Source organism: Rhodococcus sp. NPDC054953 (genome assembly GCF_053609225.1).
The window spans coordinates 155,246-266,861 of sequence record NZ_JBSGXD010000001.1 but is presented as its reverse complement, the minus strand read 5'-3'; the positions used below and the strand labels follow the sequence as shown (position 1 = coordinate 266,861).

Sequence of the window (111,616 nt, the reverse complement as noted above, 5' to 3'; positions counted from 1 at the left end):
ACCGGGAGGCCACCGCGACCGGGGTCAGCGCGGCAAACGCCCCCACCGTTCGCACCCCGAGCCGGTGCAGCAGGTCGACCAGGTCGGCACGGCTCCCGGCCGCCAAGGCGGGCTCGGCGGCGAGTTCCCCGATCGGAAGCGGCGCGAGGAAGCGCGCCCCCGACCCCGGCGGCACCAGCGCCGACCGCCGGGCCGCGACGACCGCGGTGGACAACTCGTCCGCGACACCGACCTGACACTCCACCCCGACCGCCGCCACCTCGTCGACCAACCGTTCGGCAGCGGCCTCCTCCGACCCGAAGTACCTGGCGAGCCCGCCTGCGGCGAGAACCAGCAGTCCGGGGCGCAGCACCTCCACCCCGGGCGCCGCCGCGTCCACCGCGGCCGCCACCGGCTCGAATACCCGGGCGTCGCGGCCGTCGTCCGCGGCCAGCACGTGCAGCCGCGGGCACCGCGCCTGCGCGTCCCGTCTCCGCAGGCCGGGCGTGACGCCCTCGGCTCGCGCGGTCGCCGAGCACGCGACGACCCGGTTCCCGGACATCACCGCCACCGGTTCGGCGGGCGACAGGTCCGCGGTCGCGGCGGCGGCGACGGCGGGCCAGTCCGCGCACCACAGCGCAAGGACCCGCGATCCCCCGGCGCTCACGCCACGCCGCCTTCGAACTCCGGCCTGCGCCGCGCGACATCGGCCCCGGCGGTCCACTCCACCCTGCCCCGGCCGGGGCAGAGGTCGACGCACGCGGTCCGCCGCCCGAAGGCCCGCCCCTCGGCGCCGACAGCGAGTCGCAGCCCGCGCAGCCGTCCGGTTCCGCCTCCCAGCCCGTCGTAGCCTCGGATGGTGGCGTCGAGCCGTATCTCCGCCCCGCTCCACCGCCCACCGGCGACCACCAGCGTTGCGCCCTTGCTCCTGGCCCGGGCCACCACGGCCCGGGCCCGCGACGGCGGCACCACCATCCCGCCGAGTCCCAGCACCACCAGATCCAGCCCGTCGAGCAGCACCGCCGCCACCTCGACGGGATCCGGTCCCGGGTCGGGGATCACCGCCAGCCTGCCGAGTTCGGCACCCATCTCGGCCGCGGCAAGCAGCCCGAGACGGGGCTGACCGATCACCGCCGCGTTCCCACCGGAGGCCGTCACCTCGGCCAGCAACCCAACGAGTAGGGAGCCAGCACCCGCAACGGTGACCACCGACCCGCGCGGGAGCCCCCCGTGCGGCAGCAGGCCCGCCAGCACCGACGGCACCGGGAGCACCGGACGGCCGCGCCCATCGGACCCGGAAACGGGATCCGGTCGAGCCGCCACCGATTCGCCCCGTGCAGGCACCGCTGCCATCCGCCGCCGCAACTGCTCGAGCCGCTCCTGCCGGGACAACCCGGCCAGGTCGGCGGCGAGACCCGTCCCACCCACCACTCCAACTCCGTCCACGCACGCAACTCGACACACGACTCACGAGGCCGTGGCACCACCGTGGGGAAGACGCGGGGCCAGCAGATACCAGAACATTATCGAACATTTATTCGAACATGCTCAGTAAAGCCGACTCCGTCGACCCCGTCAAGGCGTGAGATAACCGCTGCTCACGGCTCCGAACGCGGGCGCCGTCGGCGGGTCGACTACCCTCACGGTGTGGCGGATCAGGGGCAGCGCATCGTCGGACCGGACCATTTGGTGGCCGGCCGGCACCGCCTGCGCTCGAAACTCGGCGGCGGCGGCATGGGGTCGGTCTGGCTGGCCACCGACACCCTCCTCGACCGCGAGATCGCCCTCAAGCAGATCAGCTTTCCCGACGACCTCACCCCCGAGGTCGCCGCCGAGGTCCGGGCCCGCGCCATGCGTGAGGGCAGGCTTGCCGCGCGCCTGTCCCACCCGCACGCCATCGCCATGTACGACGTCACCCTTGAGGGCGACGATCCGTGGCTGGTGATGGAGTACATGCCCTCCCGCAGCCTCGCGCAGGCACTCGGCGTCACCGAGACGCTGCCCCCGCCGCAGGTCGCCCAGATCGGCGCGCAGGTGGCCGCCGCCCTCGCCGAGGCGCACGCCGCGGGCATCATCCACCGCGACGTCAAACCGGGCAACATCCTGATCGCCGACCGCGGCCCCGACGCGGGCACCGTCAAGATCAGCGACTTCGGCATCTCCCGCGCGCGCGGCGAGGACCAGACCGCCCGCAGCTCGGTGATCGCGGGCACCCCCGCCTTCTTCGCGCCCGAGGTGGCCCGCGGCGCCGATCCAACCGAGGCGTCGGACGTATTCTCGCTCGGCGCAACACTGTTCACCGCGACCGAGGGGCAGCCGCCGTTCGGCATCGACGAGGACACCCGTGCGCTGCTGCACCGGGTCGCCAAGGCCGAGATCATGCGTCCGGTCCGCAGCGGCGCCCTCACTGACGTGCTGCTGCGCATGCTCGAACCCGATCCGGCGCGGCGCCCCACGATGATCGAGGCCCGGGATCTGTTGGCGCGCAGTGCCGCAGGAACCGACAACGGGATCGCCTACGTCCTCGACGCGCCGCTGCGGGAGCCGGACGGGACGGTTCCGTTCTGGGCTCGTCGGGGCGCATCGGGCGGATCGCCCCGGCCCGGCCGCCGCCTCCCGTCGAGCACCTCCGGCGGGCTGACTGCCGTCCCGCAACCGGTGCCCCTGCAGTCCGTGCACCGGCCGAGTCAGCAACGTCCGCAACCACCGGCGTTCGAGCCGAAGCGCCCCGGCCCCGGCATCCCGGTCCCGCTGATCGCGGCGCTGGTCGTCGCGGCCCTGCTGATCGTGATCCTGGTCGTCGCGCTCGTCGCCTGACCGCGATGGCAACGCGGCTCCGGCGGCAGCCGGTCCGGCGTCACTCGATCCGGCGGCGATGCGCCCAGCGCGTCAGGGCATTCCGGTTGGACTGCTGCGTCTTTCGAAGCACGTTCGATGCATGGGTCTCCACCGTCTTCACCGAGATCACCAGCGTCTCGGCAATCTCGCGGTACGTGTAGCCGCGGGCAAGCAAACGAAGCACCTCGAGTTCCCGAGGGGTCAGTGAATCCAGTTCGGGATCGAGCGGCGGCTCCGGTGCCGTCGACCGTCCGGTGAAGGAGTCCAGAACGAAACCGGCAAGCCGCGGACTGAACACCGCGTCCCCGCCCGCGACCCTGCGCACCCCGTCGGCGAGTTCGTGCCCGGAGATCGTCTTCGTCACGTAGCCCCTGGCACCCGAACGGATCACCGCGATCACGTCCTCCGCTGCGTCGGAGACGCTCAGCGCCAGGCACACCGGGCCGGGCTCGATCGCCCGCAGCACGGCAACCCCACCGCCGTCCGGCATGTGCACGTCGAGCAGCACCACGTCCGGCGTTGACGCGTTGATGCCCGCGACGGCCTCCGCGACCCCGCCCGCCTCACCGACCACCTCGATGTCGGGCTCCGACGCGAGTTCGGCACGCACCCCGGAACGGAAGACCGCGTGATCGTCGACCAGGAACACCCGAAAGGCGGTGCCCGGGGTGCCCACCCCGGGCCCTGCGGACGACGTCACCTGTACTGCTCCTTCGGGGTTGCGCTGCTGCTCGGGGGTTCGGCCTGCTTCGACCACTCTAGGTCAGCGTCGTCGCCGGTTTCCGGACCACCCAACGGCATCCCGATCCGGATCTCGGTTCCGCGTCCGATCGCGGACTCCACGGAGACGTCGCCGCCGCGACGCTCGACCCGCGCCCGGATCGACTTCGCCAGCCCCTGCCGGTCGGTGGGGATCGCGGCCGGGTCGAAGCCGACGCCACGGTCGCGCACGTACACGTTGACCTGAGTGGCCTCCGCCTCCGCGAACAGGTCGACGGTGGACTCGCCGGAATGCTTGGCGGCGTTGACCAGCGCCTCCCTGGTGGCACCGAGGACGGCGGCAACGGCCTCCTTCGGCAGACCCGATTCCTCCTCGGGGACGTCGAGTCGCACATCGCCGACGGTCACGGTCTGCACCGCGATGCCGTGCTGGTCCTCGACCTCACCGGCGATGGTGCGCAGTGCCTCGGCGAGGCTGGCGTGCGCGGCCTCCCCCTCACCGAACAACCATCGACGCAGTTCGCGTTCCTGCCCACGGGCAAGCCGCAGCACCTCCTGCGGGCGGTCCGACTGCTTCTGAATCAGCGCGAGGGTCTGGAGGACGGAATCGTGTAGGTGCGAGGCGATCTCCTCGCGTTCCTCGTTGCGGATGCGGGCCGCCCGCTCCTTGCCGAGGTCCCGCCACAGTCGCAGCCACAGCGGGACGGTGAGCAACCCGATGCCGACGAGGGTGACGACGGCGGCGAGCAGCGACGACTGCAGCGACGCCAGGTCCACCTGGGCGAGCACCACGACGCCGAGGCCCAGCACGATCAGGGAGATCCCGCCGAGCACCCGCGCCCAGGTGAGCACCGTCGACCCCTGCGGCAGCCCGAACACCGAGCGGGGCCCATTCGAGTCGTACTCGCGCCAGACAAGGGCCGCGCCGACGGCCACCACCGCGACCGGGACGAGCACCTCCGCTGCGGTGCCGCTGACCAGCAGGGCCAGTCCCCCGGACAGGGCAAGGCCGAGCACAGCGAGGCCGAGGGCCCTGCGCCGTTCGGCGGGACTCGGCCGTTCGGTGTCGCTGCCGGGTGGGGTGAAGATCCACAGCAGTCCGTAGGCGACGATGCCCGCACCCGCGAGCCCACCGAGCAGGACGAACGCGACCCGGACCTTGAAGACGTCGACCCCGAGATGGTCGGCAACGCCACCGGCGACACCGCCGATCACCCGACCACCGACACGGCGCTCGAGGCGAGGATGGGTCACCTCACCCGGGACCTGGACACGCGGAATCGGCTGCACATCTTCGATCGTGGCACGATCGCGCCCGGGGGCGCATCAGGGTGGACCCTGATACCGCACCGGGCAAGCACCGAAAGATCAGGGTTCATCCCTGATGTGCTGGCGGTGCGCCGGCCACGACGATGGTGGGCATGAGCACACCGAGTTTCTCCGAGCAGCTGAACCAGTTGTGGCGAACCCGGCCCGCGCGGCTGCCCCGGCAGGGGCCCGTCGCCGGGGTCGCGGCGGGCATCGGTCACCGGTACGACGTCGACCCGGTCCTGGTCCGGGTGGCGTTCGTGGTCTCGACCCTGTTCGGCGGCGCGGGCATCGTCCTGTATCTCGCCGGCTGGCTGCTGCTGCCGCGGGCCGGTGACCCCACCTCGGCCGCCGAGTCCCTGGTCGGACGCGGGCACAGCTCCGAGTCGGGAACGAAGACCATCGTGCTGGTGGTCGCGCTGCTGATCGCGGTGAGCACCCTCGGCCCGATCGGGGTCAACTTCGGCGGGTCCGGTCTGATCAGCATGGCGTTGATGCTCGGCGGGCTGTGGCTGCTGTTTCAGCGCCGCCCGGAACCGCCTGCGCTGCCCGCGGGCACCGACCCGTGGTTCGGTATCACGCAACCCGCGTCCGGCTTCCCCGGCACGGTCGGGCCCGCGACCGGCCAGTACACCGCACCGGGCGTGTTCACGACCCTCCCGCAGAGCTATCAGCCGGACAGTGAATCGACAACGGCCGCAAGCACTCCCACACCGCCTCCCGGCGAACCGCAGGGGTCATCGACGCCGGACCCGATTGCCCCGGCCGCGGCGGCCGATCCTCGGGAGCATGGCCCCACCGACCCCCCGGCGTGGGACCCGCTCGGCGTCGCCCCGTTCGCGTGGGACCTGCCCGAGCCCGCACCCGCCCCCGCGCCCGTGTCTGCACCGCGGTCCCGGCCGAAGTCCCGGCTGACGTCGGTGGTGATCGGCCTCGCGATCCTGGCCTCGGTTGCCGCGTGGGCGATAGGCGCCGCCACCGATGGGACGTGGATGACGCCGGGCCGGATCGGCGCGGTGGGGCTGGCGGTGATCGGAGCGGGCATGGTCGTCGGCGCGTTCCTGCGCCGCGGCTACGGGCTCCTCGTTGTCACGGGCCCGCTGGCCGGGTTCGTCGTCCTCGCCTCCCTGATCGGTCCGATCGACTGGAGCAGCCACAATGTCGGCAGTCGCACCTGGACACCGCTGACCGCGGCGGACCTTGAACCCGAGTACACCAGCGAGCTCGGCGACTTCGTGCTCGACCTGCGGGGCGTCACGCTCACCGAGGACAAGACCGTCGCCGTCGAGGCGGGGGTCGGCACCTTCACGGTGCTGGTTCCCGAAAACATGAACGTCGTCAACCACTGCTCGATCGCGATCGGCGACGTCCGGTGCCTCCCGGAGGGACTGAGCGGCGGCTCCGACGGGACCGACGGCCCGGTCCTGACCCTGAACATGGATGGCCGCATTGGAGACCTGGAGGTTCGTCGTGGCTGAGAACATCGAATCGGGAGCGACGACCGGCACCAGCCGACGCCCGTCCGCGGCCCTGCTGCTGTCGGGGCTGGCCGCGTTGCTGGTCGCCCTGTGGGCGTTGGTCGGGCCGGACCGTCTCGGCGCGCTCGGCGACTGGCAGTTCACCTGGGTGCTGGTGCTTGCCGCCGTCGTCGTCGGGGTCGTGCTGGTGATCGCCCCGGGCCGCCGGAAGTAGGCGGGGCTCAGATGCCGGGAAGCGCGAACAGCATGCCGCCGCCCGGGAAGGCGCCGAACATGCCGCCACCACCGAACAGGCCCATCCCGCCACCACCGGGGAATCCGGGCAGCATTCCCCCGCCGTTGAGTACCCCGCCCTCGTTTCCCCAGATCAGTCCCTGATTCAGCGGTCCCTGCTCACCCAGGGGACCGCCGCCGCCGAGCAGACCGTTGCCGGTGCCCGCCCCGCCGAGGTTCTCGTTCTCGGTCCAGTTGTTGTTCCAGCCGTCACCGCGACCCTTGTTGTGGTTCCACCCCTTGTTGTGGCTGTTGTTCCACTGGGGATTGTCATTGTGGGTGTCGGCACGCACCTGAACGATCGCCGGAGCGGCCGTCGGAGCGGCCGAGGCCACCGCGGTTCCGGCCACCACCATCGGGACGGCGACCAACACACTCGCGGCGGCGAGGCCGAGCAGCCGCCTGCATCCATTGCGTGGATTCGTCTTCATCACACGCCTCCCATACCGTCTCCCCCCAGTCAACGCCCGATCGGCGCCGACGGCCAGTGCCGTCGACGCCGATCGGGGCCCGCGAGGTCAGTGCGTCGGGCTCACTCCCACTCGATGGTTCCCGGCGGCTTGCTGGTCACGTCGAGCACGACACGGTTGACGTCCGGCACCTCGTTGGTGATCCGGGTGGAGATGCGTTCGAGGACGTCATAGGGCAGCCGGGTCCAGTCCGCGGTCATCGCGTCCTCGCTGGAGACCGGGCGCAGCACGATCGGGTGACCGTAGGTGCGGCCGTCGCCCTGGACGCCGACGCTACGCACGTCCGCGAGCAGCACCACCGGGCACTGCCAGATCTGGCCGTCCAGGCCAGCGGCGGTGAGCTCCTCGCGGGCGATGGCGTCCGCCTGACGCAGCAGGGTGAGACGCTCGCGGGTCACCTCGCCGACGATGCGGATCGCCAGGCCCGGGCCCGGGAATGGCTGGCGCGCAACGATTTCCTCGGGCAGACCGAGGGCGCGGCCGACGGCGCGGACCTCGTCCTTGAACAGCAGCCGCAGCGGCTCGACGAGGGCGAACTGCAGGTCCTCGGGCAGCCCGCCGACGTTGTGGTGGCTCTTGATGTTGGCGGTGCCGGTGCCGCCGCCGGACTCGACGACGTCCGGGTAGAGGGTGCCCTGCACCAGGAACTCGACGGCCTCGCCGTGCGCGGCGGACTCGCCGAGCACCTCGCTGACGGCGCCCTCGAAGCTGCGGATGAACTCGCGGCCGATGATCTTGCGCTTGGCCTCCGGGTCGGACACGCCGTCGAGCTCGCCGAGGAAGGTGTCGACGGCGTCGACGGTGATCAGCTTGGCGCCGGTGGACGCGACGAAGTCCTGCTGCACCTGCTCGCGCTCGCCTGCCCGGAGCAGCCCGTGGTCGACGAAGACGCAGGTGAGCCGGTCGCCGATCGCGCGCTGCACCAACGCGGCCGCGACCGCCGAGTCGACGCCGCCGGACAGGCCGCAGATGGCCTTGCCGTCGCCGACCTGCGCCCGGACCTGCTCGATCAGACCCTCGGCGATGTTCGCGGCGGTCCAGGTCGGGGCGATGCCCGCGATCTCCCGCAGGAAGCGGGTCAGCACCTGCTGGCCGTGCGGGGAGTGCAGGACCTCCGGGTGGTACTGAACACCGGCCAGTCGGCGCGCGCGGTCCTCGAACGCGGCGACGGGGGCGCCCGCGCTGGTGGCGGTCACCTCGAAGCCGTCCGGGGCGTCGGTGACCGCGTCACCGTGGCTCATCCACACCGGCTGCGTGGTCGGCAGGCCCTCGTGCAGGATGCCGCCGTCGACGCTGAGCTGAGTGCGGCCGTACTCCCGGGTACCGGTGTGCGTGACGGTGCCGCCGAGCGCGCCGGCCATCGCCTGAAAGCCGTAGCAGATGCCGAAGACCGGGATGCCGTGGTCGAACAGCCGCGGATCAAGCTTCGGCGCGCCGTCGGCGTACACGCTGGACGGTCCGCCGGACAGGATCACCGCCGCCGGCTTGCGGGCCACGATCTCCTCGACGGTCGCCGTGTGCGGCACCACCTCGGAGTAGACGCTGGCCTCACGGACCCGGCGTGCGATCAGCTGCGCGTACTGCGCACCGAAGTCGACGACGAGGACCGGATTCTGCTGGCTGGGGCCGGAATGCTGGGTGTCTGCCACCCGCCCAGTCTAATGTGTGGCCGCGCCCACCCGGATCGGCGGTCAGGCCGCCCCGGTGCCCGACGGTTCCTGCGTCGGCTCGACACCGGGACGGACCGGGGTGATCGGCAGCATCAGCGCGCCCGGGGCCCCGGCCGGAACCACCGGGGCGTTCGGGGCCACCGGCTCGATCCGCCGGTACGCCTGCCCCTGCTCGGGTCGAGAGTCCTTCTCCCCCTTGTTCGGCCACAGCGACGCCGCCCGCTCCGCCTGTGCACTGATCGTCAGGGACGGGTTCACCCCGAGATTGGCCGACACCGCGGATCCGTCGACCACGCTGAGCGTCGGATACCCGTACACCCGGTGGTAGGGATCGATGACCCCGTGACCCGGATCCGATCCGATGACGGCCCCACCGAGGAAGTGCGCGGTGAGCGGGATGTTGAACACCTCGCCCCAGGTGCCGCCCGCGACGCCGTCAATCTTGTCGGCGATCCGCCGGGTCGCCTCGTTGCCCGCCGGGATCCAGGTCGGGTTCGGCTCCCCGTGCCCCTGCCTACTGGTGACCTTGCGGCGACCGAACAGGCCGCGCTTGGTGTAGGTGGTGATCGAATTGTCGAGGTTCTGCATGACGAGCGCGATGATCGTCCGCTCGCTCCAGTCCTTCACCGACAGCATCCGCAGCATCTGCGCGGGGTTCGCGGCGATGATCTTCAGCAGCTTCACCCAGCGCGGCGTGCTACCCCCGCCGTCGGTCATCAGGGTCTGCAGCAGGCCCATCGCATTGGAGCCCTTGCCGTAGCGGACCGGTTCGATGTGGGTGTCCGAGGTGGGATGGAACGACGACGTGATCGCGACGCCCCTGGTGAGGTCCATCGCCGGATCAACCTTCATCTTCCCCGCACCGACGATGGATTCGGAGTTGGTGCGGGTCAGCTCGCCGAGCCGGTCGGACAGCCTCGGCAGCGCGCCGGTGTCCTTCATCCGGTGCAGCAGGTGCTGGGTGCCCCAGGTGCCCGCGGCGAGGACGACATGCTGGGCGGTGTAGGTCCGCTGCTGGCGGCGGACCTTCGCGCCGGTGCGATGCGTCCGCACCTCCCAGGTGCCGTCCGCCGCCTCGCGCAGCGAGTCCACCGTCGTCATCGGCACGATCGTCGCCCCGGCCAGCTCCGCGAGGCCGAGGTAGTTCTTGACGAGGGTGTTCTTGGCCCCGTGCCTGCAGCCGGTCATGCATTCACCGCACTCGATGCAGCCGGTGCGGGCCGGTCCGACACCGCCGAAGTAGGGGTCGTCGACCGTCGCGCCCGGCTCCCCGAAGAACACCCCGACCGGGGTCTGGATGAAGGTATCGCCGACGCCCATGTCATCGGCGACGGACCTGATGATCTCGTCGGCGGGCGTCATGTGCGGGTTCTGCACGACGCCGAGCATCTTCCTCGCCTGCTCGTAATGCGGCGTGAGCTCCGCGTCCCAGTCGGTGATCTCCCGCCACTGCGGGTCCTGGAAGAACGAGGTCGGCGGCTTGTAGAGGGTGTTCGCGTAGTTGAGGGAGCCGCCGCCGACGCCGGCACCAGCAAGGATCAGGACGTCGTGCAGCAGGTGCACCCGCTGGATCCCGTAGCAGCCGAGGGCGGGTGCCCAGAGGAAGCGCTTGAGGTCCCAGCTGGTCTTCGCGAAGTCCGCGTCCGCGAACCGGCGTCCGGCCTCGAGGATCCCGACCCGGTACCCCTTCTCGACCAGCCGCAGCGCCGTGACGCTGCCGCCAAATCCGGAGCCAACGATCAGGACGTCGAAATCCGTCGCACGCTTACCCATCAGGAGACCTCCACCGTGAACCTCTTGGTTACTCGCCAGTATGCACCCGGGATCTGTGACCGACCCCACAGGGTGCGGCTTAGCGTAACCATAAGTACCAGAAAGACCCCACCCCTTTGGCGATTGAGCGAACGGAACATTCGCTCGATCTGATCGACTGAACGCTTCCGTTCACTCGGTGGGGGTGGGGTCTGTCGTGGTCGGTGGTGCGGAGCGCGGGGGTCAGGCGCGGACGCTGAGCCCGACCTTCTGGAACTCCTTGAGATCGGAGTAGCCCGCCTTCGCCATCGACCGGCGCAGGCCGCCGACCAGGTTCAGCGACCCGTACGGGTCGTCCGACGGGCCGGTCAGCACGCGGTCCAGGCTCGGGCGGTCACCGAACCCGACCGGCAGCATCGCACCGCGCGGCACGGACGGGTGCGCGGCGGCGGACGGCCAGTACCATCCCCCGCCCGGCGCCTCGGCCGATGCGGCGAGCGGCGCACCGAGCACCGCGGCGTCGGCGCCGCAGGCGATCGCCTTGGCCAGGTCACCGGAGGTGGTGATGTCGCCGTCGGCGATGACGTGCACGTAGCGCCCGCCGGTCTCGTCCAGGTAGTCGCGGCGCGCGGCGGCGGCGTCGGCGATCGCGGTCGCCATCGGGACCCCGATCCCCAGCACCTCACCGGTGGTCGTCGCGCCCTCGGTCGAGCCGTAGCCGACGATGACACCCGCGGCACCGGTGCGCATCAGGTGCAGGGCGGTGCGGTGATCGCTCACGCCGCCCGCGACGACCGGTACATCCAATTCCGAGATGAACGTCTTGAGGTTCAGCGGCTCACCGGCCCCGTTCGCCACATGCTCCGCCGAGATGATCGTCCCGTGGATGACGAGGAGGTCGATGCCCGCCTTGAGCAGGTCCGGGGTCAACGCGCGGGCGTTCTGCGGGCTGACCCGCACCGCGGTGGTGACGCCCGCGTCCCGCACCTGCGCGACCGCGGCGGCCAGCAGGTGGGGCTGGATCGGCGCCGCGTGCAGCTCCTGCAGCTTCCGGATCGGCGCGTCCGGGTCGGCATCCGACTCGGCAAGGTGCACGAGCTCGGCGAGCGTGGCGTCGACGTCGGCGTGCCGACCCCACAGCCCCTCGCCGTTGATCACGCCGAGGCCGCCGCGCTTGCCGAGCTCGATCGCGAAGGACGGCGAGACGAGGGCGTCGGTCGGATGCGCGAGCACCGGAATGTCGAACCGGTAGGCGTCGAGCTGCCACGCCGTCGACACCTCCTTCGACGACCGGGTCCGGCGGGAGGGGACGATGTCGATGTCGTCCAGCTCATAGGTGCGACGGGCGGTTCGGCCCATACCGATCTCAACGAGGTCGCGCACGCGCGCCCCTTTCTTCGATGTGTAGTTGGGTGTGTGGCTAGCGGGCCGCGTAGTTCGGCGCTTCGACCGTCATCGTGATGTCGTGCGGGTGGCTCTCCTTCAGCCCGGCCGCGGTGATCTGCACGAACTGCGCCTCCTGCAGGTGCTCGATCGTGGTCGACCCGGTGTACCCCATCGCCGCGCGCAGGCCGCCGGTCAGCTGATGAATCACCGAGCCGAGCGGGCCGCGGAACGGGACCCGACCCTCGATGCCCTCCGGGACCAGCTTGTCCTCGGAGAGGACGTCGTCCTGGAAGTAGCGGTCCTTCGAGTAGGACTTGCCCTGGCCGCGGCTCTGCATCGCGCCGAGCGAACCCATGCCGCGGTAGCTCTTGAACTGCTTACCCCCGACGAGGACCATCTCGCCGGGTGACTCCGCCGTGCCCGCGAGCAGGGAACCGAGCATCGCGGTGGAGGCACCGGCCGCGAGGGCCTTGGCGATGTCGCCGGAGAACTGAAGACCGCCGTCGGCGATGACCGGAACACCGAGCGGCTTGCACGCCGCGACGGCCTCAAGGATCGCGGTGATCTGCGGTGCACCGACACCGGCGATGACGCGGGTGGTGCAGATCGAGCCGGGTCCGACACCGACCTTGACCGCGTCGACGCCCGCCTCGACCAGCGCCAGCGCCCCGTCGCGGGTCGCGACGTTGCCGCCGATGATCTGGACCCGGTCCCCGACCTCGGCCTTGATCTTGGCGATCATGCCGAGCACCCCGTTCGAGTGGCCGTGCGCGCTGTCCACGACGAGCACGTCGACCCCCGCGTCCGTGAGGGCCATCGCGCGGGCCCACGCGTCGTCGCCGACACCGACCGCGGCGCCGACAAGCAGGCGTCCGTCCCGGTCCTTGGTCGCGTTGGGGTGCTGCTCGGTCTTCACGAAGTCCTTGACCGTGATCAGCCCGGTGAGCTTGCCCCGACCGTCGACGATCGGGAGCTTCTCGATCTTGTGACGGCGCAGCAGGCCGAGCGCGGCCTCCGCGGTCACGCCCTCCTGCGCGGTGATCAGGGGCGCCTTGGTCATCACCTCCGACACCGGCCGGTTCTCGTCCACCTCGAACCGCATGTCGCGGTTGGTGATGATGCCGACCAACTGTCCCTGCTCGTCGGTGACCGGCAGACCCGAGATCCGGAATCGCGCGCACATCGCGTCGACGTCGGCGAGGGTGTCGGACGGCGCGCAGGTGACCGGGTCGGTGACCATGCCCGCCTCGGAGCGCTTGACCGTCTCCACCTGAGCGGCCTGCGCCTCGGTCGACAGGTTGCGGTGCAGCACACCCATCCCGCCCGCGCGGGCCATCGCGATCGCCATCCTGGACTCGGTGACGGTGTCCATCGCGGAACTGACCAGCGGCACGTTCAGGCGGATCGTGCGGGTCAACTGGCTGGAGGTGTCGACCTTGCTCGGGATGACGTCCGATGCCGCGGGAAGCAGCAGCACGTCGTCGAAGGTGAGTCCGAGCATCGCCACCTTGTCGGGGCGGTCTCCGCCGGTGCGCACGTGCCCTCCGGAATTTGTCATGCGGCTTTCGAACCTTTCCTTCGAACGTCGGTTGCGCTGGATCGTCGGCCCTTGCGTGAAGTGACCCAGCCGCGCCGAGTGGGGTACCCACTGCGCGCCGCTGGTGCCTGCCGATGCGTCGCGGTTTCTTGGGACTGAAACAATGCTCGATCCCCGGCGATGTATTCCCTCAGACCGTTCACCATGGTATCGGCTGCGCGAGGACGCGGGCGAACCCGGTGACCCTACGGGCGTCACCGGGGCCGTAACGGGTGGCGCGGAGGGCCCCGCGCTGCGTACCGTGGGACCTGTGCGTGATCAACTGCCCCCCGGTCTGCCGCCGGACCCGTTCGCCGGCGACCCCTCCGACCCCTCCGCCGCACTGGATGCGATCGAGCCGGGACAGCCCCTCGACCCCCACGAGCGCCTCGCCGTGGAAGAGGACCTCGCCGATCTCGCCGTCTACGAGGCACTGCTCGCGCACCGCGGGATCCGCGGCCTGGTCGTCTGCTGCGACGACTGCCAGCAGGACCACTACCACGACTGGGACATGCTGCGCGCGAACCTGCTGCAGCTGCTCGTCGACGGCACCGTCCGCCCCCACGAACCGGCATACGACCCGGTCCCCGATGCGTACGTGACCTGGGACTACTGCCGTGGGTACGCGGACGCCTCGATGAACGAGGCACTGCACGGCGACGCCTTCGACGCCTGACGCACGGCACGAGAACGGCCCGACACGCGTGACGTGTCGGGCCGTTCTCGTGTGCTGGTGCGGGCTAGCCAGAGGGCGAGGTGTCCGGCGTGAGCGGCCGAGTCTCGATGGTCGCCGTCATCGGCGTGACGACGCGGCTCGACGTCGACGATGCCGTGGTCGGCGCGGGCTCGACGACCGTCGGCTCCGGGACCGTCGTGACCGGCGGGACGGTCGTGATCGGCGGAGCCGTCGTCACCGGCGGCTGGCTCGGCACCTCCGGTGCGATCAGGATCTCGGGCGGGACCGAGGGCTTGGTGGTGACTGCGCTGCCCGGCAGCGACGTCGGCGGCACGGCGGGCAGGGTGGTCGTCGCCCCGGGCACCGAGGTGGTGGTGCCGGGCGGCGCGGTCGTGGTGGTGGTCTTCCCCATGTCGGCCATCAGCCGGTCATGCCAGGCGTTGAGCTCGTCGCGCTTGTCCGTGTCGCTCACATCCCCGACCCGCTTGCTCGCGGATTCCAGCACGGCGATCGCACCCTGCGGGTTGCCGGACTTGATCATCCGTTCCGCCTCTTCGAGGTTGTTCGTCGTGTCGATGCTCGCCACCGTCGAGTTGGCGCGCTGAGTGAAGACGACCTCCTTGACCCGCCACAGCGGATCCCCCGGCTGAGCGTTGTAGGAGAACACGGTCACCCCGGCCATCACGACCGCGATGGCCGCGGCCGCACCCGCAATCGGGCGCAGCAGCCGAAGTCCGCGCCGCGGCGCCTGCTGGTCGCCGCGTTCCCGATCGACCGCGGCCGCGGCCTCGTCGAGCGTCGGTCCTGCCGGCAGATCGGGACCGACGATCTCGGCTCGCCACCCCGCCAGCAGGGCCGCCAGCCGGTACTCCTCCTCGGTCGAGGTCGGGACGTCGCCACCACCGGCGAGCGCGTCGAGCAGGGCGTCATCGCGTTGCACTGCGCCGAGATCGAACGGTTGCCCGCGCATCTCGTCCGCCAGCGGATCACCCTGCGGCACGGTGAGATCGGCATCGGACGCATCGTGACGCCGCGTCCACTTGTCGTGGCCGCGCTTGCTCCCCCTAGCCATACATCTCACCTGCTTTCGCTACTTCGGTCTTCAACTTCGTGAGCGCCCGGTGCTGGGCGACCCGTACTGCTCCCGCCGTGCTCCCCACGGCGGCGGCCGTCTCCTCCGCCGACAGACCCACTACCAGTCGGAGGATGACGATCTCTCGATGCTTCTCGGACAACGTGCCGAGCAGCGCCTTGACCTGCCTGTTCGTCTCGGAGTCCAGGGCCAGCTTCTCCGGTCCCTCGTCGGCCGACACGACGTCCGGGACCTCGGCCATCGACTCGGCCCGGTTGCGTCCCGCACTGCGGTGCGCGTCGGCCACCTTGTGCGCGGCGATCCCGTAGACGAACGCCATGAAGGGGCGGCCCTGATCCCGATACCGCGGCAGAGCGGTCATCACAGCCAGGCACACCTCCTGCGCCACATCGTCCGCGGACAGGTGTCCCCGCTCCGCGGCTCCGACCCGTGATCGGCAGTACCGCACGACCATGGGTCGGACAAACTCCAGAACCCGAGACAAGGCGACTCGATCGCCCTGCGCTGCCGCAGCGACGGCTGAGTCCAACTCCTCGCTCGTACTACTCATCGACAGACTGTGTCCTGGCGTTACAGTGGCGCCCGCGCGACCGGACGCTCCCGCCGATTGACGGGACGTGTGAAGGATAGCGACCGGTTCTCACGTTTCCCTGAATCGCCCGCCCGCGCGGATGATCCGCGACGCGCTGCGCTGCCTGGCCAGGTCCGCCTCGGGTCCGGGCGCAACGCCGCCGAGCAACATCGCCGCCGCCCACTCCAGCGGAACGAGGTCGTGCTCGCGGCACCGGGCCAGCACCCGCCGCGCCGGGTCGACGGCGGCGGCCGGGTCCGGCCCGGCGCTGACCGCGGCGGCGAGCAGCAGGTCGGACTTGACCTGGTGTCGCGCCGACGGCGACCCCGCAGCCAGGTCGACCGCGGCCGCGGCGTGTCGGCGGCCACGATCCGGGTCGCCCGACACCAGCAACATCTCGGCACTCACCCAGTGCAACCGGATCCGCTGCCGCAGCAACGACTCGTCCGTTTCCCCGTCGAGCAGATCGGCGCACCGCTCGAGCAGCCGGAACCCGAGGGCCGTTCGACCGCAACCGAGGGCGTCGGCGGCGAGTCCGGTCAGTGCGTCGCACCGGGCCGCGACGGCCAACGGTGTCCGGTCGTCGCCGATCACCGCCAACGCTCGCCCATCGTGCGCGGACGCGAGCCGATGCCATCCGAGTTGACGCAACAGGGACGCCTCGGTGCTCGCGGCGAGGGAGGCGAGCACCGCGCCGGGGCGCTCCCGTCGCACCGCGGCCAATTCGGTGCGGGCGGCCGCGTAGCGCCCCTGCCCGCCGAGGGCGACCGCGCGCAGCCAGCGGTCGCGTGCGGATCGCGCCTGCCCGGGCACGGCTCCCGGGGTTGGCCCGAATGCGATGTCGGTGAGATCGGCGGCTGTCGGCACTGGCACGGGGTGAAGCGTAGAGCGCACCCCACGACGGCCCCGATTCGCGTCCGTCACGAAACGTTTCCGGCCGGTTCGACGACCGTTCAGGTCACATTAAGATTTCGACTTGCAAAATTATTGAACTCATTTCCCGGAACCGTCTGCCGATAACCAACAGCCGCGCGATCCGACCCCGCCGAGCGGACCCCACCTCCCCCGCCCCCGCCGAGATGCCCGGTCCGAGCCACCCGAAATCGGCTGCGACCTGCAATAATATCGGCATCCGCCGGGCGAGAACCCGATTCTCCGAGGGGCCCTCGATAATCACGAAATTGTGTCAATGTCCATGAACGGATCGTTAATTCTCGCGTCGCGGGGTATGTAAATCACCACGAACCGAAACTGTTGACGCGATTTCCGCGCCGACTATAACGTTGCCGTTGAAATTGAGTACGCACGTGAACGACCTTCACAGCGGCGCTTCGACCACCGGGGCAGTTCGTGCACCGGGATCGCACGGCGCGGCGCCCCGTGAAGCCAATGCCCGAGCCGACGTCAGGAGCTGGAATGCCGCAACCGAATCACCTCCCCGGCCCGAACGCCGACATCTGGGACTGGCAGATGCACGGACTCTGCCGCGGCGTCGATTCCGCGATGTTCTTCCACCCCGACGGCGAGCGCGGCCGCGCCCGCGCCCAGCGGGAGAACCGCGCGAAGGAGATGTGCAGGCAGTGCCCGGTGCTCGCGCAGTGCCGCACCCACGCCCTGACGGTGTGCGAGCCGTACGGCATCTGGGGCGGGATGTCCGAGGCGGAGCGGGAGGCGCACACCCGCCGCTATCGTCAGCGCATCGCCTCCTGACCCACGACACACGAACGGCCCCGGACGATGTGATCGTCCGGGGCCGTTCGCCGCGTCTACCGCGGCGCGGGGAGCCTAGTGGCTGTGCCCGTGCCCGTGGCCTGCGTCCTCGTCCTCGGCCGGCTTCTCGACGACCGCGGACTCGGTGGTGAGCACCATCCGCGCCACGGACGCCGCGTTGACGACCGCGGAACGGGTCACCTTCACGGGGTCGACGACACCGTCGGCGAGCAGGTCCCCGTAGGTGAGGGTCGCCGCGTTGAATCCGTGCCCCTTCGGCGCCTCAGCGACCTTGCTGACGACGACGGACCCGTCGAGCCCGGCGTTGGTGGCGATCCAGTACAGGGGCGCCTGGACCGCGGTCCGGACCACCTCGACACCGGTCGCCTCGTCACCGGACAGCGATGCGGCGAGCTCGGTCAGGGCCTGCGCCGCCTGCACGATGGCGGAACCGCCGCCGGGGACGATGCCCTCCTCGACCGCGGCCTTGGCCGCGTTGACGGCGTCCTCGACGCGGAACTTGCGTTCCTTGAGGTCGGTTTCGGTGGCCGCGCCGACCTTGATGACCGCGACGCCGCCCGCGAGCTTCGCGAGGCGCTCCTCGAGCTTCTCGCGATCCCAGTCCGAGTCGGTGTTCTCGATCTCGCGACGCAGCTGGCCGACGCGGACGTCGATGTCGGCCTGGGTGCCCGCACCCTCGACGATGGTTGTCTCGTCCTTGGTGACGACGACACGCCGCGCCGAACCGAGCAGGTCGAGGCCCGCGTCCTTGAGGGACAGCCCGACGTCGGTGTTGACGACGGTGCCGGCGGTCACGACCGCGAGGTCGTCGAGGAACGCCTTGCGGCGGTCACCGAAGTACGGCGCCTTGACGGCGACGGCCTTGATCGTCTTGCGGATCGAGTTCACGACGAGGGTGGACAGGGGCTCGCCCTCGATGTCCTCGGCGATGATCAGGACCGGCTTGCCCGACTCGGCGATCTTCTCGAGCAGCGGCAGGAAGTCCGGCAGCGAGCTGATCTTGTCGCGGTAGAGCAGCACCGACGCGTCCTCGAGCACGGCCTGCTGTGCGTCGATGTCGGTGATGAAGTACGGCGAAAGGAAGCCCTTGTCGAACTGGACGCCCTCGGTGACGACCAGTTCGGTCTGCAGGGTCGAGGACTCCTCGACCGTGACGACGCCGTCGGTGCCGACCCGCGTCATGGCCTCGCCGACCAGTCCGCCGATCTCCTCGTCGCGCGAGGAGACGGTCGCGACCTGGGCGATGGCCTCCTTGCCCTCGACCGGGGTCGCCGCGGCGAGCAGGGCCTCGGACACCGCATCGGCGGCCTTGGCGATGCCGACGCCGAGCGCGATCGGGTTGGCGCCAGCCGCGACGTTCTTCAGGCCCGCCTTGACGAGCGCCTGCGCGAGAACCGTCGCGGTGGTGGTGCCGTCGCCCGCGACGTCGTTGGTCTTGGTCGCGACGGACTTGACCAGCTGCGCGCCGAGGTTCTCGAAGGGATCCTCGAGCTCGATCTCGCGGGCGATGGACACGCCGTCGTTGGTGACGGTCGGGCCGCCGAACGCCTTGGCGAGCACGACGTGCCTGCCGCGGGGTCCGAGGGTGACCTTGACCGCGTCGGCGAGCTGGTCGACGCCACGCTCGAGTGCGCGACGCGCGGTCTCGTTGAATTCGATCTGCTTGGACATGGGTGCTGTTGCTCCTGGGAGGTCCTGGACGAGATCCGCCCCGGGTCCTTGTCGGGACGCCGGGGCGGATGCACGTGGCTTACTTGGAGATGACAGCCAGCACGTCGCGCGCCGACAGGATCAGGTACTCCTCGCCGGCGTACTTGATCTCGGTTCCGCCGTACTTGCTGTAGATGACGGTGTCGCCCTCCTGGACGTCGAGCGGAATCCGCTTCTCGCCGTCTTCGTCCCAGCGGCCGGGGCCGACGGCGACAACGGTGCCCTCCTGGGGCTTTTCCTTCGCCGTGTCGGGGATGACCAGGCCAGAGGCGGTCGTCGTTTCGGCCTCGTTGGCCTGGACGAGGATCTTGTCCTCGAGCGGCTTGATGTTCACGCTCGCCACGATGAGCCCTCCACTTTCGGGGTTTCCAGCGCCCAGGGCTGCTCCCCGGGCAAGTAGGTTGTAGTGCACGCATACGGCGCCTCGCGCGGTCCCGTCGTCGCGGGTGCCGGGACCGGGTCGGTGCCAACTAGCACTCTATACATGCGAGTGCCAGCGCTCAAGACATCGGACTGCTCACCTCGCGGGCTTCGCCGCGGGCGAAATCCGCGGAGTCGCCCCTCCGGTGCCCTACAGTCGCACCGTGGCGAACCTGAACAGGCGTGACTTCCTCGGCCTGGCCGGGCTCGGCGCGGCGGGCCTCCTCGGGGTCGGCGCACTGGGCCGGGCGCCGTGGGGCACCTGGTACGCGGCGGCGGACACCGCGGCCATCGCCGGAACCACCCTCGAGACCGTCGCCGCCCCGGTCGGCGCGGCCGGCTACCGCACCCTCACCGCCGGGCCCGGCCTGCCGATGATCGTGCGGGGCGAACTCGCCGAACCGAGGCCGGGGCGCGAGGACCGCCGCACCGCGCTGGCCGCCCTCGTTCAGCTGACCGACCTGCACATCCTGGACGCACAGTCGCCGATGCGGTTCGAGTACGTCCACCAGTTCACCGGGTCCGCGTTCCGCCCCCAGGAGACGCTGACCACGCAGGGCCTGGTCGCGCTGGTCGCGCGGGTCAACGCGCTGGGCCGGGGACCGCACACGCGCCGCGACTTCGACGCGGTGGTCACCACCGGCGACAACACCGACAACAAGGAACACGCGGAGCTGAACTGGTTCCTTGCCGCGCTCAACGGCGGCACCTTCGTTCCGAACACGGGTGCGGCCGGCCGCTACGAGGGGGTGCAGAATTCGGGCTCGGAGCTGTACTGGAACCCGGAGTCCGACCTCCCCGACCGCTACCAGCGTGCCGGGTTCCCGCCGATGCCCGGCCTGCTGGGCGCCGCCCTGCGCCCGGTCACCAGCCCCGGCCTGCGCACCCCCTGGTACTGCGTGTTCGGCAACCACGACGACGCGGTCCAGGGCACCGTGCCGAGCGGCATCGGCCCGCTGGAGGCGATGTACACCGGCGGGCTCAAGATCGAATCACCGAACTCGGAGCAGGCCAGGGCGATCGGCAGCGCGGCCAGCGCCGACCCCGGCGCGCTGGTCGCCGCGCTTGCCGCGGTCACCACACCGCCGCGGATCGTCACCCCGGACCCGGCCCGGGCACCGTTCACCCCGCGCCAGTTCATCGCCGCGCACCTCGATCCGGAGAACACCGGGCCGGGCCCGGTGGGACACGGGTTCGCCCCCGACGCCGGCGAGACCGGCATCGGGTACTACACCTTCGAGATCGCGCGCGGCGGCGGTGCCGTCCCCGAACTCCCGAGCGTGGTCGGCATCAGCATGGACTCAACCAACCGCGCAGGCTTCGTCGAGGGCTCGCTCGGCGAGGCGCAGTTCCGGTGGATCGAGCGCACCCTCGAGGCGGGCAGCAGCCGCCACCATGACCGGGACGGGCGGGTCGTCTCCCGAGCCGTCGACGACACCTGGTTCCTGCTGTTCAGCCACCACACCAGCGACACGATGGACAACCTGCTGCCCGACCCCGAGAATCCGGGCGAACGCCGGTACGGCGGCGGCGAACTGGTGGATCTGCTGCACCGGTTCCCGAACGTGCTCGGGTGGGTCAACGGCCACACTCACCAGAACCGGATCACCCCGCACCCTGGTGCGACGCCCGCGCAGGGTTTCTGGGAGATCAACACCGCCTCCCACGTCGACTTCCCGCAGCACGCGCGGGTGATCGAGGTCACCGACAACGGGGATGGCACGATCTCCCTGCTGACCACCCTGATCGAAGCCGACAGCCGCTACGAGGTGCGGCACGGCGACCACTCCCCCGCCGGCCTGGCGTCGCTGTACCGGGAGCTGTCGTTCAACGACATCCATGCGGACGCCGCGCTGTTCGGCGGCCCGGGCGACCACAACACCGAACTGCTGCTGCCGTCCCCGCGCGGCTGAGCACCGCCCCGGGATCGACACGCTGACCAGCACAGATCACACCTCGTATTTGTTGAATACGAAATGCAAGTAATATACCGTCGCTCACGTGCAGCTAACCAAGTTCACGGACCTCGGGCTGCGCGTGATGATGCGCCTGGCCGTCGCCCCCGGAGGCGGTGGACTCACGACCGGCCAGGTCGCGGAAGAGATGGCGATTCCCTACACGCACACCACGAAGGTGGTGCTGCGGCTGAAGGAACTCGGCATGGTCGAAGCCCGCCGCGGTCGGGGCGGCGGGCTCTCGATCACCGAACGGGCCCGCGGCACCTCCGTCGGCTGGCTCACCCGCCGCCTCGAGGGCGACGACGAGGTGGTCGCCTGCGACGGCGCCACCCCCTGCCCCCTGCGGCACGGCTGCCGGTTGCGGGGCGCACTGCGCCGAGCGCAGGACGCCTTCTACACCGCCCTCGACGACATCACGATCGACGACCTCGTCCGCGAACCCGACACCCGGGTCCTGCTCACCCTCTCCGTCCCGCGATCGGAGTAGGGCAGGTCAGGCCGCGTCCCTGCGGCGGCGCCCCGCACGGACGGCAGCGGTGATCACCCGGAGCCCGATCGCGAGCAGCACCAGATTCCCGACGATCTGCACCGACACCACGGCCCTCGCCGTCTCGGTCTCGGCGACGATGTCCCCGAAGCCCACCGTCGAGAAGCAGACGAGGGTGAAGTACAGCGCATCCAGCTTGGACAGCGGCTCGCTGAAGCTGTCGACCGCCGCCTGCGACAGCAGGTGATAGACGGTGGCGTACGCCAGTAGGTAGGTGGGCACCGAGACCGCGAGCGCCTCGATCGACTGCACCCCCGGATAGCGGGCGGTGACGATCCTGCGGATCTGCCAGCCGAAGACCGCGGTCACCACCAGCAGGCCGATCACCAGCCCGGCCACCGCGGACAGCGATGCGAGGTCGTGCATCGGCACCAGGAAGTACACGACGACCAGCAGTGTCGCGGTGAGCACCGGACGGAGCACCGCCCGGCGGATCAGCGTGCGCTGCGCCGACCTCGAGAGCGCGGCGAAACCCGCTCCGCCGCCGGGAACGTCACCGTTCCCGTCAGCGGACATCGCCCGCGACCGAGGACTGGCTGACGGTGACGGACAGGCCGGGGTCGGTCGCGACGGTCAGCGGCGACGGCGCAGCGCCACCGGCGATGACGTGGGCACCGAGTGCGGCGATCATCACGCCATTGTCGGTGCACAGCCGAGGCTTCGGGATCCGAAGCGTCAATCCGGCCGCCGCGCAGCGTTCCTCGGCGAGCGACCGGATCCGCGAGTTGGCGGTGGCACCGCCGCCGAGAACCAGGGTGTCCACCCCGACATCGGTCGCGGCGCGCACCGCCTTCATCGTCAGCACGTCGGCGACGGCCTCCTGAAACGAGGCGGCGACGTCCGGGATGGACACCGGCTCACCGGCCCGCTCCTTCGACTCCACGTAGCGGGCGACCGCCGTTTTGAGCCCGGAGAACGAGAAGTCGTGCCGCGCGTCTCGCGCCCCGGTCATGCCGCGCGGGAAGGCGATTGCGTTCGGGTCACCGTCGCGGGCCGCGGCGTCGAGCGCGGGCCCGCCGGGGAAGCCGAGGCCGAGCAGTCGCGCCACCTTGTCGAACGCCTCGCCGGCCGCGTCGTCGACCGTCGTGCCGAGCTCCTCGATCGGCCGGGCGAGGTCCCGCACGTGCAGCAGGTGGGTGTGCCCGCCGGAGACGAGCAGCGCCACGCACGGCGGCATCGGTCCGTGTTCGAGGGTGTCGACGGCGACGTGACCGCCGAGATGGTTGAGCGCGTAGAACGGCACATCCCAGGCGGCGGCGTAGGCCTTCGCGGCGGCAGCACCGACGAGCAGCGCCCCGGCCAGTCCGGGACCGATCGTGACGGCCAGCGCGTCCGGCTTCGCGATCCCGGCCTGCGCGAGGGCGCGCCGCATCGTCGGGACGATCGCCTCGAGGTGGGCGCGGGAGGCGACCTCCGGGACGACCCCGCCGTAGCGGGCGTGCTGATCGACGCTGGACGCGACCTCGTCCGCGAGCAGTTCGCAGGTGCCGTCCGCCCGCCACCGAACGATGCCGACTCCCGTTTCGTCGCAGGAGCTTTCGATTCCCATCACGATCACGACTGCGACTCCTCCTGCTCGATCAACACCCCGGGGCGACGCATCGTGTACGCATCGGCGCCGCTGGGCTGGTAGTAGTTTCGGCGGGTTCCCACGATCTCGAATCCCTCGCGCCGGTAGAGGGCGATGGCCGCCTCGTTGTCGGTGCGGACCTCAAGGAAGACCGGGGCTCCGTGCCGGTCGGCGAGCCCGAGCAGTTCGTCGAGGAGCAACGCTCCCAGACCCCGCCGACGGTGCTCGGGGTCGACACCGATGGTGTGCACCTCGGCCTCGATGTCGGGCGCGTTGCCCAGCAACGCGACTCCGGCGTACCCGAGCACCCGGCCGCTGTCGCTGCGGACGACGACGTAGTGGTTGTGCGGGTGCGCGAGCTCGGCGCGGAACGCGTCCGCACTCCAGGGCCCGTCCCCGGCGAACAGCAGCGTCTCCAGTTCCGCGCAGCGCTGCGCGTCGGCAGGCCGCATCGCGGTGAGCGCGTCGCTCATTTCTTCCGGTCCGCCATCTCGACGGCATCCGGACGTCGAAGATACAGCGGCACAAGAGGTTCCGGATCCACCGCGGCCATCAGCGCGGCCGCGGCCACCGCAACCAGCCCGGCGGGCGACGGGGTCGCCACCGCAACGACCGGCAGATCGAACAGCTCCGCGTGCACCGCCGACCCCGCGACCACCACCGACGGCTGCGGTTCGAGGTCCGCCGGCCGGTTCACTGCGGGGCCCTCGACGCGGCGCCCGCCCTGGTACCGCGCCCAGTACACCTCCCGTCGGCGGGCATCGGTGACCACCAACAGATCCCGCTGATCCTCGGCGGCCGCGTCGGCGGCGATCGCGTCGAGGCTGCACACCCCGTGCACGGGGATCCCGAGCGCGTCACCGAACGCCGCACCGGTCGCCATCCCGACCCGCAGACCGGTGAAGGGTCCCGGGCCGACCCCGACCACGACGGCGTCCAGGTCGGCGGGCCCGTGCCCCGACTCGGCAAGGCACGCCAGGATGTGCGGCGTGAGCACCTCCGCGTGGGCACGCGGATTGACGGTGATCCGGTGGGCCAGGGCGCGGGGAGCGTCGCCGTCGAGGCGAACCACCCCCGCGGTCACGGCCGGGGTGGCGGTATCGACAGCGAGAACGAGCACGGCTATCGAGGATACCCGCCGGTCACGAAACCCATCCCCACCGCGCGGTGCGGACGTCGGACTCCGGCTCACGCCGCAGCCGCACCAGCAGATGCCGGTCGGTCAGATGCTCGACGATTCCCTCGCCCCACTCGACCACCACCACCGCGCCCGCGAGGTCGGTGTCCAGGTCGAGGGCGTCGAGTTCGTCGAACGTGGCGGACCGTTCGGCGCCGAGGCCGAGCCGGTACGCATCGACGTGCACCATCGCGACGGCCACGCCGCCGTCGGGCCTGCTGCCCGCGCGGTGCTCGCGGGCGATGATGAAGGTCGGGGAACTGACCCGGCCCTGCACGCCGAGACCCGCCGCGATGCCCCGCGCCAGCGCCGTCTTCCCCGCCCCGAGCGGCCCGTCCAGCACCACCAGGTCACCGGCGCCGAGTTCGACGGCCAGCCTCCGCCCGAACGCCTCGGTGTCCGCCACCGTCGGGAGGTGGATCACCGCCTGCTCGTGGTCAGCCACCAATGCTCTCCTTCGTTTCCAGGTCGTGTTCGGCGACCGCCCGGGTCACCAACCGGTCGATCGCGTCGGTCACCCGGATCGGGAACTCCAGTTGGACCAGGTGGCCGGCCGAGACCACCCGCACCAGCTCACAGTTCGGCAGTTCGTCGGCCATCGCCTGCGACTGGGCGAACGGGATCACCATGTCCGTGTCACCGCACAGCACCAGTGCTGGCAGACCGGCGATCACCGGCAGCGCCTCCGATTCGTCGTGCAGTTCCAGCGATTTGAGGAAGTTGACGATCGTCGTCACCGACGTCTCGTTCAGCATGCGCTCCGAGAACCGGGTCAGCGACGGGCTCACCTCGGTGCCGTACGACGACGCCCGCAGGATCGGGGAGATAATCGCGCGGGCGGCACCGCGCCCCACCTGGACGACACCCGGCGCGGTCCGCACCGCGAACCGGAACGCGTCGATCACCGGGTTCTGCAGGTTCCGGCTCAGGCCGGTCCGGTTCAGGCCCGCCGCCGCGGTCGCGAGCAGCCCAACCCCGATCACGTGCTCCCCGAACAATTCCGGCATCTGACGCGCCAGCGACAGGATCGTCATGCCGCCCATCGAATGGCCGACCAGCACCACCGGCCCGGTCGGTGCGACGGCCCGCAGCACCGCGTGCAGGTCGCGACCGAGCTGACCGATTGTGCACGACTCCGCGGTCGGGGTGCCGGAGCGGCCGTGACCGCGCTGGTCGTAGAACACCATCCGCACCGAGTCACCCCAGCGCTTCCGCAACTGCCGCCGTTGGAAATGCCAGGAGTCCATCCGCAGGCAGTATCCGTGCACGAACACCACGGTCAGCGGCGCGTCCACCGGGCCGACCTCCCGGATCGCGAGGGCGACGCCGTCATCGGCGACAACCAGGCTGCCGCGGTCGCTGTCGAGCAGCCCGAAGTCCTCGTCGGCGTGCCGGTCCCGACGGCGCCTGCTCGGCTCGGTCCGCTGCTGCGCCGCCCGCACCCCGGCCAGCGCCCCGACCGCGGCAGCGACCCCGGCACCGCCGATCGCACCGCGGCGACCGAACGGCATCACCCGCGAGTCCGGTCGCCGCCGATGTAGGTGCGCACCACCCGGCCGCGGACACCGGTCACCACCTCGTAGTGGATGGTGTCGAGGCGGTCGGCCCAGTCCTGCGCGACCGGCTCGCCATCGGCCCCGCTGCCGAAGAGGATCGCGGTGTCCCCCTCCGCGACGGAACCGGGGTCGGGCCCGAGGTCGACGACGACCTGATCCATGCACACCCGCCCGATCTGAGGGAACCGTCGGTCCCCGATCTGGACCTCGAACCGTCCGCCGAGCGCCCGCGGAACACCGTCCGCATAGCCGACCGGCAGCAGTGCGACGGTGGTGTCGTGCGGCGCGATCCAGGTGTGCCCGTAGGACACCCCGCCGCCCGCCGCAACCTTCTTGACCAGGGCAACCCTGGCGCGCAGCGTCATCGCCGGGCGCAGCCCGAAGCCGCCGAGTTCCGGGACCGGCGACAACCCGTACAGCGCGATACCGGGCCGAACCATGTCGAACCGCAGGTCGGGCCGGGTCAGCGTCGCCGCGGAGTTCGCCAGGTGCACCCGGTCCGGAGCCAGCCCGAGCCGCGTCGCCCGCTCGACCGCGTCGCGCAGCACCAGCGACTGCTCGTCGATGACCGGGTGATGGGGCTGGTCGGCGTGTGCGAGGTGGGAGAACACTCCCCCGAGCCGCACCGCGCCCTCCGCCGTGGCCCGCGCGAGTCCGTCGAGCAGGTCGTCGAGTTCGGTCGGCGAGACGCCGTTGCGGTTCAACCCGGTGTCCACCTTCACCGACACCGCCGCGGTGGCCCCGACCTGGCGTGCCGCGGCGACCACCGCGGCGAGGTGGCGGGGCGAGGACACGGCGAGTTCGACGTCGGCGGCGATCGCGGCGCGGAAGTCGGTGTCCGCGGTGTGCAGCCACGACAGCACCGGAGCGGTGATCCCGGCGGCGCGCAGGGCGAGCGCCTCCCCGACGGTGGTGACGCCCAGGTCGGAGGCGCCCGCGTCGAGCGCTGCTCGGGCGACGGCAACGGCCCCGTGGTTGTAGGCGTCGGCCTTGACCACCGCCATCACGGCGCCGTCCCCCGCGTGTTCCTTGAGCACCCTCGTGTTGTGCGCGATCGCGTCGAGGTCGATCAGCGCCTCCGCCTGGGGTGCCGGTGCCTGCGGCGCGGGTCCGGACAAATCGGCGCCCGCCGGGGGGACGGGCGCCGTACGGTCACTGTTCGCGGTGATGGTCATGATCCCCCAATCCTGCCACCACCTGCCCTTATGCCCAATGACCCCGCTCACTCGGTGCGGTCAGGACCCGGCGTCCGATGCGGCCCGCAGAATCCGGATCGCGGATCTGACCTGCGTCAACAGCGCACCCGCTGAGATCGGTGCCGCCGTCGCCGACCCCGCACCCGCCGCGAGTGCCGCCGCAAGCGAGTGTGCCCGCGCACCCATCGCCGCGGCGCCGGACGGGTCGAGGCCGGTGGACAGCAGGGCGCCGATCAGCCCGGCCAGCACGTCCCCGGATCCGGCGGTCGCCGCTGCGGACCCGCCCGCGTCGTTGACCAGCACCGCGCCCCCGGGTTCCGCGATCACCGTCGCGCGCCCCTTGAGCAGCACCGTCACCCCCCACCGGTCGGCGAGGTCGCGGGCACACCCGACCCGGTCGGCGCCGGGATCCACGCCGGTGAGCCGCGCGAACTCCCCGGCGTGCGGTGTCAGCAGGGTGGGGGCCGACCGGCCAGCGAGCAGTCCGGGATCCGCGGCGAGAACGGTCAGCCCGTCCGCGTCGATCAGTACCGGCAGGTCCGACTCGACCGCGCCCCGCACCACGGCCGTTGCGGAGGGACCGGTCCCGATCCCCGGCCCGACCACCCAGGCCTGCACCCTGCCCGCCGTGTCCAGCCGATCCGCGGCGACCACCTCTGGCCACGCCGAAATCACCTGTGGTGCCGCGGATCCCACGTAGCGCACCATGCCGGAGGTTGCCGCGACCGCGCCCCCACAGGACAGCACGGCGGCACCCGGGTAGCGCTCGCCGCCCGCGACGACCCCGACGACGCCCTGGCTGTATTTGTCGTCCGCCGCGCCGGGCAGCGGCCACCGAGCCCCCACCTCGGCTGGCGTCAGCGCGCGGATTCCGGCCGCCATCGGAGCCAATCCGATGTCGACCAGCTCCACCCGCCCGCACCGGGCGGCGGCAAGCACGTGCACCGGCTTCAACGCTCCGAACGCGACGGTCACCGACGCCGTCACCGCGGGCCCGGCCACCGCCCCGGTGTCCGGGTCCACGCCGCTGGGCAGGTCCACCGCAATAATCGGCGCGGTGATCGACGCGACCACCGACGCCGCGGCGGGGCGCAGCGGCCCGCGTCCGGAGATCCCGACGATCCCGTCGAGCACCAGGTCCGGATCGCCGAGGTCCGCGCCGATCCGGCCGCCCGCCGCGCGCAGTGCCGCGAGCCCCGGACCGTGCACCCGCGCGGGGTCGAGCAGCACCGCTCGCACCGCGACTCCCCGCCGCCGCAGCAGCGCACCCGCGAACAGCGCGTCCCCGCCGTTGTCCCCGGACCCGACGAGCAGCGTCACCGATCGCCCCGCGACACCCCCGGCGCGTGCCCGCAGTTCGGCGGCCGCGACACCGGCGAGCCCGTGCGCGGCGCGGCGCATCAGCGTGCCCTCGGGCAGCGCCGACAGCAGCGGCGCCTCGGCGGCCCTGACCTGCTCGGCGGTGTGAAATTCGCGCACCGAACCCCCTCCGGCACTCCGTGCCTGTGAGTCTTTTTGGCCCCGGTCGGGGCCAAAAAGACTCACAGGCGGCGGAGCCGCCTACTCGACGGTGACGGACTTTGCGAGGTTGCGGGGCTTGTCGACGTCGTAGCCGCGGGCGCGGGCGACCTCCGCCGCGAACACCTGCAGCGGGATCGTCGACAGCAGCGGCTGCAGCAGGGTCGGCGAGGCGGGAATCTCGATCAGGTGATCGGCGTGCGGCCGCACCATCTCGTCGCCCTCCTCGGCGATGACGATCGTGCGCGCACCGCGGGCCTTGATCTCCTGAATGTTGGAGACCAGCTTCGAGTGCAGCACGGCACGTCCCTTCGGGGACGGCATCACCACGATGACCGGCAGGCCCTCCTCGATCAGCGCGATCGGACCGTGCTTGAGCTCACCGGCGGCGAAGCCCTCGGCGTGCATGTATGCGAGCTCCTTGAGCTTGAGTGCACCCTCGAGCGCGACCGGGTAGCCCACGTGTCTGCCGAGGAACAGCACCGTCGATGCGTCCGCAAGCTCCCTCGCCAGCGCGCGCACCGGCTCGATCGTCTCGAGCACCCGCGTCACCAGCGCGGGCATCGACTCGAGCTCGGCGTACTCGCGCGCCACCTCATCCGGGTACTTGGTGCCGCGCGCCTGCGCGAGCGCGAGACCGACCAGATAGTTGGCCGTCACCTGGGCGAGGAACGCCTTCGTCGACGCGACGGCGATCTCCGGACCGGCCCGGGTGTAGAGGACGGCGTCGGCCTCACGGGGAATCTGGGCACCGTTGGTGTTGCAGATCGCCAGCACCCGGGCCTTCTGATCCTTGGCGTGCTTCACGGCCTCGAGGGTGTCGGCGGTCTCCCCCGACTGCGACACCGCGACGACGAGCGTCGACCGGTCCAGCACCGGGTCCCGGTACCGGAACTCGCTGGCGAGCTCGACCTCGACGGGCAGCCGGGTCCAGTGCTCGATCGCGTACTTGGCGAGCAGGCCGGAGTGGTAGGCGCTGCCGCAGGCGACGACGAAGACCTTGTCCACGTCCCGCAGTTCCTGATCGGACAGCCGCTGCTCGTCGAGGACGATCTTGCCGTCCTCGAAGTGCCCGAGCAGCGTGTCCGCGACGGCGGCGGGCTGCTCGGCGATCTCCTTGAGCATGAAGTAGTCGTGGCCGCCCTTCTCGGCGGCCTCGAGGTCCCAGTCGATCCGGAACGGACGCCCGGTGGCCTCGTTGCCGGCGAAGTCGGTGATCCGGTAGCCGTCGGCGGTGATCACCACGACCTGGTCCTGGCCGAGTTCGATCGCGTCGCGGGTGTGCTCGATGAACGCGGCGACGTCGGAGCCGACGAACATTTCGCCGTCACCGACACCGACGACCAGCGGCGTCGACCGGCGGGCCGCGATGATGGTGTCGGCGTGATCGGCGTGCGTGAAGACCAGCGTGAACGCGCCCTCGAGCCTGCGCAGCACCTGGTGTGCGCTTGCCACGAAGTCGCCTGCGGTCTCGCCCTCGGCGTAGGCCCGCGCGACGAGGTGCACGGCCACCTCGGAGTCGGTGTCGCTCTGCAGCTCGATCCCGGCGGCCTCCAGCTCCTGACGGAGCGGGGTGAAGTTCTCGATGATGCCGTTGTGCACGACGGCCAGCTTGCCGTCCGCGTCCCGGTGCGGGTGGGCGTTGCGGTCGGTGGGGCGGCCGTGCGTTGCCCACCGCGTATGCCCGATTCCGGTGCTGCCCGCGAAGCGGTCGGCGCCGACCTCCGCCAGCTCGGCCGTCAGATTGGCAAGCTTGCCCGCCTTGCGTTCGACCGCAAGCCCACCCGCTCCGTCCAGGACCGCGATCCCGGCGGAGTCGTAGCCGCGGTATTCCATTCGGCGCAGCGCCTCCACCACGACGCCAAGGGCAGGGCGGTGGCCGACGTATCCCACGATTCCGCACATGGTGCCCAAGCCTACTGGGCGCGCCACCCCCAGGTCAGCGCGGACCCGTGGGATCCGACCCGGCGTCGTCGCAGTCCGCGAGGAACGCGGCGAACGCGGGCCACATGGTGTCCCTGGCGCTGCGTCCGGTGAGCACACCGAGATGCCCGCCGGGGTACACGCCGTACCGCACGGTCGGGGCACCACCGAGCAGGTCGGTCAGGTGCCGAACAGCCTGTTTCGGGGCGAGTCCGTCGCCGCTGCCCGCGACGACCATCACCGGGACGTCGATCGCGTCCAGGTCCACCTGCCTGCCGCCGATCCGCATGTGCCCGGTCGCGAACTCGTTGGACCGCATCACGACGTGGTACAGCTGACCGAAGGTGCGTCCTGGGTAGGCGTACATGCTGTTCATGAACCGGTCGACGGCCTCGATCTGCTCGAGGTGGTCCCGATCGTCGAGGTTGGTGAGCACCGTCCACGGCCTGGTCAGGTACTTGTCCACGCTGGCGACCTTGAACCCGAGACTGGTCAGCGGGGCGGGCACCGTGCCGACAAGCCGGTAGAACGGGGTGACGGTGAGCGGCCCGAACAGCCGGTCCAGCGGGCGCAGCGTCGCGAACAGCGGCACCTGACGCAGGTCGAACGGGCTGGCGATCGGGGTCAGCGACCGCAGCGGCAGTTCCCGGTGCGCTGCGGCGGCGTACACGGCGAAGATCCCGCCGAGCGACCAGCCCGCGAGGTGGACATCCGACCCGCCCGCGTCGGCGCTGACCACCCGGACCGCGTCGGGAACGACGTCGTCGACCCAGTGCTCGAACCCGCGGCTGCGGTCCGCGAAGTTCACCGGACCGTAGTCGACGACGTACACGTCCCTTCCGGTGTCCCGGAGGTACTCGACGAAACTGCAGCCGCGCCGCAGATCGAACGCGATCGAGGTGGCCGCCAGCGGTGTGACGAGCAGCACCGGGGCACCGACCCCGGGGCCGTCGGCGGACCGGAACCGCCGGATTCTCCGGTCCGCGTTCTCGTCCACCACCTCGGAGTCGGTCGGTCGGAGATCCGCGAGGCCCCCGGATCCGATCCGGGCGCGGACGTTCGCCGCCGCCCGCGCCAGATCCCGCGGTACCGGAACCGGAATGCCAAACACCGTGAAAACTCCCTCGCCGTCCTGCCATGCCCGGCCGGGGCGCCGGGCGGCCTTCGAACATCCACCGCCCGTCGATCGGATACGGTCGTGCACGTGGCGCCGACTCCGAAGACCCTGGCCTCTCGTCTATCTAAGCGCGGACCGCACCGGGTGCTGCGCGGCGACCTCGCGTTGGCGGGTCTGCCCGGCGTGGTGTACACCCCGGCCGAGGGCTTCGCGTTGCCTGCCGTGGTGTTCGGCCACGGATGGATGACCGGGGTGGACCGCTATCGGGAGACCCTCACCCACCTGGCGTCGTGGGGCATCGTCGCCGCCGCCCCGGACACCCAGCGGTCCCCGGTGGCCTCCCACCTCGCGCTGGCCGCGGACCTGCGCGGCGCAGCCGACATCTGCACCGGCGTCCGGCTCGGCCAAGGGAAGATCTCGGTCGCCGCGGACCGGGTCGCCTTCGCCGGGCATGCGATGGGTGCCGGCGCGGCGGTGATCGCGGCAGCCGAGCACGGCTCGCCCGCGGTTGCGGCACTCTTCCCCGCACCGACCGCACCGGCGGCGGAGGCGTTCGCGGCCGAGCAGTCGGGACCCGCGCTGGTCCTCGCCGCGGCCGAGGACCTCGACTCGATGAACTGCAACGCCCGGTCCCTCGCCGCGGCCTGGGGCGGGCAGGCGATCCTGCGGGGAGTGGACAAGGCGTCCGGTGGTGGCCTCGCCGAGGGTCGGGCGCTGTTCGGCGCGCTCGGTCTCGGCCGGTCGCAGCGCGGCACCCAGCGGACCACGCGGGCCCTGCTCACCGGCTATCTGCTGTACCACCTGTCCGGCGACACCGACTACGCGCCGTTCGCGACGCCGGGTGTCGAGATTCCGCACACCACCCTGGTTCCCGACCTGGAGGAACCCGATCACACCAGCCAACTGCTGCGCGGCTGATCTGGAGGTTCATCCGCCGGCGCTGACCGTGGCGACGGCGCCGGATCCCGGTCCGCCCGGTCGGTGAGCGCGCGTTCCGCCCGGTCCACCGCGGCGGTCAGCAGCACGCGCAGGTCGTCAAGGCTCACAGCGGCCCCGCGTCGGCCAGTTCCGCCCCGCTGCGGTCGGCCGCGACCGCGGCGTGGGTCGGCGCCGCCGCACCCGACCGATCCCGCCGCGGCCCGAACGCGAGCGCATCGACGTCACCCGCCGCGACCGGCACCGGCTGCGGCGCGGCAGCGGCCGGCGGAGCAACGGGCGGCGCGGCAGCGGCCGGCGGAGCAACGGGCGGCGGCGCAGCAACGGGCGGAGCAGCAACGGGCGGCGGAGCAACGGGCGGCGGCGCAGCGACGTGCGGGGACTCGGCAGCACCGACGCTGGCGAGCGCCAGCTCCACCATCTCGCGCACCCCCTCGACGACGCGGTCGACGACGGTGAACAGCTCGGTCAGGGCGGCGATGGCCACGCAGGGGTGCGCTCCGTCCTCCGGATCGAGGTCGGCGGCCCGTCGCGCGAGGTCCGCCCGTGCCGCGTGCGCCTCCCGGATCAGCTCGGCGCCGGCGTCGAGGGTGTCCGCTGCCGCCGCGATCCGCGCGCAGTCCGCCCGTGCCGTGTCGAGGTGACGCCGGAGGACCGTGAGCGCCGCCTCGGCGGCGGGCCCGGTCCAGGCGGCGGTCACCCTGGCGACGGCCTGCTCCTGGGCGAGCAGATGCGCACGCAGAACCGCGGCGGTGGACCGGAGGATCTCCGCGTCGGCGTGCAGGGCATCCGGTTCGAGGCCCCGGTATCGCGGGTTCACCAGTCGAGCCGCCGGAACGCGGCCGCGGCAGCCACCTCCTGCGCGGCATACCGGTCGGCGGTCGATGTCAGCAGCGCCGCCGCGGCGGCGGTCCGTTGCGCCCAGGCCCGCGTCACGCCGGCCTGCCGACCGTCGCCGCAGGCCAGCGCGGTCTCCACCCGCTCGGCGAGCCGGGCGAGCTCCGCTGCCGAATCCGCGAACACGGCCGCCGCCGCGCGCACCGTTGCCTCGTCGAGCGTCAGCTCCCCGTCCACCTGCCCCACCCCGCTGCCGTATGAGGCCGCGCCCCTGCGCGCCCGACTACACCGTCACGGTGTCAGACGCACGGCAACCGGAACCGGTTCCCCCGAGTCCATTGACGGGGGCTCAGACGGCGGCGACCCGGTCCGCGAGACCGTCCGCGAGGGCACGCGCCACCTCGATCTCGGTGGCCTCGACCATCACCCGAACCAGCTGCTCGGTGCCGGACGGGCGCAGCAGCACCCGGCCGGTGTCGCCGAGTCGGCGTTCGGCGTCGGCGACCGCCTCGAGCACGGTCGGCGCGACCGCGACGGCGGCCTTGTCGGTGACCTTCACGTTGACCAGAACCTGCGGCAGGATCTGCATCACGGTCGCGAGGTCGGCCAGCGACGACCGGGTTTGCGCCATCCGGCTCATCAGCCGCAGACCGGTCAGGACGCCGTCACCGGTGGTCCCGAACCCGGGCAGCACGACGTGCCCGGACTGCTCGCCGCCGAGGCTGAACCGGCCCGCCCGCAGCTCCTCGAGGACGTAGCGGTCACCGACGGCGGTGGTGCGGACCTCGATGCCCGCCTCCCGCATCGCGATGTGCAGTCCGAGGTTGCTCATCACGGTCGCGACGAGCGTGTTGTCGACGAGCTCCCCCGCCTCGCGCATCGCGACGGCGAGAATCGACATGATCACGTCGCCGTCGATGACGGTGCCGGTCGCGTCGACCGCGAGGCAACGATCCGCGTCGCCGTCGTGGGCGAGGCCGAGGTCGGCGCCGTGCTCGAGCACGGCGGCCTGCAGGTCGGCGAGGTGGGTCGAGCCGCAGCCGTCGTTGATGTTGTATCCGTCTGGGGCGCTGTGGATCTCGATGACGGTGGCGCCCGCGGCGCGGTACGCGGCCGGGCCGACCGCGGATGCGGCGCCGTTCGCGCAGTCCACGACGACGGTGAGGCCGTCGAGGGCGTGTCCGACGGCCCCGGCGAGATGGTCCAGGTACCGCGACGCGGCGTCGCCCGCGGTGACGACCCGACCGATCGCGGCGCCAGTGGGCCGCGGGATCAGGTCATGGTCGGTGAGCGCCGACTCGATACGGTCCTCGGACTCGTCATCAAGCTTGTGACCGCCCGCCGCGAAGATCTTGATGCCGTTGTCGGGCATGGGGTTGTGCGAGGCGGAGATCATCACCCCGAGCGCGGCGCCGTGGACACCGGTGAGGTAGGCGACGGCCGGGGTGGGCAGCACCCCGACGTCGATCACGTCAACACCGGCGGCGCAGAGTCCTGCGGTGACGGCGGCGGCGAGCATCTCACCGCTGGCGCGGGGGTCGCGGCCGACGACCGCGGTCGGCCGGGCGGCGCCCCGCTCGGACAGTGCCAGCACCGAGGCCGCCGCCCCGGCGATCCGCAACGCCAGTTCCGCGTCGAGGTCTGCGTTCGCCAGCCCCCGCACCCCGTCCGTACCGAACATCCGACCCATGAATTCAGACCCCTTGCCGTTCGTGCGGATTCCCGCAGGTTGGTGCACTTCTACGCCAAGAGCAGGCGTCCGGTGGTGCTGGACGCCTGCTCTCGGGTGAACAGGTCCCGATGCCCGCCGCGAAGCGGGCATCGGTGCCGCATCAGCGCTTCGAGTACTGCGAAGCCTTGCGGGCCTTCTTCAGGCCGTACTTCTTGCGCTCGACGGCGCGGGCGTCACGGGTGAGGAAGCCTGCGCTCTTGAGCGCGGGGCGATCCTCGGGGGTGACCTCGATCAGGGCGCGGGCGATCGCAAGACGCAGGGCGCCTGCCTGACCGGACGGGCCGCCACCGTGCAGCAGCGCGGTGATGTCGAAGGACTCGGTCCGCTCGACGGTGACCAGCGGAGCCTTGATCAGCTGCTGGTGCACCTTGTTCGGGAAGTAGTCCTCGATGGTGCGGCCGTTGAGCTTGAACTCACCGGTGCCGGGGGTCAGCCGGACGCGGACGACGGCCTCCTTGCGGCGGCCGACGGTCTGGATCGGGCGGTCGATGTAGATCGGGGCCGCCGGGGCGACGGACTCCTCGACCACGTACTCCTCGACGACCTCGGGCTCGGCGGCGAACTCCTCGACGACGACCTCGGCGGTCTCGACCTCGGGGGTCTCGTTCTGCTCGGTCACTGTGCCACCTGCTTGATCTCGAACGGAACCGGCTGCTGCGCGGCGTGGGGGTGATTCGGGCCTGCGTAGACCTTCAGCTTGCCAGCGATGGCGCGGCCCAGCTTGTTCTTCGGGATCATGCCGACGATGGCCTTCTCCACCAGACGATCGGGGTTCTTCTCGAGCACCTCACCGACCGAGCGGGACTTGAGTCCACCCGGGTGGCCGGAGTGGTGGTGCAGGAACTTGTCCGTGCGCTTGTTGCCGGAGATGGCGACCTTGTCGGCGTTGATGATGACGACGAAATCGCCGCCGTCAACGTTGGGGGCAAAGGTGGGCTTGTGCTTGCCGCGCAGCAGGGTCGCTGCCTGGACGGCAAGGCGGCCGAGCACCACGTCGGTGGCGTCGATGACGTACCACTGTCGGGTCACGTCACCCGCCTTCGGGGCGTAGGTAGACACAGCTACTTCCTCGTCATGTCGTATAACTGCTGGCCAGCGGGCACGGTCCGGATTCGTTCCCGGCGGCCAGTGGAGACCCAGGAACCCGCGCTACGAACGCACATCGACCACCGGAGTGTCCCGAGTATGCGCGTCGTACCGTACGCCAGCAGATGACCTTACCGCCCAGGTCAGGAGCGGGTCAAAGTGGGGTGGGCCTCACGGCGAGGTGCGGTCGAGGCGACCACGCGCCTCGGCCCGCAGTTTCAACAGGTAGAACCCCGCCAGCGAGGCGACAACGAGCCACAGCACCGCGACCACGACGTCGAGGGTCCAGATGCCGATGGCGGCGCCGACCAGCCCGGCCAGAAACACGCAGGTGCCGACGATCTTTCTGGCCAGGACCTTGTTCGTGGGCGGAGGGACTGCCGTCATCGAGAACACCTACCCGAGCCGAATGTGACGCACGCACGCGCGCGAAGGTCGCCATCACGTTAGCGTCGGTCACGGCTCCGGCGCGGGAGGCGCGCCGTTTCCCGTTCATTCCCGGCGTGTCGGCGGGCAACGGTCAGATGACCACGCCGACGTCGGCGGCCACCAGGTTGTCCATGGCCCGTTCCGCGACCGCCGCGATCGTCATCGACGGATTGCACGCGCCTGCGGTGCCGGGGATCAGGGCGCCGTCGAGTACATACAGGCCCCGCTGCCCGTGGACCCGGCCGTCGAGGTCGCAGACCGGACCCATGTTCGCGCCGCCGAGCGGATGCCAGGTGGACGGGAACAGCGCGTTGGTGTCGGTGAGCAGGCTGCCCGGTCCGGCGATCCGGTGCGCGGTCGGGCCGATCGCGCCGTTCTGGATGACGGCGTCGCCCTCCTTCGGCCAGTGCAGCGTCGCCTCGTCCCGCACCGAGTCGTAGGTGAACCGGCCGCGCCCCTCGCTGACCCCGAACCCGACCATCATCGTGCTGCGCACGTCCATCGCGACCGACGGGATCGACGCCTGAACGACGGTATGCGCGCGGGCGGGGTCGCCCCAGTTGAGGCTGCCGTAGACGACCGGACCGCCCTGCGCGGTGCCGAACTCCCGTTCCGGGTTGGTCCACACGTAGATCCGGTCGGCGTTGGTGCCCCAGCCTGCTCCGAGGTCGTCCGGCAGGTCGCGGATGCCTCCGGTGGCCGCGGCCCGCACCAGCAGCTTGGTGGTGTTCAGGCTGCCCGCCGCCATGATCACGGCGTCGGCGGTCAGGATCTTGTTCTCGAGAACCGTTCCTGCGGTATCGATCCGGTTGACGCGGACCCGCCATCGACCGTCCCCGGCGCGCTCGATGGCGGTGACCTCGTGGAGCACCTCGACGGCGACACGACCGGTCGCCTCCGCTGCGGCGAGGTAGGTGACGTCGACGGAGTTCTTGCCGCCGTTGTTGACGCCGAGGGCCCCCGACCCGTCGGTGTACGAGGGCGCCATCTCGCCGCGCAGCTCGGCGAGCGCGAAGCCCCAGTCGATCGGCATCGGGATCTTCGACAGCGGCAATCCGGCCCGGGTGACGTGCTCGGCGAACACGCGGGGTGCGAGGTACGCGTCGCTGGCGACGAGCTCGTCGGGGGCGGTCGCGAGGCGGAGCATCGCCGCAACCCGCGGATAGTGCACCCGGTTCATCAGCCGCCAGTCGAGCTCGTTCGGGAAGAACCGGTTGAACACGGCCTCGGACGGCTGCAGCGACATCCCCTGGTAGACCAGCGATCCGCCGCCGACACCTGCCGCGCACAGCGCGGTCATGTTCGCCCCGGCGACCGCCTCGACGAGGCCGGTGTAGGGGTCGAAGACCGCGGGCCTGCCGAACAGCTGCGGGGCCGACCGGTACCAGAGCACCCGCTTGTCGGGGGCCGTGGGATTCGGGAACGTCGTGGCGTTCGGGCCGGTGGGCCACCGGATTCCGCGCTCGAGCACCAGCACCGGCACGCCGGCCTCGGCAAGGCGAAGCGCGGCAACCCCGCCGCCGAATCCGGAGCCGATCACCACGACCCGGTGCTCCTCCTTGGCGAGCGGCACCCGGCGTACCTGCGCACCGATTCCGGTCTCTGCGCGCGCTGTCGTTGCGGCTGCGAACGCCAATCCCGTTGCGGCCGTTGCGGAAAGGAAGGAACGACGAGTGAACCCGGACACAGAGCTACCCCCAGCTGCGAACGACGAGTGACCGCCCGATGTCGTCGGTCCGCGTTCCGCAGCCACCCACCGGGACGGCTCAAACTAGACAGTTCTCCGCTGAAGTGTCAAGAAGCGCTGGGGGAGGTGAGCGCCGGTTCGATCCATCGGGTGAGGAAGGCCCGCAGTTCGGCGTCGGTGCGCAGCGACCCGTCATCGAAGCACACCGACGTCAGGCCGAGGTGGACGGCGATCTCCACGATGTCCTCGAAGCGGGCCGAGACCTCGGGGAACAGGTCGACGAGCGGCTCAAGGAGTCCGCGGGCAACGTCCCTCGCGCGGCTGATCGCGCCCGTGTCGAACAGCGGGTTGCCTGCCTCGGACCGCAGCAGCGTGATCAGAACGGGGTCGGCGCGGACCGCGCGCCTGCTGTCGACGATCAACCCGACCACGTACTCGCACGGGGTCCGTGACGACGCCAGGTCACGCTGGATGCCCCGGGCCACCTCGGTCAGGTGCCCCGCCATCGCCTGCGACACCAGGCTCTCGCGGGAGCCGAAGATGGTGTAGACGGTCTGCCGGGTGACCCCCGCGGCCGCCGCGACGGACGCGATGGAGACGCCACCAAAACCGTCACTGCCGATCAGCGTCAGCGTGGCGTCCAGGATCTTCGTTCGCGACCGCATCGCGCCATTATCACCCGACTCCCGCAGGCGCACCCGGGAACACACCGCGGCCCCGCCGACCGGAGGGGTCTGCGGGGCCGCGGTGCGAGGGGGAAATGCGTGGCTCTACTTGGTGATCTCGACCATCTCGTGGTCTGCGACGACACCGGCGAGCACCCGGAGGTGATCGTCGGCACTGCCGAGGGTGTGGCCGATCGCGGTCAGCCGGGACACGTAGTGCCCGACCGGGTATTCGGCTGTCATGCCGATGCCGCCGTGCATCTGGATCGCCTCGAGGCCGATGTGCCGTGCGGCGCGGCCGATCTGCAGCTTGGCACGGGACGCGACGATCGGATCGACGATGCCGTCGGCGAGGTTCATCGTCGCGTACAGGCTCATGCTGGACGCGAGTTCGAGCTCGACGTACATGTCGGCGGCCCGCTGGGTCAGCGCCTGGAACTTCGACAGCGTGACACCGAACTGCTTGCGCTGCTTGAGGTAGTCGGTGGTCAGCCGCAGCGTCTCCGCCATCGCGCCGACCGCCTCGGCGCACAGCGCGGCCTGCGCGCGGACCTGTGCGGCGATGATCGCGGCGGACGCGTCGCCACCCTCACCGAGCTGCTCCGCGGGGGCGTCCGCGAGTTCGATCTGCGCTGCCCGCAGCTCGTCGTGGGTGGCGTAGGGCTTCCGGGTGACGCCTGCCGCGTCGGCGGCGACGAGGAACAGTCCGGTGCCGCCGTCGGGCAGCAGGGCGCTCACCACGAGGGTGTCGGCGCAGTCGCCGTGCAGCACAGGATTTTTCGTGCCGGTCAGGGTCCATCCTTCCCCGGACGCGGTTGCGGCGGTGGCAACGACCTGGGTCGGCCAGCGGCTGCCCGGCTCGTCGTGCGCGAACGCGAGCAGCGTTGCGCCCTCGACCAACGCGGGAAGCAGCGTCGCGCGCTGAGCGGCGGTGCCGACCTCGGCGACCAGGCCGCCGGGGATGAGGACGCCGTCGAGGAAGGGTTCCGGGGCGAGCGCCCTGCCGATCTCGTTCATCACGGTCATCGTCTCGACCGGTCCGGCGCCCATGCCGCCGTCCTCCTCCGAGAACGGCAGACCGAGCAGGCCGATCTCGGCGAGCTTGCCCCACACCTCGTCGCTCCAGCCCTTGCCGTCGGCGGTCACGGCGTTGCGCTTCTCGGCGTCGTAGCTGCGGCTCAGCAGCTCACGGGTGGTGTCCCGCAGCATGATCTGTTCGTCATTGAGTTCGAAATCCATGGCTGCCACTCACAATCCGAGAATCGAGGACGAGATGATGTTGCGCTGAACCTCACTCGATCCGCTGTAGATCGAGACCTTGCGGTAGTTCAAGAAGAGCGGCGCGCTGCGCTGCGCCCATGCCGGGGACGCGATGTCGTCGCCCGCCTCGAACGCCAGTGAGTCGGGTCCAGCGACGTCCATCAGGATCTCGGTCGCGGCCTGCTGCAGCTCCGAGCCCCGCAGCTTCAGCAGCGACGACGCCGGGTTCGGCTTGCCGTCGGCCGAGCTCGCGACGACCCGCAGCTGGGTCAGTTCGAGCGCGACGAGCTGGTTCTCGAGTTCGGCGATGCGGGCCGCGAACAGCGGATCCTCGAGGAGCGTGCCGTCACCGACCCGGGTCTCGGCGGCGTACTTCTTGGCCTTCGCGATCTTGGCCTTGGTTGCACCGGTGCGGGTGACGCCGGTGCGCTCGTTGCCGAGCAGGAACTTGGCGTAGGACCAGCCCGCGTTCTCGTCGCCGACGAGGTTCTCGGCGGGGACGCGCACGTCCTCGAACCACACCTCGTTGACCTCGTAGCCGCCGTCGATCAGCTTGATCGGCCGGACCGTGATGCCCGGCGTCGTCATGTCGATGAGCAGGAACGAGATGCCCTGCTGCCGCTTCGGTGCGTCCGGGTTGGTGCGCACGAGGCAGAAGATCCAGTCGGCGTGCTGGCCGAGCGTCGTCCAGGTCTTCTGCCCGTTGACGATCCAGCTGTCGCCGTCGCGGACGGCGCGGGTCTTCAGGGAGGCCAGGTCGGAACCCGACTCGGGCTCGGAAAAGCCCTGACACCACCAGATGTCGAGATTCGCGGTGCCGGGGAGGAACTTCTCCTTCTGCTCCGGCGAGCCGAACGCGGCGATGACCGGGCCGACCATGTCGGCGTTGAACGCGAGCGGGTCCGGCACGGATGCGAGCTGCATCTCGTCGCGGTAGATGTGCAGCTGCACCGGGGTCCAGTTCTTGCCGCCCCATTCCGCGGGCCAGTGCGGCACGGCAAGACCGTTGGCGTCGAGAATCTTTTGGGTGGTGACGAAGTCCTCGCGGGTCAGCTCCCCGCCCGCGGCGGCGCGCTCACGGATCTCGGCGGGGATCTGCGTGCTGAAGAAGGTGCGCAGCTCGTCACGGAACGTCAGTTCCTCGTCGGTGAGTTTCAGATTCATGGCGTGCTTTCTGTGTCGGGTCGAGGGACAGCGCCCCGCAAATCTAAGCGGCCGCTCATTATCTAAGCGCATGCTTATACTCACCGCGTGACCGGTCATTGTCAAGGACGACAGGCGGAACGGAGGTGCCGGTGAGCGAGACCGACGCGAGGGACCCGAACGCGATGAACCTCACGACCCCCAACACCGTGGTGAGCACGTCGAAGGCGGCGGCCCGAATCCGCGCCGCCGCGGCCGAAGCGTTCGCCGCGAACGGCTACGGCGGCACCACCACCCGCGACATCGCGGCCCGGCTCGGGCTCTCCCCCGCCGCGATGTACCCGCACTACCGGTCGAAGGAGGAGTTGCTCTTCGCGATCAGCTACGAGGGCCACCTCAAGTGTGTGGAACTGCTCACCGAGGCCGACCCGACCGACGCGACACCGACGGTCCGGCTGGCGTCGGTGGTGCGCAGGTTCGCCGGGTGGCAGGCGCTCCACCACACCCGGGGCATGGTCGTGCAGTATGAATTGACCGCGCTCTCACCCGAGCACTACCGCGAGATCCTCGGACTGCGCCGCGACATCAGCGGCATCATCGACCGGATCATCGGTGCGGGAGTGCAGGACGGCTCGTTCGTGGTCCCGGACGCCGCTGGGGTGAACCTCGCGATCAACTCGCTCTGCGTTGACGTGTGCCGCTGGTTCCCCGGCGGCGGATTCACCGACCCGGACGCGGTCGCGGATTTGTACGCCGAGCTCGCACTGCGGCTGGTCGGCGCCCGCGACTGAGCACGACCGCTCAGCGCGCCCGGGTCTGTAACGCCAGGATGTCGCCGTGCAGCAGTGCCTGATATCCGACCATCACCTCGTCGACGCCGCCGATCTGGTCACCGACGTGATGAGTGTTCTCGGTGGACAGCTCCCGGTCGCCGGCCCGCGCGATCAGCTCGTCGATCCGGGTGTCGAGGCTCATCGTCCGCTGCACCGCGGCCATCGACCGCAGCTGCCCCTCCGCCTCACCGAGCAGATCGCCGATCCGGGCCAACGCGGCGACCCGCTCAACGAGCTGGTCCCACACCTGGTCGAGCGCCCGCTGCCGCGACCTGATCTGGTCGCGGGCGGCATCGCCGTTCGCGTGCCGCAGCGCCTCGTCCAGTTCCCCGCCGATGCCGCGCAACGCGACCGCGTCGACCGCGATCTGGGTCAGCTCGTCTGCGAGGTCCAGCTGCGCCCGCTGCACCGCAAAGTAGTCGGACCGCCACGCCTCGGAGCCGTCGATCCGGTCGTACAGCGCACCGGCCAGGAACAGCAGCGCATCGAACCGGTCGACGAACCGGTCCGGCTGGCCGGCCCGCCCGCCGAGCGCCTCCGCCGCGCGCTGTCCCGCCGCCGCCAACGGCGTCCGCTCGACCAGTCCGGCAAGCCGCTCCGCCGCCACCGTCACCGCGGCGGCCGTCGCCTGATCCATCCGGTGTTCGGGCATCGGGACCGGTGTGCGGGCCAGCGCATCGAACAGGGCCTCCCGCTGCACCGGTTCCAGGTGCACGCCGTCCCGCCGGTCACGGCGGATGGTTCGGACCCCGTTCGCGTAATGCGCAGGCGCGTGCAGGAACTTCGCGCGGGCGCTCAGCAGGCGGCGTTCGACCTCGCTGGCCCGCGCCGCGGCGAGGACCTGCATGACGCCCGGGCGCATCGACCTGGCCTTCCGGTCGAGGTGGGCGTAATCGTCGGCGAGCATGCGCAGCGCACCGAAGCCGCCGAGGTCGGGCAGGGTGCGCCCGAGCCGCCGCCGGTTCGCGAGCACCGTGCGCGTGCCGTCGTCGAGATGGCCCGCCGCGATCAGGACCGCGGCGCCCGCGGTCAGGTCCCGACGGAAGCCGTCGACCCGCGCCTCCTCGCACCACCGCCGGACCTGCGCGGTGATCCGTTCCCGCCGCAACGCCGCGTCCATCGGGCCTCCCAGTATCGATACTCGCCGACTCCACTGTTCCAGAATTTCGACACCCACGTCAGGAGGGCAGACTGCGCCCGGCCCTCGGCGCCAGCACCATGTCGCAGCCGAGGACGTCGGCGACGGCCTCCAGCATGTCCAATTGCACGGTGCTGCGGCCCGATTCGATGGCCTGCACGCTGGAGCGGGACACCCCGGCGAGCGCGGCGAGCCGGGACTGTGTGAGCCCCAACTGCAGCCGCCGCGCGACGAATCCGTCCGCGATCGGCCCCGCCCGCGCCCGGTTGCTGCGCCGGGGACGCCCGCCAGACGACGGCGCGGTCGACTCGGATTCGGGCACCGCGCACCACCTCCTCCGCTGCCCGCGTGCAGTGTGCGCCTGCCCGCACCCGCTGTCCAGCGGTGCTAGCCTGCGGCGACCATGACTCACCTGGCACTGGTCCGACACGGCGAGACGTACTGGAACGCGCTGCGGCGCCTGCAGGGCTCGTCGGACATCCCGCTCAACGCCACCGGTCGCGCGCAGGCCGCCCGCGCAGGCTCCCTGCTGGCGGCAGGGCAGTGGGACGTCCTGGTCAGTTCCCCGCTGTCCCGGGCCGGGGAGACGGCCGACATCATCGGCACCCACCTGAACCTCACGCGGTCGGGCACCCACCCCGGACTGACCGAGCGACACTTCGGTGAGGCCGAGGGGATCACCGACTACGAGGCATGGGACCGCTGGCCGGACGGGAACTATCCAGGGATCGAACCCCGCGCCGACGTGACCCGCCGAGGACTGGCCGCGCTCGACGACCTCGCGGAACGCCACCCGGGCTCGGCGATCGTTGCGGTCAGCCACGGCGGCCTGATCCGTTCGGTCATCGGCGCGCTGCACGGATGGCCGGTGCCCCGAATCCCGAACGCAGCCATCACCGCTCTCCGGCACGACGGCGCGCGCTGGGCGGTTGTGACCGTCAACGGCCGCGAGGTCGACCCGGCCACTCCCGGCGAACCGCGCCCCCGTGTCGGGGACGCGGTCTCCGGCTGGACGGGGGATACCCTGAATCGATGACCGATCGATTCTCACGCAGCCGGACCATGACGACCGCGGGCACCTCGATCGTGGCGATGGTGTCGCTCGCGGGGGCCCTCGCGGGCTGCGCCACGAGCGCCGAACCCGCCGCGACCGCCGCATCGGCGGTGACCTCGACATCCGCCGCGGCACCGAGCACCCCGGTGCAGGAGTATCCCCCGGCGCGGGGCGGAGTTACCGAGCCGCGGGCCGCGGCGTCGGGGAACGCGTCCCTGTCGGTCACCGATGTGCGGGTCGGGTCGCACGACGGGTACGACCGCGTCGTCTACGAACTGCACGGCGAGGGCGAACCCGGGTGGAACGTCAGGTACGTCGACGCGGCGGTCCAGGACGGCAGCGGCCGGGAGGTGGACGTGGCGGGCCGCCAAATCCTGGAGGTGTCACTGACCGGCACCGGCTACCCGTTCGACACCGGCGTCGACGAGTACGCGGGGCCGAACCCGCTGCCGGGCGCCGGTGCGGTGTCCGAGGTGCGGGTCGCGACGGTATTCGAGGGTGTCACACAGACGTTCATCGGCCTCGACACCGACCAGCTCCCGGTGACGGTGTCCCGGCTGAGCAACCCGGAGCGGGTGGTCGTCGACTTCGCCCGCTGATCGGGCGCGGTCAGTACGGCGCCGGATCCGGGTCGGGTTCCGATGGTGCACGCGTGGGTGTGCCGCGGCATCCCGCGATGCGGGGCCGGAGGCCAGAGTCGTCCCAGGTGCCAGTCGCTCCGCCCGGGAGGGTGACGGCCGTTGCGCCGAGGGCGGAGAGCCACAGGAGGGCGTTGCCTCCGATACCCGGCCTGCCGAGCACGCTGACCCGCCACAGCCCGAGTGTCTTGAGTTGGTGGTGGAAGGCGCAGAGGCACTGCAGGTTCGACACGATGGTCCAGCCGCCGGCGCGCGGGGTGCGGGTGCGGTACTCGGTGATGTGGTCGAGTTGGCACTGCGCCGCGGGCCGCGCGCAGCCGGGGAACCGGCAGTGCCGGTCCCTGGCCCGCACGAGCGCGGCCGTCGCGGCGTCGGGCCGATAGGTCAGTGCGCCCGGCGGCGGACGCAGCAGGCCACCATGCCCGTCGGCGCGCCTACCGGTCGCGAGGGTCGGGTCGACCCGGACGGCAGCGAGGATGGCGTCCGCGATCGCGCCGACGCTCGGTGGGGGCGCGGGCGGCGCCGGGGGCCGGACCGGGTCGCAGGCAACCGGGCGAAACTCCTCCGGGCTCACCTGTCCGTTCACGGCTTTTCGCGGTTTTCAGGCGGTCAGTACGATCTCTTCTAGGCTGCGGCATCGGCGCATACTTCGTGCGCGAGAGCTGGCAGGCAAATTGCCGTTTGAAGCACCGCATTGGCGCGGAGTTTGCCTCACCTTCACAACGAGAAGAAGAGCCGACTGGCGCTTCATCGTGGACACCCTAGAGGACGGTGTCGCCCGAAAGCTGCGCCAGAGAAGCGGTCTACATGAACTACATCAAGGACATACATCGATCAGCTCAGGGGAACATGGTTTCGATCATACCGGCCCGCTCCGACAATCGGGCCACCATGCGCACATTCGTTCGAAGATAGTCGGGCCCACCCCGAAACGGCTGTGCCGGTGGGCAATACACCCACCGGCACAGCCTGTATCACGGTTGCGGTCAGACTCCCGCGATCGCCTCCAGCGGCTTCGTCCGGGCGGCGCGGCTGGCGGGCCACAGCGCGGCGAGGACGCCGACGACGCCGGAGCCGAGCAGCATCGCCACCACCTGACCCCACGGCACCGCGACGGTGCCGAGCCCCTCGTCGGCGAGGGTGCGGACGAAGCCCCACCCGAACGCGAGCCCGAGCAGCACGCCCACCGCGGCACCGAACACCGCGATCAGCACCGACTCGATGTAGATGGTGCGACGCACCTGCGGACGCTGCATGCCGACCGCCCGCAGCATGCCGATCTCCCTGCGCCGCTCGACCACCGACAGCGCGAGGGTGTTGACGATGCCGAGGATCGCGATCACCACCGCCAGCGCGAGCAGCCCGTACAGGACGGCGAGGAGGGTGTCGATCTGTTTGGCCTGCTCGCCCTTGAACTCGTCACGGTCCTTGACCTGCACCACCAGGAACGGGTCGCTGGCCTTCTCCAGGTCGCCGCGCAACGCGGCGACGTCGGTGCCCGGCGCCGCCTGCACGAGCACCGCCAGATCGGCGCGCATCGACGCGGGCACCAGCTGCTGATACACCGACTCGGAGGTGAACCAGTCGCCGAGCAGTTGGTTGTCGGCCAGAATGCCGCCGACCGGCGCGGTGACCTCGACGCCGTCCCGGTTGGTCATCGTGACCGGGGATCCGACGGTCCAGCCCTTCTCCGCGGCAAAGGACTCCGAGGCGACGACGGTATCGCCAGCGAGATCGGCGCTGCCGGAACGCAGTTCGTAGTCGATGACACCGTCGAGCTGTCCCCCGATGCCGGTACCGAACGTGTCCTCGTCGTCGATCTGCACCGGCATCAGGTGCAACGCAACGGCGGATTCGACGCCGGGCACCTTGGCGACGGCAGGAGCAACCCCGACCGGAACACCGATCTGCTGCGGACCGGTGAGGACGTAGTCGGCGGTGATGCCGGAGTCCACAAGCTCATCGATGCTCGCCTTCGCGGACGAGCCGAACACCCCGATCACCGTCACCAACATCAACCCGAGGGTCAACGCGAACGCGGTCGCCGCGGTGCGCCGCGGATTGCGGACCGCGTTGGTGCGGGCCAGCCTGCCGACCGCGCCGAACGGACGTGCCAGCGCAGCACCGAGCGCCCCGACCACCGGCCGGGACAGCGCAGGCGCGGCGAGCAGCACCGCGAGGATCAGGGCAGCGGCCCCCAACCCGACGGTCGCGGCCGCCCCGCCGCCGGTGCCCTGGGACCCGGCCACCAGCAACGCGATGCCGATCACCGCGATGATCGCCCCGACCAGCGTGCGGACCCGCAGCGTGTCGCCGGCAGCGGCGAACTCCTCCCGCATCGCGGCAACCGGCGGCGTGTTCGCCGCACGGCGGGCCGGTGCGTAGGCGCTGACGACGGTCACCAGGACGCCGATCACCAGCGCGACGACCACGGTCCGCGGCTCAAGTTGCAGCGGGCCGGACGGCAGTCCGACGTCGAAGGCGTTCAGCATGGACCGCAGCCCGTACGCGAGGGCGACGCCGGCGGCGATGCCGATCGCGCTGCCGAGCACCCCGACCACCAGCGCCTCGGTCACCACCGACCGACCGACCTGGCCGCGGCTCGCACCGATCGCCCGCAGCAGCGCCAGCTCCTTCAGCCGCTGCGCGACGATCATCGAGAACGTGTTGTAGATGATGAACGTGCCGACCAGCAACGCGATCGCACCGAAGGCGAGCAGGAAATAGTTGACGAACTTGAGCGCGGAGGTAACCTCCGCCTTCACGTCCTCGCGCACCTCGTCGCCGGTCTGCACCTTCGCATCCGGCAGCGCGGTCGCGACCTCGTCCCGCAACTGCTCCGGGCCTGCACTGCCGTCCCCGGCCACGTCGATGTAGTTCACGTGCGCGCCGTCGGTGAACAGCTCGGTGGCCTGGTCCGCGGTGAACAGGGCGCCGACGAATCCGCCGGTGTCCGTTGGCACGTCGTAGACGCCGGTCACGGTCGCGTCGAGGACGCCGTGCGCGGGGACCAGCACCTGGGTGGTGTCGCCGACCGACAGTCCGGCGCGCTCGGCACCGCCCTCGTTGAGCGCGATCTGGCCCGGCGCGGACGGCGGGGCACCGACGACGAAGGTCTCCGGTTCGCCGAGCGCCTGCTCGGGCGGAACGTAGGTCGAGCCGATGCTGGGCGCACCGCCGGTCTGGACCGGGGTCTTGTCGGCGCCGAGCAGCACCAGTTGCCCCTCGACGGCGGGCACGACCGTCCGCACACCGGGGAGCGACTCGATCGTGGCGATGTCCTCGAGCGGGACCCCGCTCGATCCGCGCTCGGGGCTCGACACCCGGACGTCGACGCCCTTCGCGGCGTCCTCGAACAGCCCGTTGAAGGTGCGCTGCAGGGTGTCGGTGAACACGAACGATCCGGTCACGAATGCGGTGCCGAGCACCACGGCGAGGACCGTGAGGACCAGGCGCACCTTGTGCGCGGCGAGGTTGCGCAGGGACACCCTGCGCATCGGGTTCTGTGCCATCGTCAGCCCTGCACGCTCACGCGGGCGTCGAGGCCCTTCATCCGGTCGAGGACGGTGTCCGCGGTCGGCTCCCGCAGTTCGTCGACGATCTGCCCGTCGGCGAGGAACACCACCCGGTCCGCGTGGCTGGCGGCCCGGGGGTCGTGGGTGACGATGACGACGGTCTGCCCGAATTCGTCGACCGCGGCACGCAGGATCGACAGCACCTCCCCCGAGGAATGCGAGTCCAGGTTGCCGGTCGGCTCATCGCCGAAGATGATCTCCGGCTGCCCGGCGAGGGCCCGCGCGCACGCGACGCGCTGCTGCTGGCCGCCGGACAGTTCGCTGGGCCGGTGGCCGAGCCGGTCGGTCAGCCCCAGCCGGGTGAGCACCGAGTCCAGCCACTGCTGGTCGACCTTGCGCCCGGCAATGTCCAGCGGCAGGGTGATGTTCTCCAGCGCCGTCAGCGTCGGTACCAGGTTGAACGCCTGGAAGACGAACCCGATCCGGTCGCGGCGCAGCGCCGTCATCTCCTTGTCGGACAGCCCGGTCAGGTCGGTGTCCCCGATCAGGACGGATCCCGACGTTGCCGAGTCGAGTCCGGCGAGGCAGTGCATGAGCGTGGACTTGCCGGACCCGGACGGCCCCATGATCGCGGTGAACTCGCCGCGACCGAAGTCGACGTCGACGCCGCCGAGCGCCGTCACCGCCGTCTCCCCGGAACCGTACGTCTTGGTCAGATTCACCGCGCGGGCCGCGACGGCCTCGATCGGGGGTGTCGGGTCGGGTGCGGCGTGCGCGCTCATGACGGCCTTTCCTGGTCCGATGCGATCGGACCGGACGGCCCGTCCCGTCCATCCTTACCGGCAGCCCGCCGTCCGCGCCATCAGGGACCACCCTGATCTTCGGTGGCCGGCCAGGTCAGGGACGCGGCCGCAGCGTCAGATATGCCAGGCCCGCCGCCACCACCATCGTCACGACACCGATCGCCGAGGTGACAACCACGCCAGCGTCGAAGGCGGCGTGCGCGGACTCGAGCAGCGCCGAGCCCTGGCCTGCTGGCAGGTCCGCCGCGACGCCGTGCGCACCGCCGAGCGTCTCGGCGGCCCGTGCCGCGGCCTGCTCGTCGAGCCCAGCGGGCAGGGTCAGGTGCGAGCGATACGACGCCATCAGGATCGAGCCGAGCACCGCGGTGCCCAGCACCGCGCCGATCTCGTACGCGGTCTCCGAGACCGCCGACGCGGCACCGGCCTTCTCCGCCGGCGCGCCAGCGACGATCAGGTCGTTGGAGATGGTCTCGGCGGCGCCGATGCCCGCACCGAGCAGCGCGAACGCGATCAGGACCGGCGCGACCGCGGTCGGGGAGACGAACAGCAGCACGGTCAGGTAGCCGAGCGACGAGAACAGCAGCGCAACCACCACCACCAGCCACGGCCGGACCCGGCGCACCAGCGGGACAACGGCAAGACCGGCAACGACCATCACCGCGAGCCCCGGCAGCAGCGCAACACCGGCCTGCATCGGGCTGCGACCGAGCACCAGCTGCAGGTGCTGCGAGACGAAATACATGAACCCGACCAGGGAGAACACGCTGAGCAGGTTCACGGCGACGGCGCCGGAGAACGTGGCGCTGGTGAACAGCCGCATGTCGAGCATCGGCTGGGCCCGCCGCAGCTGCCTGCGGACGAATCCGAGGGTCGCGACCAGGCCGACGGCCGCGGGCACCAGGGTCGCGGTGAGGTCGCCGCCGTGCGCGAGGTTCTTGATCGCGTACACGATCGGTGCGAGCGCGAGCAGCGAGAGCCCGATGCTGATCGGGTCGACGGGACCGGGGTTCGGGTCCTTCGACTCCGGGACGAAGATCGGGGCGAGCACGAGCAGCGGGATCAGCACCGGCACGGCGAGCAGGAACACCGACCCCCACCAGAAGTGTTCGAGCAGGAAGCCGCCGACGATCGGGCCGAGCGCCGCACCGGCCGCGAAGCAGGACGCCCAGATCGCGATGGCGAGTCGGCGCTGCGCGGGGTCATGGAAGATGTTGCGGATCAACGACAGCGTCGACGGCATCAGCATCGCACCGAAGAAGCCGAGGATCGCCCGGGACGCGATCAGCATCTCCGGGGTCGGCGCGTAGGCCGCGAACACGGACACCGCGGCGAATCCGGTGGCGCCGATCAGCAGCAGCCTGCGGCGGCCGAACCGGTCGCCCATGCTGCCCATCGCGACGAGCAGGCCCGCGAGCACCATCGGGTAGATGTCGATGATCCACAGCTGCTGGGCGCCGGTGGGTCCGAGCGAGGTGGAGATCGACGGCAGCGCGAAGGAGAGCACGGTGTTGTCCACCGACACCAGCAGCACCGGCAGCATCAGCACCGCCAGGGCAATCCAGCCACGCCTGCCTGCGGTCGGGACGGCGGTGGCCTCGTGGCGATCGAGGACGTGGGTCGACATGACTCTCCGGATTTCTGGTGCGGGATGATCGAAACGAACGCCATTACTGTACCAGCTGGACGGTACAGGAATGGCGTGGGTAGCATCACGTCCGTGTCCCGACCACCCGCCGCGCGAGCCAAGCTGCTCGACGCCTTCGTCACGATCCTGATCGAGCAGGGCGAGCGCGCCGCGACCATCGAGGCCGTCGCGACCGCGGCCGGGGTCTCGAAGGGCGGACTGCTCTACCACTTCGGCTCGAAGGACGCCCTGATCGACGGCCTGCTCGACCACCTCACCGAACTGGCCGCCGAGGACGCGCAGCGGATGCGCGCCGCGCCGGAGGGCGCGGCCGCCTACTACGTGCGGACCTCCAACTTCGAGAATTCCCGGCTGGACCGGGCCATCATCGCCGCCACCCGCCTCAGCCAGGGCGAGAACACCGCGGCGCAGCAGGCGCTGCTGCGGATCCAGCAGGGCTGGATGGACGCCCTCACCGACGAGATCTCCGACCCGTCGGCGGCGCGGGCGGTGATGCTGCTCGGCGACGGCCTCTACTACCGGGCCGCCCACTCCGGCACCGAGTTCGCGGCGTCACCGCAGGAGATGGAGGACCTGCTCGGTGTCGTCCGCCGGATCGTCGGCCCCTGAACGCCTACGCTGATCCCATGCGCATCGGAGCCCATGTACGCCAGGACGACGACCCGATCGGGGCGGGCGAGGCCCTCGGCGCGGAGATCGTCCAGCTGTTCCTGACCGACCCGCAGAAGTGGAACAAGCTGACCCCGCACCCGAAGGCCGAGCAGATCCGGCAAAGCCCGATCGACGTCGTCGTGCACTCGTCGTACGTCATCAACGTGGCATCGCTGAACAACCGGATCCGGATCCCGTCCCGCAAGTCGGTGACCGAGCAGGCCACCGCCGCCGCCGACCTCGGCGCGATCGGCCTCGTCGTGCACGGCGGTCATGTCCGCGACGGTGAGGATCCCGCCGCGGGATTCGCCAACTGGCGCAAGCTATTCGAACGCGAGGCGGACGCGGGCGGCTTCGCGGTCCCGATCCTGATCGAGAACACCGCGGGCGGGGACGCCGCGATGGCCCGGCGCTTCGACGACATCGCCCGGCTGTGGGACGCGGTCGGCGAGTTCGGCGCCGGGTTCTGCCTCGACACCTGCCATGCCTGGGCGGGCGGCGAGGATCTCGTCGGGGTCGTCGAGCGAGTCAGGGCCATCACCGGCCGGATCGACCTGGTGCACCTGAACAACTCCCGCGACGAGTTCGACTCGGCGCGGGACCGGCACGCCAACCTCGCCTCGGGCACCATCGACGCCGAGGTGCTCGCCGAGGTGGTGCGCACCGCGCAGGCGCCGGTGATCCTCGAGACCCCCGCGGACGGACTCGCCGACGACCTGGAGTACCTCCGCTCCGTGCTGTGATGCCAGCGAATTGCTAGGGTCGGCAAGTGGATTCCGTGATCGACACGTTCAGCTCACAGGCCGCCCCGTGGTGGGCGGTTCCGGTGTCGATGATCATCGGCATGCTGCTCGGGGTGTTCGCGGTTCGGCGGGGGCGTCCCGCCCCGACACCGGCCGCGCGCACCGCACCGCACGACCCACAGGTTCGCGCGATCTACGTGCGGTTCCTCGCCGCGACCGACACCGCGCACAACAGCATCGTCGAGATCGACGGGGACACGCTCGCCGAGGCGGACCTCGAGCGCGCCCTCGAGTCCAGCGACCCGAAGCTGCGCGCCCTCGCCAGGGCCATCGTCGACCTCGATGGCATGGTCAACGAGCTGCGCCTGCTCGCACCCACCGCCGTCGTCGACGCCGCCACCGACCACTTCCGGTTCCTCACCGAATCCACGATGGACGGCGTCCACGACTGTGACGACTTCCGCGCCAGCTACAACGCCCGCAAGTCGACCTTCGTCGCTGCCGTCCGGGACGCGCACGGCGAGCGGCGACCCAGCGCGCGCTGAGCCGCCGCCGACCGATCGGGTGGGCCGCCCGGTTCAGTACCGGTCGCGCTTGGGCTTCTTGTCGAACTTGCCCTTGCCGAAGCGGCCCTTGCCCTCGCGCGGCGGGCGCTGCCCGGGCGGACCCTGATCGGGGGTGAGCTGGATCAGCACGCCCGAGATCCGGGTGGCGCGCAGCGCCTCGAGGGTCTCGGCGGCCAGATCGGCAGGCAGCTCGACGAGGCTGTGGTCGGGGCGGATGCTGATGTGCCCGAAGTCGCTGCGCCGCAGGCCACCCTCGTTGGCGATGGCACCGACGATGGCGCCCGGCACCACCCGGTGCCGCTTGCCGACCGCGATCCGGTAGGTGGCCATCTCCTGGCCGTTGCGGCCGATCTTCGGTCCCTCGTCGTCGAATCGGCGCGGCGGACGTTCCCGCGGCTCCCGCTCCTTGCGCGGCGGCGCGGGCGGCTCGGGGGCCATCAGGAAGGCCTCGCCGTCCCGGGACTGCACGGCCAGCGCGGCCGCGATGTCGGCGAGCGGCACGTCGTGCTCGCGTTCGTAGTCCTCGATCAGTCGGCGGAACAGCGCCAGGTTCTCGGAACTCAGCGACTCGGTGATCGAATCGCCGAACTTCGCGACCCGCTGCGCATTGACGTCCTCGACGGTCGGCAGCTGGATCTCGGTCAGCGGCTGCCGGGTGGCCCGCTCGATTGCCTTGAGCAGATGCCGCTCGCGCGGCGCAACGAACAGCAGCGCGTCGCCCGACCGGCCCGCGCGGCCGGTACGGCCGATCCGGTGCACGTACGACTCGGTGTCGTGCGGGATGTCGTAGTTGACGACGTGCGAGATGCGCTCGACGTCCAGCCCGCGGGCGGCGACGTCGGTGGCGACGAGAATGTCGAGGGCGCCGGACTTGAGCTGACCGATGGTCCGCTCGCGCTGGGCCTGCACGATGTCGCCGTTGATCGCGGCCGCCGAGAAGCCCCGCGCGCGAAGGCGTTCCGCGAGATCCTCGGTGGCCTGCTTGGTGCGGACGAACATGATCATCGCCTCGAAGGGCTCGACCTCGAGGATCCGGGTGAGCGCATCGAGCTTGCGCTGATGGGCGACCTGCACCCAGCGCTGGGTGATGTTCGTTGCGGTCGAGGTCTTGCCCTTGACGGTGATCTCGACCGGATCGTGCAGGTACTGCTTGGAGATCTTGCGGATCGCGGCAGGCATCGTCGCCGAGAACAACGCGACCTGCTTGTACTCGGGGGTCTCCGAGAGGATCTTCTCGACGTCCTCCTGGAACCCCATCTTGAGCATCTCGTCGGCCTCGTCGAGCACCAGGTGGTCCAGGTGCGAGAGGTCGAGGGTGCCCTTCTCCAGGTGGTCGATGACCCGGCCGGGGGTGCCGACGATGATCTGCGCGCCGCGCCGCAGCCCGGACAGCTGCACCCCGTAGGACTGGCCGCCGTAGATCGGGAGCACGTGCAGCCCCGGGATGTGTGCGGAGTATTTGCCGAACGCCTCGGCGACCTGCAACGCCAGCTCCCGCGTCGGCGCGAGCACCAGCGCCTGCGGACGCTTCTGCTCGGGGTCGATGCGGGACAGGATCGGCACCGCGAACGCGGCGGTCTTGCCGGTGCCGGTCTGCGCGAGGCCCACCACGTCGTTGCCCGCCATCAGGGGCGGGATGGTGGCTGCCTGGATCGGCGATGGCGACTCGTACCCGACGTCGGTCAGTGCCCGCAGCACCCGATCGTCGATGCCGAGATCGGCAAATGTGGTGCTGTCGTTTTCCGGCTCGGGGTACTGCTCGGTGTCACTCATTTCACCAGGAGTTTAGTCGATGTCCGCCGGTGCGGCCGACCCGCGGCCACCCGGCCGAGGTAACCCTGATCACCATCCCGGGCACAATGCGGGGCGAAACCCGCCTTTCGACACCAGGAGCGCCCCGTGGCCGACACGCCGATCCCCACCCACTGGTACAACATCGCCGCGGATCTGCCGGTGCCCCCGCCGCCGCATCTGCACCCGGGGACCAGGGAACCGGTCACACCGGCCGACCTGGAGTCGCTGTTCGCGTCCGGCCTGATCGAGCAGGAGGCATCCACCGAGCAGTACATCGCGATCCCCGAGCCGATCCGCGAGGTCTACCGGACGTGGCGGCCCGCGCCGCTGATCCGGGCGCGCGAGTTCGAGAAGGCACTGGGCACCCCGGCGCGCATCTACGTCAAGTACGAGGGTGTCAGCCCGGTCGGCAGCCACAAGACCAACACCGCCGTCGCGCAGGCGTACTACAACGCGCAGGACGGTGTCACCAGGATCACCACCGAGACCGGTGCCGGGCAATGGGGCTCGGCGCTGTCGTTCGCGTGCGCGAAGTTCGGCATCGACCTCGAGGTGTGGCAGGTGCGGGCATCGTACGAGTCGAAGCCGTACCGCCGGTTCCTGATGGAGACCTACGGCGGCACCGTGCATCCGAGCCCGTCCACGCTGACCGAGGCGGGCCGGAAGATGCTCGCCGACGACCCGAACACCCCCGGCAGCCTCGGGATGGCCGTCAGCGAGGCGGTCGAGGTCGCCGCGGGCGATCCGAACGCGCGCTATGCGCTCGGCAGCGTCCTCAACCACGTGGTGCTGCACCAGACCGTCATCGGCCTCGAGGCCGTCGAGCAGCTGCGCGGCGCGGGCGAGGCAAACGCCGACGTCGTGTTCGGGTGCGCCGGGGGCGGGTCCAACCTGGCCGGCCTGGCGTTCCCGTTCATCCGCGAGGTACTGCACGGCCGCGCGCAGACCCGGATCATCGCCGTCGAGCCCGCCGCGTGCCCGTCGATCACCAAGGGCGAGTACCGGTACGACCACGGCGACGTCGCCGGCCTGACGCCGCTGCTGAAGATGCACACCCTCGGACAGGACTTCGTGCCGGACCCGATCCACGCGGGCGGACTCCGCTACCACGGCATGGCGCCGCTGCTCAGCCACACCGTCGACCTCGGCTACGTGACCGGCAAGGCCGTCGACCAGACCGCGTCGTTCGCCGCGGGTGTGCAGTTCGCCAGGGCCGAGGGCATCGTCCCCGCCCCCGAGTCGTCGCACGCGATCGCCGCCTGCGCCGAGTACGCGAGGACACTCACCGAACCCGAGGTGCTGGTGATCGGCCTCTCCGGCCACGGCATGCTCGACCTGCCCGCGTACCACCAGTTCATGCAGGGCAACCTGGTCTCGACCGTGGGCGACATGTCCTGACCTCCCGCTGCGGCCCGATCTCGGCCGTGCGCACAATGGGCGCATGGTCGAGATCGCAGTGGCCCAGTTCTCCGCGGGAACGGGCAAGGACGACAACCTCCGGGTGATCCGCACCCTCGTTGGCGAGGCCGCCTCCCGCGGTGCCCGGGTGGTGGTCGCCCCCGAGTACGCGATGTACACCGCGCCGCGGCTCGATGCGGGGGTCGCCGCCTCGGCCGAACCGCTCGACGGGCCGTTCGTCTCCGGCCTGCTCGCGGTCGCCGCGGAGGCCGGCGTGCACCTGGTGGCCGGGGTGAACGAGTCGCTGCCCGGCGACGACCGGATCTCGAACACGCTCGTCGCTGCCGCTCCGGACGGCACCCTCGCCGCCGTGTACCGCAAGCTCCACCTCTACGACGCGTTCGGCTACCGGGAGTCGGACGTCTACCGGGCAGGCCCGATCACCGATCCCGTCACCTTCACCGTCGACGGCCTCACCTTCGGCATGCAAACCTGCTACGACCTGCGCTTCCCCGAGGTGACGCGGCGGATCGTCGACGCGGGCGCCGACGTGCTCGCGCTGCCCGCGCAGTGGGTGCCCGGCCCGCTCAAGGAGGACCACTGGACCACCCTGGTCCGGGCCCGGGCCATCGAGAACACCATCTACGTCGCCGCCGCCGACCAGAGCGCCCGCACCGGCTCGGGATGCTCGATGATCGTCGACCCGATGGGCGTGGTCCTCGCCGCCCTCGGTGAGCGCGTCGGCACCGCCCGCGCGGAGGCCACCGCGGACCGGATCGCCCAGGTGCGGGCGGTCAATCCGGCGCTGACGCTGCGGCGCTTCGGGGTCGCCGAACGATAGTGCCCGGGCCGGGTGCGGCGTAGCGTCGACGGTGCGATGCTCTACGCCACCCGCGCCGAGGCGGGCCGCGACCTGGCCACCTCCCTCGGGCACCTGCGCGGCACCGACCCGCTGGTGCTGGGACTGCCGCGCGGCGGCGTGCCGGTGGCCGTCGAGGTGGCCCGGGCCCTTGCCGGGGACCTCGACGTCATCGTGGTCCGGAAGCTGGGGTTGCCGTGGCAGCCGGAGTTGGCGATGGGCGCCATCGGCGAGGGCGGCGTCCGGGTGCTCAACGAGGACGTGATCGGCCGGTCCGGGGTATCGCCGCTGACCCTGTCCAGCACGGAGACCGCCGAGCGCCGCGAACTGGACCGGCGGGTCCGGCTGCTGCGGGGCGACCGCCCGCCGATCCCGATGGCCGGGCGGACCGTCGTCCTCGTCGACGACGGGATGGCCACCGGCGCGACCGCCGAGGTCGCCTGCCTGGTCGCGCGGGCCGGGGCCGCCGCCCGGGTGGTGGTCGCGATGCCGGTGTCGTCGGAGGAGGCGATGGATCGGCTGCGCGCGGTCGCGGACGAGGTGGTGTGCCCCCTCGTGCCCCGGTGGCTCGGGGGCGTCGGCGGCGCCTACCGCGACTTTCACCAGCTCACCGACGACGAGGTGCGGGCGGCGCTGAAAACGTGATCTACGCCTCACTCCCCTGCGCCGGACACCGCAAAGTCACAGTTCGCGGAACTTCGAGTAACAGACACCTTGTTTCGGCGGCGTTACATCCGGTCATTCCGGACAGGGAAGCTCGTGCATCCCCCGCCGGAATGTGATGCAATGCACACCCGTATGTGTCGGTAGTCCTGGAGGGTCCCCAAGTGCGAGAGTTCGAAGTTCCGCAGTCGTTTTCCGTTCCGGACGACGTCTCGATGGCAGACACGGTGTTCCGCTTCGAGAAGGAATGCCCGCAGCATGTGCCCTTCAAGAAGCTCGTCGGCGGCGCCTGGGTCGATGTCAGCGCGGCGGAGTTCGCCGCCCAGGTCACGGCCGTCGCCAAGGGGCTGATGGCGTCCGGCATCGAGCTCGGCGACCGGGTCGCGATCCTGTGCGCCACCCGCTACGAGTGGGTCGTCCTCGACTACGCGATCTGGACCGCGGGCGGCTGCACCGTCGCGATCTACGAGACCTCGTCCGCCGACCAGGCCCAGTGGATCCTCGAGGACTCGGCGACCGCGCTGCTCGTCGTCGAGACGGCCAAGCACGCCGCCACCGTCAAGGATGTCGCCGAGGCGGCGCCCGCGTTGCGGGAGATGCTGCAGATCGAGGCGGGCGCGCTCGACGAGCTCACCGCCCGGGGCGCCGAGATCACCGATGAGGCGCTGCATGAGCGCCGCGGGCAGGTCGGGGCCTCCTCCCCCGCCACCCTCATCTACACCTCCGGCACCACCGGCAGGCCCAAGGGCGTGCAGCTCACGCACGGCAACTTCAGCGCGGAGTCGCAGGCCGTGAAGATCGCCCTCGCCGACGCGATGTACGAGGGCCGCAGCACCCTGATGTTCCTCCCGCTCGCCCACGTGTTCGCCCGCGCGATCTCGTTCGGCGCGTTCGACAACAAGGTCACCGTCGGCCACACCGCCGACCTGACCACGCTGGTCGACCAGTTCGCGGTGTTCAAGCCGAACTTCATCCTCTCGGTGCCGCGGGTGTTCGAGAAGGTCTACAACTCGGCGAAGCAGAAGGCCGAGGACGGCGGCAAGGGCAAGATCTTCGGCAAGGCCGCCGAGACGGCGATCGCGTACAGCGAGGCCATCGAGAACGGCGGGCCCGGCCTCGGACTCAAGCTCAAGCACGCCCTGTTCGACAAGCTGGTCTACGGCAAGCTGCGGGCCGCGCTCGGCGGCGAATGCGACCGCGCCGTGTCCGGCGGCGCCGCGCTCGGCGCCCGCCTCGGCCACTTCTTCCGGGGCATCGGCGTCCCGGTCTACGAGGGCTACGGCCTCACCGAGACCAGCGCGGCCGTCACCGTGAACACCACCACCGCGCAGCGGGTCGGCACCGTCGGCAAGCCGCTCAACGGGCACGCCGCGAAGATCGCCGAGGACGGCGAGCTGCTGCTCAAGGGCCCGGTCGTGTTCGGCGGGTACTGGCACAACGACGCAGCAACCGCCGACTCGATCCGCGACGGCTGGTTCCACACCGGCGACCTCGGCTCCATCGACGAGGACGGCTTCGTCTCGATCACCGGCCGCAAGAAGGAGATCATCGTCACCGCGGGCGGCAAGAACGTCGCCCCCGCGGTCCTCGAGGACGCCCTGCGTGCGCACCCGCTGATCAGCCAGTGCCTCGTCGTCGGCGACGCAAAGCCGTTCATCGGTGCGCTGATCACGATCGACCAGGAGGCGCTGCCCGGCTGGCGCGAGCGCAACGGGGTCGCCGCCGACCTGCCGATCGCCGAGGTGGTCAAGCACCCCGACCTGGTCGCCGAGGTCGACGCCGCGATCGCCGAGGGCAACAAAAAGGTCTCCAGCCCGGAGCAGATCAAGAAGTACCGCATCCTCGACGTGGACTTCACCATCGAGACCGGGGAGCTGACGCCGACGCTCAAGCTCAAGCGCAACGTCATCCACGACACGTTCGGCACCGCCATCGAGGCGATCTACACCTGACGTCACCGGCGGACGTTCCCGGCGCCGCCGAATGGGCCGTCTCCCGCGGGAGGCGGCCCATTTGCCGTTCGCGGCGGTTCGGGTTCAGCCGGATTGGGTTCAGCGGGATCGGGTTCAATGGCGGGTATGACGACGACAGTTCCTGGCTTCGGTGATCGGTTCCCCAAGCTGCTGCTTGTTGGTCCGGGCGCGGTCGCCGAGCCGCGGCTCCTGCGCGCGCTGCACCTGGCTGGGGTCGCGGCGCTCCCCGGCGACCGGGAGGCCAGCGGGCAGAAACTGTTCGGCGCCCGCATCGTCGACGACCCGGCGGACGGATGGAACGAGCTGGGGCCCTGGGTGCGGGCGGCGGTGACGTTCGGCGCCGACGCGTGGACCGCGATGCAGGCCGTCCTGTCGCTCAGCGGTCCGGACTACGCGCCGGGGGCATCGACGGTGAGCGCGGGCGACCGACCGGTCACCGTGCTCGCGTGCCCCGACCTCGACGACGCCGCCCTCACCGACGCGGCGCTCGCCGGGGCGCTTGCGGCGGCGCAGCGGGCGGCCGGGCTGGCGTGGGGATGCGGTGGCCGGGCCTAAATCCTGGCGGCGTCGATCATCCGGCGCGCGACGTCGGCGTCGCCGACCATCTCCAGTGCGGCAAGCGGGCGCCTGCGCCACATCGTGAGCAACAGGTCCTCCGCTGTGCCGCGGATCGCCACAGTACTCCTCCCGTGTCCGGCCTCCACCCGGACTCCGTCGGCGCCGAAGGCGAGCAGCAGCTCCGCATCCGGGGTGTCGGTGCCATGCAGGTGAACGCTCTTGCCGTGCAACGTGTTCGGAATCTGCGGGACGGCCCGCGGCAGCATCAGCCGCGCCCACTCGTCGACACCGTCCGCGGCGCAGCGCGGATCGACCGGCGCGGGCGGCCGGCCACCGGCGGCGTGCACCGCGTCGGCTGCATCCACCCGGTGCACCGTCACCTCGTGCGCCTGCCTGCGCGCCCAGAACCGGACCGTGCCCGGGCCGGTCAGGGTCGGTGCGGCCCGGTCGACGTCGCTGCCGGACAGCTCGGCGAGCAGCGCATCGAGGGACTCCCGGTAGGCGGGCAGGCAGCCGGGTCCGTGCGGCAGCGGCGGGGCGTCGGCGGACCCGGCGAGGGTGGCGCCCGGCCCGGCGGCGAGCACGCCCGTCACCCAGCGGTGCACCTTCCCGGTGTGCCGGATCACCCGTTCCAGGGTCCACCCCGGCACCGTCGGGACCGGGGCGCCCAGCGCGTCCGGGGGCATCGCCGCCAGGCGCATGCCCTCGGCCCGCAGCACGGCGACATGCTCGTCGGGTGTCATGTCCGAACGCTATCCCGGAGGAACGCGGCGACGTCGGAGGTGACCCGCCGATGCACCGGTTCGTGCAGCAGGTCGTGGCCCGCGTCCTGGTACTCGCGGAGGTCCGCGGTCGGGACGGCGGCCGACCACGCCCGTGCACCGTCGATCGGGGCGAGCCGGTCGTCGACGCCGTGCACCACCAGGATCGGCGCCAGCACCCCGCCGACCGCGCCCGGATCGGCCGCGGCGGCGCGCGGAAGCCCGCACAGCACGACGGCCCCGAACCGGTCCGGCGCGGCGCCGAGCGCGGCGATCGCGGTGGCGGCCCCGAGCGAGTGCCCCATGACCGCGAGCGGCAGCCCGGGTCGGTCGTGTGCGGCGAGGTCGGCGAGTAGCAGCGCGTTGGCCCCGAGCACGTCGAGCGAACCGGGGTGGCCGGGTTCGCCCTCGCTGAGCCCGTGCCCGACGTGGTCGAGTGCCCAGGTCTCGATGCCCTCGGCGGCGAGGGCCCGCCCGAACCGGTGATAGTGGCCCGTGTGCTGCCCCATGCCGTGCAGGAACACCAGCGCGGCGACGGGGTCGGGGCACGGCCAGCGACGGTGGTGGACCTGCCCGGAGGCCCCGGTGAAGAACGGCACCACCCGATTATGTCGGGACGATCTGCCATAGTCGCAGTCGTGTTCCTCCTCGACGACGTCCTCGTCCACAGCGCGGGCGACCTGACGCGGGCGGCGGACTGCGAGTTCGCGCTGCTGCGGCAGCTCGACGTGACCCTCGGGCATCGCGCCCGGCCCGCGGCGGGCCCGTCGGATCCGATGCTCGAGCGGACCACCGCCCTCGGCGACGCCCACGAACGCCGCAGGCTGGACGAGTACCGGCAGCGGTTCGGCGACGGTGTCGTCACCATCGAGCGGCCGCGGCTCGACGCCGAGGACCTGGCCCGCGCGACGAAGGCGACGATCGATGCCGCCCGCGCGGGTGTCGAGGTGATCTACCAGGGCACCTTCTTCCGGCAGGCGACGCCCGCCGCCCGGTTCCTCGGCTTCTGCGACTTTCTGGTGCGCACCGACGCCGGGTACCGGGTCGTCGACACCAAGCTGTCCCGGCACGCCAGGGTGCCCGCCCTCCTGCAGGTGGCCGCGTACGCGGACGCACTGGCCGCCGACGGCGTCCCGCCTGCACCGACGGTGAGCCTGGTCCTCGGCGAGGGCACCGAGGTGTCCTACCCGCTCGACGACATCCTTCCGGTGTTCCGGCAGCGCAGGGACGCGCTGGTGCGGCTGCTCGACGAGCACCGCGACCGGGGAACGGCGGTGGTGTGGGGGGAGGTCCGCGGCTGCGGGCGGTGCGCCGACTGCGGCCCGGAGGTGGAACGCAGCCGGGACCTGACCCTGGTCGCGGGACTGCGCTCGACGCAGCGGGACGTCCTGATCCGCGGCGGCCTCACCACCGTGGACGCCCTCGCCGGCGCCACCGAGCGGGTCGCCGGGATGAGCGAGCGCACCTTCGCCGCCCTGCGGGGGCAGGCCGCCGTCCAACTCCGCACACCACCCGGCGGTCCGCCTGCGGTCGAGGTCACCGACCCGGACGCGCTCGCCGCGATCCCCGCCCCCGACCCGGGTGACATCTTCTTCGACTTCGAGGGCGACCCGCTGTGGGCGGAGGACGGATCCACCGACTGGGGGCTGGAGTACCTGTTCGGGGTGGTGGAGTCCGACGGCACGTTCCTGCCGTTCTGGGCGCACGACCGGATCGGGGAGCGCCGGGCGCTGCTCGACTTCCTGGACTACCTCACCGACCGCCGGAAACGATTCCCGCACATGCACGTTCACCACTACTCGGCGTACGAGAAGACCGCCCTGCTGCGCCTGGCCGGTCGCCACGGCGTCGGGGAGGACGCGGTGGACGCGCTGCTGCGCGAGAACGTCCTGGTGGACCTGTACCCGGTGGTGCGGGGTGCGCTGCGGGTCGGGGCCCCGTCCTACTCGATCAAGAAGCTGGAGCCGCTGTACATGGGCGACTCGATCCGGACCGGCGTCGACAACGCCGCCGACTCGATCGTCGAGTACGGCCGGTACTGCGCGCTGCGGGACGCCGGTGACGACGCCGCGGCCGCGGTGCTGGCCGGGATCGCGGACTACAACGAGTACGACTGCCTATCGACGCTGCGCCTGCGGGACTGGCTGCTCGGCCTTGCCGCCGAGCGGGGCGTACGGCCGCACCCGGCGCAGCAGGCCGTCGACGTCACGGTCGAAGAGCCCGGCGCGGACGAGACGGCGCTGCTGGCGCACGTCGGCGGGGCGCTGGCCGGCGACCGGAGCAAGGACCAGCAGGCGGCGGCGCTCCTTGCCGCGGCGCTCGGCTACCACCGCCGCGAACGAAAGCCGTACTGGTGGGCACACTTCGAGCGGCTCACCGCCCCCGTCGACGAGTGGGCCGACACCGCGGACGCCTTCGTCGCCGACACCGTGACGGTCACCGAGGACTGGCACACGAGCACGCCGCGGCAACGCAAACAGCGTCGCACGGTCCGGCTCGTCGGCCGGTGGGGGTCCGGCTCGACGGCCCGGGTCGGCGATCAGCCGTTCGCGCTGTACGACGCGGCGACCGGGATCGGCAGCGAGGACGCGGCGAGCCGCGGGACGGTCACCGTCACCGTGCGCGCGCTCGCGTCCGACCCTGGCAGCGACGGCCGCGCCCGCGACGTGGTGCTCATCGAGGAACTGCAGGGTGCCGACCCGCACGACAGCGTGCCGATGGCGCTGGCACCCGGCAGGCCGGTGCCGACCAAGAACATCGAGGCCGCGATCGCCGCTCAGGCCGCCGTGGTCGCGGCCGCGCTGCCGACGATGCCGGGCACCGCGGCCCTGGACATCCTGCGCCGCATCCCGCCCCGCACCCGGTCCGGGGCGCCGCTCCCCGCCGCCGACCCCGACCATCGGGCGCAGGCGATCACCGGGGCGCTGCTCGACCTCGACGACTCGTACCTGGCCGTGCAGGGGCCGCCGGGGACCGGGAAGACGCACACCGGCGCCGCCGTCGTCGCGGACCTGGTCACCCGGCACGGGTGGCGGGTCGGGGTGGTCGCGCAGTCGCATTCGGTGGTCGAGAACATGCTCGACGGCATCGTGCGGTCGGGGGTCGCCGGTGACCGGGTCGCGAAGAAGCCCGGGTCGGGGCTCGCGGACGACCCGAAGTGGACCAAACTCGACCCGTCCGGATTCCCCGCCTTCCTCGACGAGAACGCGGAGGGCGGCTGCGTGATCGGCGGCACCGCATGGGATTTCGCGCACCCCCACCGGGTCCCGCCGGGCAGCCTCGACCTGCTGGTCGTCGACGAGGCCGGGCAGTTCTCGCTTGCGAACACGGTCGCGGTTGGGCGCTCCGCACGCAACCTGCTGCTGCTCGGCGACCCGCAGCAGCTTCCGCAGGTCAGCCAGGGCATCCACCCCGAGCCGGTGGACACCTCCGCGCTGGGGTGGCTGGCCGCCGGGCACGGCGCGCTCCCACCGGAACTCGGGTATTTCCTCGACATCACCTGGCGGATGCACCCCGCGGTGTGCGCGGCGGTGTCGGACCTGTCGTACGAGGGCAGGCTGCACGCGAAGGAGTCGGTCACCACCGGGCGGCACCTCGCGGGCGTGGAGCCGGGGGTGGAGGCGCTGTTCGTCGACCATGTCGGGAACTCGACCGCGTCCGCCGAGGAGGCGGCGGCGATCACCGCGGCGGCCGTCTCGTTGATCGGCACGCCGTGGACCACCGCGGCGGGCGAGGCCCCGCGCCCGCTGGGGCAGGCCGACGTCCTCGTCGTCGCGCCCTACAACGCGCAGGTGACGCTGATCCGCGAGCACCTCGCCGCGGCGGGCCTCGGCGAGGTGCTCGTCGGCACCGTCGACAAGTTCCAGGGCAGGGAGGCCGCCGTGGTGTTCGTGTCGATGACGGCGTCGTCGGCCGCGGATGTGCCCCGCGGGATGGGCTTCCTGCTGTCCCGGAACCGGTTGAACGTGGCCATCTCCCGGGGCAAGTGGCGCGCGGTGATCGTCCGCTCCCCCGCGCTCACCGACTACCTGCCGTCAACGCCGGACGGGCTGACCGAGTTGGGCGCGTTCCTCCGCACCCATCCCGGGCCCGCCCTGGTTCAGCCGAAGCACTGACCTTCGCCGCGGTAGGTGGGCACCGTGGTGACGGCGCCGTCCGCGGCGACGAGGTGCACGTCGGTGAACCGCTCGCACAGCTCGCCCGCCTTCGCGTGCCGGAACCACACCCGGTCCCCGATCCGCAGCGCGCTCGCCGCGAGTCCGGTCACCGGGGTCTGCACCTCGCCCGCGCCCTCGTTGCGCAGCAGACTCAGCCCGGCAGGCCACACCGGCGTCGGCACCCGGGACGCCCCGGCGGGGCCGGAGGCGATGTAGCCGCCGGAGAACAGCGTCGCGATCTTCGGGCTCGGCCGCCGCACCGTAGACAGCGCGAAGAACATCGCCGGACGCGGGGTGAACGACCGGTAGCGGTCGAAGAGGGTCGGAACGAACAGGCCGGACCCGGCGGTGACCTCGGTGACGGCCGGGTCGGCGGAGCTGACCTCAAGCGAGCCGGTGCCGCCGCTGTTGACGATCTCGAGGCGGCCCGCCACCGCGGTGACGGCGGCGACGACCGCACCGCGCCGGGTGGACAGTTCCGTGGCGGAGGCCCTCTTGACCAGTCGCACGGCGGCGCTGGTGTCCGGGAGCCCGGCTATCTGCGCCTCGTAGAACATGACCCCGACCACCGCGCAGCCCCGGGTCGTTGCGGCGCGGGCGAGGTCGGCGGCCTGCTCGGGGGTGCGGAGCGGCGAGCGGCGGACGCCGAGATGGACCGGCCCGATCCGCAGCGAGGCGTCGACGTCGAGGCACAGCCGCGCCCCGGTGGCGCCGGCGGCGGCGATGACGTCGAGGTGCTCGGCTCCGTCGATCATCAGGGTGATCGAGTCCCGCAGCAGCGAGTCGGCACCGAGCTCGGCCAGCGCACCCCGGTCGACGGTGGGATACCCCATCAGCACGTCGCGGGCGCCCGCGCGGACGAGCCAGATCGCCTCGCGCAGCGAGTAGGACATGATGCCGCGGAATCCGCCGGACTCGGTGAGCCCCGACCCCAACGCGCGTTCGAGGACCGCACGGGTGCGGACGGACTTGCTTGCCACCCGGATCGGGGTGCCCGACGCGCGCCGCACCAGGTCGGCGGCGTTGGCGTCGAGGGAGGCCAGGTCCACCGCGGCGAACGGCGGATCGAGCGGGCGGGTCGCCGCGTCGAGCCGGGCGACGGTGCCGGTGGGTGTCATGGCGGATCGATCGGTGGTCGCGGTCACCTGCCCAGTCAATCACCCCATTTGGACAACTGTCCATGATTCGGGGCTGGCGCCGCGGCGGGACCGGTCAGATCTCGACGGCCTTGCCGGTGACCATCTGCACCAGATCGTCGAGCTCGGCGAGCACGGCCTCGCCGTTCCGATCGACCAGCCAGCGCAGCACGATGCCGTCGATGACGGCGAGCGCGAACCGGGCGATGTGCGCCACCGGCTCGGTCCAGCGCATGCCGACATGCGCGGCCGAGGTCTCGAGGAACTCGATCGCCTCGGCGTCCATCGTCGCGTACTGGTTGGCGGCAATGGAACCGGCCAGCTCGGCCCCGGCGGCCTGCTGCCGCAGACCGTAGGCGGTGATCTCGTAGGTGAGCAGCTGCCGGTCGGGGGTGGCCTCGACGATCGGCCACATCGCGGACAGGCCGCTGTGCAGGAGCTCACGCAGTCCGCGCACCCCGGTCTGCGCCTCGTCGGTGTGCGCCTGCCCGAAGGCGTACCGCAGGGCCTGGCTCAGCTGCAGGACGAGGGCCTCGCCCATCGCCGCGACGAGCGCCTCCTTGCTCTCAAAGCAGTAGTGCACGACACCGAGCGACACACCCGCTTCCTCCGCGACGGCGCGGATCGTGACGGAGCTGACGCCGCCTCGTTCCGCGATCCCCATCGCCGATTCGACCAGCTGTGCGCGGCGTTCGTCCGCAGGAAGGCGATTCAGCATTCGACGATCCTAAAACGTCCCAACCTGATTAGATACAAGGTGTTGACCTGGACGGACGTCCAGGTAATAGTGTGCAGATGCACTCACAGAAGTGGCACAACTGGGCGCGCAGCGCCGGTGCCGACCCCCGGCGGTTCGCCACGCCGAAGTCCGTTGCCGAGCTCAGCGCCGAGATCACCCGGGCGGCGGACGAAGGACTGCACGTCAAGTGCGTCGGCGCCGGGCATTCGTTCACCCCGATCGCGGTGACCGACGGCGTGATGATCAGCCTGGACAATCTGAGCGGGATCGAATCCGTGGTGCCGGCCGGGGAGTCCGGCGCCCTGGTGACCGTCCTCGCCGGCACGCGGCTGCACGACCTCAATCCCAGGCTGTGGGATCTCGGCCTGGCGATGATCAACCTCGGGGACATCGACGCGCAGTCCATCGCCGGGGCGATCTCCACCGGCACCCACGGCACCGGCGCCCAATTCGGCGGTCTCGCCACCCAGATCCGCGCCATTCAGCTCGTGCTCGCGGACGGTGCGGTCGTCGACTGCTCCGCCGAGGAGAACCCCGAACTGTTCCACGCCGCCCGCCTCGGTCTCGGCGCGGTCGGTGTCATCGCGACGCTGACGCTGCAGTGCGCGAACGCATTCATGATGCGGGCCGTCGAGGCGCCGGCCCGGTTCGGTGACACCATGGCTCGACTCGACGACCACGTCCACGGCGTCGACCATTTCGAGTTCTACTGGTTCCCGCACACGGACCGGGTTCTGACCAAGCACAACACCCGACTCCCCGCCGACACGCAGGCCCGGCCGGTCGGTGCGGTGCGCGCCTACATCGACGACGAACTGATCTCGAACACGATCTTCGAGGGCGTCAACCGGGTCGCCACCCGGTTCCCCGCCGCGATCCCCAGGATCAACAACCTCTCCGCACAGGCGCTGAGCGCCCGCGAGTACGTCGACCGCAGCTACCAGGTCTTCGCGTCGTCGCGGCGGGTGCGGTTCCGGGAGATGGAGTACGCGGTGCCCGCCGCCGCGCTCCCCGAGACCCTCCGCGAGATCGACCGCTGGATCAACGACTCCGGGTTCACCGTCGCCTTCCCCGTCGAGGTGCGCTTCGCCGCCGCCGACGACATCTGGCTCTCCACCGCGTCCGGCCGGGACACCGCCTACGTGGCAGTGCACCAGTACCATCGCCGCGACCACCGTGAGTACTTCGACGCCGTCGAGGCCATCGCGAAGGCGGTCGACGGCCGTCCACACTGGGGAAAGATGCACTCGCGGACCGCGGACGACCTGCGGCCCAGCTATCCGCACTTCGACGAGTTCCGCTCGGCCCGCGACAAGTACGACCCGGAGCGCCGCTTCGACAACGACTATCTCCGGCAGGTGCTCGGATAGCCCGCGTCAGCCGCCGAGCAACTCCGCCTTCCTGGCGAGGCTCGCGAAGGACGCCTCGATCGAGTTGCGCGCCAGCCGCTCCCGCTCCGCGTCGGTGAGTCCGACGTCGGCGCGGAGCCGGGCCAGGTTGTCGTCGACGTAGCCACCGAAGTACGCGGGATCGTCGGAGTTGACCGTGACATGCAGCCCCCGCGCGAGCATCCGGCGGATCGGGTGGTCGGCGAGCCGGTCGACCACCCGCAGCCGGACGTTCGACAGCGGACACAGGGTCAGCGGAACCCGGTCACGCACCAACCGGTCGACCAGATCGTCGTCCTCGACGCAGCGGATACCGTGGTCGATCCGTTCGACGCCGAGCAGGTCGAGGGCCTGCCGGATGTAGTCGGGAGGGCCCTCCTCGCCCGCGTGTGCGACGACGTGCAGCCCGGCGGCGCGGGCCCGCCCGAACACGTCAACGAACAGCGACGGCGGATACCCGACCTCCGCGGAGTCGAGGCCGATCCCGAGCAGCGGGGCCCCCGACCCGACCAGGTCGGTCAGCAGCGCGTCCGCCTCCGGGACGGGGCGGTCCCGGAGGATGCCCGCAATCAACCCGGTGCTCACGCCGTGCTCGGCCTCGCTGCCCGCCAGCGCATCCCCCAACCCTTCGAGGACCTCCCGCAGCGGGACGCCCCGGGCGGTGTGCGCCTGCGGATTGAAGAAGATCTCGGCGTGCCGCACCCCCGCCGCGGCCGCTCGCGCCAGGTACGACCTGGCGAGGTCGGCGAAGTCCTGCGCGGTGCGCAGCACCGTCATGTTCGCGAAGTACAGGTCGAGGAACGACTGCAGGTCGGTGAACTCGTACCGGGATCGCAGGTCGTCGAGGTCGGCGTACGGCAGGTCAATCCGATTGCGCTGCGCGAGTTCGAAGATCAGCTCCGGCTCGAGCGCGCCCTCGATGTGCATGTGCAGCTCGGCCAGCGGTGTCGCCCGGGTGTCGGTTGCGGGATCGGTCATGCCGTCAGCCTGCCACAGTGCTGCTCTCGTCCCTGCGCGGCGCGTCCGCGCCATCCTCGACTCGGCGTGGCCGCGAGAAGCACAGCGACGCAACGAATCCGACCAGCAGCACCACGGCGGGCAGCAGCATCGACTGCCCCATCGCGGAGCTGAACCCGTCCCGGACGACGTCGGGCATCGCGCTGGCCATGCCCTCGTGGGCGGCACCGGCGGAGGGCACCCCATTGGCGGACAGCCGGGCCGTGATCAGGGCGCCGATGCCTGCGCTGCCGAGCACCGCGCCGACCTGCCGGGTGGTGTTGTACACCCCCGAACCGGCGCCTGCCTGCTGCGGCGGCAGGTTGCGGGTCGCGGTCGCGGCAAGCGGTGACCAGATGAACGCGTTCGCCACACCCATCAGCGCGATCGGCAGCAACAGTTCCCAGATCGCGACCTCGGGCGTCATCACCAGCGCCAGCCAGCCGAACGAGACCGCCAGCATCAGGAAGCCGGGGGCGGCGATGTACCGCGGGTGCGCCCGGTCGACGAGCTTGCCGACGTTCGGGGCGAGGACACCGGTCAGCACCGCCATCGGCACCATGAGCAGGGCCGACCCGGTCGGCGACAGCCCCCGCACCCCCTGCGCGTAGAACATCAGCGGCAACACCATCGCGGTGATCGCGAAGCCCATCGAGGTGATCGCGATGTTGGCGAGGGAGAAGTTGCGGTCGCGGAACAGCTCGAGGGGCAGCAGCGGCTCGTCCCGGTTGCGGGACTGGTTCCAGACGAACACGCCGAGCAGCAGCACACCGGCCGCGATCATCAACCAGATCCGCACGGACCAGTCGTAGGTGTTGCCCTCCTGCAACCCGAACACCAGCAAGAACATGCCTGCGGCGCTGAGGACCACGCCGGGCAGGTCGAACCGGTGCTCGTGGGTCTCGAGGGTCGGGACGTACCGCATCGCGGCGAGGAAGGCGATCACGCCGACCGGAACGTTGACGATGAAGATCCACTGCCATCCGAGCCCGTCGACGAGCACGCCGCCCGCCAGCGGCCCGACCAGCGTCGCGACGCCGGCGACGGCACCCCACAGTCCCATCGCGGTGCCCCGCTTGTCCGGCGGGAAGATCCGGGTGATCACCGCCATCGTCTGCGGCGTCATCAACGCGGCACCGAAGCCCTGAACGACGCGCGCCACGATCAGCATCTCGATGCTGCCGGACAGGCCGCACCACAGCGAGGCCGCGGTGAACAGGGTCAAACCGAGCAGGTACAGGCGTTTCGGACCGAATCGGTCGCCGAGCCTGCCGGTGATCAGCAGCGGAACCGCGTACGCGAGCAGGTAGGCGCTGGTCACCCACACCACGCTGTTGATGTCCGCGCCGAGGTGCTCCATGATCGCCGGGTTCGCGACCGCCACGATCGTGGAGTCGACCAGGATCATGAAGAAACCCAGGCACAGCGCCCAGAGCGCGGGCCACTGCCGGATCTCGACGGGTTGGTTGGTGACGATCACGGGTGAGCCCCTTGCCTCGAGCCTGAAATATACGGAGCGGGTGTGAGCGGGGCAAGGCCACCGATCCCGCGACCCGATAGCGTCACGGGGTGGACTCGCACCAACTCGACATTGTCGCCCTCGCCTGGTCGCGAGAGCTCGGCCTGCCGGACGACGCGCTGCGCGTTGCCGGTTCCCGAACGATACGACCGGCCACCGACACGGTCCGGTTTCTGCGGTTCGCCGGCGCGAGCGCGCTCGTCGGGCCGCCCTGGTTCCTCGACCGCGCGGCGGCGCTCGACGACGACGCTCTGGCGTCCCGGTCGACCCTCGGCGACCTGACCAGGGACCACGGCGGGCGGTGCACCGGCCCCCGCCTGCTGGCCTACGCGTCCGAGGTGGGCGACATCAACGTGGCGAGCCCCCTCATCTCCCACGTCCTCCCCCACGTGCTCGCCCTGCAGGCGCTGTGCCCGCCGGACGACGTCGCCGAGGCCGACCTCACCGCCCGACGCAACTGGTTCACGCTCCTCGACGAGGACGAGCGGCCGCTCTCCTGCGCCGGCTACTCCGAATGGCAGGGGATCATCGCCCGGCTCGGGGTGCTGACCGTTCCGGAGGCCCGCCGCCGGGGCAACGGAACGACGGTCGGCAGGCTGTGCACCAACGACGCGATGGACGAGGGCATGATCCCGGAGTGGCGCAGCCACCCGGAGGACCTCGCCTCCCGCGGGCTGGCCGCACGACTCGGCTACGAGGAACTCGGCTCGGTCACCGAGGTGGCGCTACCGTGAAGAGGTGAGCGACGAGAACGGCACGGCCGCTAGCTATGTCGAACCGGGACGCGAATTCGTCCGCGACACCCGGTACATCGAGACCCGGATCACCGCCGACGGCAGGGACGGCTTTCCGGTCGAGCCGGGACGGTACCGGCTGGTCGTCGCGCGGGCCTGCCCGTGGGCGAACCGGGCGATCATCGTCCGGCGCCTGCTCGGCCTCGAGGACGCCCTGTCGATGGGCCTGTGCGGCCCCACCCACGACGAGCGCAGCTGGACCTTCGACCTCGACCCGGGTGGCGTCGACCCGGTGCTGGGGATCCCCCGACTGCGCGACGCCTACCTCGCGCGCGACCCGCACTATCCGCGCGGCATCACCGTCCCGGCGATCGTGGACGTGCCGACCGGGCAGGTCGTCACCAACAACTACCCGCAGATCACGCTCGACCTGTCCACCGAATGGACGGCGTACCACCGCGACGGCGCCCCCGACCTGTACCCGGAGCCGCTGCGCCCCGAGATCGACGAGGTCGCGGACCTGGTCTTCCGGGACGTCAACAATGGCGTCTACCGGTGTGGATTCGCCGGTTCCCAGGACGCCTACGAGGCCGCGTACGACCGACTGTTCGCGCGGCTGGACTGGTTGAGCGAGCGCCTGGCCACGCAGCGCTTCCTGGTCGGCGACACGATCACCGAGGCGGATGTGCGCCTGTTCACGACGCTGGTCCGGTTCGACGCCGTCCACCACGGGCATTTCAAATGCAACCGCACCACACTCGCCGAGATGGACGTGCTCTGGGCGTACGCACGGGACCTGTTCCAGACGCCCGGATTCGGCGACACGGTCGACTTCACGCAAATCAAGGAGCACTACTACCTGGTGCACACCGACATCAACCCGACCCGGATCGTCCCGAAGGGACCGGACCTGTCCGGTTGGACCACGCCACACGGACGGGACGCGCTGGGCGGCAGGCCGTTCGGGGACGGCACTCCCCCACCCCCGCCGAAGCCCGCCGAGCTGGTTCCCTAGGTCAGCCAGGGCCGGGCACCGGTCGCCCCGTGAGGCACGCGTCATCGGAACAATCGGGGCGGGCGGAACGTTGGGAGGGTGTTCGGCCGCCGAACGCGCGGTCCGGGCAGGAGGATGCACCGATGAACATCACCGGACGGGTGGAGCGGGCCATCGCCTCGCTGCTCGACAACGGCACCCGCCTGCAGGGACCGGCCGTCGAGACCTATGTGTCCCGGGTCCGGCGCGCCCACCCGGACGAGACCCCCGAGCAGATCGTCGCGCGACTCGAGCGCATGTTCCTGACCGCGGTCACCGGCAGCGGCGGCGCGGTCGGGGCCGCCGCCGCGGTCCCCGGGATCGGCACCGCGGGGTCGATCGCGGCGGTCGGCGCGGAAACCGCCTTCTTCCTCGAGGCCAGCGCGCTGTTCACGCTGGCGGTGGCGTCGGTGCACGGCATCCCGGTCGTCGACCACGAACGGCGCCGCGCGCTGGTGCTGTCCGTCGCGCTGGGGGCGGCGGGCATGGAGATCGTCGAGAAGGCGGTCGGGGCGACCACCAAGAACTGGGGCCTGCTGCTGTCCGGGAAGCTGCCGACCGGGACCGTGACGGGGATGAACCAGACCCTGCTCCGCACGTTCGTCACGAAGTACGCCGCCAAGCGCAGCGCACTCATCCTTGGCAAGCTGGTGCCCGCGGGCGTCGGAGCGGTGATCGGCAGCGCGGGCAACCGCACGATCGGCAAGGGCGTGATCGCGAACGCCAGGGACGCGTTCGGTCCGGCCCCCGCGCAGTGGTCGATCACCGCGGAGCACTACCCCCAGGAGGTATAGTCGGGCGCATGGCCCGGACCTCAACGCTCGGCACCGGACCGCGTCGCGCGGTCCTGCTGCTCGCCGTTGTCCTCGGCCTCCTTGCCATGCATCACGTCGCAGCCTCGGCGCCTGCGCACGCCGCCCCGGCCGCCGCCGTCGAGCACGACGGCGACCGGTCGCCCGATCGCGACGGTGGGGGCGGCCATTCCGGTGGGCAGCACATGCTCGCGACCTGCCTTGCCGTGCTGACGGCGGGCATCGCCCTCCTCGTCGCCCTGACGCTGTTCGGTGTCGTCACCGACCCCGGCGGCGGCCGTGACCGACGGCGCATCGTCCCGGCCCGGTTCGACCGCGGCCCCCCGTTCGCCGCACCGACCTCCGTTCGACTCGCGTCCCTCTGCCTGCTTCGGGTGTGACGGGGCCACTGCGCCGCGTGCGCAGTCCGGCCGACTTCACCACTTCACGAAAGAGCAAAGGCACCGAAATGACTACTCGCACCACCACCGCAGGATTCGTCGCCGCCCTGGCCGCCGCCGCCCTCGTCCTCGCCGGCTGCTCGACCGACGACGGCACCGACGGGCATTCGATGGACTCGATGAGCTCGATGACGACGTCGGCGCAGGAATCCGGCGAGATGTCGTCCGAGCACAATGCCGCCGACGTGGCGTGGACGCAGATGATGATCCCGCACCACCAGCAGGCGGTGGAGATGGCGGCGCTCGCGGAGGGCCGCACCGAGAACCCACAGCTGCTGGCGCTGGCGGAACAGATCGAGGCCGCGCAGGACCCGGAGATCAAGCAGATGACCGGGTGGCTCGCCGCGTGGGGCGCGCCGACCATGACGGGCGCGGAGATGGATCACTCCATGCACGGCGACGACATGGGCGGCATGATGTCCGACGAGCAGATGACACAGCTGGAGAATTCCACCGGCGCCGAGTTCGACCGGGCGTGGCTGGAGATGATGATCGCCCACCATCAGGGCGCGGTCGAGTCGTCGAAGCAGATCGAGGCCGACGGGCAGAACCCGGAGGTCCGCGAGCTGGCCGCCGCGATCATTGCCGGGCAGCAGACCGAGATCGACCAGATGACCGCGATGCTCGGGCGCTAGCGCGCGGCACCCGCCGTCGCCCGAGGCGGCGGCGGGTGCCCGTGGTCGCAGGGTCAGGGTCAGGGGCGAAGGATCGCCGCCTGCGCGGGTGCCTGCCTGCGCCGCAGCACCGCCCGCATGCCCCCGCCCGACGCTGCGCTCGGCGCGGCGGCCGCCCTGGCGATCGCGAGCAGTTCGGACTCGTCGCTGATCTTTTCCCGGACCCGGCCCGCCGCCGCGCCGCGGCGCAGTTCCTCCGCGTCGATCGCGCGCCACCCCGCCGCGTCGATCACCGCGGGCTGCCTGTCCCGGACGAGGTGTCGCAGCTCGGCGTTGCCGCGGCTCGGCGATCCGAGTCGACCGGCGTTGAAGTCGTCGACGAGACCGCGGACGGTGTCCTGCGCGCAGGACTTGTTGGTGCCGATGAAGCCGCTCGGTCCGCGCTTGATCCATCCGGTCGCGTACACCCCGGCCAGCACGTCCCCGCCGGGCGCGTCGAGCACCCGTCCCGCCTCGTTGGGGATGACGCCCCGGCCGGCGTCGAACGGCACGCCCGCGATCTGAGTTCCCCGGTATCCGATCGAGGTGAGCACCAGTCCGGCGTCGATCCGTTCGGTCTCACCGGTCGCCACCAGCGCGCCGTCGTCGAACGTGTTGTGCGCGACGTCGACGCCAGTGACCCGCTCGTCCCCGACGATGCCGGTCGGGCCGAGGAGGTAGCGGAAGACGATCCGCCTGCGTCCCGGCGGCGGCTCGGTGATCCGGTCGAGGAGGCGCAGCTTCTGCGCGACGGCGTGGTCGAGTTTGCCTCGGGCCGCGGAACTCTCGAGTTCCGGATCGATGCCGGGATGCTGTACCAGCACGTCGATGTCGGGCAGATCGAGCAACCCGGCGAACTCGGGGACGGTGAACGCCGACTGCGCGAACCCACGGCGCGCAAGGATCACGACCTCCTCGATCGCGCTGCGGCGCAATGCCTCCAGTGCGTACGGGGCAATGTCGGTCGCGGCGAGGGTGTCCGGGTCCGCGGTGAGGATCCGCGCGACGTCGAGCGCGACGTTGCCGTTCCCGATCACGACCGCCCTGCGGTGCGACAGGTCGACCGCGTCGTCGGCGTGATCGGGGTGCCCGTTGTACCAGGCGACGAAGTCGGTCGCGGAGGCGCTGCCCGGCAGGTCCTCCCCCGCGATCCCGAGCCTGCGGTCCCTGGAGGCACCCGATGCGTAGATGACCGCATGGTGATGGGCAAGCAGCTCGTCGTGCGAAATATGCTGCCCCACCTCGACATTCAGGTGGTACTCAAAACCCGACTGCTGCGCGATCACGTCGTACAGCCTGCCGACCTGTTTGGTCTTCTGATGGTCCGGGGCCACCCCGGCCCGAACGAGCCCGTGCGGCACCGGGAGCCGGTCGAAGACATTGACGGTCACGCCGGGCTGGGTGAGCAGTTCGTCGGCCGCGTACATCGCGGCCGGCCCGGATCCGACGATCGCGACCCGCAGCGGCCCGCGGTCCGTGCGCACCTGCGCGGCGGCGGTGACCTTGGCGAGCGCGGGCCGGGTCTCGGTGCCGCCGATCTTGGCCCGCTCTTCGTGCGGTTCCTTGTAGTAGTCGGCGTTGATCTGCAGGTACTGCACCTGCGGAGGCGTCAGCTTCTTCTGCGGAACGATCGCGTCGACCGGGCACGCCGACACGCAGGCGCCGCAGTCGACGCAGGCTGCCGGGTCGATGTGCAGCATCTCCGCGGTAAGGAAGTCGGGCTCGTCCGGGGTCGGATGGATGCAGTTGACCGGGCAGGCATAGACGCACGAGGCGTCGCTGCAGCAGGACTGGGTGACGACATGGGGCATTGCGACGATCCGATCTGCTGTGGTGCGGCGGGGCCTCAGGCGGCGCGGCGGTGCGGTTCGCTGCGGTACCGGGATGCGTCGCCGTCCATCTTGCAGGCCCTCCACACCCGCTTCGACACCCGGTTCATCAGGCCAGCGTCGTTGGCGAGCATCCGCACGTCGCCGAAGTAGTTCCGCAGCGCCTGCTGCGACTGCGGGCTGTCCCAGAACAGCTCCTTGCGCACCGACTTGGGGATGTCGAACCGCCGCCAGAACGACTTCGGCGGGATCACGATCGCGTCGCACAGGATGCGCATTGTGATCGGCGTGGCGATCGAGAGCGCGAACCGGCCCGCCCGGGACATCATCGGCACCCGGCGGCGCAAGAACCGGTGCGCGAACGAGATGTGCCGCGCCTCCTCGGCGACGTGGATCGCCATCACGGACTTCATGATCGGGTGCATCGGGCTGTCGCCGCGCAGGAACGACTTCTGCAGGTGGTCGATCGGCTCCTCACCCGCGAGCACGCCGACGAAGAAGAGTTCCGGCAGCGGGGTCGCGGCGAGCGGGATGAAGGCGGAGAGGGTGCGCAGCACCGGGCCCATGCCCGGGGCGTCGGCACCGATCCGGTTCACCATCTCCTGAAACATCAGGGTGTGGTGGCCCTCCTCGATGCACTCGTGGGTGCAGTACCGGTACTCGGCGGACCCGTTGGGCAGGTAGAAGACGTACTGCATCATGCCGCGGATCAGGATGTTCTCGAACTGCAGGCCGACCTTCGCGACGTTGGCCTGGCGCCACATCCCGATCTCGATCTGCTTCTCCCGCGACTGCGCCTGGTACCAGGGGTGCGCGCCGAGCGGGTCATCCTCCGGGTTGAGGATCCAGCGGTCGTCGTCGGGGACGACGGCGAACTCCGGGGAGTCCCAATCAATGTCGACGTACGGGTCAAAGTGCTTGTGCACCGACGCCTCGGACAGCTGCCGCAGGACGTCGTCGTAGTCGTCGGCAGCCGCGGCGGCCTGGTCGTCCCGTGTCGTCGACAGTGTCATCACGTCTCCCGTGTGTGGTGAACAGCAGCTGTGGCGAGTCAGCGTTGACAGGCCGGGTGGCCCGCAACACACGGGTAACTGTAACCGGTAGTTGCAGTCAAAAGCCAGGGGTTGGGCGAAACTTGTCCGGCCGGGGCGTCACCGCGCCCGTTCCGCGCGCAGCACCGGCACCATGCACAGCGCTCCCACCGCGAGAACCGCCGCCGCCACCGCGAGGGCAGCGGAGTAGCCGCCGCCAAGCAGGGGTGCGACGGCCACCGGCCCGATCACCTGCCCGAGCCCGTACACCGACGTCAGGATCGCCGCCGCCCGCGGCCCGGCCAGCCGCGCCCCCTCCCCCAACGCGAGCATCACGATCGCGATCATCGTGCCGCCGAAACACAGGGCAGCGACGAGTTGCACCGCGGGCGACCCGGTCGCCGCGGACACCGCAACCGCGACGGCCTGCACGACCAGCGCGGCCGTCGTCGTCACCGCGGGCGACCGCCTGCGCGCGAGCCGGTTCCACACCACGCAGGACGGGATCACCGCCGCACCGACCGCGATCCATACCGCCGACCCCAGCCAGTGCGCCTGCCCGGTCGACGCCACCGCGGCGACGAGGAACGTCGCGGAGATGATGTAGCCCAGTCCCTCACAGAAGTAGGCCGCCGTCAGCCACCCGAAGCCGCGGCCGGGCCGGGCAGCGGGAACGGCGGGCGCCGCATCGCGGGCGGCCACCCGCGGTTCGCCGGGCAGCGACCACGCCGCGACCGCGAGCACCGCGGCCAACCCCGCGCACACCAGCCACGCCACCCGCCAGTCCGCCTCCCGCCCCAGTGCGAGGATCGCGACCGCCGACAGCACGATCCCGCCGCCGACCCCACCGAACACCCAGCCGACACCGTCACCGCCCGCCCGGACCCGTTGGTGCGCGACCCGGGCGGTGAACACGAACACCGCCGCGCTCGCCGCGCCGGCGACGAAGCGCAGCACCAGCCACGCGAGCTCGGACTCGGTCACCGCCATCGCCGCGATCGTGACGATCAGCGACACCAGCGACACCCGCAGCGACAGCTGGCTCTGCGCGATCCGGTGCACCGCGATCGCGGCGACCGCGCCGGCCAGGTACCCGAGGTAGTTCGCGGTCGCGAGCGTCGCGGCCGCCTCCGGCCCGAGACCGGTCCCGTCCAGCATCAGCGGGAGGATCGGGGTGAACGCGAACCGACCGAGCCCCATCGCCACCGAGAGGGCGAGGAACGCCCGGACCACCACGAACCGATCATCGGTACCCGAGCAACTCACCCGGAACACGCTACGACGCGGCGCAGCGCCCCCGGACGTCGCCTAGGGTTCACGTCATGAGTCCTGGTGTCCCTGCCGTCGACGTCGTCGGGCTGACGAAGACGTTCGGGGCCTCCGTTGCCGTGTCGAACCTGAGCTTCACGGTGCCCGTCGGCTCGATCACCGGCTTCGTCGGCCCGAACGGTGCCGGGAAGACGACCACCCTGCGGATGCTGCTCGGGCTCGTCGCCCCGACGTCCGGGTACGCGACGGTGGCCGGGCTCCCGTTCACTGAGCTGCCGCACCCGGCTCGCACCGTCGGGGTGCTGCTCGACTCGCAGAGCATGCATCCCGCGCGCTCCGGCCTCGCGCACCTACTCGTCTACGCGGCCGCGATCGGGGTTCCCGACGATCGCGCCGGCGAGGTGCTGACCACCGTCGGACTCGGGCCTGCCGCCCGGCAGAAGGTGGACGCCTATTCGCTCGGCATGCGTCAGCGGCTCGCGCTGGCAACCGCCCTGCTCGGGGACCCGCAGATCCTCGTCCTCGACGAACCGGCGAACGGGCTCGACCCCGAGGGCATCGCCTGGCTGCGGCAGTTCCTCCGCGCGTTCGCCGCGACCGGGCGGACGGTGCTGATGTCGAGTCACCTGCTCGGGGAGCTGGAACAGACCGTGGACCGGCTGGTGATCGTTGACCGCGGCAGCCTCGTGTACCAGGGCGGGGTGGACGAGTTGCGGGCCGCGCACAGCGCCCGCGTGCTCGTCGCCGCCTCCGATCCAGCGACGCTCGCCCTCGCGCTCGGGGCGCGGGGCGTCACCGATGCGCAGGTGATGCCGGACGGCAGGCTCGCGGTCCGCGGCGCCGACGAACCGGCGATCGCGGCGGCAGCGGCGGCGGCCGGGGTCCGGATCTTCGGCATCGCGACCGAGCGGGTCGACCTCGAGCAGGTGTTCCTGTCGATGACGTTCGGGCGGTTCGCCGCGCCCGGCGCCGGACCTGCCGCGGCACCGCAACCCGGCCCGTACCCGATGCCATGGGAGGGCCAACGATGAGCGCGCTGGTCACCGCCGAACTCCGCAAGGTGCTGACGCTGCGGTTCTGGTGGGCACTCGCGATCGCCCCGGTCGTGGTCGCCCTCTTCGCCGCGTCCATCTACGCGGCGATGGCGGACGGCCTCGCCTCCTCCTTCGATTCCGACCTGTCCACGGGCGCGGTCTCCGTCGGGCTGGTCGTCGCGATCGCGTGGGCGGTGCTGTTCGCCGGGATCTTCGGGGCGGTCAATGCCGGCACCGAGTTCCGGCACCGGACCCTGACCCCGACGTTCGTCACCACCCGCGGCCGGGACCGGGTGCTCGCCGCGAAGCTGGCGGTGACCGCGCTCGTCGGGCTCGGCTACGCGGTCGCGGTGGAACTGGTTGCCGTCGCGTGCATGGCGGTTTTCGGGGGAGATCGGTTCGCGGTGACCCCGGCGATCCTCGCGATGGTCGCCGCGGGCGCGGTGGCGACCGTGGCATGGTCGCTGATCGGCGCGGGCCTTGGGCTGCTGTTCGCCTCCCCCACGGCCGCCGCAATCACCCTCCTCGCCTGGTATCCGGTCGGCGAACTGGTCACCGCCGCGGTCCTGTCGGGTGTCGGAGCCGGCGGCATCGGCAGGTGGCTGCCCGGCGCGGTCACCTGGTCGACGGTCGTCACCCCGGCGGCGGAGGGCACGGTCCTCGCCGGGTTCGCGCCGTGGCCCGGTGCCGCGAGCATGCTGCTCGTGTGGACGGCCGTCGCCGTTGCCCTCGGCTGGTGGTCCACCCGCAGCCGGGACATCACGTGACCCGCACCGGCTGGATTCGACGACTGACCGCCGAATGCTGGCGGCATCGCGGCCTGACCGTCGGTGCGCTGGCGGTCACGATGATCGCCGCGGTCATCGACATCACCTTCCCACTGCTGACCCGCATCGCGGTCGACGATGCGGCGACCGGCGCCACCGACGTGATCGTCGTGGTCGCGGCCGCGATCGCGGCGCTCGGCGTGGTCCGCTTCGGCTGCCAGTTCGCCCGCCGGATGCTGGCGGGCAGGCTGTCCCTCGACGTCCAGCACGACCTGCGCCTCGGGCTGCTCGGCTCGCTGCAACGACTCGACGGGGTCGGACAGGACCAGCTGCGCACCGGGCAGGTCGTGTCCCGGTCCATCACCGACCTGCAGCTGGTGCAGGGCCTGCTGGCGATGGTGCCGCTGTCCGCGGGTGCGCTGCTGCAGTTCCTGCTCGCGATCGTCGTGATGGCCTGGCTGTCGCCGCTGCTCACCGTCGTCGCGCTGCTGGTCGTCCCCGCGGTGACGGTGGTGGTGCGCCGCGTCCGGCCGACGCTGTTCGCGGCCACCTGGTCGGCGCAGCAGCGTGCGGCGGACCTGGCGCAGCACGTCGAGGAAACCGTCACCGGGGTCCGCGTCGTGAAGGGCTTCGGTCAGGAAGCCCGGGCGGTCGGCAGGCTTGAGGAGTTGGGGCGCACCCTGTTCGCCGAACGGCTGCGCGCCGCCCGCGTCAACGCCCGGTTCACCCCGACGATGGCGGCGCTGCCCCAGCTGGGCCTGGTCGGGGTGATCGCCCTCGGCGGCGTCCTCGCGATGAACGGCACGATCACGATCGGCACCTTCCTCGCGTTCGCGACCTACGTCGCGACCATGTCCAATGTGACCCGGCTGCTGTCGTCGGTGGTGATCATGGCGCAGATGACCCGGGCCGCCGTCGAACGCGTCTACGAGGTGATCGACACCGAACCCGGCGTCGCGGACCCGCCCCACCCGATCCAGCTGCCCGCCGGTCCGCTCGGGGTCCGGCTGCGCGGTGTCGACTTCGGGTTCGACCGGGATCGGCCGGTGCTCGCCGGGCTCGACCTCGACATCGCGCCCGGCGAGACGGTCGCCGTCGTCGGCCGCGCCGGATCCGGGAAGACGGCACTGTCGCTGCTGCTGCCCCGGTTCTACGCCCCCGAGGCAGGCTCCGTCGCGCTGACCGTCGACGGTCACCGCTACGACCTGTCGGCGCTGCGGGCAGACCAGCTCCGCGAGGCCGTCGGGTTGGTGTTCGACGAGCCGTTCCTGTTCTCGGACACCATCTCCGCGAACATCGCGCTCGGGCGCCCCGAGGCGAGCGCCGAGGAGATCCGTGCCGCGGCGACGATGGCCAGGGCCGACGAGTTCATCGAGGCACTCACCGACGGCTACGACACCGTCGTCGGTGAACGCGGGTTGACGCTGTCCGGTGGGCAACGTCAGCGGGTCGCGCTGGCCAGGGCGTTGCTGGTGGATCCGCGCCTGCTGATTCTCGACGACGCCACGTCCGCGGTCGACGCGGCGACGGAGGCGACGATCTTCGACGCCCTCCGGGAACGCACGGACCGCACCACCCTGATCCTCGCGCACCGGCGGTCGACGCTGTCCCTCGCCGACCGGGTGGCCGTCCTCGACGGCGGCCGGATCATCGACCACGGCACCGTCGCCGACCTCGACGCCCGCTGCCCGCTGTTCCGGGACCTGCTCGCCGACCCCGACGGCGAGCCCGACCCGGCCGACATCGACACCCCCGGCCCGGCTGCGGAGCCGGCGGACGATCGGCTGTGGCCCGAGGCGGTTTCCGGGTCGGCGTCCGATGCCGCGGCCCCCGACGCCGCCCGGGCGACGGCAGGCGGACCCGGCGGGGGCCCGATGGCCGGGGCGATGGGCGAGATGGCGGCCACCCCGGCACTGCTGGCGGCGGTCGCCGCGCTGCCGCCAGCCACCGACTCCCCCGGCGCCGACGACGAGGACCTGCGCCGACCCGATCCCGGCTTCCGGCTGGCGACCCTCCTGCGGCCGGTGCGCTGGATCCTCGCCGCGGTGGTGCTGTGCCTGGCCGCCGACTCGCTGGTCGGTGTCCTGCTCCCGTCGGTGGTGCGGTTCGCGATCGACCACGGCGTCACCCCCGACAGCCCGTCCGCACTGTGGTGGGCGACCGCGGCCGGGGTCGCGCTGGTCGCCGCCGACTGGGCGGTCGTCGCCGTGATGACCGTGATCACCGCGCGGGCGGGCGAGAAGGTGCTCTACGGCCTTCGGGTCCGCAGCTACGCCCACCTGCAGCGGCTCGGGCTCGACTACTACGAGCGGGAACTGTCCGGCCGGATCATGACGCGGATGACCACCGACGTCGACGCGCTCTCGTCGTTCCTCCAGACCGGCCTGTCCACCGCGGTGGTCAGCGTGCTCACCGTGGTCGGCATCTCGGTGGCGCTCCTGGTCACGGACCCGACGCTGGCGCTGGTCGCGCTCGCCGCCGTCCCACCGCTCCTGGTCGCCACGCTGGTCTTCCGGAGGGTGTCGTCGGCGGCGTACACGGTGTCCCGGGAGCGGATCTCACTGGTCAACGCGGACTTCCAGGAGAACGTGACCGGGCTGCGCGCCGCGCAGGCGTACCGGCGGGAGGACGTCGCGGCGCGCCGCTTCGCCGAACGCGCGGACAGCTACCGGCGGGCGCGGATGCGGTCGCAGACGGCGCTCTCCGTGTACTTCCCCCTGATCACCCTGCTGGCCGACCTGGCGCTGGCGGCGGTCGTGCTGATCGGGGCGATGCGGATCGCGGACGGCGCGACGACGTCCGGCGTGCTCGTCGCGTTCGTGCTGTACCTGGGTCTGCTGTTCGGCCCGATCCAGCAGCTGTCCCAGGTCTTCGACGGGTACCAGCAGGCGCAGGTCGGACTGCGCCGGATCGGTGACCTGATGCGCACCCCCAGCTCCATCGAAACCGCGGCGGCGGCCGAATCGACCCCGATCATGGGGCACCTCGGGGGTTCGGTTGATTTCGACACTGTGACGTTCCGGTATCGAGGTGCGGACACCGACGCGCTGCACGGTGTGAGGTTGCGGTTCGCGCCGGGCACGACCGTCGCGCTCGTCGGCCGCACCGGCGCAGGCAAGTCGACGGTGGTCAAGCTGCTCGCCCGGTTCTACGACCCGACCGACGGCACGGTCCGCGTCGACGGCGTCGACCTGCGCCGCTACCCGCTGCACGAGTACCGCGGCCGCCTCGGCGTCGTCCCCCAGGAGGCGCACCTGTTCTCCGGGGACGTCGCCTCGAACATCGCGTACGGCAAGCCCGAGGCCACCCGCGAGCAGATCACCGCGGCCGCCCGCGCGGTCGGCGCGCTCGACACGATCGCCGCACTGCCGGACGGCATGCACACCCCGATCGGGGAACGGGGGCAGGGACTGTCCGCGGGTCAGCGTCAACTCGTCGCGCTGGCGCGGGCCGAACTCGTCGACCCAGACCTGCTGCTGCTGGACGAGGCGACCGCGACACTGGATCCCGCCACCGAGCGCATCGTTCTCGAGGCAAGTGGACGCCTGACCCGGGAGCGCACCTCGATCGTCGTCGCGCACCGCCTTGCGACCGCGGCGCGCGCCGATCTGGTGGTGGTGATCGACGGCGGCCGCGTCGTCGAGGTCGGTGAGCACGCCACGCTGCGGCACGCGGGCGGACCGTACGAGGACCTGTGGAATGCGGCCCGACATCAGGTGGGGAATAATCTGGCCGCCGAGACTGTCCTCGATTGAGAGAGCTGATCGCCGCCGCGTGACCCAGCTCACTCGGCACGCGCCCGGTGCGCGTTCGCCGCCAGAGGGGACTAGCCTCCCATGTACACGCGCCGATTTCGGGGACCAAGAGAGAAACGAGGCGAACACCTGCCGTGAGCAGCAGTTCTACGTCACAATTCGGACAGAACCAGTGGCTTGTCGACGAGATGTACCAGCGCTTCCAGGATGATCCCTCATCCGTGGACGCGAGCTGGCACGAGTTCCTCACCGACTACAAGCCGGACGCGCCGGGTGCGAACGGGCAGATCCCCGCGACCACTCCCGCCGCGACTCCTCCCTCCTCCTCCAACGGCACCGCCACCAACGGCGCCGCCACTCTCCCGCCCCCGCCCGCTCCGGCACCGCCCGCTCCGGCGCCGGCCGCTCCGAAGCCGGCCGCACCGAGTGCCCCGAGCGCTGCTGCTCCCGCGCCGAAGCCGAAGCCCGCCCCCGCCCCGAAGCCGGCGGCCGCAGCGACTCCGGCCGCCGCGCCCGAGTCGAAGGTCCTGCGCGGCGCCGCCGCCACCGTCGCCAGGAACATGTCCGCCTCGCTGCAGATCCCGACCGCCACCAGCGTGCGCGCCATCCCCGCGAAGCTGATGTTCGACAACCGGATCGTGATCAACAACCATCTCGCCCGCACCCGCGGCGGGAAGGTGTCGTTCACCCACCTGCTCGGCTACGCGATCGTGCAGGCGGTCAACTCGTTCCCGAACATGAACCGGCACTTCGCCGAGGTCGACGGCAAGCCGAACGTCGTCACCCCGACAAGCACGAACCTCGGCCTCGCGATCGACCTGCCCGGCAAGGACGGCAGCCGTTCGCTCGTCGTCGCCGCCATCAAGGGCACCGACACGATGAACTTCGTGCAGTTCTACAGCGCGTACGAGGACATCGTCCGCCGCGCCCGCGACGGCAAGCTCACCGCCGAGGACTTCTCCGGCGTGACGATCTCGCTGACCAACCCGGGCGGCATCGGCACCGTGCACTCGGTGCCGCGCCTGATGCAGGGCCAGGGCGCGATCATCGGTGCTGGCGCGATGGAGTACCCGGCCGAGTTTCAGGGCTCGAGCGCCGAGAAGATCGCCGAGATGGGCGTCGGCAAGCTGATGACCCTGACCTCCACCTACGATCACCGGATCATCCAGGGCGCCGAGTCCGGCGACTTCTTGCGCACGATCCACAACCTGCTGATCAGCGACGAGTTCTACGACGAGATCTTCCACTCGCTGCACATCCCGTACGAGCCGGTCCGCTGGCGTCAGGATGTGTCGGCGGGCGCCGTCGACAAGAGCACCCGGGTGCTTGAACTGATCGCCGCCTACCGGCACCGCGGCCACCTGATGGCCGACACCGACCCGCTGCAGTTCGTGAAGGACAAGTTCCGCAGCCACCCCGACCTCGACGTCACCACCCACGACCTGACGCTGTGGGACCTCGACCGCGAGTTCACCGTCGGCGGCTTCAACGGCAAGGACCGGATGAAGCTGCGCGACGTCCTGTCCATCCTGCGGGACGCGTACTGCAGGCACATCGGCGTCGAGTACACCCACATGCTCGACCCCGAGCAGACCCGGTGGCTGCAGGAGCGGGTCGAGGGCCCGCACCACAAGCCGACCGTCGCCCAGCAGAAGTACATCCTGAGCAAGCTCAACGCCGCCGAGGCGTTCGAGACGTTCCTGCAGACCAAGTACGTCGGGCAGAAGCGGTTCTCCCTCGAGGGTGCCGAGTCGGTCATCCCGATGATGGACGCCGTCATCGACCAGTCCGCCGAGCACGGCCTCGACGAGGTTGTCATCGGCATGCCGCACCGCGGCCGCCTGAACGTGCTCGCGAACATCGTCGGCAAGCCCTACTCGAAGATCTTCACCGAGTTCGAGGGCAACATGAACCCGGCGGCCGCGCACGGCTCCGGTGACGTGAAGTACCACCTCGGCGCCGAGGGCCAGTACATCCAGATGTTCGGCGACAACGACATCAAGGTCTCCCTCACCGCGAACCCGTCGCACCTCGAGGCCGTCGACCCGGTGCTCGAGGGCCTGGTCCGCGCCAAGCAGGACATCCTCGACAAGGGCCAGGAGGGCTTCACCGTCCTGCCGCTGATGCTGCACGGCGACGCCGCGTTCGCCGGTCAGGGTGTCGTCGCGGAGACGCTGAACCTGTCGCTGCTGCGCGGCTACCGCACCGGCGGCACCGTGCACATCGTCGTCAACAACCAGGTCGGCTTCACCACCGCGCCCGAGCACTCGCGTTCGTCCGAGTACTGCACGGATGTGGCGAAGATGATCGCCGCCCCGGTGTTCCACGTGAACGGTGACGACCCGGAGGCCTGCGTCTGGGTGGCGCAGCTCGCCGTGGACTTCCGCGAGAAGTTCCAGAAGGACGTCGTCATCGACATGATCTGCTACCGCCGCCGCGGCCACAACGAGGGCGACGACCCGTCGATGACGCAGCCGGCGATGTACGACCTGATCGACACCAAGCGCTCCGTCCGCAAGAGCTACACCGAGGCCCTGATCGGCCGCGGCGACATCTCGCTGAAGGAGGCCGAGGACGCCCTCCGCGACTACCAGGGTCAGCTGGAGCGGGTGTTCAACGAGGTCCGCGAGCTGGAGAAGTTCAAGCCGGAACCGTCGGAGTCGGTCGAGCTGGACCAGACCCCGCCCGCCCGCCTGCAGACCTCGGTCGACGCGGCGACCCTCGCCCGGATCGGTGACGCGTTCCTCAACGTCCCCGACGGCTTCACCGTGCACCCGCGCGTCAAGCCGGTCATCGAGAAGCGGCACGAGATGTCCCGCGAGGGCAAGATCGACTGGGCATTCGCGGAGCTGCTCGCGTTCGGTTCACTGGTCGAGCAGGGCGCCCTGGTGCGGTTGGCCGGACAGGACTCCCGCCGCGGCACGTTCACGCAGCGGCATTCGGTGCTGATCGACCGGAAGAGCGGCGACGAGTACAACCCGATCGCCAGGATCGCCGCGGACGCCGACAACGGCGGCAAGTACATGGTCTACGACTCGGCGTTGACCGAGTTCGCGGGCCTCGGCTTCGAGTACGGCTACTCGGTCGGCAACCCCGACGCCCTCGTGCTGTGGGAGGCGCAGTTCGGCGACTTCGTCAACGGCGCGCAGACCATCATCGACGAGTTCATCTCGTCCGGTGAGGCCAAGTGGGGTCAGCTGTCCGATGTCGTGCTGCTGCTGCCGCACGGCCACGAGGGTCAGGGCCCGGACCACACCTCCGGCCGGATCGAGCGCTTCCTGCAGCTGTGCGCGGAGGGGTCGATGACGGTCGCGGTGCCGTCCACCCCCGCGTCGTACTTCCACCTGCTGCGGCGGCACCACCTCGACGGCATCCGCCGCCCGCTGGTGGTGTTCACCCCGAAGTCGATGCTCCGCAACAAGGCCGCGGTCTCCGAGCTCGAGGACTTCACCACCGGCAAGTTCCGCTCGGTGTTCGAGGAGCCCGGCTACGAGACCGGCGACGGCAACCGCGACAAGGTGACCCGGGTGCTGCTGGTCAGCGGCAAGCTGTACTGGGAGCTGCTGGCGCGCAAGCAGAAGGAGGGCCGCGAGGACGTCGCGATCGTCCGGATCGAGCAGCTCTACCCGCTGCCGAGCCGCCGCCTGCGCGAAACGCTGGACCGCTACCCGAACGCCACCGAGTTCCGCTGGGTCCAGGAGGAGCCGGCGAACCAGGGCGCGTGGCCGCTGTTCGGCCTTGCGCTGCCGGAGCTGCTGCCGGAGAAGCTGGCGGGCATCAAGCGCATCTCGCGGCGCGCCATGTCGGCCCCGTCGTCGGGTTCGAGCAAGGTGCACGCCGTCGAGCAGCAGGAGATCATCGACGAGGCGTTCCGCTGAGCCGGTGACCGCCTGACGGTCCTGACACGAAGCCGGGTCGAGTTCATCCACCGGGATGGGCTCGGCCCGGCTTCGTGCGCTCCGCGCCCGTGCGCGATTCTCACCCCAACTGGGGTACGGATCACTCACGGCCGCGGAGCGGAGCCTCCGAGGAGGGCGGCCGCGCCTGCGCCGAGGGCGACGGCGGGCAGGGCGGTGACGAGCAGCGCGATCAGCTCGTCGCGGGAGATCTGTTGCTCGCGAAGCCAACTGATGGCCGCCTCCTCCACGAAGGCGATCCACCCACGAACGGCGAGGGCGATGCGGGCGTCCGGCTCGATGCCGAGCCGAGGCAGCTGCGTCACGATCCGGTCGGCCATCGCCGCGCGGGTGCGTTCGAATTCGTCGCACATCTGCGGGTCGCCGCTTGCGCTGCCGCGCAGCAGCGACACATAGGTGTTGCGGTTCTCGGACACGTAGTCGACATACGCGGCGACGGAGCCGTGCAGCATCGCCATCGGGTCGAGCGCCGGATCGGGCTCGGTGTGCGCGAGCATGTCGGCGCCCGCGTGCCGGACGATCGCCAAATGAAAGTCGTGCTTGGATGCGAAATAGTGGAACAGCAGCCCGCGCGACACCCCGGCCCGGTCCGCGATGTCCTCGACGGACACCTGCTCGAGGGGCCGTTCGGCGAGCATCCGGGCGCCGAGATCGATCAGTTGCGCGCGCCGCTCGTCCGGACTCATCCGGGTGCGTTTGACCGGCTCCATGACCCCACACCTTACTGAATCGAAGTCAACAACCTATTGACCGAGAGTTAGTAGACCCATATCCTGCATTACATGAGTCTTCCAGTTACAGGTACTGCGGTGCCGTCCGGGGCCACCGCGCGCGAGATCGACACGCTGATCATCGGCAGCGGATTCGCCGGGCTCGGCGCCGCCGTGAAGCTGAGCCAGGAGGGAAAGACCAACTTCCTCGTCCTCGAACGAGGCTCCGACGTCGGCGGCACCTGGCGGGACAACACCTACCCCGGCGCCGCCTGCGACGTGCCCTCCCACCTGTACTCCTACTCGTTCGCGCTGAACCCGGACTGGACGCGCTCGTTCTCCACCCAACCCGAGATCCAGCGCTACATCGAGGCCGTGTCCCGCAAGTACCGGGTCCTCGACCGGCACGTCTTCAACTGCGACGTGCGGACCGCGCACTGGAACGCCGACCGCGCGCGCTGGGTGGTCGAGACCTCGCAGGGGACGTTCGTCGCGAAGATCGTCGTGTCCGCGGTCGGCGCGCTCTGCGAGCCGTCCCTGCCGAACATCAAGGGCATCGAGGGCTTCGAGGGCGAGATCTTCCACTCCGCGCAGTGGAACCACGACGTCGACCTCACCGGCAAGCGCGTCGCCGTGATCGGCACCGGTGCCTCGGCGATCCAGATCGTGCCCCAACTGGCCGCGCGGACCGCCCAACTCGACGTCTATCAGCGCACCGCTCCGTGGATCCTGCCGCGCGCCGACCGTCAGTACACCCGCGTGGAGAAGCTCGCGTTCAAGTACCTGCCCGGTTTCCAGAAGCTGTCCCGGCTCGGCATCTACCTGATGCGCGAGTCCCAGGTGGTCGGGCTCGCGAAGGCTCCGGCCTTCATGCGGCCGCTGCAGATCGCCGCGCAGCTCCACCTGCGCAGGCAGATCGCGGATCCGGTGCTGCGCAAGAAGGTCACCCCGAACTTCCGGATCGGGTGCAAGCGCATGCTGATCTCCAACAACTACTACCCCGCGCTGGCGCGGCCGACCACCGAGCTGGTCACCGACGGCATCGCCGAGGTCACCGCGACCGGCGTCGTCGACAGCACCGGACGCCGCCGCGACGTGGACGCGATCGTGGTCGCCACCGGATTCCATGTCACCGACTCGCCGACCTTCGCCGGCATCTTCGGCCGCGACGGCCGCAGTCTTGCCGAGGTGTTCGAGGAGCAGGGTCAGCAGGGCTACAAGGGGTCCGCCATCGCGAACTACCCCAACATGTTCTTCCTGGTCGGTCCCAACACCGGCCTCGGGCACACCTCGATGGTCTACATGATCGAGTCGCAGCTGAACTACGTCGTCGACGCGATCAACGTGATCGAGCGCAACGAGATCGGCACCGTCGAGGTACGCAAGGACGCGCAGGACGACTACAACCGCGACGTCCAGCGCAAGCTGAGCCACAGCGTGTGGAACAACGGCGGGTGCGCCAGCTGGTACCTCGACAAGCACGGCAACAACACCACCCTGTGGCCCGGCTTCACCTTCGAGTTCCGCAACCAGACCAAGCATTTCGATCTCGACGCCTACGACAGCGTCAACATCGCCGACCTGCCGACGGCGCAGGCGACCACCCCCGACAGCAACGACGAGAAGGTGACGGTTCAGTGAGCGAATTCGCAGGCAAGGTCGTTGTCATCACCGGTGCCGGATCCGGGATCGGCAGGGCACTCGCGCTGAACCTGGCACGACAGGGCGCGAAACTGGCGCTCTCCGACCAGAACAGCGTCGGGTTGGCGGAGACCGCCGACCTGGCACGGGGACTGGGAGCCGAGGTCAAGGCGGACCACCTCGATGTCACGCAGCGGGAAGCGGTCGCCGAGTACGCGGACGCCGTCGCGGCCCACTTCGGCACCGTCAACCAGGTGTACAACAACGCGGGCATCGCGTATCACGGGACGTTCGAGCGGTCCGAGTTCAAGGACATCGAGCGGATCATGGACGTCGACTTCTGGGGGGTCGTCAACGGAACCAAGGCGTTCCTGCCGCACCTGATCGCGTCCGGGGACGGGCACGTGGTCAACGTCTCGAGCCTGTTCGGCCTGCTGTCGATGCCCGGCCAGAGTGCATACAACGCGGCGAAGTTCGCGGTCCGCGGGTTCACCGAGTCGCTGCGCCAGGAGATGCTGATCGCCAAGCATCCGGTCAAGGTCACCTGCGTCCATCCGGGTGGCATCAAGACCGCGATCGCGCGCAACGCCACCGCGGGCCCCGACGAGGACCTCGCCTCGTTCTCCGAGTTCTTCGACAAGAAGCTGGCCCGCACGACGCCGGAGTCCGCCGCGGCAACCATCGTCAACGGGGTCCGCAAGGGCAGGGCCCGGGTCCTGATCGGTGCCGATGCGAAGCTCCTCGACGCCTGGGTCCGCCTGGTCGGCTCGAGCTACCAACGGATCGTCGCGGAGGTCGCGGGCCGCGTCATGCCGAAGCCGAAGGCGAAGTAGCCCGGTGCCGTACCTGCCGCGGCCGCTGGTTGCCGCCAACCTGGGGCTGTTCTATCGGGTCGCGCTGCACCGGTCGTTGCCCGCGCCGGTGGCCCGCCGGGTGCTCGACGCGGGCGCCGTCGTGCAGCGCCTCCCGCGGGACACCGTCGTCCGCCGGGTCACCCTGGCGGGTCGACCCGCCGAGTGCGTCACGGTCGGGGCCACCGAGCGCCGCACCGCGGTCCTGTACCTGCACGGCGGCGGGTACACGCTCGGGTCACTCACCACCCACCGCTCGGTCGCGGCGCACCTGGCACGAGAGACCGGGGCAGCGGTGTACGTCCTGGACTACCGGCTGGCACCCGAACACCGGTATCCGGCGGCGTTGGACGATGCGGTCGCCGCATACATCGAGCTGATCGGCGAGTACGGATTCACTCCGGATCAGCTTGCGGTCGCGGGTGATTCGGCGGGCGGCGGGCTCGCCGTTGGCACCGCCCGCCGGCTGATCGACCGGTACAGCGTCCGGCCGGCCGCCCTCGCCCTGATCGCACCGTGGGTCGATCCGGGCGCAAGGGACGCCCCGTTCGACCGCGACCTGGTGGTCAACACCGATTGGTCCTTCCGTGCGGCCGACGCCTACCTCGGCGGCGGCGACCCCGCCGACCCCGGCTTCGCGCCGCTCCGCGGCGACCTGACCGGGCTGCCGCCGACGGTCGTGCACATCGGCACCAGCGAGGTGCTGTACCCGCAGGCGGTCGAGTTGACCGACCGGCTGCGGGCCGCGGGCGTCAGCGTCGAGTACCGCGAGTACCCGACCCTCTGGCACGTCGCGCACCTGCAGGCGTCGCTGGTCCGGGACGCCGACGACGCGGTCCGCGACCTCGGCGCGTTCCTGCGCGCGGCGCTGGCCCGCACCCCCGCCTGAACGGGCCGGGGCGCGGCCCCTACCGCCGCCGCCTGCGCAGCACAACCCAGCCGAGCGCGAGGCCGCCCAGCGCCACCGCCGCGGCCGCGGCCGCAATCCCGATCGCCACGGTCGACGAACCCGACGCCGGGGCGTGCTCGGCGGCGGGGGCGGCACCCTGCTCCGCCGCTGCGGTGACCGGCACCGCGGCGGTGTCCGGCACCGGCCGCTCGCCGAAGATCCCGGCGGGCACGCCCGTCGCGTAGCCGGGGCCATCCTCCGGTTCACCGGTGACCGTCAGGTCCAGCCGGATCGGCACCGGCACCCCGGCGCCCGCCACCGATGTCGCCCCCACCTTGACCGCGATGTAGTACCAGCCCGGCACCGCGGTCGTGCGGACGGCGAGGTCGTCGGAACCCCGGTTCTGGTATCGGACCGCGGTGCTGGCCAGCGCCGTGTCGCCGGACGGCAGCACCTGGTCCGAACCGGTGTAGGACCCGAAGTCCGACACCATCTCCTCGCGGCTCGGCGAGTAGAGGGTGCTGCGCGCGAGCGAGACGTCCTCGACCGCGGTGCTGCCGTTGCCCGCGAGGTGCACGCGGTAGGCCAGGCCCTGCCCCCAGTCCAGCGCAACGCGGTAGTAGACGATCTCACCGCGCCGAACGGTGTCGGTGTACCGGCCGCTGCCCGCGAGTTCGGTCGCGACGTTGAAGGACCCGCCGCCGACCGTGGGGGTGCCCGAGCCGCTCGGCTCGACGAAGGCGGTCGGGGTCGTCGCCCCCGCCGGGCCCGGGTCGGTGGCCGCGGGCTCGATCCCGACCAGCAACTCGACCGGGATCCGGTCCGGCACCCCGTCGGACACCGTGCTCCAGGTGGTCGCGACGTAGTAGCGCCCGCCGCCGCGGCACCGGTCCGCACCGGCGTTGTCGCCGGTCGGCTTCTCGCTCGCGCCGTCGAACGCGGCGGCCACCGTCAGCGCGGCGCCGCCACTCGTGTCCGTCACCTGTTCGAACTCGAACTCGTTGCAGTCCTGGCCGTCCCTGCCATACACCCGCAGTTGCAGGACGTTGTTGTCCCGGTTCGGCTGCACCCGCCGCTGCGGTGCCGCCGGGAACGACACCGTTGCGGAGAAGTACGCGGTGGCGCCGTCCGGGACGTCCACCGCGTAGTAGCGTTCCTGTTTCTGGCCGATCGTGTCCAGGTGCTGGCCCGGCGTCAGCACCGGGGCCGCCTGGTGCCCGGGTGTGCCGGTGACCGGCGTCCCCGCCGCCTCGTAGTTGCGCAGCGCCGCCGCGGTGACCCGCGGCAGGGTCCGCGCCAGCGCCGCACCATCCGCCGCATCGGTGTAGGTCCCCCCGGTCGCCTGCGCCATGCAGGTCAGCTGCGCCCGTGCCGTCTCGTCCACCGCGAACCCGATCGCGTGCATCACCAGGTCGACGCCCTGAGACTTCAGTTCCCGGGCCACCTCACACGGTTCCGGTGGCGCGCAGGTGTCGTCGCCGTCGGAGACCAACACGATCGACCGCGGTCCCGAGTCCGGCAGCGCCTGCGCGGCAGCACGCAACGCCGTGCCCATTGGCGTCCAGCCGCTGGCGGTGATGCCGTCGACCGCGTCGTTGAGGGCCGCTCGGTCCAGCGGGTCCGGCCGCTGCACCACCCGAACGTCGCGGCAGCCCGCGACCTTCTCCGACTCCCCGTTGCCGGTGCCGGTGCCGTACACGGCGAGCCCGACCCGCGACGCCGCTGGCGCCGTGTCGACGAAGGCGTGCACGGCGTTCTTCGCGGCATCCATCATCGTGCCCGCCTGGTCGGGACGCTGCATGGACCCGGACGCGTCCAGAATCAGCATCGTCGGCGCGTAGCTGGCGGCGTCCCCCGCCCCCTGCGCCGCGGCGGGCGTCGCGACGATCGTGGCCCCGATCAGCCCGACCGCCAACCCCACCGCCAGTGTCCTCAGTCGCTGGGCTGTCCCCGGCATCGTTCCCCCACCCGTCCGTCCGCGTTGGCCGTTAGGGGGTCGACCCTACAGACCCGGCACGCCCGAATTCGACGGCCGGAAGCTGGCTAATCGCCAGCGTCACCGTGCGGCAAGCCAGTTCGCTGCCGCCTGGTCCGCGGTCAGGTCTCCCCGACCGACCGTCTCGCTCATCTCCGCCAGGTCGGCCGTCGTCAACTCACCGGCAACGACGTTGAGCGCCTTGACCTGCGCGCCCGTCAGGACGCCGGATCGCATCAGTGGGACGACGGCCATCGCGGGGAGGTTGCTGCCCTCCTCGCCCGCGTCACCCGCACCCGGCCGCTCAGCCATCCCCGGATCGGACACCGAAAGACCCTGCGGTAGTGAACGATTCAGTTCCTCGAACACCTCGTCCGGCTCGATCTCGGTGGCGCCGGGGTGCAGGCGGAGCAGCAGTGCACCGGTGTACTCGGGCACCAGGGTCACCTCCCCGGAATCCAGCAACGTCAGGTCCTGCCCCTCGACGAGCCCGGTCCTGGTGTCGACGGGCGACCCGGTGCCCCGCAGCACCCCCGCGTAGATCTCGGCGAGCACCGCGCGATCCGCGGATCCACCGGAACCGACGGTGAGCGCGGCGGGGGCCGGATCGGCGGTGAGGGTGCTCGGCGCGCACCCGGTCAGCATCGCCGTCGCCGCCGCAGCAACGGCCGCCACCGTCCGCAAGGTCATCGTCCGCCACACTCCTGAGAAGTCACCACACCCGTGCCGCCACATCTTCTCACCCCAGCGGGCGCTCGCCGGCCCGGCGGCGGGCCCGGACCCGAACCCCGCTCCGCGAATCGGGTGTCCGACTCCCCCGATAGGCTCCGGGACCGATGACAACGACAGCCGACGGCGGCAGCCGTCTCTTCCAGGTACATCTCGGTGGGATCATCGAGTTGCTCAGCGCGAGTATCTACACCGGCCCGCAGGTCTTTCTGCGTGAGTTGCTGCAGAACGGATGCGACGCGATCGCCGCCCGCCGCGAACGCGAACCCGGTCACCAGGGCACGATCCGGGTCCTGCCCGGCACCGACACCGACCCGGTGTTCGCGGTCGAGGACGACGGGATCGGGTTGACCGCCGACGAGGTCGGCGAACTACTCGCCACCGTCGGCCGCAGCTCCAAGCGGGACGTCCTCGACCTGCCGCGGACGGACCGTCTGGGGCAGTTCGGGATCGGGCTGCTCAGCTGCTTCATGGTCAGCGACCAGATCCGGGTCCGGTCCCGCTCCGCGGTCGGCGGCGGCGCCGTCGAGTGGGTCGGCCGCGCCGACGGCACGTTCACCGTCACCACGCTCGCCGAGGACCTGCCGGTCGGGACCCGGGTGGAGTTGGTGCCGCGCCAGGACGCCGCCGAGTTGGTCTCCGCCGGCGGCGCCCACGACCTGGCCGACCGGTTCGGACGGCACCTGCCGGTGCGGGTCACGGTCGCCGGGCAGACCGTCACCCGGCCAGCCCCGTTCCTCGAGACCGGCGTGCCCGCGTCACCCGAGCTGCGCGCGCTCGGCCGCGAGGTCGTTGGCGCCGAACCGTTCGACACGATCGCATTGCACGTGCCCGCCACCGGAACCCGCGGCACCGCGTTCGTGCTGCCGTTCCCGCTCTCCCCCGGTCAACGCCAGTCCAGCCGGGTATACCTGGGCGGCATGCTGCTCTCCGATCGGATGGACGATCTGCTGCCCGAGTGGGCGTTCTTCGTCCGCACCGTGGTGAACACCACCGGCCTGACCCCGACCGCGTCCCGAGAATCCCTGATCGAGGACGGTGCGCTCGAGCAGACCCGAACCGAACTCGGAGCGGCGGTGCGCCGCTGGGTGATCGGGCTGGCGGCGCGGGCACCGCACCGGCTGGCCGGGTTCCTCGCGGTGCACCATCTGGCGCTGCGGGCCCTGGTCCTGCACGACGACGAGCTGGCCCGGTTCATCGTCCCGCACCTGCCCGTCGAGACGACCGACGGCCCAACCACCTTCGGGGAGGCGGCCACCCGCGGGGTGGTGCGCTACACCAGGACGGTCGACGAGTTCCGACAGCTCGCCGGGATCGCCCGCCCCGGCGCCCCGATCGTCAACGGCGGCTATGTCTACGACGCGGACATCGCCGCCCGGTTGCCGGAGTTCGTGCCCGGAGCCGAGGTCGAGGTGGTCACCGTCGCCGACGAGATCGACCAGTTGGACCTGCCGCAGGCGGCCGACCGGGCGCGCACCCGTGCGCTGACCGAGCGGGCGGACCGCGCGCTGACCGATCTCGGTGCGGCCGCGGCGGTCCGGGCGTTCGCCCCCGACACGGTGCCCGCGCTGTACGTGGCCGACGAGGCCGTGTTGCGCAGGCTGCGGCGCGATCAGTCGAGCGAGGCGGGCGGGTTCTGGGCCGATGTCCTCGGCCGGGTGGACGCCGCCGAGGCAGCGGCCGGCGTGGACACCGCGGGCCGACTCGTCCTGAACTGGCACAACCGGTTGGTCCGCACCGTTGCCAGCGTCGACGATGACGCCGTGCTGTCCCGGACCGTCCGGATCCTGTACGTGCAATCCCTGCTCGCCGGGCATCGGCCGCTGAGTGCGGCCGATCGCGCGGCGCTGACCGACGCGATGACCGACATCGTGCACCTGTCGGTTGGGCTGCCGAGCCTGCCGACCATCGACGCTCCCGAGATGACCGAGAAGGACGACCATGCCGAGTGAGACCCCCGTCGATCTGAACGAGTTGATCTCCGAGATCGACTGCACCCCATACGGACCGGCCGAACGGGAGCTGATCGAGCGTGCGATCACCGTCGCCGACGAGGCCGGCGAGGAGGAGACCGCGTACCGGGTGCGGATGCGGCTGGTGCAGTCCTCGTCGATGACCGGGGACACCGAGGCACTGCTCGCGGCCTTCGCCTGGTGCGTTGGCCGCAACGCCGCGGACCCGGCCCGGTTCCCGAACGAGGTCGACGACTACGACCTGTTGTGGTTCCACAAGTGGATCGCCGACTCGCTCGGCTCGAATCCGATGTTCCCCCAGGCCACGATCGCCGAGTCCATCGAACGGATGGAGACCGCGTACCGGCAGGCGGGCGTCGGCCTGTCCGGGGTGGTGCAGACCCGCTTCTCGGAGGCGTTCCTCGCCGGACGGTTCGGGGAGGCGCGGCGGTACCTCGACGAGTTGGCGCGGACCCCCCGCGACGACTACAGCCACTGCGACGCCTGTGTCCGCTCGGAGGAGGCCACCTTCCGGATCCTCACCGGTGAGCCCGCGACCGGGCTGGACCTGATCGAGGAGATGCTCGAGCAGGGGTACGAGTGCGGCGAGGAACCGGAACGGGCCATCTCGCACACGCTGGTGCCGCTGCTGGAGGCGGGCCGGTTCGACGAGGCCGAGCGGATGCACCTGCGCGGGTACCGGCTCGCGCGCGGCAACGCCGACAACATTGCGATGATCGCGCGGCACCTGGTCTTCCTGTCGGTCACCGGCAACGCGCACCGCGCCATCGAGATGCTCGAGCGGCACCTCGGCTGGCTGGCGCACGACCGGCTCAACGCGGCCGGGCATCTCGAGGCGCTCACCGCCTTCGCGGTGACCTGTTCGGCAGCGGGGCGGGCCGGGCTCGGCGACGAGCGGGTGCGCGGATCCGATGCCGCTCCGCTGGTCCCGTTCCTCGGACCCCACGACGGACGGTGGACGGTCGACGAGCTGGGGGCGGCGTGCCTGCGGGCCGCGGACGAGTTGGCGGCCCGCTTCGACGAGCGCAACGGCACCAGCCACCGCAGCGAGACCCTTGCCGCCACCGTCGCGCTGGTGGACCGGGGCTGGGACCTGCCGATCGGCCGCGCGCACGTCGTCGCGGCCCCGGCGGTGGTCGACCCGGCGGGGTTCGTCGACGACGTCACGGCGGCGGCGTTCGTCGACGACGTCGCGGCGGCGGGCGACGCGATCGCGCGGGTCGAAGCGCTGCAGAACTCGGAGGAGGGCACCGAGGACGCCCTTGCCTGGCTGGACACCGAGTCGGCCGCCGCCCTGACACCGGGCCGACGCACGGTGCTCGCGCGCCTGCGCGGCCAGGTACTGGCCAGTCGCGGCCGTTTCGAGGAGGCATTGACGGCCGTCGACGGTGCGCTCGAACTGTCGGTGGCGCACCGCGCGAGGGCCACCACCGCGACCCTGGCCGCACTGGGTGCGCACATCGCCGCCGATCTCGGCGCCGCGGAGGACGCGGTCGCCCGGATGCGGCTGGCGAAGCGGGAGTCGGAACTCGCGGGCCTGGGATCGCTCGGTCCCGCCTACCACCTCGGGGTGCTGCTGGTGCGGGCCGGGCACCCGGACGAGGCGGCCGACGAACTGAGCCGGCTGGCCGAACTCGAGGAAGAGCAGGGGACCGCGCCCGGGTCGCTCGGGCACACCCTGCTGTGGCTGGGCCGGGCGCGCAGGGACGCGGGTGACCCGCAGGGCGCCCTCGCGGCGTGGCACCGGTGCCGTGAGCTGGCGAGGTCCTGCGGGGACCACGTCGTTGCGGCGACGGCGGGCACGGACCTCGGGGCGATGCTGGCGCAGTTCGAGGACGAGGGCGCCCTCGAGGTTCTCGACGAGGCCGTCGCGGACGCCCGCCTTGCCGAGGGCCGGGCCGATCTGCTCACCGAATCGCTGCACCTGCGCGGCCGGGCGCGGTGCGGGTTCGACGACGACGGCGGTCTCGCGGATCTGCGTGAGGCGGCGGGGCTGGCCGAGGGGTGGACCCGCGCCGACATCGAGGATTCGACGGCGCGGGCTCTTGCGCAGCTGGGCCGAATCGACGAGGCGGCGGCGACCGGACTCGGCGCCTCCGACGCGTTCGCCGCCGCGGGAGACGAGATCGGCTGCGGGAGCGCCCTGCTCGTCGTTGCGCAGGCGTTGGCCACCGCCGACCGGCACGAGGAGGTGCTGGCCGTGCTCGCCGACGCACGGGACCGGGTTGCGGACGTTCCGCAGTTGGCGGTGCGGGTTGCGCTGCTCGAGGGTGACACGTTCGAGGCCCTCGGCAGGCACGCCGAGGCGGCCGCAGCCAGGGCCCGGATCGAGCACTGACCGGGACCCCTCTCGACGCCGAACGCCCCGGACCCGCAAGGGGTTCCGGGGCGTTCGCGTGTGCGGGTGGACGGGGCGCTACGCGACGCCCTCGTCCTGCGCTGCCTTGGCGACGGCCGCGGCGACGGCGGGGGCGACCCGCGGGTCGAGCGGGCTCGGCACGATCTTGTCGACGGCCAGTTCGTCCGCGACGACCGACAGGATCGCCTCGGCGGCGGCGAGCTTCATGCCCTCGGTGATCCGGCGGGCACCCGCGTCGAGGGCGCCCTTAAACACCCCGGGGAACGCGAGCACGTTGTTGATCTGGTTCGGGAAGTCGCTGCGCCCGGTCGCCACGATCGCGGCGTGCTTGTGCGCGATGTCCGGGTGGATCTCCGGATCCGGGTTCGACATCGCGAAGATGATCGCCTCGTCGGCCATCGTCGCGATGATCTCCTCGGGCACCGTGCCCGCCGAGACGCCGAGGAACACGTCCGCGCCGTCGAGGGCCTCCACAATGCCGCCGGTGCGCCCGGCCGGGTTGGTTCGGGCCGCCAGGTCCGCCTTGATCTCGTTGAGATCACTCCGGTCGGCGGACACGATGCCCTTCGAGTCCAGCACCGTGACGTCCGCGATCCCGGCGGCGAGCAGGATGTTCGCGCAGGCGACACCGGCGGCACCGGCTCCCGAGATGACCACGCGGAGGGTGGTGATGTCGCGGCTCTGGACCTCCACCGCACCCTTGAGGGCGGCCAGCGCGACGATCGCGGTTCCGTGCTGGTCGTCGTGCATGACCGGGCAGTCGAGTGCCTCAATGACGCGCTTCTCGATCTCGAAGCAGCGCGGCGCGGAGATGTCCTCGAGGTTGACGGCCCCGAAGCTCGGGCGCAGTCGGATCAGCGTCTCGACGATCTCGTCGGGGTCCTTGGTGTCGAGGACCAGCGGGATCGAGTTCAATCCGGCGAAGTTCTTGAACAACGCCGACTTGCCCTCCATCACCGGCAGCGACGCCCGCGGGCCGATGTCGCCGAGACCGAGCACCGCGGACCCGTCCGACACGACGACCACGAGTCGGTTCGTCCAGGTGTAGCGGTCGGCGAGCGTCTCGTCGGCGTGGATCGCCCGACTCACCTGGGCGACGCCGGGGGTGTACGCGATCGACAGCGCACGCTGCGAATCGAGGGGTGCGGTGGTCTCGACCGACAGCTTGCCACCGATGTGGCCCGCGAAGATCTCTTCGTCGGTCAGCTCAACCTTGGGAGGGGTGGTTGCTTCAGTCACGGGAGACACGATGACACTCCTACTCATGCCGCTCCACAGCGGGGGCGGGTTACTGGTAAGTAGCAGCGGCGAAGGTTGTTTTTCGACGCAGCCGCAGGTTTTCGATAGAGAACTACAGCGCTCCGAGGGTGCACGATGAGTGCCCGATTGGTCTACGGGGAATGCACCCGGCTCGGGACGCGAGAAGCACCGGGCGGGGTGGGCCCGGGCATGAAATCTGCCGCTGGTTGAATCCGACTTCGCTCCCCCGCCGGGCGGTGGCACCGGCATTGGAGTGCAGCAAGTGTGCCACCGTCGGCTCACACCTGGCAAATCTCACCGGTGAACCACGATTCCGGTGAGCTACCCCCACCACTGGGTCCAGAACAACCCGGCTGTGATCAAGAACACGGCCACCGACCCGGCTGCCGCGGCCGCACCCCGCCGGTGATCGGCGACGCGCTGCGCGAGCACCACCGCGACCGCGGCGACCGCGTGCACCGTCACCGACTCCGCGCCCGGCCCGGGGAAACCGCGCCGCGACCCGAGGTACGCCGCAACGATCACGACCACGGTCAGCAGCACGACGCCCGCCGTCACGGCCCCGCTCAGCGCCTGCAGCGCCCGCGCCGGGGCGCTGCGCCCGCGTCGTCGGGGCCGCTCCCACCGCGGCGCCGGGCCGTCCGGGCGGGCGTCGTAGTCGCTGTCGTATTCGTCCACCCACGGTTCGCTCATCCGGTCACCACCTCGACGCCGGTCGCGGCCGCGATGAGGCGCTCGTACTGGTCGGGCGCGGTGACGAACTCACCGAGTACCACCGACTTGTTGCCGCCGTGATAGTCGGAGGACCCGGTGACCACCAGGTTCAGGTCCGCGGCGAGTCCGCGGAGGTACCTCTCGTCGGCCGCGCCGTGATCGTGGTGAGCGACCTCGACACCGCCGAGACCCTCCGCAACCAGCTCACCAATCTGGTTCATGTCCATCAGGTGGCCCCGAACCGACGCGCGCGGATGGGCGAGGACGCTGACACCGCCGGCGGCCGCGACCATCCGCACCGCATCGGGCAGCGGGGTGTCGGCCTTGGTGACGAAGTACCGACCCCCGGTCCGCAGCAGGTCGGCGAATGCCTCGTTCACCGACCCGACGACCCCCGCGGCGACGAGGGCGCGGGCCAGGTGCGGGCGCCCCGCCGCCGGGCCTGCCGCGGCCAGCACGGCATCGGGGTCGATCGGCAGCCCGTCGGCGGCCATCTTCTCGGCCATTCCCCGCAGCCGGGCGGTCCGCTCGGCGCGGAGGCGTTCCCGTTCCCGCGCGAACGCCTCGTTGCCCGGGTCGAACAGGTAGGCCAACAGGTGCACCGCGACGGGACGGCCGTCCGCGCCCCGCCCCGCACAGGACATCTCCATGCCCCGAACCAGACTCAACCCGGCGGGCAGCGCGTCGACCGCCTCCGCCCATCCCGAGGTGGTGTCGTGGTCGGTCAGCGCGACGACCTGCAGCCCGGCGGCCGACGCGGCCCGCATCACCTCCCCCGGGCTGTCGGTGCCGTCCGAGGCGGTCGAGTGGGTGTGGAGGTCGATGCGCACCCCGCCATTGTTCCAGGCTGCCTGCCCGAGTGTGGGGACGGCGGCACCGCACCCGCCCGAACGGCGCCGACTACATCGCGGCCTGCCCGCGGTGGGGGTCGCGCACGTCGATGCCCGCCTCGGTCCACGCCTCCCGCAGCGCCGCCGCCCCGCGCAGCCGGACCCAGGCCGCTTCGGTCCCGGTGATCGGAACCGCGTCGAGGAACCGGACCGGGTCGGCGGGATCCGGGAGCGTGACCTCGTCGATGCCGCTGTCCCCCAACAGGACCGCGGTGAACGGGGCGCCAACCCAGAGCGGCTCGCCGAGATCGAGCAGTCCATCGACCGCGAGCACGACACCCTCCACCGCGGGGGCCGCCGCGAGAATCGCGAGCGACCGGTGCACCCCGGACGCGGCGCCGAGGCCCCCGCGCACGGTGAGCACCAACTCCGCCCGCGGCCCGCGCACCGGGTCGGCAACGAGGTCGCTGGGGTCACCCATCGGGTGCCGCGAACAGCCGAGGCTCGCGTACCGGACCAGCCCGTCGGCGTCGGCCTCGAACCGGAGCACCTCGAGGGGGTCGAGACCGAGGAAGGTCACCGACGCCGCCGACGGCCGCGGCCCGCCGATGCTCTCGACCAGGCGGGCGCGGACGGTGGGCAGCACGTCGTCGATCACGCGTCCATCTAACACCCGGTGCGCGATCCCGCCGGATCAGGTTCCCGGCGTGACGACCAGTCGTGCCTCGTCGGCACCGGCGGGGGCGCGCACGGTCAGCAGCCTGGTCTGCTCGTTCCAGTCGACGACCTCGCCGCCCTCGACCCGCACCCCGGCCGGGAATCCGCGCCTGGGCAGGTAGATCTCGGTCGGCGCGGCGACCGCGGGGTCGGTGCGGTAGGTCAGTTCCAGTCGATCCACCGCGCCCGTCCAGGAGACGGGTGTGCCTGCGACGGCCCGCGGGTACGCCTCGTCCAGCGCGCCGACCAGGTTGCGCGCGGTGCCGTCCACCTCGTACGGGCCCCACGATCCGGGGTCGCTGGACCAGTAGCTGACCCCGGCGCCCATGTCGGTCGCGGTGGCGTACACGCGGTCGACGTAGTCGAGCGCTCCGGGCAGGGTGGTGTCGAGGCCGAACTCGCCGAGGATGACCGGCACGTCACCGAGCGCCTTCGCGGTGCGGAGCGTGTGACCGCGCCAGGCGTCGATCGTCGCGTCAACGAGGGTGCGGGTGCCGCCCTCGTAGCCGCCCCCGAGGTCCATCGGCAGCGGATAGATGTGCGGGCAGTAGGCGATTCGCGGCTCGCCGTCGCGAGCGTCGGTGATCGCGCCGAGCCCGCTCGCGGTGCCCCAGTTGGTGCCCATCGCCTGCGGCGCGACGCACACCCAGCTGTCGGGGTCCGCCTCGCGGATCGCATCGGTGCTGCGCTGGTACAGCGCGGTGAGCGGTCCGGCCTCGAACACGGGGCCCTGGAGCGTTCCCCCGTACGGCTCGTTCATCAGGTCGTAGGCGATCACGGCGGGGTCGTCCGCGAATCGCTCGGCGACGGCCCGCCAGGCGCCCGCGTAGTGCTCGGCCAGTTCGGGGTGCGCACCGGTGGTGTCCCAGAAGTTGTCGAAGGCGCGGATGACGCCCGCGTCGAGGTAGTACTGCTCCCACATGTCATGCTCCCCGACCGGAAGGCCGTCCATGTGGGTCGCCCACGCCGGTGCACCGTTCCCGGTCGTGCCGTCCGGGGTGATCGCACCCGACCACAGGTCCTGATGCATGTCGAGCATCACGTGGTATCCGCGTTCGCCGTACCAGCCGACCCGTTCGGCGACCCGGTCGAGGTAGGCCTGATCGTAGACACCGGGTTCCGGCTCCACCGACCGCCAGGAGATCAGGAACCGGACGAAATTGGTTCCCATGTCGGACCGTTCGCGGTCGAGTTGGTCCTCGGTGAACTCCGGCATCCCGTCCGGGGCACTCTTGCTGCTCGAGGCCGTGTTGAAGCCGCGCAGGATCAGCGCCCGGCCCTGATCGTCGCGGAGATAGGTATCGGCGGGGGCGGGATCGCTGCGCAGCGCGGCGGCGGCCCCGCCGCCGAGGGCGAGCGCCGCCGCCAGGCCCAGAATCACGATCTTGCTCCGCCGCACGCCGACCTCCGAGTTTCGCCACCCAATTGGACAGTTGTCCACTAATGTTGCGCCATGCCCGACACCAGCGCACCGGAATCGCCGAACCCGCCGGTCGAGGCGTCCCCCCGCCGGGCCGTCCCCGCCACGCTGACCGCCGCCGTGCTGACCGTGGTCGCTGGCATCTGGACGATCACCGGCACCGTCGTGACGTACGTCCCCACCCTGCTCGTCCCCAGCGCCCTCGGACTGCCGTTCGCGGTGCCCGCGCTGCGCGCCTGGCCGCTCGGGCGGACCACCCCCGGTTCCTGGCTGGTGGACGTGCTCGCCGCGCTGGTGCTGATCGCGGTGGTCGCGGTGCGGCTGGCCCGCCCTGCGCGCAGCCGGGCGCGCGCGTTCGGCGCGGGGGTGGGCGCCACCGTCGTCGGCATGCTGGCCGCCAACCTGATCCGCGTGGTGTACACGAGCTTCGTGGTCCACGCCGGACCGGGCACCTACGCGCTCATGGTCCTCGGCGGCGCACTCGTTGCCGTGCTGTGGGGCGCGGCGGCAGGCCTCGCGGTCGGGGCGGTGCACGCGGCGACCTTCCGGGTGGCGCCTGCGGACACTCCGGCGGACGCGGTGGCCCCGGTCGCGCACACCCCGGCCCCCGAGGCGATCACCGCGCCGCAGTCACCCTGACCTCGTGCGAGCAGGCGCTCGGATGCGTGAAGCGCAGCAGTCGTAGCGCCTCGGCCTCGACATCACGCAGCAGTGTCCTGGAAAGTGTCTGCAGCAGAGTGACATCCACGACCGCGGCACTCTTGCTCACACTCGGAGCGAGGTATCCGGCGACCCGTCCGTCCACGAGGACCGCCGGCTTGACGATGCCGTTGACGGTGAACAGCACCCGGCGGAAGCCGTCGTCGACGACCCGGGTGCGATCGGCGTGCGAGAGCAGCATGCTGTCGTAGGGAGCGAGGATCCGCACCGGCGCGGGGGCGTCCGCCCCGGGACGCGGCGCGTCCGGCAGATCGAACAGCTCGGCACCGTCGACGTCGGCGAAGACCCGCAGTCGCGGACGCATTCGCTCGAACACCTCACCGAGCCGGGTCAGGCCGGACCACGCCTGCGCATCGGCGACCGATGCGGGCCCATAGGCGGCGAGGTAGCGCTGCAGGATTCGCTCCGGATCGGGTTCCGCGAGCGGTTCACCTGCCCAGTGCTGGAGCGTCGTGCACACCGGCTGCCCGGACCGCCCCCACAGGCCGCGCGGAGGCACCTGCACCAGCGGGAGAAGGTCCCGCACCGCGTGGGCGAGCGCAGCGGGATCGCGATCCGGCCACCGCGATGCCAGGTGTGGACGCAACGCAGCCAACGTCATCGGCGTTGCGTCGAGGAGTTCGCGGGCGTGCGCGGCCACTGCCGCCGTGTCGCATCCGACGAGGGCCTTCGCATGCTGGGCGTTGGTCCTCAGGTCGCCGTCCATGATCGGCTGCACCCACGGTCGCAGCTCGCCCGCGTCCGCTGCGGTGACCGCGTGGACGGTGCCGCGCATCACCGTGATCCGGACCACCGACCGGTCCTCGATCAGCCGCGCCAGGTCGTCGGTCCGGAAGCCGTCGATCCGCGACCACAGCGCGAAGTACGGCGCGGCGGGCGATTGCGCCTGAAGCCCGTACAGGTGCCGGGTCACGGTCTCCGTCGAGTCGGTCGCCCGCTCGAGCAGGTGCTGGCGGGCCAGCGTCGCCCTCCCGAGCGCGCGGATGCCGAGTGTGGTCCGCACTCTCCCCCCTGCGCTGCCTGCTACAGCGCCAGCTTGGCGAGCATGTCGCGCGCCCGCTCGGCCGTCTTCGGCTCGCACAGCACGTCGTACCGGCCAGCGACCAACTGCATTGTCGACGCGAAGTCGCGGGTCCCGCGGGTGGCCGCGTACGGGATGGTCGTCGAGATCACCCCGAACACGATGCCGCCAAGAATGCCCGCGATCAGCGGGCCGAGCAGGTTGTCGGTGAACAGCCCGAGCAGCAGGCCGAGGAACACTCCGAGCCAGGCGCCCGAAACAATGCCGCCGCCAATGACTTTCGCCCAGCTCAGTCGCCCGAGCACCCGCTCGACCTGCATCAGGTCGACACCGACGATGGTGACGTCCTCCACCGAGAACTGCTGGTCGGACAGGTAGTCGACGGCGCGCTGCGCCTCCGCGTAGGTGGGGTAGGAGCCGATCGGCCAGCCACTGGGTGGTGTCGGAAGGCCGCCCCGTCCCGGCTGATTCGGCGGTGCGAGTGGGTTGGGCATCGGAGCTCCCTGGTGTCGTCCTGTGTGAATCCGATGTCCAGTTTACGGAGTTTCGGGGTCGAACCGCGTCGTGCGGGTCATCCCCGCCGCCCGACCCTTCGCCGCGACGACCTGTGCCATCTTCGCGCTTGCCTCGTCGATCATCTCGTCGCCCAGCATCGCCGCGCCGCGGCCGCCGCCCACCGCCGACGTGTGGTATTCGTATGCCTCGAGGATCAACTCGGCCCGGTCGTAGTCGTCCTGCCTCGGGCTGAACACCTCGTTGGCGGCGTCGATCTGCGTCGGGTGCAGCACCCACTTGCCGTCGAACCCGAGTGCGGCCGTCCGCGCCGCCGCCCGACGGAACGCGTCCACGTCCCGGATCTGCAGGTACGGCCCGTCGATCGCCTCCAACCCGTGCGCGCGGGCCGCCATCAGGATCGTCATCAGGATGTGGTGGTAGGCGTCGCCGGTGTCGTACCCGTCCGGTTGCTCGCCGACGACCAGGGTGCGCATGGTGATGCTCGCCATGAAGTCGGCGGGACCGAACACCAGCGTCTGCATCCGGGGGCTGGCGGTGGCGATCGAGTTGATGTTGGTCAGGCCGATCGCGTTCTCGATCTGGGCCTCGATGCCGATCCGCCCGACCTCGAGGCCGTTGGCCCTCTCGACCTGGGTCAGCAGCAGGTCGAGCGCCCGCACGTGCCCCGCGTCGGTGACCTTCGGCAGCAGGATCGCGTCGAGGTGGGCGCCCGACGCGGACACCACGTCGACCACGTCGGCATACGTCCACTCGGTGGTCCAGTCGTTCACCCGAACGACCTTGATCTGCGAACCCCAGCCGTCCGAGGCCAATGCGTCCGCGATGTCGTTGCGCGCCCGTGCTTTCGCGATCGGCGCGACAGCGTCCTCGAGGTCGAGGAACACCTCGTCGGCGGGCAGCCCCTTGGCCTTCTCGATCATCTTCCGGTTGCTCCCGGGAACTGCGAGCACCGAACGCCGCGGTCGTGCCTGGACCATTGTGAACCTCCCACCGAGAGCCGCACCGGCGCGCGGAGCGACGTCGGGACACCGAGCCAATTAGCCTTGCCATCATGGCAGCAGTGAGCAAGGTCTTCGCAGCCAGGCTCGCGGGCCTGGTGGTCCTCGGACCGGACGGCGAATCGATCGGCCGGGTGCGGGACGTCGTGATCACGATCCGGATCGGACGGCAGCGACCACGGGTGCTCGGCCTGGTCGTGGAACTGGTGACCCGGCGCCGAATCTTCGTCCCGATGCTGCGGGTGACGGCGATCGAACCGGGCTCGGTGACGCTGACCGGAAGCGTCAGCCTCCGCAAGTTCACCCAGAAGCCCGGTGAGGTGCTGGCCCTCGCTCAGGTCGTCGACACCCGGGTCCGGGTGGACGACCCCGAACTCGACGAGCTCGCCGGGGTCGAGGTTCTCGTCGTCGACCTCGGCATCGAGCTCACCCGGACCAGGGACTGGGTCGTCTCCCGCGTCGCGGTCCGCAAGCCCCGGTCCGGACTGTCCCGCCGCGCGCCGATCCACATCGTGGAATGGCAACACGTGCAGGGGCTCACGCATTCTCAGCTCGCCCTTCCCGGCCAGGGCGTGACCCAACTGCTCGCCCAGTTCGACGGCATGCGGCCGGCGGACGTGGCGAACGCGATGCGGGACCTGCCCGACAAGCGTCGCCACGAGGTCGCGGTCGCGCTGGACGACGAGCGGCTCGCCGACGTGCTGCAGGAGTTGCCGACCGACGACCAGACCGACCTGCTCACCCACCTGGAGGTGGAGCGGGCCGCGGACGTGCTCGAGGCCATGGACCCGGACGACGCGGCCGACCTGCTCGGCGAACTGCCCGAGACCGAGGCGGAGTCGCTGCTGCAGCTAATGGACCCCGAGGATTCCGAGCCGGTGCGCAGGCTGCTCGAGCACTCCCCCGACACGGCGGGCGGGCTGATGACCCCGGAACCGGTGATCCTCACGCCGGCAACCACGGTCGCGGAGGCGCTGGCCCGTGCTCGCAATCCCGATCTGACCCCGGCGTTGGCGAGCATGGCGTTCGTGGTGCGTCCGCCGATCTCCACCCCGACCGGCCGCTATCTCGGTTGCGTCCACCTCCAGCGGCTGCTGCGGGAGCCACCCGCGTCGCTGGTCGGCGGGCTGTTGGACACCGACATGATCCAGCTGTCGCCGGAGGATCCGCTGGCGATGGTGACCCGCTACTTCGCCCGCTACAACCTGGTGTGCGGCCCGGTGGTGGACGACGAGGGCCACCTGCTCGGTGCGGTCGCCGTCGATGACGTGCTCGATCACCTGCTGCCGGAGGACTGGCGGGAAGAGGAAACGGCCGATGAGTGACAAGCGCCCACCCGCCTCCCCAAGCGCACGGGCCCGGCTCGAGACGCCGGGCCGTCGGTGGCGCGGGTTCCAGATCGACGTCGAGGCGGTCGGCCGGGTCAGTGAGTCGATCGCCCGGTTCCTCGGCACCGGCAAGTACCTGCTGATCCAGACGGTCGTGGTCATCGTGTGGATCATCCTCAATGTTGCCGCCATCGGGCTGCAGTGGGATCCGTACCCGTTCATCCTGCTGAACCTCGCGTTCTCCACCCAGGCCGCGTACGCCGCCCCGTTGATCCTGCTGGCCCAGAACCGGCAGGAAAACCGGGATCGCGTCTCGCTGGAGGAGGACCGGGCCCGCGCCGAGCAGACGAAGGCGGACACCGAGTTCCTTGCCAGGGAGCTGGCCTCGCTGCGGTTGGCGATCGGCGAGGTCGCCACCCGCGACTATCTGCGCCGGGAGCTCGAGGAGATCAAGTCGCTGCTCGCCGAACGCGACGCCGAGGAGCAGCAGCCGCACCGGTAGCGCTCAACGGAACCCCGACGCGCAACGAGTCCGTTCTGTAACCTGGGTCACATTCTGGACGGGGGTCGGGACGACGCGACGGCGTGACTGCGTGACTGCGTGACGGTGAGACGGTGTGAGACGACGAGGGGCTGCGGATGCGACTGAGGGGGCTGGCAGGCGTCACCGTTGCCGCGTTGATCGGCGGGGTGACGGTCGGCCTAACCGTCGGGGGCGGGCAGGCCATCGCGGGCGCACCCGCCGTCGCCGCCCCGGCGCCCGACGCCGCGGACCCGGCACAGACAGGCGTTGTTGGGATCCTCGAACCGGCTCCCCGCCTGTCCCGCGCACCCCGCGCGTACACCCCGCCGCCGCCGGTGTCCTTCGACCTGCCGCCGGCGATCGCCGAGCGGCTGGCGTCGCCGTTCGCGGAATCACTGACCCCGATCCCGGTCACGATCGGCGCCCTCGGCATCCCGGAACTCGTCCTCGGTGCCTACCGGTCGGCGGAGGCCACCCTCGCGGCCGACACCCCGGGATGCGGTGTCAGCTGGCACCTGCTGGCCGGTATTGGCCGCATCGAGTCCGGCCACGCAGGCGGTGGACGGACGGACGCGGCGGGCACCACCGTCACCCCGATCCTCGGCCCGGCGCTGGACGGCTCCCTCGCCGGAAACCAGGTCATCACGGACACCGACGGTGGCACGCTCGACGGCGATCCCCGGCACGACCGCGCGGTCGGGCCGATGCAGTTCATCCCGAGCACCTGGTCCCGGTACGCCGCCGACGGCAACGGCGACGGGCGCGCCGACCCGAACAACGTGTTCGACGCGGCACTCGCGGCGGCACGGTACCTGTGCTCGGGCGGGCTGAACCTGCGCGAGGACGACCAGCGGACCCGGGCCGTGCTCCGCTACAACAATTCACTGGCGTACACGTCGAATGTGCTCGGGTGGTCGGAGGCGTACGCCGCGGGCGGAACCCCGGAACCGGGCCGGATCCCGGACCTGCTCGCCGAACCCGGCCGCCCCGCGGAACCGACCCGCCCTGCCGAGCCGACCCCGACACCCACCCCGCCGACCATCCCCCCGAATCCGGAGCTGGCGCGCGACGCCGCCGCGCCCGGCGTCCTCCCCGCGCTTCCCGGCCTGCCCCCGCTGCCCGCCCTGCCGCCCCTGCCGTGTCCGCCGTTCTGTCCGCCCGCGCCCGCGCCGTAGCGTCGCCGATACCGGACACGCCCGAGTCGATATCCTTTCGAGACTTCTCGACCATCGGCGTTCACCTGGGACTTTGCGCCCGATGGCGCCCCATTTGATCACGGCGAGATAACGAAGACATCTCGAATCGGGTAGCGTCGACTGCGGTTCACAGCACTGACAACGCCCCGCCGGGGGCCGCAGGAGGTACCAGGTGGGTCGCCACAGCAAGCCGTCCGAATCGAAGGCGAAACGGAACTCGCTCATCGCCCTGACGGGCCTCGTCCCGACCGGGCTGGTCACCGCGGCAACGGCGACCGGGACCCCCGCCTCGATCCCCCTGCTGACCGCCGCCGACGCCTCCCCCATCACCGGCGACCCGACCCCGGCCGACGCGACCACCGATCCCGCGGTGGTGACCGCCCCGGAACCGGTCGACGCCACCCCGGCGTTCGCGGCGGCACCCGCACCCGCACCCGAACCGGTGGCCGCACCCGCG

The 111,616-nt window shown here is 71.2% G+C and carries 101 protein-coding genes (1 of these 101 only partly in view); 40 read left to right on the top strand and 61 right to left on the bottom strand.

What is annotated here, in order from left to right; translation table 11 throughout:
- Both ACWF62_RS01165 and ACWF62_RS01160 read right to left on the bottom strand, forming a co-directional pair.
- Positions 1-646 (bottom strand): Y-family DNA polymerase (locus tag ACWF62_RS01165; RefSeq protein ID WP_452629242.1); only part of this gene is annotated, 646 nt, incomplete at its 3' end.
- The gene (locus ACWF62_RS01160; RefSeq protein WP_378505950.1) at positions 643-1,407 is read right to left on the bottom strand and encodes a hypothetical protein; all 765 of its coding nucleotides are present in this window, start codon (positions 1,405-1,407) and stop codon (positions 643-645) included. The genes ACWF62_RS01160 and ACWF62_RS01165, both read right to left, overlap by 4 nt.
- 219 nt (positions 1,408-1,626) lie before the next feature.
- On the opposite strand from ACWF62_RS01160, the gene ACWF62_RS01155 reads away from it, so the two are divergent.
- On the top strand, positions 1,627-2,796 hold the full coding sequence (locus ACWF62_RS01155; protein ID WP_378569739.1) for a serine/threonine-protein kinase: 1,170 nt from the start codon (positions 1,627-1,629) through the stop codon (positions 2,794-2,796).
- A 40-nt stretch (positions 2,797-2,836) separates the two neighbouring features.
- On the opposite strand, the gene ACWF62_RS01150 is transcribed toward ACWF62_RS01155, so the two are convergent.
- On the bottom strand, positions 2,837-3,517 hold the full coding sequence (locus ACWF62_RS01150; protein WP_378505948.1) for a response regulator: 681 nt from the start codon (positions 3,515-3,517) through the stop codon (positions 2,837-2,839).
- Entirely contained in the window at positions 3,514-4,827 is a 1,314-nt protein-coding gene (locus tag ACWF62_RS01145; protein WP_378505947.1) for an ATP-binding protein, read from the bottom strand. Before ACWF62_RS01145 ends, ACWF62_RS01150 begins: the two co-directional genes overlap by 4 nt.
- Before the next feature lie 131 nt (positions 4,828-4,958).
- Between ACWF62_RS01145 and ACWF62_RS01140 the strand changes: the two genes are divergently transcribed.
- Both ACWF62_RS01140 and ACWF62_RS01135 read left to right on the top strand, forming a co-directional pair.
- Entirely contained in the window at positions 4,959-6,323 is a 1,365-nt protein-coding gene (locus tag ACWF62_RS01140) for a PspC domain-containing protein (protein WP_378505946.1), read from the top strand.
- Complete coding sequence (locus ACWF62_RS01135; protein ID WP_378505945.1) at positions 6,316-6,537, top strand: hypothetical protein; 222 nt, start codon at positions 6,316-6,318, stop codon at positions 6,535-6,537. Before ACWF62_RS01140 ends, ACWF62_RS01135 begins: the two co-directional genes overlap by 8 nt.
- A gap of 7 nt (positions 6,538-6,544) precedes the next feature.
- On the opposite strand, the gene ACWF62_RS01130 is transcribed toward ACWF62_RS01135, so the two are convergent.
- The 5 genes from ACWF62_RS01130 to guaB all read right to left on the bottom strand — a co-directional run bounded on the left by ACWF62_RS01130 (position 6,545) and on the right by guaB (position 13,432).
- A complete protein-coding gene (locus ACWF62_RS01130; protein WP_378505944.1) occupies positions 6,545-7,027 on the bottom strand; it encodes a hypothetical protein in 483 nt (160 codons plus the stop codon).
- A 101-nt stretch (positions 7,028-7,128) separates the two neighbouring features.
- Positions 7,129-8,715, bottom strand: a complete 1,587-nt coding sequence (gene guaA, locus ACWF62_RS01125) for a glutamine-hydrolyzing GMP synthase (protein ID WP_378505943.1) — start codon at positions 8,713-8,715, stop codon at positions 7,129-7,131.
- Between the two features lie 42 nt (positions 8,716-8,757).
- Positions 8,758-10,509: an FAD-dependent oxidoreductase gene (locus ACWF62_RS01120; RefSeq protein ID WP_378505942.1), complete on the bottom strand. Its 1,752-nt coding sequence runs from the start codon at positions 10,507-10,509 to the stop codon at positions 8,758-8,760.
- Positions 10,510-10,731: 222 nt separating this feature from the next.
- Entirely contained in the window at positions 10,732-11,871 is a 1,140-nt protein-coding gene (locus tag ACWF62_RS01115; RefSeq protein ID WP_378505941.1) for a GuaB3 family IMP dehydrogenase-related protein, read from the bottom strand.
- A 37-nt stretch (positions 11,872-11,908) separates the two neighbouring features.
- Positions 11,909-13,432 (bottom strand): IMP dehydrogenase, encoded by a 1,524-nt coding sequence (guaB, locus tag ACWF62_RS01110; RefSeq protein WP_378505940.1) that lies wholly within the window; start codon positions 13,430-13,432, stop codon positions 11,909-11,911.
- A 289-nt stretch (positions 13,433-13,721) separates the two neighbouring features.
- Here guaB and ACWF62_RS01105 point away from each other — a divergent pair, with 289 nt between their 5' ends.
- Positions 13,722-14,126 carry a DUF5319 domain-containing protein gene (locus ACWF62_RS01105; RefSeq protein WP_378505939.1) on the top strand — a complete coding sequence of 135 codons (405 nt, stop codon included), beginning with the start codon at positions 13,722-13,724 and terminating at the stop codon, positions 14,124-14,126.
- A 64-nt stretch (positions 14,127-14,190) separates the two neighbouring features.
- Here ACWF62_RS01105 and ACWF62_RS01100 read toward each other — a convergent pair whose 3' ends face one another.
- The 3 genes from ACWF62_RS01100 to ACWF62_RS01090 all read right to left on the bottom strand — a co-directional run bounded on the left by ACWF62_RS01100 (position 14,191) and on the right by ACWF62_RS01090 (position 16,663).
- Complete coding sequence (locus ACWF62_RS01100) at positions 14,191-15,198, bottom strand: anti-sigma-D factor RsdA (RefSeq protein WP_378505938.1); 1,008 nt, start codon at positions 15,196-15,198, stop codon at positions 14,191-14,193.
- A complete protein-coding gene (locus ACWF62_RS01095; protein ID WP_378505937.1) occupies positions 15,191-15,769 on the bottom strand; it encodes a sigma-70 family RNA polymerase sigma factor in 579 nt (192 codons plus the stop codon). The genes ACWF62_RS01100 and ACWF62_RS01095 overlap by 8 nt, the downstream gene beginning before the upstream one ends.
- Positions 15,770-15,859: 90 nt before the next feature.
- Complete coding sequence (locus ACWF62_RS01090) at positions 15,860-16,663, bottom strand: hypothetical protein (protein ID WP_378505936.1); 804 nt, start codon at positions 16,661-16,663, stop codon at positions 15,860-15,862.
- Between the two features lie 543 nt (positions 16,664-17,206).
- Here ACWF62_RS01090 and ACWF62_RS01085 point away from each other — a divergent pair.
- A complete protein-coding gene (locus ACWF62_RS01085) occupies positions 17,207-17,500 on the top strand; it encodes a WhiB family transcriptional regulator (RefSeq protein ID WP_378505935.1) in 294 nt (97 codons plus the stop codon).
- Between the two features lie 75 nt (positions 17,501-17,575).
- Here the strand turns inward: ACWF62_RS01085 and groL are convergent, their stop codons facing one another.
- Both groL and groES read right to left on the bottom strand, forming a co-directional pair.
- Positions 17,576-19,192: a chaperonin GroEL gene (gene groL / locus ACWF62_RS01080; RefSeq protein WP_378505934.1), complete on the bottom strand. Its 1,617-nt coding sequence runs from the start codon at positions 19,190-19,192 to the stop codon at positions 17,576-17,578.
- A 79-nt stretch (positions 19,193-19,271) separates the two neighbouring features.
- Positions 19,272-19,574, bottom strand: a complete 303-nt coding sequence (gene groES, locus ACWF62_RS01075) for a co-chaperone GroES (RefSeq protein ID WP_378505933.1) — start codon at positions 19,572-19,574, stop codon at positions 19,272-19,274.
- Between the two features lie 241 nt (positions 19,575-19,815).
- Here groES and ACWF62_RS01070 point away from each other — a divergent pair, with 241 nt between their 5' ends.
- Positions 19,816-21,564, top strand: a complete 1,749-nt coding sequence (locus tag ACWF62_RS01070; RefSeq protein ID WP_378569738.1) for a TIGR03767 family metallophosphoesterase — start codon at positions 19,816-19,818, stop codon at positions 21,562-21,564.
- Positions 21,565-21,652: 88 nt separating this feature from the next.
- Complete coding sequence (locus ACWF62_RS01065; protein ID WP_378505931.1) at positions 21,653-22,096, top strand: RrF2 family transcriptional regulator; 444 nt, start codon at positions 21,653-21,655, stop codon at positions 22,094-22,096.
- Positions 22,097-22,102: 6 nt separating this feature from the next.
- Here ACWF62_RS01065 and ACWF62_RS01060 read toward each other — a convergent pair whose 3' ends face one another.
- From ACWF62_RS01060 to ACWF62_RS01015, 10 genes are all read right to left on the bottom strand, one after another.
- A complete protein-coding gene (locus tag ACWF62_RS01060) occupies positions 22,103-22,672 on the bottom strand; it encodes a potassium channel family protein (protein ID WP_452629241.1) in 570 nt (189 codons plus the stop codon).
- Positions 22,662-23,714: a tRNA (adenosine(37)-N6)-threonylcarbamoyltransferase complex transferase subunit TsaD gene (gene tsaD, locus ACWF62_RS01055; protein ID WP_378505929.1), complete on the bottom strand. Its 1,053-nt coding sequence runs from the start codon at positions 23,712-23,714 to the stop codon at positions 22,662-22,664. Before tsaD ends, ACWF62_RS01060 begins: the two co-directional genes overlap by 11 nt.
- Positions 23,711-24,199, bottom strand: coding sequence for a ribosomal protein S18-alanine N-acetyltransferase (rimI, locus tag ACWF62_RS01050; protein WP_378505928.1), 489 nt, complete (start codon positions 24,197-24,199; stop codon positions 23,711-23,713). The genes tsaD and rimI overlap by 4 nt, the downstream gene beginning before the upstream one ends.
- Positions 24,196-24,846: a tRNA (adenosine(37)-N6)-threonylcarbamoyltransferase complex dimerization subunit type 1 TsaB gene (gene tsaB / locus ACWF62_RS01045; protein WP_378505927.1), complete on the bottom strand. Its 651-nt coding sequence runs from the start codon at positions 24,844-24,846 to the stop codon at positions 24,196-24,198. Before tsaB ends, rimI begins: the two co-directional genes overlap by 4 nt.
- A 22-nt stretch (positions 24,847-24,868) precedes the next feature.
- On the bottom strand, positions 24,869-25,348 hold the full coding sequence (tsaE, locus tag ACWF62_RS01040; RefSeq protein ID WP_378505926.1) for a tRNA (adenosine(37)-N6)-threonylcarbamoyltransferase complex ATPase subunit type 1 TsaE: 480 nt from the start codon (positions 25,346-25,348) through the stop codon (positions 24,869-24,871).
- Positions 25,341-26,414 carry an alpha/beta fold hydrolase gene (locus ACWF62_RS01035; RefSeq protein ID WP_378506056.1) on the bottom strand — a complete coding sequence of 358 codons (1,074 nt, stop codon included), beginning with the start codon at positions 26,412-26,414 and terminating at the stop codon, positions 25,341-25,343. The genes tsaE and ACWF62_RS01035 overlap by 8 nt, the downstream gene beginning before the upstream one ends.
- Positions 26,414-27,634 carry an alanine racemase gene (alr, locus tag ACWF62_RS01030; RefSeq protein ID WP_378505925.1) on the bottom strand — a complete coding sequence of 407 codons (1,221 nt, stop codon included), beginning with the start codon at positions 27,632-27,634 and terminating at the stop codon, positions 26,414-26,416. The genes ACWF62_RS01035 and alr overlap by 1 nt, the downstream gene beginning before the upstream one ends.
- Positions 27,635-27,694: 60 nt before the next feature.
- The gene (locus ACWF62_RS01025) at positions 27,695-29,134 is read right to left on the bottom strand and encodes an NAD(P)H-hydrate dehydratase (protein ID WP_378569736.1); all 1,440 of its coding nucleotides are present in this window, start codon (positions 29,132-29,134) and stop codon (positions 27,695-27,697) included.
- An 81-nt stretch (positions 29,135-29,215) separates the two neighbouring features.
- Positions 29,216-31,078: a glutamine--fructose-6-phosphate transaminase (isomerizing) gene (gene glmS, locus ACWF62_RS01020; RefSeq protein ID WP_378505923.1), complete on the bottom strand. Its 1,863-nt coding sequence runs from the start codon at positions 31,076-31,078 to the stop codon at positions 29,216-29,218.
- Positions 31,079-31,112: 34 nt separating this feature from the next.
- Positions 31,113-32,207, bottom strand: coding sequence for an alpha/beta fold hydrolase (locus ACWF62_RS01015; protein ID WP_452629240.1), 1,095 nt, complete (start codon positions 32,205-32,207; stop codon positions 31,113-31,115).
- 93 nt (positions 32,208-32,300) lie between these two features.
- On the opposite strand from ACWF62_RS01015, the gene ACWF62_RS01010 reads away from it, so the two are divergent.
- Positions 32,301-33,131 (top strand): dienelactone hydrolase family protein, encoded by an 831-nt coding sequence (locus ACWF62_RS01010; protein WP_378505921.1) that lies wholly within the window; start codon positions 32,301-32,303, stop codon positions 33,129-33,131.
- A 124-nt stretch (positions 33,132-33,255) separates the two neighbouring features.
- Here the strand turns inward: ACWF62_RS01010 and ACWF62_RS01005 are convergent, their stop codons facing one another.
- From ACWF62_RS01005 to ACWF62_RS00960, 10 genes are all read right to left on the bottom strand, one after another.
- A complete protein-coding gene (locus tag ACWF62_RS01005; RefSeq protein ID WP_452629239.1) occupies positions 33,256-33,969 on the bottom strand; it encodes a hypothetical protein in 714 nt (237 codons plus the stop codon).
- On the bottom strand, positions 33,966-34,223 hold the full coding sequence (locus ACWF62_RS01000; RefSeq protein ID WP_452629238.1) for a hypothetical protein: 258 nt from the start codon (positions 34,221-34,223) through the stop codon (positions 33,966-33,968). Before ACWF62_RS01000 ends, ACWF62_RS01005 begins: the two co-directional genes overlap by 4 nt.
- Positions 34,224-34,335: 112 nt before the next feature.
- Entirely contained in the window at positions 34,336-35,676 is a 1,341-nt protein-coding gene (gene glmM, locus ACWF62_RS00995) for a phosphoglucosamine mutase (RefSeq protein WP_378505918.1), read from the bottom strand.
- A 142-nt stretch (positions 35,677-35,818) separates the two neighbouring features.
- Positions 35,819-36,337 carry a 30S ribosomal protein S9 gene (gene rpsI / locus ACWF62_RS00990; protein ID WP_378505917.1) on the bottom strand — a complete coding sequence of 173 codons (519 nt, stop codon included), beginning with the start codon at positions 36,335-36,337 and terminating at the stop codon, positions 35,819-35,821.
- Positions 36,334-36,777 (bottom strand): 50S ribosomal protein L13, encoded by a 444-nt coding sequence (rplM, locus tag ACWF62_RS00985; protein WP_378505916.1) that lies wholly within the window; start codon positions 36,775-36,777, stop codon positions 36,334-36,336. The genes rpsI and rplM overlap by 4 nt, the downstream gene beginning before the upstream one ends.
- 198 nt (positions 36,778-36,975) lie before the next feature.
- Positions 36,976-37,191: a hypothetical protein gene (locus ACWF62_RS00980; protein WP_452629237.1), complete on the bottom strand. Its 216-nt coding sequence runs from the start codon at positions 37,189-37,191 to the stop codon at positions 36,976-36,978.
- Between the two features lie 133 nt (positions 37,192-37,324).
- Positions 37,325-38,920 carry a GMC oxidoreductase gene (locus ACWF62_RS00975; protein ID WP_452629236.1) on the bottom strand — a complete coding sequence of 532 codons (1,596 nt, stop codon included), beginning with the start codon at positions 38,918-38,920 and terminating at the stop codon, positions 37,325-37,327.
- Positions 38,921-39,027: 107 nt separating this feature from the next.
- A complete protein-coding gene (locus ACWF62_RS00970; protein ID WP_378569731.1) occupies positions 39,028-39,585 on the bottom strand; it encodes a TetR/AcrR family transcriptional regulator in 558 nt (185 codons plus the stop codon).
- 105 nt (positions 39,586-39,690) lie between these two features.
- Positions 39,691-40,824 carry an acyl-CoA dehydrogenase family protein gene (locus tag ACWF62_RS00965; RefSeq protein ID WP_378569780.1) on the bottom strand — a complete coding sequence of 378 codons (1,134 nt, stop codon included), beginning with the start codon at positions 40,822-40,824 and terminating at the stop codon, positions 39,691-39,693.
- Positions 40,825-40,833: 9 nt separating this feature from the next.
- Positions 40,834-42,009 (bottom strand): acyl-CoA dehydrogenase family protein, encoded by a 1,176-nt coding sequence (locus ACWF62_RS00960; RefSeq protein WP_378505912.1) that lies wholly within the window; start codon positions 42,007-42,009, stop codon positions 40,834-40,836.
- 164 nt (positions 42,010-42,173) lie between these two features.
- Here ACWF62_RS00960 and ACWF62_RS00955 point away from each other — a divergent pair, with 164 nt between their 5' ends.
- Positions 42,174-42,779 carry a TetR/AcrR family transcriptional regulator gene (locus ACWF62_RS00955; protein ID WP_378506054.1) on the top strand — a complete coding sequence of 202 codons (606 nt, stop codon included), beginning with the start codon at positions 42,174-42,176 and terminating at the stop codon, positions 42,777-42,779.
- A 10-nt stretch (positions 42,780-42,789) separates the two neighbouring features.
- Here ACWF62_RS00955 and ACWF62_RS00950 read toward each other — a convergent pair whose 3' ends face one another.
- A complete protein-coding gene (locus ACWF62_RS00950; RefSeq protein WP_452629235.1) occupies positions 42,790-43,941 on the bottom strand; it encodes a hypothetical protein in 1,152 nt (383 codons plus the stop codon).
- A 58-nt stretch (positions 43,942-43,999) separates the two neighbouring features.
- The gene (locus ACWF62_RS00945; protein WP_378505910.1) at positions 44,000-44,281 is read right to left on the bottom strand and encodes a helix-turn-helix transcriptional regulator; all 282 of its coding nucleotides are present in this window, start codon (positions 44,279-44,281) and stop codon (positions 44,000-44,002) included.
- An 81-nt stretch (positions 44,282-44,362) separates the two neighbouring features.
- Between ACWF62_RS00945 and ACWF62_RS00940 the strand changes: the two genes are divergently transcribed.
- Both ACWF62_RS00940 and ACWF62_RS00935 read left to right on the top strand, forming a co-directional pair.
- Positions 44,363-44,995, top strand: coding sequence for a histidine phosphatase family protein (locus tag ACWF62_RS00940; protein WP_378505909.1), 633 nt, complete (start codon positions 44,363-44,365; stop codon positions 44,993-44,995).
- 26 nt (positions 44,996-45,021) lie between these two features.
- Positions 45,022-45,612, top strand: coding sequence for an AMIN-like domain-containing (lipo)protein (locus ACWF62_RS00935; protein ID WP_452629277.1), 591 nt, complete (start codon positions 45,022-45,024; stop codon positions 45,610-45,612).
- A 10-nt stretch (positions 45,613-45,622) separates the two neighbouring features.
- Here ACWF62_RS00935 and ACWF62_RS00930 read toward each other — a convergent pair whose 3' ends face one another.
- The 4 genes from ACWF62_RS00930 to ACWF62_RS00915 all read right to left on the bottom strand — a co-directional run bounded on the left by ACWF62_RS00930 (position 45,623) and on the right by ACWF62_RS00915 (position 51,593).
- The gene (locus tag ACWF62_RS00930) at positions 45,623-46,237 is read right to left on the bottom strand and encodes an HNH endonuclease signature motif containing protein (protein ID WP_452629234.1); all 615 of its coding nucleotides are present in this window, start codon (positions 46,235-46,237) and stop codon (positions 45,623-45,625) included.
- 400 nt (positions 46,238-46,637) lie between these two features.
- Positions 46,638-49,163: an ABC transporter permease gene (locus ACWF62_RS00925; protein ID WP_378505906.1), complete on the bottom strand. Its 2,526-nt coding sequence runs from the start codon at positions 49,161-49,163 to the stop codon at positions 46,638-46,640.
- Between the two features lie 2 nt (positions 49,164-49,165).
- Positions 49,166-49,948: an ABC transporter ATP-binding protein gene (locus ACWF62_RS00920; RefSeq protein WP_378505905.1), complete on the bottom strand. Its 783-nt coding sequence runs from the start codon at positions 49,946-49,948 to the stop codon at positions 49,166-49,168.
- Positions 49,949-50,063: 115 nt separating this feature from the next.
- The gene (locus ACWF62_RS00915) at positions 50,064-51,593 is read right to left on the bottom strand and encodes an MFS transporter (RefSeq protein WP_378505904.1); all 1,530 of its coding nucleotides are present in this window, start codon (positions 51,591-51,593) and stop codon (positions 50,064-50,066) included.
- Between the two features lie 93 nt (positions 51,594-51,686).
- On the opposite strand from ACWF62_RS00915, the gene ACWF62_RS00910 reads away from it, so the two are divergent.
- Genes ACWF62_RS00910 through ACWF62_RS00900 form a run of 3 tightly spaced genes read left to right on the top strand, consistent with a single transcriptional unit; the run spans position 51,687 to position 53,553 of the window.
- Positions 51,687-52,223: a TetR/AcrR family transcriptional regulator gene (locus ACWF62_RS00910; protein ID WP_378505903.1), complete on the top strand. Its 537-nt coding sequence runs from the start codon at positions 51,687-51,689 to the stop codon at positions 52,221-52,223.
- Positions 52,224-52,240: 17 nt separating this feature from the next.
- Positions 52,241-53,008 carry a deoxyribonuclease IV gene (locus ACWF62_RS00905; protein ID WP_378569725.1) on the top strand — a complete coding sequence of 256 codons (768 nt, stop codon included), beginning with the start codon at positions 52,241-52,243 and terminating at the stop codon, positions 53,006-53,008.
- A 26-nt stretch (positions 53,009-53,034) separates the two neighbouring features.
- Positions 53,035-53,553: a hypothetical protein gene (locus tag ACWF62_RS00900; protein WP_378505901.1), complete on the top strand. Its 519-nt coding sequence runs from the start codon at positions 53,035-53,037 to the stop codon at positions 53,551-53,553.
- A gap of 33 nt (positions 53,554-53,586) precedes the next feature.
- Here the strand turns inward: ACWF62_RS00900 and ACWF62_RS00895 are convergent, their stop codons facing one another.
- Positions 53,587-55,347, bottom strand: a complete 1,761-nt coding sequence (locus tag ACWF62_RS00895; RefSeq protein WP_378505900.1) for a DEAD/DEAH box helicase — start codon at positions 55,345-55,347, stop codon at positions 53,587-53,589.
- A gap of 126 nt (positions 55,348-55,473) precedes the next feature.
- Between ACWF62_RS00895 and ACWF62_RS00890 the strand changes: the two genes are divergently transcribed.
- From ACWF62_RS00890 to ACWF62_RS00870, 5 genes are all read left to right on the top strand, one after another.
- Positions 55,474-56,766, top strand: coding sequence for a TrpB-like pyridoxal phosphate-dependent enzyme (locus ACWF62_RS00890; RefSeq protein WP_452629233.1), 1,293 nt, complete (start codon positions 55,474-55,476; stop codon positions 56,764-56,766).
- Positions 56,767-56,809: 43 nt separating this feature from the next.
- The gene (locus ACWF62_RS00885) at positions 56,810-57,607 is read left to right on the top strand and encodes a carbon-nitrogen hydrolase family protein (RefSeq protein ID WP_452629231.1); all 798 of its coding nucleotides are present in this window, start codon (positions 56,810-56,812) and stop codon (positions 57,605-57,607) included.
- A gap of 36 nt (positions 57,608-57,643) precedes the next feature.
- A complete protein-coding gene (locus ACWF62_RS00880; protein WP_378506053.1) occupies positions 57,644-58,270 on the top strand; it encodes a phosphoribosyltransferase in 627 nt (208 codons plus the stop codon).
- A gap of 182 nt (positions 58,271-58,452) precedes the next feature.
- A complete protein-coding gene (locus tag ACWF62_RS00875; protein ID WP_378505897.1) occupies positions 58,453-60,240 on the top strand; it encodes an AMP-dependent synthetase/ligase in 1,788 nt (595 codons plus the stop codon).
- 126 nt (positions 60,241-60,366) lie between these two features.
- On the top strand, positions 60,367-60,816 hold the full coding sequence (locus ACWF62_RS00870) for a hypothetical protein (protein ID WP_378505896.1): 450 nt from the start codon (positions 60,367-60,369) through the stop codon (positions 60,814-60,816).
- Here ACWF62_RS00870 and ACWF62_RS00865 read toward each other — a convergent pair.
- Together ACWF62_RS00865 and ACWF62_RS00860 are read right to left on the bottom strand one after the other, a co-directional pair.
- Positions 60,813-61,562, bottom strand: a complete 750-nt coding sequence (locus ACWF62_RS00865) for a maleylpyruvate isomerase N-terminal domain-containing protein (RefSeq protein WP_378569723.1) — start codon at positions 61,560-61,562, stop codon at positions 60,813-60,815. The genes ACWF62_RS00870 and ACWF62_RS00865 overlap by 4 nt on opposite strands.
- Positions 61,559-62,179 carry an alpha/beta hydrolase gene (locus ACWF62_RS00860; RefSeq protein WP_378569779.1) on the bottom strand — a complete coding sequence of 207 codons (621 nt, stop codon included), beginning with the start codon at positions 62,177-62,179 and terminating at the stop codon, positions 61,559-61,561. Before ACWF62_RS00860 ends, ACWF62_RS00865 begins: the two co-directional genes overlap by 4 nt.
- Positions 62,180-62,218: 39 nt before the next feature.
- Here ACWF62_RS00860 and ACWF62_RS00855 point away from each other — a divergent pair, with 39 nt between their 5' ends.
- Positions 62,219-65,695: a TM0106 family RecB-like putative nuclease gene (locus tag ACWF62_RS00855; RefSeq protein WP_452629230.1), complete on the top strand. Its 3,477-nt coding sequence runs from the start codon at positions 62,219-62,221 to the stop codon at positions 65,693-65,695.
- Here the strand turns inward: ACWF62_RS00855 and ACWF62_RS00850 are convergent.
- Positions 65,680-66,855 carry an amino acid deaminase/aldolase gene (locus tag ACWF62_RS00850; RefSeq protein WP_378506051.1) on the bottom strand — a complete coding sequence of 392 codons (1,176 nt, stop codon included), beginning with the start codon at positions 66,853-66,855 and terminating at the stop codon, positions 65,680-65,682. The two genes, ACWF62_RS00855 and ACWF62_RS00850, sit on opposite strands and share 16 nt — an antisense overlap.
- Positions 66,856-66,949: 94 nt before the next feature.
- Positions 66,950-67,591 (bottom strand): TetR/AcrR family transcriptional regulator, encoded by a 642-nt coding sequence (locus ACWF62_RS00845; RefSeq protein ID WP_378505893.1) that lies wholly within the window; start codon positions 67,589-67,591, stop codon positions 66,950-66,952.
- A gap of 77 nt (positions 67,592-67,668) precedes the next feature.
- On the opposite strand from ACWF62_RS00845, the gene ACWF62_RS00840 reads away from it, so the two are divergent.
- Positions 67,669-68,982 (top strand): D-arabinono-1,4-lactone oxidase, encoded by a 1,314-nt coding sequence (locus ACWF62_RS00840; protein ID WP_378569721.1) that lies wholly within the window; start codon positions 67,669-67,671, stop codon positions 68,980-68,982.
- A gap of 6 nt (positions 68,983-68,988) precedes the next feature.
- Here the strand turns inward: ACWF62_RS00840 and ACWF62_RS00835 are convergent, their stop codons facing one another.
- Positions 68,989-69,978 (bottom strand): adenosine deaminase, encoded by a 990-nt coding sequence (locus tag ACWF62_RS00835; RefSeq protein ID WP_378569720.1) that lies wholly within the window; start codon positions 69,976-69,978, stop codon positions 68,989-68,991.
- A gap of 4 nt (positions 69,979-69,982) precedes the next feature.
- The gene (locus tag ACWF62_RS00830) at positions 69,983-71,404 is read right to left on the bottom strand and encodes a DHA2 family efflux MFS transporter permease subunit (protein ID WP_378506050.1); all 1,422 of its coding nucleotides are present in this window, start codon (positions 71,402-71,404) and stop codon (positions 69,983-69,985) included.
- Positions 71,405-71,565: 161 nt separating this feature from the next.
- On the opposite strand from ACWF62_RS00830, the gene ACWF62_RS00825 reads away from it, so the two are divergent.
- The 5 genes from ACWF62_RS00825 (at position 71,566) to ACWF62_RS00805 (ending at position 75,169) form a co-directional block, all read left to right on the top strand.
- On the top strand, positions 71,566-72,249 hold the full coding sequence (locus ACWF62_RS00825; RefSeq protein WP_452629229.1) for a GNAT family N-acetyltransferase: 684 nt from the start codon (positions 71,566-71,568) through the stop codon (positions 72,247-72,249).
- Positions 72,250-72,253: 4 nt separating this feature from the next.
- Positions 72,254-73,264, top strand: coding sequence for a glutathione S-transferase family protein (locus ACWF62_RS00820; RefSeq protein WP_452629227.1), 1,011 nt, complete (start codon positions 72,254-72,256; stop codon positions 73,262-73,264).
- A gap of 122 nt (positions 73,265-73,386) precedes the next feature.
- On the top strand, positions 73,387-74,076 hold the full coding sequence (locus ACWF62_RS00815) for a hypothetical protein (RefSeq protein ID WP_378505888.1): 690 nt from the start codon (positions 73,387-73,389) through the stop codon (positions 74,074-74,076).
- Between the two features lie 8 nt (positions 74,077-74,084).
- Entirely contained in the window at positions 74,085-74,474 is a 390-nt protein-coding gene (locus ACWF62_RS00810; protein ID WP_378569718.1) for a DUF6153 family protein, read from the top strand.
- 68 nt (positions 74,475-74,542) lie between these two features.
- Complete coding sequence (locus ACWF62_RS00805) at positions 74,543-75,169, top strand: DUF305 domain-containing protein (RefSeq protein ID WP_378505886.1); 627 nt, start codon at positions 74,543-74,545, stop codon at positions 75,167-75,169.
- Between the two features lie 59 nt (positions 75,170-75,228).
- Here the strand turns inward: ACWF62_RS00805 and ACWF62_RS00800 are convergent, their stop codons facing one another.
- The 3 genes from ACWF62_RS00800 to ACWF62_RS00790 all read right to left on the bottom strand — a co-directional run bounded on the left by ACWF62_RS00800 (position 75,229) and on the right by ACWF62_RS00790 (position 79,313).
- The gene (locus ACWF62_RS00800) at positions 75,229-76,998 is read right to left on the bottom strand and encodes an FAD-dependent oxidoreductase (protein WP_452629226.1); all 1,770 of its coding nucleotides are present in this window, start codon (positions 76,996-76,998) and stop codon (positions 75,229-75,231) included.
- Between the two features lie 35 nt (positions 76,999-77,033).
- A complete protein-coding gene (locus ACWF62_RS00795; protein ID WP_452629224.1) occupies positions 77,034-78,029 on the bottom strand; it encodes an AurF N-oxygenase family protein in 996 nt (331 codons plus the stop codon).
- Positions 78,030-78,167: 138 nt separating this feature from the next.
- Positions 78,168-79,313: a YbfB/YjiJ family MFS transporter gene (locus ACWF62_RS00790; protein WP_378505883.1), complete on the bottom strand. Its 1,146-nt coding sequence runs from the start codon at positions 79,311-79,313 to the stop codon at positions 78,168-78,170.
- 56 nt (positions 79,314-79,369) lie between these two features.
- On the opposite strand from ACWF62_RS00790, the gene ACWF62_RS00785 reads away from it, so the two are divergent.
- From ACWF62_RS00785 to ACWF62_RS00770, 4 genes are all read left to right on the top strand, one after another.
- Positions 79,370-80,347, top strand: coding sequence for an ABC transporter ATP-binding protein (locus ACWF62_RS00785; protein WP_452629222.1), 978 nt, complete (start codon positions 79,370-79,372; stop codon positions 80,345-80,347).
- The gene (locus ACWF62_RS00780) at positions 80,344-81,117 is read left to right on the top strand and encodes a hypothetical protein (protein ID WP_378505881.1); all 774 of its coding nucleotides are present in this window, start codon (positions 80,344-80,346) and stop codon (positions 81,115-81,117) included. Before ACWF62_RS00785 ends, ACWF62_RS00780 begins: the two co-directional genes overlap by 4 nt.
- A complete protein-coding gene (locus ACWF62_RS00775) occupies positions 81,114-84,872 on the top strand; it encodes an ABC transporter ATP-binding protein (RefSeq protein WP_378569715.1) in 3,759 nt (1,252 codons plus the stop codon). The genes ACWF62_RS00780 and ACWF62_RS00775 overlap by 4 nt, the downstream gene beginning before the upstream one ends.
- A gap of 134 nt (positions 84,873-85,006) precedes the next feature.
- Positions 85,007-88,750: a multifunctional oxoglutarate decarboxylase/oxoglutarate dehydrogenase thiamine pyrophosphate-binding subunit/dihydrolipoyllysine-residue succinyltransferase subunit gene (locus tag ACWF62_RS00770; protein WP_378505879.1), complete on the top strand. Its 3,744-nt coding sequence runs from the start codon at positions 85,007-85,009 to the stop codon at positions 88,748-88,750.
- Between the two features lie 125 nt (positions 88,751-88,875).
- Here the strand turns inward: ACWF62_RS00770 and ACWF62_RS00765 are convergent, their stop codons facing one another.
- Complete coding sequence (locus ACWF62_RS00765) at positions 88,876-89,499, bottom strand: TetR/AcrR family transcriptional regulator (protein ID WP_378569714.1); 624 nt, start codon at positions 89,497-89,499, stop codon at positions 88,876-88,878.
- Between the two features lie 72 nt (positions 89,500-89,571).
- Here ACWF62_RS00765 and ACWF62_RS00760 point away from each other — a divergent pair, with 72 nt between their 5' ends.
- Genes ACWF62_RS00760 through ACWF62_RS00750 form a run of 3 tightly spaced genes read left to right on the top strand, consistent with a single transcriptional unit; the run spans position 89,572 to position 92,880 of the window.
- Complete coding sequence (locus ACWF62_RS00760; protein WP_378505877.1) at positions 89,572-91,140, top strand: flavin-containing monooxygenase; 1,569 nt, start codon at positions 89,572-89,574, stop codon at positions 91,138-91,140.
- Entirely contained in the window at positions 91,137-91,973 is an 837-nt protein-coding gene (locus ACWF62_RS00755; protein WP_378505876.1) for an SDR family NAD(P)-dependent oxidoreductase, read from the top strand. The genes ACWF62_RS00760 and ACWF62_RS00755 overlap by 4 nt, the downstream gene beginning before the upstream one ends.
- A gap of 4 nt (positions 91,974-91,977) precedes the next feature.
- Positions 91,978-92,880 (top strand): alpha/beta hydrolase, encoded by a 903-nt coding sequence (locus ACWF62_RS00750; RefSeq protein WP_378505875.1) that lies wholly within the window; start codon positions 91,978-91,980, stop codon positions 92,878-92,880.
- A gap of 19 nt (positions 92,881-92,899) precedes the next feature.
- On the opposite strand, the gene ACWF62_RS00745 is transcribed toward ACWF62_RS00750, so the two are convergent.
- Complete coding sequence (locus ACWF62_RS00745; protein ID WP_378569713.1) at positions 92,900-94,837, bottom strand: vWA domain-containing protein; 1,938 nt, start codon at positions 94,835-94,837, stop codon at positions 92,900-92,902.
- A 99-nt stretch (positions 94,838-94,936) separates the two neighbouring features.
- Positions 94,937-95,545 carry a type 2 periplasmic-binding domain-containing protein gene (locus ACWF62_RS00740; RefSeq protein WP_378505873.1) on the bottom strand — a complete coding sequence of 203 codons (609 nt, stop codon included), beginning with the start codon at positions 95,543-95,545 and terminating at the stop codon, positions 94,937-94,939.
- A gap of 146 nt (positions 95,546-95,691) precedes the next feature.
- On the opposite strand from ACWF62_RS00740, the gene ACWF62_RS00735 reads away from it, so the two are divergent.
- Positions 95,692-97,536, top strand: a complete 1,845-nt coding sequence (locus ACWF62_RS00735) for an HSP90 family protein (RefSeq protein ID WP_452629218.1) — start codon at positions 95,692-95,694, stop codon at positions 97,534-97,536.
- A complete protein-coding gene (locus ACWF62_RS00730; RefSeq protein WP_452629216.1) occupies positions 97,526-99,895 on the top strand; it encodes a hypothetical protein in 2,370 nt (789 codons plus the stop codon). The genes ACWF62_RS00735 and ACWF62_RS00730 overlap by 11 nt, the downstream gene beginning before the upstream one ends.
- Before the next feature lie 78 nt (positions 99,896-99,973).
- Here ACWF62_RS00730 and ACWF62_RS00725 read toward each other — a convergent pair whose 3' ends face one another.
- The 5 genes from ACWF62_RS00725 to ACWF62_RS00705 all read right to left on the bottom strand — a co-directional run bounded on the left by ACWF62_RS00725 (position 99,974) and on the right by ACWF62_RS00705 (position 104,836).
- Entirely contained in the window at positions 99,974-101,164 is a 1,191-nt protein-coding gene (locus tag ACWF62_RS00725) for an NAD(P)-dependent malic enzyme (protein ID WP_452629214.1), read from the bottom strand.
- 333 nt (positions 101,165-101,497) lie between these two features.
- Positions 101,498-101,869 (bottom strand): hypothetical protein, encoded by a 372-nt coding sequence (locus ACWF62_RS00720; protein WP_378505869.1) that lies wholly within the window; start codon positions 101,867-101,869, stop codon positions 101,498-101,500.
- Positions 101,866-102,720 (bottom strand): PHP domain-containing protein, encoded by an 855-nt coding sequence (locus ACWF62_RS00715; RefSeq protein WP_378569710.1) that lies wholly within the window; start codon positions 102,718-102,720, stop codon positions 101,866-101,868. Before ACWF62_RS00715 ends, ACWF62_RS00720 begins: the two co-directional genes overlap by 4 nt.
- Positions 102,721-102,790: 70 nt before the next feature.
- Positions 102,791-103,363 (bottom strand): suppressor of fused domain protein, encoded by a 573-nt coding sequence (locus ACWF62_RS00710; protein WP_452629276.1) that lies wholly within the window; start codon positions 103,361-103,363, stop codon positions 102,791-102,793.
- A 51-nt stretch (positions 103,364-103,414) separates the two neighbouring features.
- Positions 103,415-104,836: a cellulase family glycosylhydrolase gene (locus tag ACWF62_RS00705; RefSeq protein ID WP_378505867.1), complete on the bottom strand. Its 1,422-nt coding sequence runs from the start codon at positions 104,834-104,836 to the stop codon at positions 103,415-103,417.
- Between the two features lie 54 nt (positions 104,837-104,890).
- Here ACWF62_RS00705 and ACWF62_RS00700 point away from each other — a divergent pair, with 54 nt between their 5' ends.
- Entirely contained in the window at positions 104,891-105,496 is a 606-nt protein-coding gene (locus ACWF62_RS00700; protein ID WP_378505866.1) for a hypothetical protein, read from the top strand.
- Here the strand turns inward: ACWF62_RS00700 and ACWF62_RS00695 are convergent.
- Genes ACWF62_RS00695 through ACWF62_RS00685 form a run of 3 tightly spaced genes read right to left on the bottom strand, consistent with a single transcriptional unit; the run spans position 105,474 to position 108,091 of the window.
- Positions 105,474-106,580, bottom strand: a complete 1,107-nt coding sequence (locus ACWF62_RS00695) for a winged helix DNA-binding domain-containing protein (RefSeq protein WP_378569709.1) — start codon at positions 106,578-106,580, stop codon at positions 105,474-105,476. The two genes, ACWF62_RS00700 and ACWF62_RS00695, sit on opposite strands and share 23 nt — an antisense overlap.
- A gap of 20 nt (positions 106,581-106,600) precedes the next feature.
- Positions 106,601-107,092 (bottom strand): general stress protein, encoded by a 492-nt coding sequence (locus tag ACWF62_RS00690; RefSeq protein ID WP_378505864.1) that lies wholly within the window; start codon positions 107,090-107,092, stop codon positions 106,601-106,603.
- Positions 107,093-107,134: 42 nt separating this feature from the next.
- The gene (locus tag ACWF62_RS00685; protein ID WP_378505863.1) at positions 107,135-108,091 is read right to left on the bottom strand and encodes an HpcH/HpaI aldolase/citrate lyase family protein; all 957 of its coding nucleotides are present in this window, start codon (positions 108,089-108,091) and stop codon (positions 107,135-107,137) included.
- 74 nt (positions 108,092-108,165) lie between these two features.
- On the opposite strand from ACWF62_RS00685, the gene ACWF62_RS00680 reads away from it, so the two are divergent.
- From ACWF62_RS00680 to ACWF62_RS00665, 4 genes are all read left to right on the top strand, one after another.
- Positions 108,166-109,437 (top strand): magnesium transporter MgtE N-terminal domain-containing protein, encoded by a 1,272-nt coding sequence (locus ACWF62_RS00680; RefSeq protein ID WP_378505862.1) that lies wholly within the window; start codon positions 108,166-108,168, stop codon positions 109,435-109,437.
- Positions 109,430-109,942, top strand: a complete 513-nt coding sequence (locus ACWF62_RS00675; protein WP_378505861.1) for a DUF1003 domain-containing protein — start codon at positions 109,430-109,432, stop codon at positions 109,940-109,942. Before ACWF62_RS00680 ends, ACWF62_RS00675 begins: the two co-directional genes overlap by 8 nt.
- 137 nt (positions 109,943-110,079) lie before the next feature.
- Positions 110,080-111,138, top strand: a complete 1,059-nt coding sequence (locus ACWF62_RS00670) for a lytic transglycosylase domain-containing protein (RefSeq protein WP_378569707.1) — start codon at positions 110,080-110,082, stop codon at positions 111,136-111,138.
- A gap of 193 nt (positions 111,139-111,331) precedes the next feature.
- Positions 111,332-111,616 carry the 5' end (the start) of a lytic transglycosylase domain-containing protein gene (locus ACWF62_RS00665; RefSeq protein WP_378505859.1) on the top strand. The gene runs 564 nt beyond the window's last position, so 285 of the gene's 849 nt are visible here — the first part of the coding sequence; the start codon lies at positions 111,332-111,334; its stop codon lies off the right edge, out of view.

Bases quoted from the DNA above. Each gene is read 5' to 3' on its own strand.
- ACWF62_RS01140 (WP_378505946.1), top strand. From the start codon at position 4,959: ATGAGCACACCGAGTTTCTCCGAGCAGCTGAACCAGTTGTGGCGAACC.
- ACWF62_RS01130 (WP_378505944.1), bottom strand. From the start codon at position 7,027: ATGAAGACGAATCCACGCAATGGATGCAGGCGGCTGCTCGGCCTCGCC.
- ACWF62_RS01120 (WP_378505942.1), bottom strand. From the start codon at position 10,509: ATGGGTAAGCGTGCGACGGATTTCGACGTCCTGATCGTTGGCTCCGGA.
- guaB (WP_378505940.1), bottom strand. From the start codon at position 13,432: ATGACAAATTCCGGAGGGCACGTGCGCACCGGCGGAGACCGCCCCGAC.
- ACWF62_RS01100 (WP_378505938.1), bottom strand. From the start codon at position 15,198: ATGGCTAGGGGGAGCAAGCGCGGCCACGACAAGTGGACGCGGCGTCAC.
- ACWF62_RS01095 (WP_378505937.1), bottom strand. From the start codon at position 15,769: ATGAGTAGTACGAGCGAGGAGTTGGACTCAGCCGTCGCTGCGGCAGCG.
- ACWF62_RS01085 (WP_378505935.1), top strand. From the start codon at position 17,207: ATGCCGCAACCGAATCACCTCCCCGGCCCGAACGCCGACATCTGGGAC.
- groL (WP_378505934.1), bottom strand. From the start codon at position 19,192: ATGTCCAAGCAGATCGAATTCAACGAGACCGCGCGTCGCGCACTCGAG.
- ACWF62_RS01060 (WP_452629241.1), bottom strand. From the start codon at position 22,672: ATGTCCGCTGACGGGAACGGTGACGTTCCCGGCGGCGGAGCGGGTTTC.
- rimI (WP_378505928.1), bottom strand. From the start codon at position 24,199: ATGAGCGACGCGCTCACCGCGATGCGGCCTGCCGACGCGCAGCGCTGC.
- ACWF62_RS01035 (WP_378506056.1), bottom strand. From the start codon at position 26,414: ATGCCGTTCGGTCGCCGCGGTGCGATCGGCGGTGCCGGGGTCGCTGCC.
- alr (WP_378505925.1), bottom strand. From the start codon at position 27,634: ATGACCATCACCGCGAACAGTGACCGTACGGCGCCCGTCCCCCCGGCG.
- glmS (WP_378505923.1), bottom strand. From the start codon at position 31,078: ATGTGCGGAATCGTGGGATACGTCGGCCACCGCCCTGCCCTTGGCGTC.
- glmM (WP_378505918.1), bottom strand. From the start codon at position 35,676: ATGGGTCGGATGTTCGGTACGGACGGGGTGCGGGGGCTGGCGAACGCA.
- ACWF62_RS00980 (WP_452629237.1), bottom strand. From the start codon at position 37,191: ATGACGGCAGTCCCTCCGCCCACGAACAAGGTCCTGGCCAGAAAGATC.
- ACWF62_RS00970 (WP_378569731.1), bottom strand. From the start codon at position 39,585: ATGCGGTCGCGAACGAAGATCCTGGACGCCACGCTGACGCTGATCGGC.
- ACWF62_RS00965 (WP_378569780.1), bottom strand. From the start codon at position 40,824: ATGGATTTCGAACTCAATGACGAACAGATCATGCTGCGGGACACCACC.
- ACWF62_RS00960 (WP_378505912.1), bottom strand. From the start codon at position 42,009: ATGAATCTGAAACTCACCGACGAGGAACTGACGTTCCGTGACGAGCTG.
- ACWF62_RS00955 (WP_378506054.1), top strand. From the start codon at position 42,174: ATGAACCTCACGACCCCCAACACCGTGGTGAGCACGTCGAAGGCGGCG.
- ACWF62_RS00950 (WP_452629235.1), bottom strand. From the start codon at position 43,941: ATGGACGCGGCGTTGCGGCGGGAACGGATCACCGCGCAGGTCCGGCGG.
- ACWF62_RS00940 (WP_378505909.1), top strand. From the start codon at position 44,363: ATGACTCACCTGGCACTGGTCCGACACGGCGAGACGTACTGGAACGCG.
- ACWF62_RS00935 (WP_452629277.1), top strand. From the start codon at position 45,022: ATGACGACCGCGGGCACCTCGATCGTGGCGATGGTGTCGCTCGCGGGG.
- ACWF62_RS00925 (WP_378505906.1), bottom strand. From the start codon at position 49,163: ATGGCACAGAACCCGATGCGCAGGGTGTCCCTGCGCAACCTCGCCGCG.
- ACWF62_RS00920 (WP_378505905.1), bottom strand. From the start codon at position 49,948: ATGAGCGCGCACGCCGCACCCGACCCGACACCCCCGATCGAGGCCGTC.
- ACWF62_RS00915 (WP_378505904.1), bottom strand. From the start codon at position 51,593: ATGTCGACCCACGTCCTCGATCGCCACGAGGCCACCGCCGTCCCGACC.
- ACWF62_RS00905 (WP_378569725.1), top strand. From the start codon at position 52,241: ATGCGCATCGGAGCCCATGTACGCCAGGACGACGACCCGATCGGGGCG.
- ACWF62_RS00895 (WP_378505900.1), bottom strand. From the start codon at position 55,347: ATGAGTGACACCGAGCAGTACCCCGAGCCGGAAAACGACAGCACCACA.
- ACWF62_RS00885 (WP_452629231.1), top strand. From the start codon at position 56,810: ATGGTCGAGATCGCAGTGGCCCAGTTCTCCGCGGGAACGGGCAAGGAC.
- ACWF62_RS00880 (WP_378506053.1), top strand. From the start codon at position 57,644: ATGCTCTACGCCACCCGCGCCGAGGCGGGCCGCGACCTGGCCACCTCC.
- ACWF62_RS00870 (WP_378505896.1), top strand. From the start codon at position 60,367: ATGACGACGACAGTTCCTGGCTTCGGTGATCGGTTCCCCAAGCTGCTG.
- ACWF62_RS00865 (WP_378569723.1), bottom strand. From the start codon at position 61,562: ATGACACCCGACGAGCATGTCGCCGTGCTGCGGGCCGAGGGCATGCGC.
- ACWF62_RS00850 (WP_378506051.1), bottom strand. From the start codon at position 66,855: ATGACACCCACCGGCACCGTCGCCCGGCTCGACGCGGCGACCCGCCCG.
- ACWF62_RS00845 (WP_378505893.1), bottom strand. From the start codon at position 67,591: ATGCTGAATCGCCTTCCTGCGGACGAACGCCGCGCACAGCTGGTCGAA.
- ACWF62_RS00840 (WP_378569721.1), top strand. From the start codon at position 67,669: ATGCACTCACAGAAGTGGCACAACTGGGCGCGCAGCGCCGGTGCCGAC.
- ACWF62_RS00835 (WP_378569720.1), bottom strand. From the start codon at position 69,978: ATGACCGATCCCGCAACCGACACCCGGGCGACACCGCTGGCCGAGCTG.
- ACWF62_RS00830 (WP_378506050.1), bottom strand. From the start codon at position 71,404: ATGATCCTGGTCGACTCCACGATCGTGGCGGTCGCGAACCCGGCGATC.
- ACWF62_RS00815 (WP_378505888.1), top strand. From the start codon at position 73,387: ATGAACATCACCGGACGGGTGGAGCGGGCCATCGCCTCGCTGCTCGAC.
- ACWF62_RS00810 (WP_378569718.1), top strand. From the start codon at position 74,085: ATGGCCCGGACCTCAACGCTCGGCACCGGACCGCGTCGCGCGGTCCTG.
- ACWF62_RS00805 (WP_378505886.1), top strand. From the start codon at position 74,543: ATGACTACTCGCACCACCACCGCAGGATTCGTCGCCGCCCTGGCCGCC.
- ACWF62_RS00800 (WP_452629226.1), bottom strand. From the start codon at position 76,998: ATGCCCCATGTCGTCACCCAGTCCTGCTGCAGCGACGCCTCGTGCGTC.
- ACWF62_RS00795 (WP_452629224.1), bottom strand. From the start codon at position 78,029: ATGACACTGTCGACGACACGGGACGACCAGGCCGCCGCGGCTGCCGAC.
- ACWF62_RS00785 (WP_452629222.1), top strand. From the start codon at position 79,370: ATGAGTCCTGGTGTCCCTGCCGTCGACGTCGTCGGGCTGACGAAGACG.
- ACWF62_RS00780 (WP_378505881.1), top strand. From the start codon at position 80,344: ATGAGCGCGCTGGTCACCGCCGAACTCCGCAAGGTGCTGACGCTGCGG.
- ACWF62_RS00765 (WP_378569714.1), bottom strand. From the start codon at position 89,499: ATGGAGCCGGTCAAACGCACCCGGATGAGTCCGGACGAGCGGCGCGCG.
- ACWF62_RS00760 (WP_378505877.1), top strand. From the start codon at position 89,572: ATGAGTCTTCCAGTTACAGGTACTGCGGTGCCGTCCGGGGCCACCGCG.
- ACWF62_RS00745 (WP_378569713.1), bottom strand. From the start codon at position 94,837: ATGCCGGGGACAGCCCAGCGACTGAGGACACTGGCGGTGGGGTTGGCG.
- ACWF62_RS00740 (WP_378505873.1), bottom strand. From the start codon at position 95,545: ATGACCTTGCGGACGGTGGCGGCCGTTGCTGCGGCGGCGACGGCGATG.
- ACWF62_RS00735 (WP_452629218.1), top strand. From the start codon at position 95,692: ATGACAACGACAGCCGACGGCGGCAGCCGTCTCTTCCAGGTACATCTC.
- ACWF62_RS00730 (WP_452629216.1), top strand. From the start codon at position 97,526: ATGCCGAGTGAGACCCCCGTCGATCTGAACGAGTTGATCTCCGAGATC.
- ACWF62_RS00720 (WP_378505869.1), bottom strand. From the start codon at position 101,869: ATGAGCGAACCGTGGGTGGACGAATACGACAGCGACTACGACGCCCGC.
- ACWF62_RS00700 (WP_378505866.1), top strand. From the start codon at position 104,891: ATGCCCGACACCAGCGCACCGGAATCGCCGAACCCGCCGGTCGAGGCG.
- ACWF62_RS00690 (WP_378505864.1), bottom strand. From the start codon at position 107,092: ATGCCCAACCCACTCGCACCGCCGAATCAGCCGGGACGGGGCGGCCTT.
- ACWF62_RS00685 (WP_378505863.1), bottom strand. From the start codon at position 108,091: ATGGTCCAGGCACGACCGCGGCGTTCGGTGCTCGCAGTTCCCGGGAGC.
- ACWF62_RS00680 (WP_378505862.1), top strand. From the start codon at position 108,166: ATGGCAGCAGTGAGCAAGGTCTTCGCAGCCAGGCTCGCGGGCCTGGTG.
- ACWF62_RS00675 (WP_378505861.1), top strand. From the start codon at position 109,430: ATGAGTGACAAGCGCCCACCCGCCTCCCCAAGCGCACGGGCCCGGCTC.
- ACWF62_RS00670 (WP_378569707.1), top strand. From the start codon at position 110,080: ATGCGACTGAGGGGGCTGGCAGGCGTCACCGTTGCCGCGTTGATCGGC.